At 61.0% G+C, this 111,191-nt stretch carries 115 protein-coding genes, 4 tRNA genes and 2 pseudogenes (1 of these 121 only partly in view); 32 read left to right on the forward strand and 89 right to left on the reverse strand.

What is annotated here, in order from left to right:
- Positions 1-55: 55 nt before the first annotated feature.
- Genes CCOS864_RS21530 through CCOS864_RS21540 form a run of 3 tightly spaced genes read left to right on the forward strand, consistent with a single transcriptional unit; the run spans position 56 to position 1,892 of the window.
- The gene (locus CCOS864_RS21530; RefSeq protein ID WP_115088276.1) at positions 56-415 is read left to right on the forward strand and encodes a hypothetical protein; all 360 of its coding nucleotides are present in this window, start codon (positions 56-58) and stop codon (positions 413-415) included.
- On the forward strand, positions 412-666 hold the full coding sequence (locus CCOS864_RS21535; RefSeq protein ID WP_115088277.1) for a hypothetical protein: 255 nt from the start codon (positions 412-414) through the stop codon (positions 664-666). Before CCOS864_RS21530 ends, CCOS864_RS21535 begins: the two co-directional genes overlap by 4 nt.
- Entirely contained in the window at positions 663-1,892 is a 1,230-nt protein-coding gene (locus tag CCOS864_RS21540; protein ID WP_115088278.1) for an Arm DNA-binding domain-containing protein, read from the forward strand. Before CCOS864_RS21535 ends, CCOS864_RS21540 begins: the two co-directional genes overlap by 4 nt.
- A 49-nt stretch (positions 1,893-1,941) precedes the next feature.
- On the opposite strand, the gene CCOS864_RS21545 is transcribed toward CCOS864_RS21540, so the two are convergent.
- The 8 genes from CCOS864_RS21545 to dapA all read right to left on the reverse strand — a co-directional run bounded on the left by CCOS864_RS21545 (position 1,942) and on the right by dapA (position 7,390).
- Positions 1,942-2,502, reverse strand: a complete 561-nt coding sequence (locus CCOS864_RS21545) for a hypothetical protein (protein WP_115088279.1) — start codon at positions 2,500-2,502, stop codon at positions 1,942-1,944.
- Positions 2,474-2,926 carry a helix-turn-helix domain-containing protein gene (locus CCOS864_RS21550; protein WP_167458916.1) on the reverse strand — a complete coding sequence of 151 codons (453 nt, stop codon included), beginning with the start codon at positions 2,924-2,926 and terminating at the stop codon, positions 2,474-2,476. Before CCOS864_RS21550 ends, CCOS864_RS21545 begins: the two co-directional genes overlap by 29 nt.
- A 20-nt stretch (positions 2,927-2,946) precedes the next feature.
- Complete coding sequence (locus tag CCOS864_RS21555; RefSeq protein WP_115088281.1) at positions 2,947-3,441, reverse strand: hypothetical protein; 495 nt, start codon at positions 3,439-3,441, stop codon at positions 2,947-2,949.
- Between the two features lie 260 nt (positions 3,442-3,701).
- A tRNA-Ser gene (locus CCOS864_RS21560) sits at positions 3,702-3,791 on the reverse strand.
- 93 nt (positions 3,792-3,884) lie between these two features.
- A complete protein-coding gene (purC, locus tag CCOS864_RS21565) occupies positions 3,885-4,595 on the reverse strand; it encodes a phosphoribosylaminoimidazolesuccinocarboxamide synthase (protein WP_038613804.1) in 711 nt (236 codons plus the stop codon).
- Positions 4,596-4,622: 27 nt separating this feature from the next.
- Positions 4,623-5,381 carry an MBL fold metallo-hydrolase gene (locus CCOS864_RS21570; RefSeq protein ID WP_093386320.1) on the reverse strand — a complete coding sequence of 253 codons (759 nt, stop codon included), beginning with the start codon at positions 5,379-5,381 and terminating at the stop codon, positions 4,623-4,625.
- Complete coding sequence (bamC, locus tag CCOS864_RS21575; protein WP_115088282.1) at positions 5,382-6,494, reverse strand: outer membrane protein assembly factor BamC; 1,113 nt, start codon at positions 6,492-6,494, stop codon at positions 5,382-5,384.
- Between the two features lie 17 nt (positions 6,495-6,511).
- Positions 6,512-7,390, reverse strand: coding sequence for a 4-hydroxy-tetrahydrodipicolinate synthase (dapA, locus tag CCOS864_RS21580; protein ID WP_038996627.1), 879 nt, complete (start codon positions 7,388-7,390; stop codon positions 6,512-6,514).
- A 260-nt stretch (positions 7,391-7,650) separates the two neighbouring features.
- On the opposite strand from dapA, the gene CCOS864_RS21585 reads away from it, so the two are divergent.
- Positions 7,651-8,211, forward strand: coding sequence for a glycine cleavage system transcriptional repressor (locus CCOS864_RS21585; RefSeq protein ID WP_115088283.1), 561 nt, complete (start codon positions 7,651-7,653; stop codon positions 8,209-8,211).
- Positions 8,212-8,222: 11 nt separating this feature from the next.
- Entirely contained in the window at positions 8,223-8,696 is a 474-nt protein-coding gene (locus CCOS864_RS21590; protein WP_115088284.1) for a peroxiredoxin, read from the forward strand.
- A gap of 103 nt (positions 8,697-8,799) precedes the next feature.
- Here CCOS864_RS21590 and CCOS864_RS21595 read toward each other — a convergent pair whose 3' ends face one another.
- A complete protein-coding gene (locus tag CCOS864_RS21595; protein ID WP_115088285.1) occupies positions 8,800-9,870 on the reverse strand; it encodes an AI-2E family transporter in 1,071 nt (356 codons plus the stop codon).
- A 24-nt stretch (positions 9,871-9,894) separates the two neighbouring features.
- Positions 9,895-10,134 carry a sulfurtransferase TusA family protein gene (locus CCOS864_RS21600; protein ID WP_115088286.1) on the reverse strand — a complete coding sequence of 80 codons (240 nt, stop codon included), beginning with the start codon at positions 10,132-10,134 and terminating at the stop codon, positions 9,895-9,897.
- Between the two features lie 124 nt (positions 10,135-10,258).
- Between CCOS864_RS21600 and CCOS864_RS21605 the strand changes: the two genes are divergently transcribed.
- The gene (locus CCOS864_RS21605) at positions 10,259-11,692 is read left to right on the forward strand and encodes a M48 family metalloprotease (RefSeq protein ID WP_115088287.1); all 1,434 of its coding nucleotides are present in this window, start codon (positions 10,259-10,261) and stop codon (positions 11,690-11,692) included.
- 104 nt (positions 11,693-11,796) lie between these two features.
- Here CCOS864_RS21605 and nadA read toward each other — a convergent pair whose 3' ends face one another.
- The 4 genes from nadA to CCOS864_RS21625 all read right to left on the reverse strand — a co-directional run bounded on the left by nadA (position 11,797) and on the right by CCOS864_RS21625 (position 16,470).
- Positions 11,797-12,855 (reverse strand): quinolinate synthase NadA, encoded by a 1,059-nt coding sequence (gene nadA / locus CCOS864_RS21610; protein WP_115088288.1) that lies wholly within the window; start codon positions 12,853-12,855, stop codon positions 11,797-11,799.
- Positions 12,856-13,081: 226 nt separating this feature from the next.
- Positions 13,082-14,578, reverse strand: a complete 1,497-nt coding sequence (locus CCOS864_RS21615) for a YdgA family protein (protein ID WP_166675721.1) — start codon at positions 14,576-14,578, stop codon at positions 13,082-13,084.
- 54 nt (positions 14,579-14,632) lie between these two features.
- Positions 14,633-15,502, reverse strand: coding sequence for an isocitrate lyase/PEP mutase family protein (locus tag CCOS864_RS21620; RefSeq protein WP_115088290.1), 870 nt, complete (start codon positions 15,500-15,502; stop codon positions 14,633-14,635).
- A gap of 53 nt (positions 15,503-15,555) precedes the next feature.
- Positions 15,556-16,470 (reverse strand): helix-turn-helix domain-containing protein, encoded by a 915-nt coding sequence (locus CCOS864_RS21625; protein ID WP_115088291.1) that lies wholly within the window; start codon positions 16,468-16,470, stop codon positions 15,556-15,558.
- Positions 16,471-16,644: 174 nt separating this feature from the next.
- On the opposite strand from CCOS864_RS21625, the gene CCOS864_RS21630 reads away from it, so the two are divergent.
- The 3 genes from CCOS864_RS21630 to CCOS864_RS21640 are packed head-to-tail and all read left to right on the forward strand — an operon-like array spanning position 16,645 to position 20,437.
- Positions 16,645-18,003: a glutamine synthetase family protein gene (locus tag CCOS864_RS21630; protein ID WP_115088513.1), complete on the forward strand. Its 1,359-nt coding sequence runs from the start codon at positions 16,645-16,647 to the stop codon at positions 18,001-18,003.
- A 59-nt stretch (positions 18,004-18,062) separates the two neighbouring features.
- Positions 18,063-19,142, forward strand: a complete 1,080-nt coding sequence (locus tag CCOS864_RS21635; protein WP_415842476.1) for a polyamine ABC transporter substrate-binding protein — start codon at positions 18,063-18,065, stop codon at positions 19,140-19,142.
- Entirely contained in the window at positions 19,139-20,437 is a 1,299-nt protein-coding gene (locus tag CCOS864_RS21640) for an NAD(P)/FAD-dependent oxidoreductase (protein WP_115088293.1), read from the forward strand. Before CCOS864_RS21635 ends, CCOS864_RS21640 begins: the two co-directional genes overlap by 4 nt.
- A gap of 1 nt (position 20,438) precedes the next feature.
- Here CCOS864_RS21640 and CCOS864_RS21645 read toward each other — a convergent pair whose 3' ends face one another.
- Both CCOS864_RS21645 and CCOS864_RS21650 read right to left on the reverse strand, forming a co-directional pair.
- Positions 20,439-21,137 (reverse strand): peptidoglycan DD-metalloendopeptidase family protein, encoded by a 699-nt coding sequence (locus tag CCOS864_RS21645; RefSeq protein ID WP_115088294.1) that lies wholly within the window; start codon positions 21,135-21,137, stop codon positions 20,439-20,441.
- Positions 21,138-21,185: 48 nt separating this feature from the next.
- A complete protein-coding gene (locus CCOS864_RS21650) occupies positions 21,186-22,067 on the reverse strand; it encodes a LysR family transcriptional regulator (RefSeq protein WP_115088514.1) in 882 nt (293 codons plus the stop codon).
- A 97-nt stretch (positions 22,068-22,164) separates the two neighbouring features.
- On the opposite strand from CCOS864_RS21650, the gene CCOS864_RS21655 reads away from it, so the two are divergent.
- Complete coding sequence (locus CCOS864_RS21655) at positions 22,165-23,115, forward strand: DMT family transporter (RefSeq protein ID WP_115088295.1); 951 nt, start codon at positions 22,165-22,167, stop codon at positions 23,113-23,115.
- Here CCOS864_RS21655 and CCOS864_RS21660 read toward each other — a convergent pair.
- The gene (locus CCOS864_RS21660; RefSeq protein ID WP_115088296.1) at positions 23,057-23,515 is read right to left on the reverse strand and encodes a carboxypeptidase regulatory-like domain-containing protein; all 459 of its coding nucleotides are present in this window, start codon (positions 23,513-23,515) and stop codon (positions 23,057-23,059) included. The two genes, CCOS864_RS21655 and CCOS864_RS21660, sit on opposite strands and share 59 nt — an antisense overlap.
- 148 nt (positions 23,516-23,663) lie before the next feature.
- On the opposite strand from CCOS864_RS21660, the gene CCOS864_RS21665 reads away from it, so the two are divergent.
- On the forward strand, positions 23,664-24,917 hold the full coding sequence (locus tag CCOS864_RS21665) for an SMI1/KNR4 family protein (protein WP_115088297.1): 1,254 nt from the start codon (positions 23,664-23,666) through the stop codon (positions 24,915-24,917).
- Positions 24,918-24,926: 9 nt separating this feature from the next.
- Here CCOS864_RS21665 and CCOS864_RS21670 read toward each other — a convergent pair whose 3' ends face one another.
- Positions 24,927-25,547, reverse strand: a complete 621-nt coding sequence (locus CCOS864_RS21670; protein ID WP_115088515.1) for a CatB-related O-acetyltransferase — start codon at positions 25,545-25,547, stop codon at positions 24,927-24,929.
- Positions 25,548-25,564: 17 nt separating this feature from the next.
- Positions 25,565-26,458: a glycosyltransferase family 2 protein gene (locus CCOS864_RS21675; protein WP_115088298.1), complete on the reverse strand. Its 894-nt coding sequence runs from the start codon at positions 26,456-26,458 to the stop codon at positions 25,565-25,567.
- A gap of 262 nt (positions 26,459-26,720) precedes the next feature.
- Between CCOS864_RS21675 and CCOS864_RS21680 the strand changes: the two genes are divergently transcribed.
- Positions 26,721-28,934, forward strand: coding sequence for a TonB-dependent receptor (locus CCOS864_RS21680; RefSeq protein ID WP_115088299.1), 2,214 nt, complete (start codon positions 26,721-26,723; stop codon positions 28,932-28,934).
- Positions 28,935-29,068: 134 nt separating this feature from the next.
- On the opposite strand, the gene CCOS864_RS21685 is transcribed toward CCOS864_RS21680, so the two are convergent.
- The 18 genes from CCOS864_RS21685 to CCOS864_RS21770 form a co-directional block, all read right to left on the reverse strand.
- A tRNA-Lys gene (locus tag CCOS864_RS21685) sits at positions 29,069-29,144 on the reverse strand.
- A 61-nt stretch (positions 29,145-29,205) separates the two neighbouring features.
- The gene (gene queC, locus CCOS864_RS21690) at positions 29,206-29,880 is read right to left on the reverse strand and encodes a 7-cyano-7-deazaguanine synthase QueC (RefSeq protein ID WP_115088300.1); all 675 of its coding nucleotides are present in this window, start codon (positions 29,878-29,880) and stop codon (positions 29,206-29,208) included.
- 13 nt (positions 29,881-29,893) lie between these two features.
- Complete coding sequence (gene queE / locus CCOS864_RS21695; RefSeq protein ID WP_115088301.1) at positions 29,894-30,541, reverse strand: 7-carboxy-7-deazaguanine synthase QueE; 648 nt, start codon at positions 30,539-30,541, stop codon at positions 29,894-29,896.
- A 158-nt stretch (positions 30,542-30,699) separates the two neighbouring features.
- Complete coding sequence (gene ybgF / locus CCOS864_RS21700; protein WP_115088302.1) at positions 30,700-31,524, reverse strand: tol-pal system protein YbgF; 825 nt, start codon at positions 31,522-31,524, stop codon at positions 30,700-30,702.
- A 6-nt stretch (positions 31,525-31,530) separates the two neighbouring features.
- A complete protein-coding gene (gene pal, locus CCOS864_RS21705; protein ID WP_010223188.1) occupies positions 31,531-32,028 on the reverse strand; it encodes a peptidoglycan-associated lipoprotein Pal in 498 nt (165 codons plus the stop codon).
- 52 nt (positions 32,029-32,080) lie between these two features.
- Positions 32,081-33,382, reverse strand: coding sequence for a Tol-Pal system beta propeller repeat protein TolB (gene tolB, locus CCOS864_RS21710; RefSeq protein ID WP_115088303.1), 1,302 nt, complete (start codon positions 33,380-33,382; stop codon positions 32,081-32,083).
- The gene (gene tolA, locus CCOS864_RS21715; RefSeq protein WP_115088304.1) at positions 33,379-34,455 is read right to left on the reverse strand and encodes a cell envelope integrity protein TolA; all 1,077 of its coding nucleotides are present in this window, start codon (positions 34,453-34,455) and stop codon (positions 33,379-33,381) included. Before tolA ends, tolB begins: the two co-directional genes overlap by 4 nt.
- Positions 34,455-34,907 (reverse strand): protein TolR, encoded by a 453-nt coding sequence (tolR, locus tag CCOS864_RS21720; RefSeq protein ID WP_115088305.1) that lies wholly within the window; start codon positions 34,905-34,907, stop codon positions 34,455-34,457. Before tolR ends, tolA begins: the two co-directional genes overlap by 1 nt.
- A gap of 14 nt (positions 34,908-34,921) precedes the next feature.
- A complete protein-coding gene (gene tolQ / locus CCOS864_RS21725) occupies positions 34,922-35,617 on the reverse strand; it encodes a protein TolQ (RefSeq protein ID WP_010223192.1) in 696 nt (231 codons plus the stop codon).
- A 2-nt stretch (positions 35,618-35,619) separates the two neighbouring features.
- A complete protein-coding gene (ybgC, locus tag CCOS864_RS21730; RefSeq protein ID WP_115088306.1) occupies positions 35,620-36,075 on the reverse strand; it encodes a tol-pal system-associated acyl-CoA thioesterase in 456 nt (151 codons plus the stop codon).
- Positions 36,076-36,200: 125 nt separating this feature from the next.
- Positions 36,201-37,256 (reverse strand): Holliday junction branch migration DNA helicase RuvB, encoded by a 1,056-nt coding sequence (ruvB, locus tag CCOS864_RS21735; RefSeq protein WP_115088307.1) that lies wholly within the window; start codon positions 37,254-37,256, stop codon positions 36,201-36,203.
- Positions 37,257-37,865: a Holliday junction branch migration protein RuvA gene (ruvA, locus tag CCOS864_RS21740; RefSeq protein ID WP_115088308.1), complete on the reverse strand. Its 609-nt coding sequence runs from the start codon at positions 37,863-37,865 to the stop codon at positions 37,257-37,259. It abuts the gene before it with no gap.
- Positions 37,866-37,973: 108 nt separating this feature from the next.
- Positions 37,974-38,498, reverse strand: a complete 525-nt coding sequence (gene ruvC / locus CCOS864_RS21745) for a crossover junction endodeoxyribonuclease RuvC (RefSeq protein WP_045193540.1) — start codon at positions 38,496-38,498, stop codon at positions 37,974-37,976.
- A 170-nt stretch (positions 38,499-38,668) separates the two neighbouring features.
- Positions 38,669-39,415, reverse strand: a complete 747-nt coding sequence (locus CCOS864_RS21750; RefSeq protein ID WP_115088309.1) for a YebC/PmpR family DNA-binding transcriptional regulator — start codon at positions 39,413-39,415, stop codon at positions 38,669-38,671.
- 121 nt (positions 39,416-39,536) lie between these two features.
- Positions 39,537-41,312, reverse strand: a complete 1,776-nt coding sequence (gene aspS / locus CCOS864_RS21755; protein WP_115088516.1) for an aspartate--tRNA ligase — start codon at positions 41,310-41,312, stop codon at positions 39,537-39,539.
- Between the two features lie 93 nt (positions 41,313-41,405).
- A complete protein-coding gene (locus CCOS864_RS21760) occupies positions 41,406-41,627 on the reverse strand; it encodes an FmdB family zinc ribbon protein (RefSeq protein WP_045193542.1) in 222 nt (73 codons plus the stop codon).
- A gap of 93 nt (positions 41,628-41,720) precedes the next feature.
- On the reverse strand, positions 41,721-42,050 hold the full coding sequence (locus CCOS864_RS21765) for a ribbon-helix-helix domain-containing protein (protein WP_115088310.1): 330 nt from the start codon (positions 42,048-42,050) through the stop codon (positions 41,721-41,723).
- A 243-nt stretch (positions 42,051-42,293) separates the two neighbouring features.
- Complete coding sequence (locus CCOS864_RS21770) at positions 42,294-42,767, reverse strand: Dps family protein (protein WP_115088311.1); 474 nt, start codon at positions 42,765-42,767, stop codon at positions 42,294-42,296.
- A gap of 298 nt (positions 42,768-43,065) precedes the next feature.
- Between CCOS864_RS21770 and CCOS864_RS28620 the strand changes: the two genes are divergently transcribed.
- Positions 43,066-43,653, forward strand: a complete 588-nt coding sequence (locus CCOS864_RS28620) for a cold-shock protein (protein ID WP_115088312.1) — start codon at positions 43,066-43,068, stop codon at positions 43,651-43,653.
- A gap of 62 nt (positions 43,654-43,715) precedes the next feature.
- Here CCOS864_RS28620 and CCOS864_RS21780 read toward each other — a convergent pair whose 3' ends face one another.
- The 3 genes from CCOS864_RS21780 to CCOS864_RS28125 form a co-directional block, all read right to left on the reverse strand.
- Positions 43,716-43,922: a SlyX family protein gene (locus tag CCOS864_RS21780; protein WP_115088313.1), complete on the reverse strand. Its 207-nt coding sequence runs from the start codon at positions 43,920-43,922 to the stop codon at positions 43,716-43,718.
- Positions 43,923-43,925: 3 nt separating this feature from the next.
- Positions 43,926-44,351 carry an HIT family protein gene (locus CCOS864_RS21785; RefSeq protein WP_115088314.1) on the reverse strand — a complete coding sequence of 142 codons (426 nt, stop codon included), beginning with the start codon at positions 44,349-44,351 and terminating at the stop codon, positions 43,926-43,928.
- A 255-nt stretch (positions 44,352-44,606) separates the two neighbouring features.
- Positions 44,607-44,864, reverse strand: a complete 258-nt coding sequence (locus CCOS864_RS28125) for a hypothetical protein (RefSeq protein ID WP_148708569.1) — start codon at positions 44,862-44,864, stop codon at positions 44,607-44,609.
- Between the two features lie 295 nt (positions 44,865-45,159).
- On the opposite strand from CCOS864_RS28125, the gene CCOS864_RS21790 reads away from it, so the two are divergent.
- The 3 genes from CCOS864_RS21790 (at position 45,160) to CCOS864_RS21800 (ending at position 49,298) form a co-directional block, all read left to right on the forward strand.
- Positions 45,160-46,440: an OprD family porin gene (locus CCOS864_RS21790; RefSeq protein WP_115088315.1), complete on the forward strand. Its 1,281-nt coding sequence runs from the start codon at positions 45,160-45,162 to the stop codon at positions 46,438-46,440.
- A 170-nt stretch (positions 46,441-46,610) separates the two neighbouring features.
- Positions 46,611-48,326 (forward strand): proline--tRNA ligase, encoded by a 1,716-nt coding sequence (locus CCOS864_RS21795; protein WP_115088316.1) that lies wholly within the window; start codon positions 46,611-46,613, stop codon positions 48,324-48,326.
- Between the two features lie 18 nt (positions 48,327-48,344).
- Positions 48,345-49,298, forward strand: a complete 954-nt coding sequence (locus CCOS864_RS21800) for a hypothetical protein (RefSeq protein WP_115088317.1) — start codon at positions 48,345-48,347, stop codon at positions 49,296-49,298.
- A gap of 45 nt (positions 49,299-49,343) precedes the next feature.
- Here CCOS864_RS21800 and dinB read toward each other — a convergent pair whose 3' ends face one another.
- Positions 49,344-50,408 (reverse strand): DNA polymerase IV, encoded by a 1,065-nt coding sequence (gene dinB, locus CCOS864_RS21805; RefSeq protein WP_115088318.1) that lies wholly within the window; start codon positions 50,406-50,408, stop codon positions 49,344-49,346.
- 218 nt (positions 50,409-50,626) lie between these two features.
- On the opposite strand from dinB, the gene CCOS864_RS21810 reads away from it, so the two are divergent.
- The 4 genes from CCOS864_RS21810 (at position 50,627) to CCOS864_RS21825 (ending at position 55,073) form a co-directional block, all read left to right on the forward strand.
- A tRNA-Met gene (locus CCOS864_RS21810) sits at positions 50,627-50,703 on the forward strand.
- A 131-nt stretch (positions 50,704-50,834) separates the two neighbouring features.
- Positions 50,835-50,911: transfer RNA gene (locus CCOS864_RS21815), tRNA-Met, on the forward strand.
- 224 nt (positions 50,912-51,135) lie between these two features.
- A complete protein-coding gene (gene mprF, locus CCOS864_RS21820; protein WP_115088319.1) occupies positions 51,136-53,778 on the forward strand; it encodes a bifunctional lysylphosphatidylglycerol flippase/synthetase MprF in 2,643 nt (880 codons plus the stop codon).
- Entirely contained in the window at positions 53,778-55,073 is a 1,296-nt protein-coding gene (locus CCOS864_RS21825; protein ID WP_115088320.1) for a virulence factor family protein, read from the forward strand. The genes mprF and CCOS864_RS21825 overlap by 1 nt, the downstream gene beginning before the upstream one ends.
- Before the next feature lie 119 nt (positions 55,074-55,192).
- Here the strand turns inward: CCOS864_RS21825 and CCOS864_RS21830 are convergent, their stop codons facing one another.
- Positions 55,193-57,091 (reverse strand): potassium transporter Kup, encoded by a 1,899-nt coding sequence (locus tag CCOS864_RS21830; RefSeq protein WP_115088321.1) that lies wholly within the window; start codon positions 57,089-57,091, stop codon positions 55,193-55,195.
- A gap of 268 nt (positions 57,092-57,359) precedes the next feature.
- Between CCOS864_RS21830 and rimO the strand changes: the two genes are divergently transcribed.
- The 5 genes from rimO (at position 57,360) to tsaA (ending at position 61,313) form a co-directional block, all read left to right on the forward strand.
- The gene (gene rimO, locus CCOS864_RS21840; RefSeq protein WP_115088323.1) at positions 57,360-58,697 is read left to right on the forward strand and encodes a 30S ribosomal protein S12 methylthiotransferase RimO; all 1,338 of its coding nucleotides are present in this window, start codon (positions 57,360-57,362) and stop codon (positions 58,695-58,697) included.
- Positions 58,698-58,787: 90 nt separating this feature from the next.
- Entirely contained in the window at positions 58,788-59,258 is a 471-nt protein-coding gene (locus tag CCOS864_RS21845; RefSeq protein WP_115088324.1) for a GNAT family N-acetyltransferase, read from the forward strand.
- Positions 59,259-59,388: 130 nt separating this feature from the next.
- On the forward strand, positions 59,389-60,099 hold the full coding sequence (locus CCOS864_RS21850; RefSeq protein ID WP_115088325.1) for an rRNA pseudouridine synthase: 711 nt from the start codon (positions 59,389-59,391) through the stop codon (positions 60,097-60,099).
- A gap of 49 nt (positions 60,100-60,148) precedes the next feature.
- Positions 60,149-60,610: a YehS family protein gene (locus CCOS864_RS21855; protein ID WP_115088326.1), complete on the forward strand. Its 462-nt coding sequence runs from the start codon at positions 60,149-60,151 to the stop codon at positions 60,608-60,610.
- A gap of 7 nt (positions 60,611-60,617) precedes the next feature.
- Positions 60,618-61,313, forward strand: coding sequence for a tRNA (N6-threonylcarbamoyladenosine(37)-N6)-methyltransferase TrmO (gene tsaA / locus CCOS864_RS21860; protein ID WP_115088327.1), 696 nt, complete (start codon positions 60,618-60,620; stop codon positions 61,311-61,313).
- A gap of 49 nt (positions 61,314-61,362) precedes the next feature.
- On the opposite strand, the gene fpr is transcribed toward tsaA, so the two are convergent.
- On the reverse strand, positions 61,363-62,142 hold the full coding sequence (gene fpr / locus CCOS864_RS21865) for a ferredoxin-NADP reductase (protein ID WP_003222277.1): 780 nt from the start codon (positions 62,140-62,142) through the stop codon (positions 61,363-61,365).
- Positions 62,143-62,261: 119 nt separating this feature from the next.
- Here fpr and CCOS864_RS21870 point away from each other — a divergent pair, with 119 nt between their 5' ends.
- Complete coding sequence (locus tag CCOS864_RS21870; protein WP_010224761.1) at positions 62,262-63,188, forward strand: LysR family transcriptional regulator; 927 nt, start codon at positions 62,262-62,264, stop codon at positions 63,186-63,188.
- Here the strand turns inward: CCOS864_RS21870 and CCOS864_RS21875 are convergent.
- The 3 genes from CCOS864_RS21875 to CCOS864_RS21885 form a co-directional block, all read right to left on the reverse strand.
- Entirely contained in the window at positions 63,185-63,550 is a 366-nt protein-coding gene (locus CCOS864_RS21875) for a diacylglycerol kinase (RefSeq protein ID WP_115088328.1), read from the reverse strand. The two genes, CCOS864_RS21870 and CCOS864_RS21875, sit on opposite strands and share 4 nt — an antisense overlap.
- A 75-nt stretch (positions 63,551-63,625) precedes the next feature.
- A complete protein-coding gene (erdR, locus tag CCOS864_RS21880) occupies positions 63,626-64,276 on the reverse strand; it encodes a response regulator transcription factor ErdR (RefSeq protein WP_115088329.1) in 651 nt (216 codons plus the stop codon).
- 260 nt (positions 64,277-64,536) lie between these two features.
- Positions 64,537-65,247 carry a tRNA-uridine aminocarboxypropyltransferase gene (locus CCOS864_RS21885; RefSeq protein WP_115088330.1) on the reverse strand — a complete coding sequence of 237 codons (711 nt, stop codon included), beginning with the start codon at positions 65,245-65,247 and terminating at the stop codon, positions 64,537-64,539.
- 236 nt (positions 65,248-65,483) lie between these two features.
- Here CCOS864_RS21885 and CCOS864_RS21890 point away from each other — a divergent pair, with 236 nt between their 5' ends.
- Positions 65,484-65,900: a quorum-sensing-regulated virulence factor family protein gene (locus CCOS864_RS21890; protein ID WP_115088331.1), complete on the forward strand. Its 417-nt coding sequence runs from the start codon at positions 65,484-65,486 to the stop codon at positions 65,898-65,900.
- Between the two features lie 5 nt (positions 65,901-65,905).
- On the opposite strand, the gene CCOS864_RS21895 is transcribed toward CCOS864_RS21890, so the two are convergent.
- On the reverse strand, positions 65,906-66,106 hold the full coding sequence (locus CCOS864_RS21895) for a hypothetical protein (protein WP_115088332.1): 201 nt from the start codon (positions 66,104-66,106) through the stop codon (positions 65,906-65,908).
- A 395-nt stretch (positions 66,107-66,501) separates the two neighbouring features.
- On the opposite strand from CCOS864_RS21895, the gene CCOS864_RS21900 reads away from it, so the two are divergent.
- Positions 66,502-67,620, forward strand: a complete 1,119-nt coding sequence (locus CCOS864_RS21900; protein WP_115088333.1) for an LOG family protein — start codon at positions 66,502-66,504, stop codon at positions 67,618-67,620.
- A gap of 4 nt (positions 67,621-67,624) precedes the next feature.
- On the opposite strand, the gene recX is transcribed toward CCOS864_RS21900, so the two are convergent.
- The 26 genes and pseudogenes from recX to CCOS864_RS28545 all read right to left on the reverse strand — a co-directional run.
- Complete coding sequence (gene recX / locus CCOS864_RS21905) at positions 67,625-68,092, reverse strand: recombination regulator RecX (RefSeq protein ID WP_038996683.1); 468 nt, start codon at positions 68,090-68,092, stop codon at positions 67,625-67,627.
- 8 nt (positions 68,093-68,100) lie between these two features.
- Complete coding sequence (gene recA, locus CCOS864_RS21910) at positions 68,101-69,168, reverse strand: recombinase RecA (protein WP_115088334.1); 1,068 nt, start codon at positions 69,166-69,168, stop codon at positions 68,101-68,103.
- A 103-nt stretch (positions 69,169-69,271) separates the two neighbouring features.
- Positions 69,272-69,754, reverse strand: a complete 483-nt coding sequence (locus CCOS864_RS21915) for a CinA family protein (RefSeq protein ID WP_115088335.1) — start codon at positions 69,752-69,754, stop codon at positions 69,272-69,274.
- 14 nt (positions 69,755-69,768) lie between these two features.
- Complete coding sequence (locus CCOS864_RS21920; RefSeq protein ID WP_115088336.1) at positions 69,769-70,341, reverse strand: hypothetical protein; 573 nt, start codon at positions 70,339-70,341, stop codon at positions 69,769-69,771.
- 27 nt (positions 70,342-70,368) lie between these two features.
- Positions 70,369-71,679, reverse strand: a complete 1,311-nt coding sequence (locus tag CCOS864_RS21925) for a colicin-like pore-forming protein (protein ID WP_115088337.1) — start codon at positions 71,677-71,679, stop codon at positions 70,369-70,371.
- 43 nt (positions 71,680-71,722) lie between these two features.
- Complete coding sequence (locus CCOS864_RS21930; RefSeq protein WP_115088338.1) at positions 71,723-72,223, reverse strand: lysis system spanin subunit; 501 nt, start codon at positions 72,221-72,223, stop codon at positions 71,723-71,725.
- A complete protein-coding gene (locus tag CCOS864_RS21935) occupies positions 72,220-72,771 on the reverse strand; it encodes a glycoside hydrolase family 19 protein (protein ID WP_115088339.1) in 552 nt (183 codons plus the stop codon). Before CCOS864_RS21935 ends, CCOS864_RS21930 begins: the two co-directional genes overlap by 4 nt.
- A gap of 29 nt (positions 72,772-72,800) precedes the next feature.
- Positions 72,801-73,832, reverse strand: a complete 1,032-nt coding sequence (locus tag CCOS864_RS21940; protein WP_115088340.1) for a phage late control D family protein — start codon at positions 73,830-73,832, stop codon at positions 72,801-72,803.
- A gap of 68 nt (positions 73,833-73,900) precedes the next feature.
- Positions 73,901-74,107 carry a tail protein X gene (locus CCOS864_RS21945; protein ID WP_115088341.1) on the reverse strand — a complete coding sequence of 69 codons (207 nt, stop codon included), beginning with the start codon at positions 74,105-74,107 and terminating at the stop codon, positions 73,901-73,903.
- The gene (locus CCOS864_RS21950; RefSeq protein WP_115088342.1) at positions 74,082-74,927 is read right to left on the reverse strand and encodes a phage tail protein; all 846 of its coding nucleotides are present in this window, start codon (positions 74,925-74,927) and stop codon (positions 74,082-74,084) included. Before CCOS864_RS21950 ends, CCOS864_RS21945 begins: the two co-directional genes overlap by 26 nt.
- A gap of 9 nt (positions 74,928-74,936) precedes the next feature.
- A complete protein-coding gene (locus CCOS864_RS21955) occupies positions 74,937-76,997 on the reverse strand; it encodes a hypothetical protein (RefSeq protein WP_115088343.1) in 2,061 nt (686 codons plus the stop codon).
- Between the two features lie 140 nt (positions 76,998-77,137).
- Positions 77,138-77,440 carry a phage tail assembly protein gene (locus CCOS864_RS21960; RefSeq protein ID WP_115088344.1) on the reverse strand — a complete coding sequence of 101 codons (303 nt, stop codon included), beginning with the start codon at positions 77,438-77,440 and terminating at the stop codon, positions 77,138-77,140.
- A gap of 9 nt (positions 77,441-77,449) precedes the next feature.
- Complete coding sequence (locus CCOS864_RS21965; RefSeq protein ID WP_115088345.1) at positions 77,450-77,959, reverse strand: phage major tail tube protein; 510 nt, start codon at positions 77,957-77,959, stop codon at positions 77,450-77,452.
- 12 nt (positions 77,960-77,971) lie between these two features.
- Positions 77,972-79,138, reverse strand: a complete 1,167-nt coding sequence (locus CCOS864_RS21970) for a phage tail sheath subtilisin-like domain-containing protein (RefSeq protein ID WP_115088346.1) — start codon at positions 79,136-79,138, stop codon at positions 77,972-77,974.
- Positions 79,139-79,228: 90 nt separating this feature from the next.
- Entirely contained in the window at positions 79,229-79,660 is a 432-nt protein-coding gene (locus CCOS864_RS21975; protein WP_115088347.1) for a phage tail assembly chaperone, read from the reverse strand.
- Positions 79,661-79,662: 2 nt separating this feature from the next.
- Positions 79,663-81,129, reverse strand: coding sequence for a gp53-like domain-containing protein (locus CCOS864_RS28920; protein WP_462938198.1), 1,467 nt, complete (start codon positions 81,127-81,129; stop codon positions 79,663-79,665).
- Positions 81,130-81,186: 57 nt separating this feature from the next.
- Positions 81,187-82,011, reverse strand: a pseudogene (locus CCOS864_RS28925) (phage tail protein); the annotation flags it as partial.
- Entirely contained in the window at positions 82,008-82,613 is a 606-nt protein-coding gene (locus CCOS864_RS21990) for a phage tail protein I (protein WP_115088348.1), read from the reverse strand. The pseudogene CCOS864_RS28925 and the gene CCOS864_RS21990, both read right to left, overlap by 4 nt.
- Before the next feature lies 1 nt (position 82,614).
- Complete coding sequence (locus tag CCOS864_RS21995) at positions 82,615-83,496, reverse strand: baseplate J/gp47 family protein (protein WP_115088349.1); 882 nt, start codon at positions 83,494-83,496, stop codon at positions 82,615-82,617.
- Positions 83,493-83,819: a GPW/gp25 family protein gene (locus CCOS864_RS22000; protein WP_115088350.1), complete on the reverse strand. Its 327-nt coding sequence runs from the start codon at positions 83,817-83,819 to the stop codon at positions 83,493-83,495. The genes CCOS864_RS21995 and CCOS864_RS22000 overlap by 4 nt, the downstream gene beginning before the upstream one ends.
- 46 nt (positions 83,820-83,865) lie before the next feature.
- The gene (locus CCOS864_RS22005) at positions 83,866-84,426 is read right to left on the reverse strand and encodes a phage baseplate assembly protein V (protein ID WP_115088351.1); all 561 of its coding nucleotides are present in this window, start codon (positions 84,424-84,426) and stop codon (positions 83,866-83,868) included.
- The gene (locus tag CCOS864_RS22010; protein ID WP_115088352.1) at positions 84,423-84,941 is read right to left on the reverse strand and encodes a hypothetical protein; all 519 of its coding nucleotides are present in this window, start codon (positions 84,939-84,941) and stop codon (positions 84,423-84,425) included. Before CCOS864_RS22010 ends, CCOS864_RS22005 begins: the two co-directional genes overlap by 4 nt.
- A 120-nt stretch (positions 84,942-85,061) precedes the next feature.
- Positions 85,062-85,610 carry a hypothetical protein gene (locus CCOS864_RS22015; protein ID WP_148708570.1) on the reverse strand — a complete coding sequence of 183 codons (549 nt, stop codon included), beginning with the start codon at positions 85,608-85,610 and terminating at the stop codon, positions 85,062-85,064.
- Between the two features lie 235 nt (positions 85,611-85,845).
- Positions 85,846-86,193: a phage holin family protein gene (locus CCOS864_RS22020; RefSeq protein WP_115088354.1), complete on the reverse strand. Its 348-nt coding sequence runs from the start codon at positions 86,191-86,193 to the stop codon at positions 85,846-85,848.
- A 468-nt stretch (positions 86,194-86,661) separates the two neighbouring features.
- Complete coding sequence (locus CCOS864_RS22030; RefSeq protein ID WP_115088356.1) at positions 86,662-87,405, reverse strand: LexA family transcriptional regulator; 744 nt, start codon at positions 87,403-87,405, stop codon at positions 86,662-86,664.
- 920 nt (positions 87,406-88,325) lie between these two features.
- A pseudogene (locus CCOS864_RS28545) lies at positions 88,326-88,532 on the reverse strand (phage tail protein); the annotation flags it as partial.
- 635 nt (positions 88,533-89,167) lie between these two features.
- Between CCOS864_RS28545 and CCOS864_RS22045 the strand changes: the two are divergent.
- From CCOS864_RS22045 to fdxA, 3 genes are all read left to right on the forward strand, one after another.
- Positions 89,168-89,887, forward strand: coding sequence for a tyrosine-type recombinase/integrase (locus CCOS864_RS22045; protein WP_115088358.1), 720 nt, complete (start codon positions 89,168-89,170; stop codon positions 89,885-89,887).
- A 50-nt stretch (positions 89,888-89,937) separates the two neighbouring features.
- Positions 89,938-92,505, forward strand: a complete 2,568-nt coding sequence (gene mutS, locus CCOS864_RS22050) for a DNA mismatch repair protein MutS (RefSeq protein WP_115088359.1) — start codon at positions 89,938-89,940, stop codon at positions 92,503-92,505.
- A gap of 140 nt (positions 92,506-92,645) precedes the next feature.
- Positions 92,646-92,969: a ferredoxin FdxA gene (gene fdxA / locus CCOS864_RS22055; protein WP_038996711.1), complete on the forward strand. Its 324-nt coding sequence runs from the start codon at positions 92,646-92,648 to the stop codon at positions 92,967-92,969.
- 533 nt (positions 92,970-93,502) lie between these two features.
- On the opposite strand, the gene rpoS is transcribed toward fdxA, so the two are convergent.
- The 8 genes from rpoS to CCOS864_RS22095 all read right to left on the reverse strand — a co-directional run bounded on the left by rpoS (position 93,503) and on the right by CCOS864_RS22095 (position 100,690).
- Positions 93,503-94,513 carry an RNA polymerase sigma factor RpoS gene (gene rpoS, locus CCOS864_RS22060; protein WP_115088360.1) on the reverse strand — a complete coding sequence of 337 codons (1,011 nt, stop codon included), beginning with the start codon at positions 94,511-94,513 and terminating at the stop codon, positions 93,503-93,505.
- Positions 94,514-94,619: 106 nt separating this feature from the next.
- A complete protein-coding gene (locus CCOS864_RS22065) occupies positions 94,620-95,519 on the reverse strand; it encodes a peptidoglycan DD-metalloendopeptidase family protein (protein ID WP_115088361.1) in 900 nt (299 codons plus the stop codon).
- 181 nt (positions 95,520-95,700) lie between these two features.
- A complete protein-coding gene (locus tag CCOS864_RS22070) occupies positions 95,701-96,378 on the reverse strand; it encodes a protein-L-isoaspartate(D-aspartate) O-methyltransferase (protein WP_115088362.1) in 678 nt (225 codons plus the stop codon).
- Positions 96,378-97,127: a 5'/3'-nucleotidase SurE gene (gene surE / locus CCOS864_RS22075; RefSeq protein ID WP_115088363.1), complete on the reverse strand. Its 750-nt coding sequence runs from the start codon at positions 97,125-97,127 to the stop codon at positions 96,378-96,380. The genes CCOS864_RS22070 and surE overlap by 1 nt, the downstream gene beginning before the upstream one ends.
- The gene (truD, locus tag CCOS864_RS22080; protein ID WP_115088364.1) at positions 97,115-98,173 is read right to left on the reverse strand and encodes a tRNA pseudouridine(13) synthase TruD; all 1,059 of its coding nucleotides are present in this window, start codon (positions 98,171-98,173) and stop codon (positions 97,115-97,117) included. The genes surE and truD overlap by 13 nt, the downstream gene beginning before the upstream one ends.
- A complete protein-coding gene (gene ispF, locus CCOS864_RS22085; protein ID WP_115088365.1) occupies positions 98,170-98,643 on the reverse strand; it encodes a 2-C-methyl-D-erythritol 2,4-cyclodiphosphate synthase in 474 nt (157 codons plus the stop codon). The genes truD and ispF overlap by 4 nt, the downstream gene beginning before the upstream one ends.
- A 71-nt stretch (positions 98,644-98,714) precedes the next feature.
- Positions 98,715-99,569: an S-formylglutathione hydrolase gene (gene fghA, locus CCOS864_RS22090; protein WP_115088366.1), complete on the reverse strand. Its 855-nt coding sequence runs from the start codon at positions 99,567-99,569 to the stop codon at positions 98,715-98,717.
- 8 nt (positions 99,570-99,577) lie between these two features.
- The gene (locus tag CCOS864_RS22095) at positions 99,578-100,690 is read right to left on the reverse strand and encodes an S-(hydroxymethyl)glutathione dehydrogenase/class III alcohol dehydrogenase (RefSeq protein WP_115088367.1); all 1,113 of its coding nucleotides are present in this window, start codon (positions 100,688-100,690) and stop codon (positions 99,578-99,580) included.
- Between the two features lie 106 nt (positions 100,691-100,796).
- Between CCOS864_RS22095 and CCOS864_RS22100 the strand changes: the two genes are divergently transcribed.
- Positions 100,797-101,693, forward strand: coding sequence for a LysR substrate-binding domain-containing protein (locus CCOS864_RS22100; protein WP_115088368.1), 897 nt, complete (start codon positions 100,797-100,799; stop codon positions 101,691-101,693).
- A 112-nt stretch (positions 101,694-101,805) separates the two neighbouring features.
- On the opposite strand, the gene ispD is transcribed toward CCOS864_RS22100, so the two are convergent.
- From ispD to dnaE, 8 genes are all read right to left on the reverse strand, one after another.
- A complete protein-coding gene (gene ispD, locus CCOS864_RS22105; RefSeq protein WP_115088369.1) occupies positions 101,806-102,513 on the reverse strand; it encodes a 2-C-methyl-D-erythritol 4-phosphate cytidylyltransferase in 708 nt (235 codons plus the stop codon).
- Positions 102,510-102,788 carry a cell division protein FtsB gene (gene ftsB, locus CCOS864_RS22110; RefSeq protein WP_038996723.1) on the reverse strand — a complete coding sequence of 93 codons (279 nt, stop codon included), beginning with the start codon at positions 102,786-102,788 and terminating at the stop codon, positions 102,510-102,512. Before ftsB ends, ispD begins: the two co-directional genes overlap by 4 nt.
- A 161-nt stretch (positions 102,789-102,949) precedes the next feature.
- Positions 102,950-104,239, reverse strand: a complete 1,290-nt coding sequence (gene eno / locus CCOS864_RS22115) for a phosphopyruvate hydratase (protein ID WP_115088370.1) — start codon at positions 104,237-104,239, stop codon at positions 102,950-102,952.
- 153 nt (positions 104,240-104,392) lie between these two features.
- Positions 104,393-105,238: a 3-deoxy-8-phosphooctulonate synthase gene (gene kdsA, locus CCOS864_RS22120; protein WP_115088371.1), complete on the reverse strand. Its 846-nt coding sequence runs from the start codon at positions 105,236-105,238 to the stop codon at positions 104,393-104,395.
- A gap of 3 nt (positions 105,239-105,241) precedes the next feature.
- Positions 105,242-106,870 (reverse strand): CTP synthase, encoded by a 1,629-nt coding sequence (locus CCOS864_RS22125; protein ID WP_115088372.1) that lies wholly within the window; start codon positions 106,868-106,870, stop codon positions 105,242-105,244.
- Positions 106,871-107,141: 271 nt separating this feature from the next.
- Positions 107,142-108,437, reverse strand: a complete 1,296-nt coding sequence (tilS, locus tag CCOS864_RS22130; protein WP_115088373.1) for a tRNA lysidine(34) synthetase TilS — start codon at positions 108,435-108,437, stop codon at positions 107,142-107,144.
- Positions 108,438-108,551: 114 nt separating this feature from the next.
- The gene (locus CCOS864_RS22135; protein ID WP_115088374.1) at positions 108,552-109,499 is read right to left on the reverse strand and encodes an acetyl-CoA carboxylase carboxyltransferase subunit alpha; all 948 of its coding nucleotides are present in this window, start codon (positions 109,497-109,499) and stop codon (positions 108,552-108,554) included.
- 98 nt (positions 109,500-109,597) lie between these two features.
- Positions 109,598-111,191 carry the final stretch of a DNA polymerase III subunit alpha gene (dnaE, locus tag CCOS864_RS22140; RefSeq protein ID WP_115088375.1) on the reverse strand. Its footprint extends 1,928 nt past the window's final position, so 1,594 of the gene's 3,522 nt are visible here — the last part of the coding sequence; its start codon lies beyond the right edge, outside the window; it ends in the stop codon at positions 109,598-109,600.

Consider the following 111,191-nt stretch of genomic DNA (forward strand, 5'->3'; position numbering starts at 1 on the left):
AATGCTCAAAGGCCCGCCAAGCAGCAGGTTTCATCATCAAGCAGGAGACCAGGGCATGAGCGTCGACATCCTGAAGCTGAAGACTTTAGCCGAGGCGACCAAGCGTGATCAGTACGACTGTTTGGCACTGAACAACTACGGCATGGCGGTACCGCCAGCGGTTGTTCTGGAACTGATCTCAGAGATCGAGCGCCACCGCCAGGTAGAAGCCGAGGGCGGCAAGCCCGACCTCAACACCCCTCTACTCGATCTAACTCACAGCCAGGTCCTAGCAGAAGCCGCAGCAAGTGTAGCCAGATCCGCTAACGGCGCGAGAACACCAAGTGGGAATCCTACATGGCCAACGTGGCCACAAAGAAATTTCAGCAGTGACAACGACTGTACGCCACTCGATAAGGCGGAGAACGTATTATGACTAAGCAACAAGTAAAATCGATCGACACTATCAACGACGAACAACCGGGAAAGTTGCAATTCTTGATCACTCCATCTACTTGGATACGCAAAGAGTTACTGTTCCCAGTGTTCGGACTGAGCACCGAGGCAGTACGAAAATACCGGGATCGTGGTATCTGGCTGGAAGAGAAGCAATGGCGCACCGACCCCGCCAACGTCATTGTTTATAATCGCGTAGAAATCGAGAAGTGGATGGCCGGCCATCCATGAAAGAGAAGCTACCACCCGGTGTCGATACCCTACCGAAGGGTATCGACATCAACGGCAACCTTCTACGGATCGCCTTCAAGTATGAAGGCGAACGCCGCCGAGAGCCGCTACGCAACGTTACCAAGATCAACAAGGCCGCCATCGCGTATGCGGATAACAAGCGCCGGACGATTCTTTCCGAGATCAAGGAGAACCGCTTTAACTACGCAGCGCACTTCCCCGAATCAACCTGGCTGAGGGCCAGACTTGAAATTCCCAATGAACCCAGCAAGCGCACTGTCAACGAAGGCATTAATCGCTGGTTGGAAGTTGTGGAGGTCAAGAAAGCTCATAGCACCTTCATCAATTACAAAAGCAAATCAGAGCACGTAAGGCGAAAATTTGGCGATAGAACTATCGCAAGCATTCCAAAGAGCGAGCTTGAACTGTTCCAGGCGGAACTACTTACAGGGGGCTTAAAGCCAAAAACCGTAAACGATGTTTTCACCATAGTGCGCGGTATATGGGGTGATGCTTTCAGTGATGAGATAATAAAATTCAACCCACTAGAACGCATAGAGAACATTCAATCCGACAGCGATATTGAATTCGCCGACCCATTCACTCGCAGTGAGATCGACCGGATCGCCGTAGCGGACCCTGACCGGCTGGCAGACAGCCGAATGATCGTGTTCAACTGCTGGGCCGGGCTGTCACTGTCTGAGCTGATTGCAGCTGCAGTCGAAGACGTTGACCTAGTGGCTGGTACTCTCACTGTCCGCCGCGCCTTGGTCGCCGGAGAGTTCAAGGTGCCAAAGGAGCGCGCACGGATCCGCACAGTAGAGCTGATCGAGCCCGCGCTGGAGCTGATGACGGCCATCATGGCCGACGCCGCACTGACCGAGCCGAAACACATCAGCGTTGTACAGCGGGATAACATCACCAAGAAACACGAGCGAGTGCGCTTTCTGTTCCGCAGCTCCACCAGTGGCCTGATGTGGAACGGCAAGACCGTCAGCAACTGGTTCACCGCTCACCTGGCGAAGGCAGGCATCCGCCATCGAGGCGCTAACCAGGCCCGCCACACTTTCGCAAGCCAAGCGCTATCGAGCTACGTCCCGATTGAATGGGTCGCCCGACAACTCGGACATAGTGATACAACGATGGTGCGAAAGCACTACGGACGTTGGATCTCCAGCGACACGAAAAGTATGGCGGAAATAGTTTCTAAGATGATGGGGTTTTGAAAGCAAAAGGCAGAGCTCCTCGATGGGCTCTGCCTTTATTACTGAGCGATCAACCTTCAGTTTTTTTCTTAACGCGCTTAACTGGCTTCTTACCTACAAGATCAACTTGCTTAGCCAAATACTCTTGCCGTCTCTCTTCGTCTCTCGTCGCTTCTTCAGCGGCAGCAGCATTGAAATCTGCGGCAGGCAAAGACCACATTCCATGGGGCCCCCTTGCAGTCAGATTAGAAACCATCTCCCGAATAGCCCCATACAAAATAGAGTAACCAGTTGCTCGAATCGCTCTAAACCGCTCCATGCCCTGATACTGACTAGAGGCGTAACGCATGTAGACTACAGCTTTGATGTCAATTCTATATGGAAGAGGCTTATTGTCGGGATCCTCTTCATCCTCTTCCAACATAATATTCAAACCAAAGATAAAGGTTCTCGGATCTTCCGACTTAGCCTTATCGTACTGCAAACTCATACGTCGTTGAAACGTAACACCATCAAAAGGAAAGTCCAATTGATAGAATTCGGAGGAATGCTCTCCCTCAAAGTCGCTATTAGACTCGACTTTAACGTGGATAAATTCAACCTTAGTAATTGACAGCGAAGCAGCCTTCATTGGCCTCTACCTCTCCACGTGCGAAACCGTATTCTTCGTCATTGGCAGAGTACAATGCCTCATTACGAAAACCATAGTCTTCATCATTGAAACCGAAACCTGCAACAATGGTAAGAGGCTCGGGATCCGAGAATCTCATATCTGCCAAGGCACTTCTTACTTGAGACTCGCCGAAATAAATATTCAGCTTCTCTGCAACAGCGTCTGCAAGTGAATGGATAGTATCCAATTTCAGGTTCTGGTCGCCCCGAAGCCATCTCGAAACATTGGCTTCCGAAACGCCCAGTCTCTCAGCAATATCGATATTTTTAAGCCCCTTGTCCTGCATCAAACGCCTGATTTCGAAGACAGGGGCCGCTCGTCGAGCGTATCCAAACAGTTCTGCATCTTCGGCAATTTGTTGGGCAATATCAAAGTTGTTCATCATGAGACCCTAAAAGATAACTATAAATTCGCTTCAATGACTTTTTTAATCAACTCTTCTGCACGTTCCTTGACCGCTGTTTCTGTCTGTTGCTGGTTTTTATGCGCCGCTTCAAAGAAGAAAACGAAGCGCCCCATTTTACCTGTATATGGATACAGGTAAATGCGATCCTTGTTCCCGTGCTTCAGCTCACGCAGGTTTTCAGTTTTTCCCGCATGCTTGAAGCTGTGCGCCACCTTGTATTTGACAACGCTGTTTGCAAAATACTTAGAAAAGTCATCCAGCATCATTCCGCTAAAGATCGCGTCGATCATAGCCATAAAGTGGGCACGCTTGGAGTTTTCGTTGACATCGGCCATCACGGATTTGATGAAAACCGCTTTTTCGGGCAACCCCGAGGCAGGAAGGATCATCACTGGTTCCCATTTCAAGGTTCCATTGATCGATACGATTTTCGCGGTATTAATACCGGCCTTATCGAGGATGTACGTCCGTGACAGTCTATGCAGCTTCATGCCGACTCCTTAACACGCAGGTTAACTCAAACCTCATGTCACGGCAAGCGGACCCGACGAGGTGTTGGCAATATGTCAAAAACGAGCGCAAAAGGCTATGCGCCTTTTCCCCTACCCGAGTCGAATCTGGACGACCTAAAGCGGCCACAGCCGGACTGTAGCTCCTACCTATTGCCCTAGAATTGCCCTAATGCTAAGGCCGGAAACGACGAAGCCCCCGAAAACGTCAATGTTTTCGGGGGCTTCGACTACTTCGCATATGGCGGAGAGATAGGGATTTGAACCCTAGGTACTGTTGCCAGTACAACGGATTTCGAATCCGTCCCGTTCGGCCACTCCGGCATCTCTCCAGTGGCGCGCATGATACCAGCAGTTTACCGAAAGGCAAAGCCTGTTTGCGAAAAAAATTCGCGTGGTATCAGGCGCTTGCGTGAACTTGCCGGTTACAGCGGCACGCCCAGGCGTTTGGCAACTTCTTCGTAGGCTTCGATAACGTCGCCCAGCCCCTGGCGGAAGCGGTCCTTGTCCATCTTCTTGCGGGTCTCTTTGTCCCACAGGCGGCAGCCGTCCGGGCTGAACTCGTCACCAAGGACGATCTCACCGTGGAATACGCCGAACTCGAGCTTGAAGTCGACCAGCAGCAGGCCGGCGTCGTCGAACAGCTTGTTCAGCACTTCGTTGACCTTGAGCGACAGGGCTTTCATCTTCACCAGTTGCTCGGCGGTGCCCCAGCCGAAGGCAACAACGTGGGATTCGTTGATGAACGGATCACCCTTCTCGTCGTTCTTGAGGAACAGTTCGAAGGTCGAAGGCTCGAGCTTGATGCCTTCTTCGACGCCCAGGCGCTTGACCAGGCTGCCGGCAGCGTAGTTACGCACGACGCATTCGACCGGGATCATGTCGAGCTTCTTGACCAGGCACTCGTTGTCGCCCAGCAGTTTGTCGAACTGGGTCGGGATGCCGGCTTCTTCAAGCTTTTGCATGATGAAGGCGTTGAACTTGTTGTTCACCATGCCCTTGCGGTCGAGCTGTTCGATGCGCTTGCCGTCGAACGCCGAGGTGTCGTTGCGAAACAGCAGGATCAAGCGGTCAGCGTCGTCGGTCTTGTAAACCGACTTGGCTTTGCCGCGGTAGAGTTCTTCACGTTTTTCCATGATGGGCTCCGCTTGCTAAATGATGGGCTAGGCGATTTCACGCCAGTCGAGCCCGGAATCCTGATTGGCCACTTGTAGCCAGTCCGGGTCGCAGCCGAGGGTATCGACGAAGCATTGCCGGGCCAGCTGTGGCTGGTTGTTCTTGCTGCTGAGATGGGCCAGCACCAGGTGTTGCAGGTTCTGCCAGTCCAGCTCCGACACCAGGCGCGCGGCCTGATGGTTGTTCAAATGTCCGTAGTCGCCGCCCACCCGCTGCTTGAGAAACATCGGATAAGGCCCGCGTCCGAGCAGGTCGCGACAGTGGTTGGCCTCGATCAGCAGGGCGTCCAGCCCCTGGTAGCTGCTGAGCAGGGCCGCATCATACGAGCCCAGGTCGGTCAGCACACCGAAGCGCCGGCTGCCATCGCCAAATACGTACTGCAGCGGCTCCAGCGCGTCGTGAGTGACGCCGACGGCGGTAACGCTCAAGTCGCCCAACTGCAAGGTGTCGTTGGCGGCCAGGAAGCCTGCGGCTTCGACCGGCTTGCGCATGCCGCGCAAGGTGCCGCGGCTGAGGTAGACCGGTACATTGTAGCGCCGTGACAGCAACCCGACCCCATGCACGTGGTCGGCATGTTCGTGGGTGACCAGCACCGCGCTCAATTGCGCCGCAGAAACGCCGAGCAGCGCCAGGCGCCGCTCGGTTTCACGCAGGGAAAAGCCGCAATCGACCAGTAGCAACGTATTGCCACTGGCGATCAGCGTGCCATTTCCCTGGCTTCCACTTCCAAGTACGGCGAAGCGCACTTAACCCAGGTTGTCCTGAATCACGCTCAGCACGCGGCGGGCGACGTCTGCCGGGGCCACGGTGTTGATGTTCTTCTCGACGGTCACCTGAACGCTTTCGCCCACCTTGCTCAAGCGAACCTGATAACGCTCGGCACGGGCTTCACGCTCTTCCTTGCTCGGCGCGCTGCCGAACAGGCGACTGAAGAAGCCTGGTTGCTCCTTGGTCTCGGCCTTCTCGGCGAGGTTGATGTAGTACAGGCCCAGGCTGCGGTTGATGTCTTCAACGCGCCATTCACCCTGTTCCAGGGCACGGCCAACGCTGGACCAGGCGCGATCGAGGTCGGCGCCCAGGTTCAGCACCGGGTTGCCGCTGCCGTCTTCGCTCAGGCTGACGCGGCTCGGGGCATCGAAATCGCGGGCTGCGAGCAACGACACCGAACCGCCCTTCTCGGCACTGCGGGTCATGCTGGCGAGCATTTCGTCGACCAGGATGGCGTCGACACCGGTGTTGTTCGAACGCGCCGGGAAGTCTTGCTCGGCAGTGCTGCCGGCCGGACGTTCGACGGTGACGATGTAAACCTCACTGGTGTTGCGCTGCACGCCCGGCTCGATGCGGATGCGCGCACGGACTTCGTTGTCGCTGCTGCTCGAGGCACTGCCCAGGCGCTTGGCCATGGACGCCGAGAGCTCGTCGAAACGCTGCCAGGTGGTGTTGAATTCGCCGGTTTGCGGACGCTCTTCGGCGATCCGGAAGCCGTTGTCTTCGAAGAACTGACGCGCCACCGGCCAGACTTCAGCCGGCGAACGCTGGGCCAGGACCCAACGCGAGCTGCCGCTCTTCTGCAGGCTGAAATCGCTGATGTCGGCACCGGCAGTCAGCGGTTGCGGACGCGGCACTTCGAACTCGCCCTTGACGTTGTCGTCGGCGACGTTGCGCGGAATCGGCAGCAGCGGATCGAGCCGCTTGGCACTGCTGACGTCCGGTGGCAGCTGCATCGGCGGCTTCTGGGTGGCCTCCAGATAATCGCTGCCACGGTCACGGAAGTAACCCTCTTCGCCCCAGAGCCAGCCACAACCGCTGGTGCTGGAGATGATCAAGGCAAGGGCGGAAAGACCAGCCAATCGCTTCATGCGGTGTACGTCCTCAATTAAAACTTCAGGCCGCACTGGCGCATCGCCTGGCGTACCGTATCGTGACAGGATTCGCTCAGCCAGGTCAGTGGCAGGCGGATGCCCTTGTGCATCAGGCCCATTTCAACCAAAGCCCACTTCACCGGAATCGGGTTGGCTTCGATGAACAGGTCCTTGTGCAGGGGCATGAGTTGTTCGTTGATCGCGCGAGCCTTCTCGGCATTGCCCGCAAGGGCGGCTTCGCACAGGTCGGCCATTTCCCGCGGGGCGACGTTGGCGGTCACGGAAATGTTGCCCTTGCCGCCCAGCAGGATCAGTTCGACGGCGGTCGGATCGTCGCCGGACAGGACGATGAAGTCCTTGCTCACGCCGTCAAGGATGGCTTTGGCGCGCTTCAGGTCGCCGGTGGCTTCCTTGATGCCGATGATGTTCGGCACGGTCGACAGACGGATCACGGTCTCGGCCTGCATGTCGCAGGAGGTGCGGCCGGGTACGTTATAGAGGATCTGCGGGATGTCGACGGCTTCGGCAATGTGTTTGAAGTGCTGGTACAGGCCTTCCTGGGTCGGCTTGTTATAGTACGGCACCACCAGCAGGCAGGCATCGGCACCGGCTTCCTTGGCGTTGCGGGTCAAGTGCACGGCTTCGCTGGTGGAGTTGGCGCCGGTGCCGGCGATCACCGGGATACGGCCATTGACCTGCTTGACCACCGCCTTGATGACTTCAATGTGCTCATTGACATCCAGGGTCGCCGACTCGCCGGTAGTACCGACGGCAACGATGGCGTGGGTGCCGTTTTCCAGGTGGAAGTCCACGAGTTTGCTGAGGCTGTCCCAATCAAGACGCCCTTGTGCATCCATGGGTGTGACCAATGCCACCATACTGCCCGCAATCATGAAACTGCTCCTGCCGGAAAAAGAGAGCGGTAATGGTACTGGCGCCATCGGCCTTGCACAAGCGAAGCAGGCGGGCGGAGCATTCCCCTCCGCGGCCATTTTCGCTACCCTTCTGTCTTTGATCGGTACATAGTGGCCCGCCGGGCTGCCGACAATGCGCGTAGCCAGCGCCCCAAGGCTCGATCCTGAGCCCCGGGCTCCTGCCTACCGGCCTTTATGCCACGTCTGGTACCGACCGCTCATCGCTTTAGGAATGCTGCATGTCCACCCCCACCGTTCGCGAACAATTCCTTGTCATCAGCGCCCTGGGTGCCAATCCCATGGAGCTGACCAACATCCTGTGCCGGGCCAGCAACGACAATCGCTGCTCGGTCGTCACCTCGCGCCTGACCCGCCACGGCGAGTGCAGTGCCCTGGTGCTGCAGGTCGCCGGCAGCTGGGACGCCCTGGCGCGCTTTGAAACGGCCCTGCCGGGCCTGGCCAAGAAGCACACCTTCACCGTCAACGTGGTGCGCAGCGCCGAACTGGAAGTGCGCCCGCTGTCGCTGCCGTACGTGGCCTATGTCAGCGCCGCCTATCGCCCGGACATCATCAACGAGCTGTGCCAGTTCTTCATCGACCACCACGTGGAGCTGGAGAACCTGACCTGCGATACCTACCAGGCCCCGCAGACCGGCGGCACCATGCTCAACGCCACCTTTACCGTGACCCTGCCGGCCGGTACCCAGATCAGCTGGCTGCGCGACCAGTTCCTGGACTTCTCCGATGCCCTGAACCTGGATGCGCTGATCGAACCGTGGCGCCCACAGAACCCGATGTAAGGAAGCTTTACATGGCCGTTGAACTCGACCAACCCGTCGCCGAATTCCAGGCCCAGGCCACCAGTGGCCAGAGCGTCAGCCTGGCTGAGCTCAAGGGCAAGCAGGTGGTGCTGTACTTCTATCCCAAGGACAGCACCCCGGGCTGCACCACCGAAGGCCAGGGTTTCCGTGACCAGCATGCGGCCTTCGACGCAGCCAACACCCTGGTGTTTGGCGTTTCGCGCGATGGCATCAAGTCCCACGAGAACTTCAAGGCCAAGCAGGCCTTCCCTTTCGAGCTGATCAGCGACAAGGACGAGGCCCTGTGCCAGCTGTTCGACGTGATCAAGCTGAAGAAGCTCTATGGCAAGGAGTATATGGGCGTGGACCGCAGCACCTTCCTGATCGACAAGGATGGCGTGCTGCGCAAGGCCTGGCGTGGGGTCAAGGTGCCAGGGCATGTGGATGCCGTACTGGCTGAGGCGCAGGCGCGGAACAAGGCCTGATAGCGCTTTACCTGTGGGAGCTGGCTTGCCAGCGATTGCATCACCGCGCTAGCCGCAAGGGCCAATGCGCCTGTATCGCTGGCAAGCCAGCTCCCACAAAAGCTCAAAGCAGCGGCGCCACCATCGGCTCGCGCCGCGGCCAGGCATCCAGCACGGCCTTGAACAAGGTCGCCAGCGGGATGGCAAAGAAGATCCCCCAGAACCCCCACAACCCGCCAAACAGCAGCACCGCGCAGATGATCGCCACCGGGTGCAGGCTCACCGCCTCGGAGAACAGCAACGGCACCAGCACGTTGCCATCCAGGGCCTGGATGATCGCGTACACCGCCATCAGGTAGATGAACTGATCGCCCCAGCCCCATTGGAACAATGCAATCAGGGTCACCGGCACGGTCACCACCACCGCGCCGACATAGGGCACCACCACCGACAGGCCGACCAGCAAGGCCAGCAACGCCGCATAGTTGAGCCCCAGGCTGATGAAGGCGATGTAGGTGGCCACGCCACAGATCAGGATCTCGATGCCCTTGCCGCGGATGTAGTTGGCGATCTGCCGGTTCATCTCTTCGGCCACCCGGGTCATCAGCGCCCGCTCCTTGGGCAGGTAACCACTGACCCAGTGGGCGATCTGCTCGCGGTCCTTGAGAAAGAAGAACACCAGGATCGGCACCAGCACCAGGTAGATCATGATGTTGACCAGCAGCGGCAGGCTCGACAACGAGAAGGTCAGCGCCCACTGGCCGAACTTGCCGATCTCGCCGCGCATCACCTCGATGGCCTGCAGCACCTGTTCGTCAGAGACCAGGTGCGGGTAGCGCTCGGGCAACAGCAGCAACAGCGACTGCCACTTGCCGAGCATGCCCGGCAGTTCGTTGAACAGGGTGATCAGCTGATGCCAGAGCAGCGGCACCAACACCAGCAGGAACACCGCCAGGGCGCCCATGAACAGCATGAACACCAGCGCCACGGCATAAGGCGTGGGCACCCGCAGGCGCTCCAGGGCGTTGACCAGGCCCTGCATCAAAAATGCCAGGACCATCCCCGCCAGCACCGGCGCAAGCATGCCGCCCAGGGTCAGGACGGCGGTGAACGCCAGAAACAGCAAGACCGCCAACACCACCGCTTCTTCATCGGAGAAGTAGCGCTGCATCCAGTCGCGAAGCACCTTGAACATTGACGATCCTTTAACAGAGAAAACTCAGGCCTTCTTCAACCAGTAGCGGTACACACCGGCCTCGACCTCTTCGAGCAGCAGCGTATGACCGGCCAATTTGGCAAAAGTGCGAAAGTCGCGCTGGGAACCGGCGTCGGTGGCAATCACCTTGAGCACTGCGCCACTGGCCAGGCGATTGAGCTCCATCTTCGCCTTGAGCAGCGGCAGCGGGCAGTTCAGCCCGCTGGCGTCGAGTTCGGCGTCATGGGTCGGGATAGCGCTCATGGGGTTCTCCAGGCAGAAATACGGGCACAGGTAGCATTTTGAACAAGCCCGGTAGGATACCGCCACTGGTCGCCAACGTGTGAGCGGGCTACAGTAAGGTTCTTTGTCGACCAGAGCTTCGTGCATGAATTTTCTGCGCCCTACCCTGCTGACGCTGGCCTGTTTGATGGCGCTCCCCAGCCATGCCGACGACCTGCCGTCACTCGGCGACGCCAGTTCTGCCATTGTCTCCCCACAACAGGAACACCAGTTGGGCCGCGCCTGGCTCAGCCTGCTGCGGGGCAATGTCAATCAACTGAACGATCCCCAGCTCAAGGATTACGTCGAAACCAGCGTCTACCGTCTGGCCGAAACCAGCCAGCTGCAGGACCGGCGCCTGGAGTTCATTCTCATCGACAGCCGTGAACTCAACGCCTTCGCCGCCCCTGGCGGGATCGTCGGGGTCAACGGCGGGCTGTTCCTCAATGCCCAGACCGAGGGCGAGTACGCCTCGGTACTGGCCCACGAACTGGCGCACTTGTCGCAACGCCACTTCGCCCGCGGCGTCGAGGCCCAGCAACGCATGCAGTTGCCGATGATGGGCGCGCTGCTGATCGGTATCGTCGCCGCGGCGGCGGGTGCCGGCGATGCCGGTATTGCCGCGATTGCCGGCACCCAGGCGGCAGCCATCCAGGAACAGCGGCGCTTCTCCCGGCAGAACGAACAGGAAGCCGACCGCATCGGTATCCTCAACCTTGAGAAGGCCGGTTACGATCCGCGCAACATGCCGACCATGTTCGAGCGCCTGATGCGCCAGTACCGCTATGACGCCAAGCCGCCGGAATTCCTCCTGACTCACCCGGTCACCGAATCGCGGATCGCCGACACCCGAAACCGCGCCGAACAGGCGCCCAAGGGCGGCACCGAAGACAGCAAGCGCTATCAGCTGATTCGTGCCCGGGTAGCGCTGATCTATGAAGGCACCCCCGGCCTTGCGGCCAAGCGCTTCCAGGCGCAGCTCGATGAAAACCCGCAGCAGGACGCCGCCCGTTACGGCCTGGCGCTGGCGCAGATCAAGGGCGGACGCCTGAACGAGGCGCGCGAGAACCTCAAGCCGCTGCTGGCCAAGGCACCCAACGACATCACCTACAACCTGGCGCAGATCGACCTCGACATCACCAACAACCGCTTGCCCGATGCCCAGCAACGGGTCGAGCGGATGCGTGGCCTGTACCCGGGCAACTACCCGCTGCAACAGGCGCGCATCGACCTGCTGCTCAAGCAGAACCGCCCCGCCGAGGCGGAGAAGGCGCTGGATGCCTTGCTCAAGAATCGTCCGCAAGACCCGGATGTCTGGTATGACGTGGCGGAAGTGCGCGGGTTGTCGGGCAACACCATCGGCCTGCACCAGGCCCGCGCCGAGTACTTCGCCCTGGTGGGCGACTTTGACCAGGCCCTGCAGCAGCTCGACTACGCCAAGCAGCGGGCCGGCAACAATTTTGTCCTGGCGTCGAAGATCGATGCGCGTCAGCGCGAGCTGATGGAGCAGCAGCGGATGGTCAAGGACATGATGCGCTAAGACCGCATGAGGCTGCTTCGCAGCCTATCGCCGGCAAGGCCGGCTCCCACAGTAGATTTGCATGCACCGAACCTGTGGGAGCTGGCTTGCCAGCGATGGGGCCGTCAGGCGTTACCGGACAGCTTCATCCGCGCCGCCTGGGTAAAGTCGAGCATGCGCTTGAGCGGCTTGATCGCCTGAGGGATCAGCGCCGGCTCGACGAAGATCTCGTTGCTGCCTTCACGCAGGCACTGCAAGGTACGCTCCAGGGTATTCATCGCCATCCACGGGCAATGCGCGCAACTGCGGCAAGCCGCGCCGTTACCGGCGGTGGGCGCTTCGATGAAGATCTTGTCGGGGCACAGCTGCTGCATCTTGTAGAAGATGCCGCGGTCGGTGGCGACGATGAAGGTCTTGTTCGGCAGGGTTTGCGCCGCGGCAATCAGCTGGCTGGTGGAACCGACCGCATCGGCCAGGTCAATCACCGCCTCAGGCGATTCCGGGTGCACCAGAATCGCCGCATCCGGGTACAGCGCCTTCATGTCGGCCAACTGGCGCGACTTGAACTCTTCGTGAACGATGCAGGCACCGTCCCACAGCAGCATGTCGGCACCGGTCTGTTTCTGGATATAGCGGCCCAGGTGCTGGTCCGGGCCCCAGATGATGGTCTCGCCGTTATCCATCAGGCTTTCGACGATTTCCAGCGCGCAGCTGGAGGTCACTACCCAGTCAGCTCGGGCCTTGACCGCCGCCGAGGTGTTGGCATACACCACCACGGTGCGTTCGGGGTGCTTGTCGCAGAACGCCGAGAACTCTTCAACCGGGCAGCCGAGATCGAGCGAGCAAGTCGCCTCGAGGGTCGGCATCAGCACGCGCTTTTCCGGAGTGAGGATCTTGGCCGTCTCGCCCATGAAGCGCACACCGGCCACCACCACGGTCGTGGCTGCGTGGTTCTTGCCAAAGCGGGCCATTTCCAGCGAGTCGGACACACAGCCTCCGGTTTCCTCGGCCAGGGCCTGGATCACCGGGTCGCAATAGTAATGGGCAACCAGCACCGCATTTTGCGCCTTGAGCTCGGCGGCGATGGCGGCACGGTAGTCGGCCTCTTGCTCGGGCGTCAGCGGCTTGGGCTGCTTGGCATCGAGGTGAGCCTGGACGAGAAGGCGTTCGGAAATCTGGGTCATGATCGCTGGACCTGCAGGCGCTTGAGCGCGTAAGTCGAGTGTATCACCGAGCCCTGGCAAATCGGCTACAGGCTCCGCAGGCAGGGCGAAACAGCCTTGCACACAGAACCACGGACCAGCTGCGGCCTCGGGTTTTTATAGGATGCCGAAGGCTACAGATAATCGGATGAATTCAAAAGGTTTTTTTAGTGAAACAAGCCCGGGGCGGGCGCCCCGGGCCTGAACATCAACCGCCTGTCGCCTGCATGGCGCTGGCATTGGCCATGATCACGCTGGCGAACTGCTCGACGGTCATCTTCTGGCCGTTGAAGTCGACCATGCCATCGGCATAGTGCAGCGTGGTAACGATGTCGTTGCCCTCGACCTTGGCCATCTGGCTTTGCACCGCCATCATGCTGACCATTTCCCCGGCCTGGGCCGCTTGCTGAGAGACGATGGCAGCATCGGTCTGGCCTTCGAACTGCGCCTGCAGGGTCGCCAGGTCACCGATCATCGGCTTGGACAGCGACAGCTTGCTCTGCAGCTGGGTGATCAACTGCTTGTACAGCTCCTGCGGTGGCAACTCCAGAGAACTCGGGTTGGCCAGGTCAACGCTGAAGTTGAAACGGCTTTCGCCATTGGCAGTCTTGAACGACAGGTTCTCCAGGGCGATCTGCGGCTTGGCCGCCAGCAGACGCTGCACATCGCTGCGCACCTGGGCCGTTTCGGCCTCGGTCATCGCCAGGTCCGGCATGCCTTCACCTTCGGCAGCGGCCTTTTGGAACTCCGGCAGGCGGCTCTGGTACCAGCCGATCAGCGCCTGCATGGCCGGGATGTCGAGACGCTTGAGGCTCCAGACCATCTCGCCGGCACCGATAGCCTTGCCGTCGAAGTTGATGTCGGCAACCTTGTATTCCATGCGCACCGAGAGCTTGTCACCGTCGTTCTTGTACTCGTTGTTCTGCGCCAGGCCCTTGAGCGCCAGGACCTTCTGCTCGTCGCCGAAGGTCGCGACCGTGTCAGCCACGGCCATGTCCATCTTGCCGACATAGAAGCCGAACGGCGTCTTGGTCATGTCGCCGGTCAGGCTCAGGCCCTTGATCTCGACTTTCAGCACTTTGCTGTCGGGGTCGACCAGGTTCAGGCTCAGGCCGGCCGACTGGCCGGTGAGTTGCACATGTTCGGCGCCTTCGTTGCCGTGGCCACTGACTTCAAACCCGGAGAACTTCAGCGACGAGCCGTCCTTGCTCCACTCGATCGGCGCCACCTGGAAAGCACTGTCCATCGAGCGATCGTAGCCGTAGGCAACCTGGCCTTGCAGCGGCGAAACGTCCTTGGTCAGGGCGAACCAGTCAGCGGTGGCAGCGTCTTTTTCCAGGGCGTAGTGGCTGGCAGCCATGACCGGCATCAGTTTCAGTGCCTTGACCCGCGACAGCGGAAACGGCCCGTGTTCGATCTGGTCGACAAAATTCAGCTCGAAACTTTTGCTTTCTTCACCAACCTGCAGGTTCTGCACCTTGAGGCGGTATTTGGCGGTACTGCTGAACAGACGGCTGTCCAGCGATACCAGTTGCAGCTCCATAGTGGTTTCCATGCCCAGCAGCGCCTGCTTGGTCTGGGCATTGGATTCGGCGATGGTGGTTTCGAGCACGCCGGGCAATTGCTTGCCGGTGTACCAGGCACCCGCGGTGCATGCCGCTGCCACTACCACTGCGAGGCCGAGTACGCCTGTAGATTTCTTCATGAATTGTTTCGCTTCCATTTGTAGAGAGTTGTTGCTTTGGCTAAGCCTTGCGGCCTATTCGTTGACGTCCATGTACTCGCGGGCCCAGACGATGTAGTCGTCCGGCTGCGTGTAGGTATGGGTGAGTTCGGTGGCGCTCAGGTCCGAGGTGCTGCAGGTGATGCCGCGCTGCTCGCGCAGGCAGTCGTAGGTGGCCTTGATCGCGGCAAAGTAGGCGCCATGACCATCGACGGCAATGCGCACACCCAGCTCGGCCAGGCGCGCATCATCATGCAATTGCGGGTTGCCGTAGGTCACCAGCATCAGCGGCACGCTCAGGTGTGCGGCGATCTGTTCCAGGTGCTCGAAGTCGCGGATGCCGACAATGCACAAGGCGTCAGCGCCAGCGTTCTGGTAGGCCACGGTGCGGGCGATGACTTCTTCGGTAGGAATCAGCGCCGCGTTGGTGCGGGCAATGATCGACAGCTCAGGGTCAACCCGCGCCTCCAGCGCTGCACGGATCTTGCCGACGCCTTCGGCGATGCTGATCAGGTCGGTGGACTTGCGCCCGAACTGGGCCGGGAGCAGGGTGTCCTCGATGGTCAGCGCGGCAATCCCGGCACGCTCAAGTTCGGTCACCGTACGCATCACGTTGAGCGCGTTGCCATAGCCGTGGTCGGCGTCGGCGATCACCGGCAACTGGGCCACCCGGCCGATCCGCGTCGCCTGCTCGGCGAATTCGCTGAGGCTGATCAAGGCAAAGTCAGGGGCGGCCAGCACCTGCAGGGAGGCTACCGAGCCCCCGAGGATACCCACCTCGAAGCCCAGATCGGCGGCGATACGCGCCGACATCGGGTCGAACACGGAGGCGGTGTGGTAGCAGGCAGGGGAGGCAAGCAGTTGACGGAACGCGCGACGCAGGTCTTGGTGGGAGGCTCTTGGCATGGTCTTTCCAGGCTATCGACTTCATTTAGTAGGTCGAACATTACCACTGGTGGCTATCTGACTGACAGCGCCGCGCGTTTGAGGGTCTCGCTGGGCAGTTCCTTGAACAGCTTGCGGTAGCTGTCGGAAAACCGCCCCAGGTGCCAGAACGACCAGTGCATGGCCACCTCGGCGACGGTGGTGTCGCTGGGCCCGCAACTGAGCAGTTCTCGCCGTGCACTGTTGAGCCGGCGCAGGCGCAACCACTGCGCCGGGGCCATGCCGGTGAAAGTCTTGAAGGCATGCTGCAACTGGCGCAAGGACACCCCGGCGACCTGCGAAAGCTCCATCAGGTTAAGCGTTTCTTCCGGACAGTCCGCCGCCCATTCACCGACTTTACGCATGATCGCCCGTTCCTCGGTACGCCGCCATAACGCCCCGCGATCGAGGCAGATGCACGCATTATCGAGGATGAACAGGCAGTCTTCGAGCAGCTGTTCGGCCAGTGCATCCTGGCTTGGCGGGTCGATGGTCTGCGAGATGCGCGTGAGCGTCCCGCTCAGCCAGCGGCTGAACAGCTCGTTCTGCATCGAGTTCAGCGGCGCCATGAACAGCCCGTCGAGGCGGGCGATGTCCAGGCCGTGGCGCTGGACGAATTCCGGGCCGAACACCACGGCCACTTCCTGGTAGTTCTCCGGAGTGATCCAGATGTTGCGGCTTTCGCCATTGAGCACGTAGAGGCTGTGGTCGCTGCGGTCGAAACAGAACGCCAGGGAGCCGGCCGGCGCACTGAAGTTCTGCTCGACCCGGGTGTTCATGCACTCCTCGTAGATCTCCACGCCGTGCAGGTCGAGGCAGCGCAGCTGACCGGCGAAATGCCCGGGAGACATCTGTTGGTAGTGCTGGGTCCAGCCCGGGGTGGCACGGACCTGTTCGGTGACATCGGCGGTGTTGAAAGCTTGGACCCGCAAAGGCGTTGACGCTGTCATGAGCTGCTCTTTATGCACTCTTTTGGTGCATTTTAGTCTTGCTGAAAGTGGATAGATCGAATGCGCAAGCGTCACCCAAGATAGACCTCAACGCGCTACAGGGGAAGCCGCTTGGGTGGCAAGCCGGTCGCAACTGCCGGTCCTGGCGTGGATAAAACCAACAACGAGGTCTTTATGAATGCCCCTTTCGATCAGCTGTCTGCGTGGCTGAAAGAACACAAGATTACCGAAGTCGAGTGCGTGGTCAGTGATCTGACCGGTATCGCCCGCGGCAAGATCGCACCGACCAACAAGTTCCTGCATGAACGAGGCATGCGCCTGCCGGAAAGTGTGCTTCTGCAAACGGTAACCGGGGACTTTGTCGACGACGACATCTACTACGACCTGCTCGATCCTGCCGATATCGACATGGTCTGCCGCCCGGATTCAGCGGCGGTGTATGTGGTGCCATGGGCCATCGAGCCGACCGCCGTGGTCATTCACGACACCTTCGACAAACAGGGCAACCCGATCGAACTGTCGCCACGCAACGTGCTCAAGAAAGTCCTCAAGCTCTACACCGACAAGGGCTGGCAGCCGATCGTCGCCCCGGAGATGGAGTTCTACCTGACCCAGCGCTGCGAAGACCCGGACTTGCCGCTGCAAGCGCCACTGGGCCGCTCGGGCCGCGCCGAAAGCGGCCGGCAGTCGTTCTCGATCGATGCCGCCAACGAATTCGACCCGCTGTTCGAAGACGTCTACGATTGGTGCGAAGCCCAGGGCCTGGACCTCGACACGCTGATTCACGAAGACGGCCCGGCGCAGATGGAAATCAACTTCCGTCACGGCGACGCCCTTGACCTTGCCGATCAGATCACGGTGTTCAAGCGCACCATGCGCGAGGCCGCGCTCAAGCACAACGTCACCGCCACCTTCATGGCCAAACCGGTGGGTGACGAGCCGGGCAGCGCCATGCACCTGCACCAGAGCGTGATCGACATCGCCACCGGCAAGCCGATCTTCGTCGACGACAACGGGCAGATGAGCGAGCTGTTTTTGCATCACATCGGCGGCCTGCAGAAGTACATCCCCAAAGTGCTGCCGATGTTCGCCCCCAACGTCAACTCGTTCCGGCGCTTCCTGCCCGACACGTCGGCGCCGGTCAACGTCGAATGGGGTGAAGAGAACCGCACCGTGGGCTTGCGCGTGCCGACTTCCAGCCCCGAGGCCATGCGCGTGGAAAACCGCCTGCCGGGCGCCGATGCCAACCCCTACCTGGCGATTGCCGCCAGCCTGCTGTGCGGCTACCTGGGCATGGTCGAGAAGATCAACCCCAGCGCCCCGGTGCAGGGCCGCGCCTACGAACGGCGCAACCTGCGCCTGCCGATCACCATCGAAGACGCACTGGCGCACATGGAGGACTGCCCGACCATCGAGCAGTACCTGGGCAGCAAGTTCGTGCGCGGCTATGTGGCGGTCAAGCGCGCCGAGCACGAGAACTTCAAACGGGTGATCAGTTCCTGGGAGCGCGAGTTCCTGCTGCTCAGCGTTTGAGCCCGACCTTGTAACAAGTATCGAAAACAACAATTCGAAAAGGTGTCGATATGCGTCCCATGAAAACAGTCGTTACTGCAACCCTGGCGCTGCTGGTCAGCGCCGCGGCCCAGGCCCAGCCCAGTGTCAGCGTGTACAACTGGACCGACTACATCGGTGAAACGACCCTGGCGGATTTCCAGGGCAGCACCGGTATCAAGGTCATCTACGACGTGTTCGACTCCAACGAAACCCTGGAAGGCAAGTTGCTGGCCGGCCGCACCGGCTACGACGTGGTCGTGCCTTCCAACCACTTCCTGGCCCGTCAGGTCGAAGCCGGGGCCTTTCTGAAACTGGACCGCGAGCAGCTACCGAATTGGAAGAACCTCGACCCGGTGCTGCTCAAGGCTCTGCAGGAGAACGACGCCGACAACCAGCACTCAGTGCCCTACCTGTGGGGTACCAACGGCATCGGCTACAACGTCGACAAGGTCAAGCAGGTGCTGGGCGTTGATCACATCGACTCCTGGGCGGTGATGTTCGAGCCCGAGAACCTGAAAAAACTCAGCCAGTGCGGCGTGTCATTCATGGATTCGGCCGACGAGCTGTTCCCGGCAATCCTCAACTACATGGGCATGGACCCACGCAGCAACAAGCCTGAAGACTACAAGAAGGCCGAGGCCAAACTGCTGACCCTGCGCCCCTACATCACCTACTTCCACTCGTCCAAGTACGTCTCGGACCTGGCCAACGGCGATATCTGCGTAGCCTTCGGCTATTCGGGCGACGTGTTCCAGGCCGCCAACCGCGCCAAGGAAGCCAAGAACGGCGTCAACATCGCCTACGCCATTCCCAAGGAAGGCAGCAACCTGTGGTTCGACCTGCTGGCCATCCCCTCCGACGCCAGCAACCCTAAGGAGGCCTATGCCTTCATCAACTACCTGCTCGACCCGAAGGTGATCGCCAAGGTCAGCGGCGTGGTCGGCTATGCCAACGCCAACCCGCCGGCCAAGCAGTACATGGATGCCGAACTGGTCAACAACCCCGAGGTGTACCCGCCGCAAGAGGTGCTGGACAAGCTGTATGTCTCCAACACCCCGACGCCGGCGATCATGCGCCTGATGACCCGCTCCTGGAGCAAAGTGAAGTCGAACAAATGAACCAGTACACCTCTGAACACGCCCGCTCCTACTACAGCGCCACGGCCCACAAGCTGGCGGCCTACCCTGCCCTGGGCGCCGAGTTGCAGGCTGATGTCTGCGTGATCGGCGGCGGCTTTACCGGGGTCAACTGCGCCATCGAACTGGCTCAGCGCGGGCTCTCGGTGATCCTCCTGGAAGCCCGGCGCATCGGCTGGGGCGCCAGCGGTCGCAACGGCGGCCAGTTGATTCGCGGTATCGGCCACGAGGTCGAGGGCTTTGCCCGCTACGTCGGCCAGGACGGGGTGAAGTACCTGCAACGCGCCGGCATCGAATCGGTCGAAGTAGTGGCCGAGCGCATCCGCGCGCACGGCATCGATTGCGACCTGCGCTGGGGTTTTTGCGAACTGGCCAACACCCCGGCGCAGTTTGCCGCCTTCCGTGCCGAGCAGCAGAGTCTGGCCGAGCTGGACTATCGCCATGAAACACAATTGGTCGGGCCCGGGCAGATGCATCAGGTGGTCGCCTCCGACGTCTATGCCGGCGGCCTGATCGACCGCGGTTCGGGCCATCTGCATCCGCTCAACCTGGTGCTTGGCGAGGCGCGCGTGGCCGAGTCCCTCGGCGTACGTATCTTCGAACAGAGCGCGGTGCTGGAGATCAGCCATGGCGCCACCGTGCAGCTACGCACCCGCCACGGCACGGTTCGCGCCGGCAGCCTGGTGCTGGCCTGCAACGCCCACCTGGATGAACTCGAGCCGCGCTTGAGCGGCAAGGTACTGCCCGCCGGCAGCTACATCATCGCCACCGAGCCGTTGTCACAGACGCAGGCCGAGCAATTGATTCCGCAGAACCTGTCGCTGTGCGACCAGAAGGTCGGTCTGGACTATTATCGGCTGTCTGCCGACCGGCGCCTGCTGTTCGGGGGCGCCTGCCACTACTCCGGGCGCGATCCTGCAGACATCGCCGCCTACATGAAGCCGAAGATGCTCAAGGTATTCCCGCAACTGGCGGACACCCGCATCGACTTTCAGTGGGGCGGCAAGATCGGCATCACCGCCAATCGCTTCCCCCAGGTCGGCCGCCTGCAGCAGCACCCGAACGTGTTCTATGCCCAGGGCTACAGCGGCCATGGCCTGAACGTCACCCATTGGACCGCGCGGCTATTGGCCGAGGCCATTCATGCCGGGCACAGCCAGGGCCTGGATGTGTTCAGCGCCGTGCCGCACCTGACCTTCCCGGGTGGCAAGGCCCTGCGCTCGCCACTGCTGGCCCTGGGGATGTTCTGGTACCGCCTGCGTGAGGTGCTGGGCTAACTCAGCCGGCCGCCGGCAACACGCTCAGCGGGTCGATCGGCTTGCCGCTCTGGCGGATCTCGAAGTACAGCTGCACCCGGTCGGTGTCCAGGTCGCCGGCTTCGGCGATCTTCTGGCCCTTGCTGACGGTCTGGCCTTCCTTGACCAGCAACTTGCTGTTGTGACCGTAGACGCTGGCATGGGAGGTGCCGTGCTGGAGGATGATCAGGTTGCCGTAACCACGGATGTTCGTCGCGAACGCCACCTTGCCGCCGAGGCTGGCGTACACCGGCTGGCCCGGAGTGGCGGCGATGCGAATGCCCTTGTTGAGCTTGTCGGCGGACGAGTAGCGGCGGATCACAGTGCCCTGCAGCGGCCACGCCCACCCGCGCAGGGTGACCTTGGTGGCCGGCGCCACGGGCCTGGCCTTGCTGGCACTGCTGGTGCTACGGGTGGTGGTGGTGCGCGTGGTGGTTTTCGAACCACCGAAACGAATGGTCTGGCCGACATTCACCGCATAGGGCGCGCTGATGCCGTTGTAACGCGCAAGCTCCTTGAAGCTCCAGCCATGGCGCGAGGCGATCGAATACAGGGTATCGCCGCGCTTGACCTTGTAGGTGCCGGCCACGACTTTGTTGGCAGAGGTACCGGGGCTTGGGGAATGCGAACTGCATGCGGACATCGCCAGCATTACGGCGATCAGAACAAACCTGAAAAACACACCACTTCCTTTTCCCGGAGACGCCATTGACGAGGGCGCTACTATAAATCAGTCGGCGACATTACGCGGCAAAGTCCGTGCAAGTTCGATAAAGGCGCGGGTCGCTGGCGAGATGATTCGCTCATCGACCACCGCCAGCCCCACCGTACGCATGACCGGCGGATCGAGCGGGCGCTGCACATAGTCCAGGGTCGTGCGCAACGGCAAGGACGATTGGGCAACGATGCTCAACCCGTCACCGCGGGCGACCACCTCCAGGGTGCTGAGCAGTTGCGAGGTGCGGTAGCGAATCCGTGGCTGCAGCCTGGCGGCGAGAAACAGCCGCGAGACGATCTCGGCGGAACCGGCTTCGGTCAACACGAAAGGGTCGAGGCAGAGCTGCTTGAGGGTCACGGCGGGGTGCTGCGCCAGTGCATGGTCGGTGGGCATGAGCACGACCATCTGGTCCTCCAGCAACGGGCAGGTATCGAACTGCTCCTCGGGCAGCACCACAAAGCCGACATCGATGCGCCGCTCCTGCAGCCATTGCAGCACCTGGCGATCCGGGCCTTCGTCGACATGCACCTCGATGCCGGGATAAGCCTGGCGATAGGCGGCAAGGATGGCCGGCAGCAAACGCACCGAGGCCGTCGGCCCGAACGAGCCGATGCGCAGCGTCCCCCGCTTCATCCCGAGGGCATCCAGAGCCTCCTGGCGCATGGTTTCGGCCAGGCCGAGCATCGCTTGCGCCCGTTGCAGCAGGCGGCTGCCGATATCCGTCAGTTCGATATCCCCCTGCTGACGCTCGAACAAGGCCACGCCAAGCTCCTGCTCCAGGGCACGAATGGCGTGGGAAACACCCGATTGCGAGATTTTCAGTTGCGAAGCCGCCAGGGTGAAGCCTTTACGCGCCGCCACCACGGCGAAGATTTCCAGCTGGGTCAAGGTCATCGGCAGCGACATCCCATGAGCGATTGCTCATTTCCATATGAGTTTGCATTCGTAGAAGTATGGCGCATCGACTTTACCTCGTCAGCCAGGTCCGCCCATGCCGTCTCACTATTGCACCTACCTGAAACTCGCGCTGGTTTCGATGATCTGGGGCGGCACCTTTGTCGCCGGCCGCGCCCTGGCCAGCGGTATCGATCCACTTTTGCTCGGCAGCCTGCGCTTTATCCTGGCCAGCGTGGTGCTGATAATCATCCTGCTGGTTTCGAAAAAAGGTTTCGTGCGGGTTAACGGGTCCCAGCTCGTGCAGATCCTGGGCTTGGGCTTTTTCGGGATCTATGCCTACACCCTGTTCTTCTTCCACGGCTTGCAGTACACGGATGCCTCAAGGGCCTCACTGATCGTTGCGAGCAATCCTGCGGTCATGGCGATCGTGACCTACCTGTGTTTCAGGCAGCGCCTTGGCCGGGCCCAACTGCTCGGCGTCGCCCTCTGTCTGCTGGGCGCCGGCTGCGTGGTGCTGGCCAGGGCGCCTGGGGCGATCGGCCAGGGCAACTGGATCGGTGATGCGTCGATCTTCGGCTGCGTGCTGAGCTGGGTGATCTTCAGTGTGTTCTGCACCCGCGTGGTAACGCAGATCGGCGCGCTGCACACCGTGACCTATGCGGTGTTCGCCGGGGCGGCGATGCTCAGCTTGCACGCGGTGGTCAACACCAGCATGAGCATCGCCTCAATACGCTTGCTGTCGGCGCGCGACCTGATCAGCCTGGCGTATCTCGGGGCTGTGGGTTCGGCGCTGGCGTACGTGATGTACTACGACGCCATCGCCCGTATCGGAGCGACCCGCGCCGGCAGCTTCATCGCCCTGAATCCGCTGACCGCCGTAATGGCCGGCGCCTTGCTGCTGGGCGAGCAACTGACCGGCGCCATGCTGGCCGGCGGGACGTTGGTGATCACCGGCATACTGCTGGTCAACCGGGTGCCTGCGGCGCTCAGTTGTCCTGCTTCCAGTGCAGGTTCACCTTGCCTGTCTCGCCCGGAACGAGAGTGACCGCACCCAGCTGTTGTTCGCCATTGCGCGAGGCAACCAGGTTGTATTTGCCCGGCGGCAGCTTGACGTAGACCATCGGGCCGACCTGGTTGAGTTGCAGCACGGTTTGACCTTGCGGCCCCTGGATCGTCAGGTCGACATCCGGCACGTACTTGTTTTCCGGGCCGGTGGAGAACGTCAGGTGCAAGTTGTAGCCCTGGACTTGCTGAATGGCCCGCGACTCATCGATGCCGATACCGCCGGTGACATAACTTACGCCATTCTGCTCCTGGGATTGCAGCTGCACCCCGGACATATCGACAGGCTCCTGGTACTGCGAAGCCTGCAAGCGCTGCGCCGGCCAGGCCAGCAGTACAACGGCCAATGCAGTGGAAAACGCCAATATGCTGAAGGATTTCATTGCCATGACTCCTGCGCGACAGCGTACAGACCATTTTACGCCGCTCCTCCCTGGCGTTTAGATCGATTCGGCGTGAGGGTCGCGAGCAATACAATGACGATTTCGTACCGTGCTAGAGTCTGCGGCCCAATCTGAAGGTGGACCACGAATGGAACTCTCCCCCGCCGAACATCAGCTGCTGCAAGCCCATCACCTGGCTCTGTTTGAAGGCTGCGTGATCTTCGACACTCAACCGCCCATCGACGCACAAGCTCTGGCCCGGGTCGAAGCCCACCTGGCCGGCCCGGTGCCTGCCGGTCTGTTGCAGCTATGGCAGACCTGCTTTGGCGGTCGCGTCGGCTACGACCTGGAGGTGGTCTACGATGGCCATCGCCACCCATTCTCCTTCAGTGAACTGTTCTATCCGGACAGCGACGGCTACCGCGACCTCTGGGGCTGGATCGAACACGAACTGGACCAGGCCGAAGAAGCCGCCCGGGAACAGGGTCGCCCATGGAGCGGTAAACTGGACTACCTGCCTTTCGCAGGTTTCGAGTACCTGGAGCGCCTTTACGTCTGCGTCACCCCGGGCCCGGACCATGGCACGGTGATTGCCTGGAGCCGTGGGTTGCCGCCGGCCTGGGCCGGCAGCCTGCACCAGGACAGCCTCGCGCGCATCGCTGATGACGTCGGTGGACTGTTTCGCCTGCTGGCCTATGAAGAAGACCCGTTCGACCCGCAGGCCGAGTACAGCAGCGCCAGCGAACTGCTTGAAGCGCTGGATGAACTGGAGGGGGCCGGTGAGGTGGGTGTGGCGCTCAAGGCAAGGCTTGAGGTGTTGCTGCGTCAGCGCCTGCTCGACTGGCGCCCGGCCCTGACTGACGGCAACCTCGCCCATCAGCCGCGCCTTCGCCAGCTGGCGATGCTCGATGCCGCCGAACAGGGCGACATCCCGCGCTTGCAGACGCTGCGCGACGCGGGCTGCGATCTGACCGAAACACTGCGCGGTCGCGGTGCAAGCCTGGAATCTTGCCTGCAGCACGGGCACCTGGAGGCTGCCAGCTGGTTACTCGACCAGGGGGTCCCCGTGCAAGCAGACACCCTCCTGGTGGGCGCAGCCCAGATCACCCCGGCATTGGCTGCCCGCTTGCTGGGCATGGGCGCCTTGAGCGAACCTGGCGCCGTGCTGAGCGCCGTTGCCCAGGACCACATGGCAAGCGCCGAGGTCATGGCCCGCCCGCTGCTCGAAGCTTCGCCGGCCAGTGCCAGCGCCTTGCGCGAAGCGCTACTGGAGCGCGCCGAGCAGCAGCGACGCGACGCCAAACGGATCAAGGCCGGCAAGCTGTTCAGCAATCGCAGCGCCGTTGACTACCTGGCCGAAGCCGAGCGTATCGACACGCTGCGCCAGCGCCTGTTCACCTGAGGACGACTGTCAGCCGTTGCGGGCTTTGATGTAGGCAAGAAAGCTGTCAAGGTCCGAACTGCTGAGCATCCTCGATACCGCCTTGACTTCGTCCATGGGCCAGTCCCACCAGGCAGATTCCAGCAGGATGTTGCGCACATCTTCGTCAAACCGCCACCTGATCTGCTTGCAAGGGTTGCCACCTACCACCGCAAAAGGAGGCACATCGCGGGAGACCATCGCTCCGGCGGCGACAATTGCGCCGTGGCCGATGGTCACGCCCGAGAGGATCACCGCGTTGGTGCAGATCCAGCAATCACTGCCGATCACCACATCGCCTTTGCTGGGCGCATAGTCCTTGATGTCCTTGACGGCATCGACCATGGCCGGAAACGGGTAGGTGGTCAGCCAGTCGGTACGGTGCTCACCGCCCAGCAGAATCTGTACCCCCGCCGCGATCGAGGTGTAGGAGCCAATTTTCAGTACGGTGTCGTCGCCAAATTCGACGACTTCCGGAATGCCATAGGTGCCTACCCCGACACTGTATCGGGGATAGCGCAGCCTGATTTTTTCTGCAGCGCGCTCGAGCTTGTCCATCGAGCGCAATCGCTTGCGCTCCCGACGCTGTTTCAAGAGGTCGAATAACTTCACAAAGGGGTCCTTGCTGATCAACGGTGCAGTACGAGGCGCTTCAAGCGTTTGAGCGTTGTACGGTTGTAATTGCGCAACGGAATCGTGCGCAACAGGCTCCAGGCGAACTTCTTGTCGGCAACCACCGCATACTTCAATGCCTTGTTGACCAGCACCGTCCTGCCCTTCTGGTAACCGGGATGCGCCTGATAAGGCGCCATTGCCAGCATATCGGCATCGAGCAACACCTTGAACCTTCGAGACAGGTTATTGGGGTGTCGACGATAACGGGTGACACAGACGGGCAACTCGTGAATCTCGTAACCCTTGCTGGCAATTCTGAGCGTTATCTGGAAATCCTGGACTTTGATGTTCGGGTCGTAAAACTGCGCCGCCTGCAAAGCCTCCATGCGGTACAACGCGCCGGGGGCACCAATGACCACCGCTTCGCTGACGATCTGATCGAAGCTGAATTTCTTCACCTTGGTACGGTGCTGGGTCTTGATCTCGGCACCGTCGCTGTCCATATAAGCGATCAAGGCACCTACGCAGCCCACTTTCGGGTGTTCATCCAGATACCTGGCCCTGACGCTGAGCGAATGGGGAAGCATGATGTCGTCCAGATCCGGGGTGGAAACATACACACCCCTGGCATGCTTGAGGCCGTTGTTCAGCGTAGCGCTGACGCCCTGATTCTGCTGGGTCAGGAGCTTGAAATCGTAAGTATCCTGCAGCGCCCGGAGCATCGCCAGACTGTTGTCCGTCGAGCCATCGTCAACAATGATGACTTCGAAGTTGGAGTAGTCCTGGGCAAAGATGCTTTGCAGCGCAGCCTCAAGGTACTTCTCGGCGTTGTAGCAAGGAGCAACGATGGAAACCAGCGGCTGCGATGCCAGTGGCTGGGAGAGCGGCTGCAAATGCTCGGGGGTCATTGCGGGTAATGCCTCACGTCGGCCTCTCTGTGGAGGCTGTTGCTGATCGTCTGAATCAAAAAATGGCCACCATCATGCTGGAACTCGTCGCCATTGTCATGATGCGGCGACGCCTCGGTACCAGCCGATGCGCCCGCAGCCAGAAATATTCAGAAACACCTAAATACTGAAAAGAATACAGGCCGAGAGATTATCATGAAAGCGCAACTGCTAATAATTCTCATAAACACTTGCATTTATTTATCCCTGGGTGGCACCTTACATGACTTGCGAAATTGCCCGTAGCCGTTCTTCACACTCCTTCATGGCTTCAGCACTGGGCCTGGCCGTCGCTTCGGCATCGAGCTGCTCGCTCGCAGAGCAGACTTCCAGCCCGCCTCTTGAGCTGGGTAACATCAACATTGATGCCCAGGCCAGCGGCGACTACAAGACCGAACGCTCGGCCTCGAGCAAATACGCCACACCGCTGCTCGACACCCCGCAGACCATTACCGTGGTGCCCTCCCAGGTGATCAAGGAGCAGCAGGCGCTGAGCCTGCGCCAGGTACTGTCCAACGTCTCCGGCATCACCTTCAACGCCGGTGAAGGCGGTGGCGGTTCGGGCGACAGCATCAACATCCGCGGCTTCTCGGCCAACAGCAACATCCAGATCGACGGCCTGCGCGACAGCGCCCAGACCAACCGTACCGATACGTTCAATGTCGAGCAGGTCGAAGTCATCAAAGGCCCCAACTCGGTGTTCGGCGGCGCCGGCACCACCGGCGGCAGCATCAACATCATCAGCAAGCAGCCCCAGGACCAGGCCTTCACCCGCCTGGGCGGCAGCGTCGGCACCGACAACTACTACCGCATGACCCTGGACAGCAACCAGCCACTGGAAGGCGTGGGGCAAGACAGCGCGTTTCGCATCAACCTCATGGGCCACCAGAACGACGTGGCCGGCCGCGAACAGATCGACCGCGAGCGCTGGGGTATCGCCCCTTCCCTGCGCCTGGGCCTGAGCGAATCCACGCGCCTGACCCTGAGCGCCTTCCACCAGGTCGATGACAATCTGCCCGACTACGGTGTGCCGGCCCTGGATGGCAAACGCCTGGCGGGGGTAAACCGCGAGGACTACTTCGGCTGGAAGAACCTCGACAAGGAAGAGATCGAGCAAAGCTCATTCACCGCCAACTTCGAGCACGACTTCAACGATAACCTGCGCCTGCAAAACCTCACGCGCTACAGCCACATCGCCCGCGATACCACGGTGTCCGCTTCCCACGTCAACACCACCGGCGTCCCCCCGGGCCGTTACCGCCCCGCAGGCCCGCAAGGCTATGGCCGCGACGCAACCACCGAAATGTGGATCAACCAGACCAACCTGATCAGCAACTTCAACCTGCTGGGCATGCGTCACGACCTGGTCAGCGGCATGGAAGTGTCACGCGAAACCATGGACCTGAAAACCTACGGCTACGGGCTCAGCAACGCCCTGTATCCAGCCAACGGTTACGACCTGAGCAACCCGCCAGGACACTGGTCGGGGCCCGCCAACAAGGCCACCAGCGGCTACACCGACACCGAACTGACCAACCAGGCGCTGTATGTGTTCGACACCATCGCCCTGCATGAGCAATGGGACCTGAACCTTGGCCTGCGCTATGACAAGTTCAAGGGCGAAGCCCAAGGCTACGACGCTGCACATGTGCGCACCTCCGACTTCGAGTCCACCGACGAGAAGCTCAGCGGGCGTGCCGGGCTGGTCTACAAACCCACCGAGAACGGCCGTATCTACCTGGCCTGGGGCAACTCCTTCAACCCCTCCGCCGAGAGCCTGGCCTCTACCGGCGGCGGCCTGAGTGCTACCACCGAAAACCTGGCCCCGGAGAAAAACGAGACCTGGGAACTGGGGACCAAGTGGGAGTTGCTCGACAAGCGCCTGGAACTGGACGCGGCTGTGTTTCGCGTAGAGAAGACCAACGCCCGCGAAACCATGGCCGACGGCTCGACCCAGTTGGCCGGCAAGCAACGCGTGCAGGGTGTGGAAGTCGGCGTGACCGGGCACATCACCGAGCAGTGGGACGTGTTCGCCAACTACACCTTCCTCGACAGTGAAACCCTCAAGGCCGCCAACACCGCAGCCGGTATCGCCCGTGAAGGCCAGGCGCTGGGCAACACCCCACCACGCTCGCTCAACCTGTGGACCACCTACGAGCTGCCGGCTGGCTGGACCCTCGGCTATGGCGCGCGCTATGTCAGCGAACGCAACGTGACCTCCAGCACCAGCGCCAAGCTCGACGCCTACTGGCTGCACAACGCCATGGTGGCGTACCGGGTCAACGAAGACCTCGACCTGCAGTTGAACGTCAACAACCTGTTCAACAAGGACTATGTCGAGCGTGTACGCCAGCAGAACGGCACCGATGCGCGTTCTTCGGCCATCGAGTATGGCGATGCGCGTTCGGCGATTCTCTCGGCGACCTATGCGTTCTGATTTGTAGGAGCGAGGGTGCAACCTGCCTCGCGATTGCGTATGTCCTTCATATCGCAATCGCGGGGCAAGCCCGCTCCCACAGAAACGAAAAAGCCCGCGACCTTTGCAGGACGCGGGCTTTTTCTTACAGCGTATGGTGGGTCGTGTAGGATTCGAACCTACGACCAATTGGTTAAAAGCCAACTGCTCTACCAACTGAGCTAACGACCCGTTGGATGGCGCGTATAATACTGATTTCTAACAGGAAATCAACACCCCATCGCAAAATAATTTAAAAATATCTGGTCGGGTCCTCTACACCGGCAGCTTTGAAGCCGTCGGCGCGCAGGCGGCAGCTGTCGCATTTACCACAGGCGCGGCCTTCATCGTCGGCCTGATAGCAAGAAACGGTAAGGCTGTAGTCAACCCCGCGGGCCATGCCGGCCTGGACGATCTGCGCCTTGCTCAGGTTCTGCAGCGGCGCCTGGATACGGAAGCCCTGCCCTTCGACACCGGCCTTGGTCGCCAGGTTAGCCATGCGCTCGAAAGCCTCGACGAACTCCGGACGGCAATCCGGGTAACCGGAATAGTCCACGGCATTGACGCCGATGAAGATATCGCGGGCCTCCAGCACTTCTGCCCAGCCCAGGGCCAGGGACAGGAACACGGTGTTGCGCGCCGGCACGTAGGTGACCGGGATGCCTTCACTCGGTGCTTCGGGCACATCGATGCTGCTGTCGGTCAGGGCCGAGCCACCGATGCCGTCCAGGCTCAAGCCGATGACCTTGTGCTCGACCACGCCCAGGTCGCGGGCTACCCGCGCTGCGGCGTTCAGCTCAGCGCGATGGCGCTGGCCGTAGTCGAAGCTCATGGTGTAGCAACTGTAGCCTTCAGCCTTGGCCATGGCGACCACGGTGGCCGAGTCCAGACCACCGGAAAGCAGAATTACCGCACGTTTCTCAGTCATAGCATCGCTCCTGTCAGCGTCCCGGCTCGTCGTTCCATAGCAGCTTGTGCAGCTGCATCTGGAAGCGAACCGGCAAATTATCGGCCACGATCCAGTCGGCCAGGTCAGTTGCGCTCACCTGATGGTGGCTTGGCGAGAACAGCACTTCGCCGGCACGTTTTTCCAGGCCGTACTGAATGAGCTTGGACACCGCCCAGTCATAGTCTTCACGAGAGCAGATGACGAACTTGACCTGATCGTTGCGGGTCAGCAGTTCGATGTTCTCGTAACGGTTGCGGTGCACTTCTTCCGAGCCTGGGGTCTTGAGGTCGACGACGCGGCTGACCCGGGTATCGACCCTGGAAATATCCAGGGCACCACTGGTCTCCAGCGAAACGTCGTAACCGGCGTCACACAGTTGCTTGAGCAAAGGGATAGCGTTGGGCTGGGCCAGCGGTTCGCCACCGGTTACGCAGACATAACGCGGCTTGAAGCCAGCGACCTGTTCGAGGATCGAATCAAGGGTGCGGATACTGCCGCCGCTGAACGCGTACTCGCTGTCGCAGTACTGGCAACGCAGCGGGCAGCCGGTGAGGCGAACGAATACCGTGGGCAGCCCAGCGGTACGCGTTTCACCCTGCAAAGAGTAAAAAACTTCGGTGATACGTAATGTGTCTTGCATAGTCGCCACGGGCGTAACAGCTAAACAGGCTGTCCGCCTCCGTCAGGCACCACTGAGAACTCGACATCGCGTAGTTCGCAGCAGCGTGTTTCATAAAAGGGCAGTGATTCTAACGAAAAAACCCGCGACTAGCGCGGGTTTCTTTTAAAGCGACCGACTCAGAGCTTCTGCAAGTCGCGCTGAGCCAGTTGTGCAGCCGAGGTCCCCGGGTACTGGGTGACCACCTGCTGGAGAATGCCCTTGACCCGGTCGGTGTGACCCAGGCGGCGCTCAACATCGGCCAGCTTGTACAGCGAATCCGGCACCTTGTTGTGCTTGGGATACAGCTGGCTGACCTTGGCGAAGGCTTGCCCTGCGGCTTGCAGGTCGCCCTTGGCCAGGTTCACTTCACCGAGCCAGTACTGCGCGTTGCCGGCGTACTGGCTGTTCGGGTACTTGCGCAGGAAGGCGTTGAACGCCTGGCTGGCCTTGTCGAAATCCTTGGCTTTGATCAGGTCGAAAGCAGCATCGTAGTAGAGCTTTTCTTTCGCCGGATCGCCAGGTTCGCTACTGGCTGCTGGCTGGCCGGTGGCAGCACCAGCGGCAGCGCCTGCAGCGGCACCGGCGGCTTCGCCACCGGTGGAGGAATTATCAGGAGTGGCGGCAGGTGCAACACCGCTTCCAATACGCCGATCCAGGTCCTGGTAACGCTCCAGGCTCTCCTGTTTCATGCGTGACACATCATTTTGCAGCTCTTCAATGATGCCTTGTTGACGCGCGATCTGCTCCTGCATTTGCTGCAGTTGCATGAACAGCTGGCCCTGTGCCGAGGCAGGGGCCGTAACCCCTCCCCCGGCATAGGCGCCGTTCGTACCATAACCCGCAGGCGGATAGCTGCTTGCGCCGCTATAGCCTGCGTTGTCATCAACAACAGGAACCTCAGCCCAGGCCATGAGAGGCAGGGTGAGAGCCAGGACGGTTACAGCACGACGGCACGTTCGCATATCGAATTACTTACGCAGTTCGACGCGACGGTTCTGAGCCCAGGACTGCTCGTCGTTACCGGTAGCAACTGGACGCTCTTCGCCGTAGGAAACCAGTTCCAGCTGGGCAGGAGAAACGCCTTGCAGTACCAGGTAGCGTTGAACGGCTTTCGCACGACGCTCGCCCAGAGCCATGTTGTATTCGCGAGTACCACGCTCGTCGGTGTTACCTTCCAGCACGACGCGAGCGCCGTTGCCTTTCAGGTCCTTGGCATGAACGTCCAGAGCGCGCATGGCTTCTGGCTTCAGGTCCGAGCTGTCGTATTCGAAGTAGAAGGTGGTGATTGCGCGCAGAGCAGCTTCTTCGCTCAGGCTGCCGTCAACAGCGCCAGTGTTGGCACCGTAGCCAGCGTTAGGATCGACTTGGCCTTGACCTGCGTCGTCACCGCCTTTCGAGGAGCAACCTACAGCTACGGCCATGGCCAGAGCCAGCGCAGCAAACTTACCAAACTTCAGCATTTCCATCGTGAAACTCCTAATGAACCCCAGTGTGTTAAGTAAAACGTAAAGCGCCGCGTCAGTTCAGGTAAGGGGACCAGGACGGTTCTCTGACTTCGCCTTGAGCGGTAGGAAGCGGGAGCCTCACGCGTCCGTTGAGAGAGACGAGCATCAAGACTCCCCGGCCCTGCTGGCGGGTGGCGTAGATTAGCATGGTGCCGTTGGGCGCAACAGTGGGTGACTCATCAAGACTTGTTTCCGAGAGAATCTTTACACTGCCGCGTTGCAAATCTTGTGCAGCCACTTTGAAGTTGGTGAAACCTTGTTGGCGATGAATCATCACCAGGGTCTTTTCATCCGCCGACAGTTTAGGGTTGGCGTTGTAGTTACCCACGAAAGTTACCCGCTCTGCACCACCACCGGAAACATTGGTTTTGTAGATCTGTGGTTTACCACCGCGGTCGGAGGTGAAGTAGATGGTCGAGCCATCTTTACCCCAGAACGGTTCGGTGTTGATACCAGGACCTGCAGTCACGCGCGACAGTTGGCGCGAACCCATGTTCATCACATAGATGTCCGGGTTGCCGTCCTTGGACAGCACGAACGCCAGGCGCGAACCATCCGGAGACCAGGCTGGCGCACCATTGAGGCCTTCGAAGTTGGTGATCTGCTCACGGCGACCGGTGTCGATGTGCTGAACGAAGATGCGCGGACGCTTCTGCTCGAACGACACATAGGCAATGCGCTTGCCATCCGGGGCAAAGCGCGGCGACAGGATCGGCTCACGCGATTGCAGCAGGGTTACTGCCCGCGCACCGTCGTAGTCGGAACGCTGCAGGGTGTAACGGGTGTTGTTGGTCGAGAAGCGCTCGGCAGTCACGTACAGCATGCGGGTAGAGAACGCACCCTTGATGCCGGTGAGCTTTTCGAACGACTGGTCGGCGATGTAGTGCGACATGTCGCGAAGTTGGTCGACACTGCCCGAGACGCTGCCGGTCAGCACTTGCTGCTCGGTGGCGACGTTGAACAGCGCGTACTGCACCTGCAGGCGACCGCCCGCAGGGACGATGCTGCCGACCATGATGTACTGGGCGCCCAGGGCTTTCCAGTCACGGAAGATCACTTCGCTGGCCTGGCTCGGCTGGCTGATCATGTTCTGCCGCGGGATCGGCGAGTAATAACCGGAGTTGCGCAGGTCATTACCAATGATGTCAGCCATGTCTTCAGGCAGCACGCTACCGCCCTGCAGACCGAACGGCACGACGGCGATCGGCGTCGCGCGATCGCTGCCGCTGGTGACCAGGATGTTCTTTTCATCTGCTACGGCCAACCCTGCTGCACAGCAGAGAACAACCAGCAGTCCTCGAAGAAGGTTAATCACAAGGCTAGATCCTCAGGTGTGAATGTCATCTTGAATGAACGATAGGGATTGAATTCGCTCGGTTTCAAGCCCTGCATCTCGGTTAAACGACCAATGTTCTTGACCGCTGCCACAGCCGAGCTGTCAAACGGACCGTCACCACTGGAGCGGGCTACGCTCACCGAGGTAATGGTGCCATCGGGCAACATGCCGATCTGCAGGACCACCGTCATGTTCTTGCGCGCAGAAGGCGGACGTGCCCAGCCCTCGGCCGCACGTGCACGAATCAGGTCGTCGAAATCGCCGGCTACCTGATCACCCTGCTCGTCAGCCAGGGCTTGCTGCCGTTCGGTGGTGTCGGACAGAAGCTCGGCCAGGGCCTGGGCTTTCTTGTCTTCCGCCGCCTTGCGGGCTGCATCCTGTGCCTTCTTCTTGGCTGCATCAGCTGCAGCTTTCTTCTTGGCGTCTTCGGCGGCTTTTTTCTTCGCCTCTTCAGCCGTTGCTTTTTTCTTCGCGTCCTCGGCCGCCTTCTTCTTGGCGTCCTCGGCTGCTTTTTTCTTGGCTTCTTCAGCCGCCTGCTTCTTGGCCTCTTCGTCAGCCTTTTTCTTGGCTTCCTCTTCGGCCTTCTTCTTGGCGATGTCAGCCTGTTGCTTCTCGGTGGCCTTCTTCGCCTCTTCGGCTTTCTTGGCTTCGGCGGTTTTCTTCGCTTCCTCGGCCTTCTCGGCCTGCTCGGCTTTCTTCGCTTCGGCTTCGGCTCGCGCCTCTTCGGCCTTTTGAGCAGCTTCTTCTTTCTTTTGTTCCGCAGCCTTCACTGCCTGCTGCTCGACCTTCTTCTGTTCCATCTGCTCTTCTTCGGTTTGACGCGAAGCAGTCTTCTTGGCTTCACCGGCAATCTTCTGATTGGTCTGGGTGGTCGCCTGACTCTTGGATTTCAGCTGGTACAGGGTTGCCTGGACAATAGGCTTGGCCGGCGGCAGTTCCGGGGTCATGGCAAAACTGACGAACAGCATGCCGAACACCAGAACGTGCAGCGCAATGGCCCAGACACTGGGCCAGAAATAGCTTTCCGAGGCGGATGGCTCTCGCTGTTGCATCAGGGCGCCTCGGTAATCAGGCCAACGTTACCGACACCTGCCTTCTGCAACCCGCCCATGGCACCCATGACCGCGCCATAGTCGACGGACTTGTCACCACGGATGAAGACCTGGGTCTGCTTGCCCTGGTCACGGCCGGCGCTGATGATCTTGGTCACGGCGTCGGTCATTTGCGGCAAGGTCATGGCCTTGTCCATCTGCTTGTCGGTGTCGACCTCGCTGCCAAGGTTCCAGAAGTAGGTCTTGTCAGCCTTGATCGAAATGGTCAGGACCTGGGTGTTGTTGTCCTGCGGCAAGGCTTCACTGGAAACCTTGGGCAAGTCGACCTTCACGCCCTGGTTGAGCATGGGTGCGGTCACCATGAAAATCACCAGCAGTACCAGCATCACGTCGATGTATGGCACCACGTTCATTTCGGCGACCGGCTTGCGTTTGTGGCGAACTCGGGCCATGGGCTTTTACCTGATCACTCTTCGCTGGTGTGCACTTTACGGTGCAGGATGGCCTGGAACTCGTCGGCGAACGTGTAGTAACGGCCGATCAAGACTTCACTGCGGGCAGCGAAACGGTTGTAGGCAATAACCGCAGGGATCGCGGCGAACAGGCCGATCGCGGTGGCGATCAGGGCTTCGGCGATACCCGGGGCCACGGTGGCCAGGGTCGCTTGCTGCGCCGAGGCCAGGCCGCGGAAGGAGTTCATGATGCCCCAGACGGTACCGAACAGGCCGATGTACGGGCTGGTGGAACCAACGGTGGCGAGGAACGGCAGGCTCTGCTCGAGCTTCTCTTCTTCACGGGAGATGGCGACGCGCATGGCCCGGCCAACGCCCTCCATGACCGCATCAGGGTCGACGCCCGGCTGCTGGCGCAGACGCGAGAATTCCTTGAAGCCGGCGCGGAACACCTGTTCTACGCCCGAATCCGGGTCCGGGTTGCTGCCAGCCTGACGGTACAGCTTGGACAGGTCGATGCCCGACCAGAAGCGCTCTTCAAAGCTGTCCAGCGCACGACGACCGGCGCGCAGCATGGTGCTGCGCTGAAAAATCATGATCCATGACGTTACCGATGCGGCAACCAGAATCAGCATGACCAGCTGTACCACGATGCTGGCATTGCTGACCAGGCTCCACATGGAGGTATGGTCGACGACGTTAGCTTCCACGCTTAATCTCCTGCATTTGAATGAGTACCCGGATCGCCCGCCTCGGCAAAGGCCGCGCGCAGCGCTGGGGGAATGGCCCGGGGTTTGAAAGTATCGGCGCGCACACAGGCCACCAGGAACTGCCCTTCGCAGAGCAGCGTTGCATCTTTTTCGCGCCATACCTGCTGCACGAAGCTCAAGCTGGCGCGGTTCAATTCAAGCACTTGCGCGGTGACCCGCAATTCGTCGTCCAGCCGCGCTGGCGCGTGATAGCGCGCCTCGCTGGAATGGACCACGAACAGCAGGTTTTCCTGCGCCATTGCCGACTGGGCAAAGCCCAGGGCACGCAACCGCTCGGTGCGGGCACGTTCCATGAATTTCAGGTAATTGACGTAATACACCACGCCGCCGGCATCGGTATCTTCGTAATAGACACGACAACGATGTGCGAACGGCTCTAGCTCAATTTGCGCGCGCATACTCTAGTGCTAACTCCTCAGCTTGCCAATCCGCCCCGGCAACTGTTTTTCATCGATTATGTCGTATTGCCAGCGTGACTGAGCCATGCCCGCGGATAGGACCACAGAAACGCTGGATAAATCTGTCACTCATCGGCCTGGGCGGAAAAACCCTCACCGGTGATCGATTCCCCCATCCGATTGGGAATATTCAGACCGAAATGCAGGTACGCGTGCCGGGTCACCACCCTGCCCCGTGGCGTGCGCATGATGTAGCCCTGCTGGATCAGGTAGGGCTCGAGCACGTCCTCGATGGTGTGACGCTCTTCGCTGATGGCCGCAGCCAGGCTGTCGACCCCCACCGGACCACCGTCGAACTTCTCGATCATGGTCAGCAGCAGGCGCCGGTCCTGGTGATCGAACCCGCGCTCGTCGACATCCAGCAGGTTCAGCGCCATGTCGGCAACCGGTTTGGTGATATGGCCCTTGCCGCGCACTTCGGCGTAGTCGCGCACCCGCCGCAGCAGGCGGTTGGCGATCCGTGGCGTACCGCGGGCCCGGCGGGCGATCTCGAAGGCGCCTTCGTCCTCGATGGGCAAGCCAAGAATGCCACCGGAACGGCTGACGATGGTCGCCAGGTCCTCGGTGTTGTAGAACTCCAGGCGCTGGACGATGCCGAAGCGGTCACGCAGCGGGTTGGTCAGCATGCCGGCACGGGTGGTGGCACCGACCAGGGTGAACGGAGGCAAATCGAGCTTGATCGAGCGCGCCGCCGGCCCTTCGCCGATCATGATGTCGAGCTGGAAGTCTTCCATGGCCGGGTACAGCACTTCTTCGACGATGGGCGACAGGCGATGGATTTCGTCGATGAACAGCACGTCATGGGGTTCGAGGTTGGTCAGCAAGGCAGCCAGGTCACCCGGGCGTTCGAGGATCGGCCCCGAAGTGCTCTTGATCGACACGCCCATCTCCTGGGCAATGATATTGGCCAGGGTGGTCTTGCCCAGCCCCGGCGGGCCGAAGATCAGCGTGTGGTCGAGGGATTCGTTGCGCCCGCGGGCGGCCTGGATGAACAAGGCCATCTGTTCGCGCACCACCGGCTGGCCGATGTATTCGGCCAGGCGCAATGGACGGATCGCCCGGTCCTGGACCTCTTCTCGGTCGCGCCCGGTGGCGGCTATCAGTCGATCGGCTTCAATCACTTAGATCATTCCCTTAAGGCTGCGACGGATCAGCTCTTCACTGCTCAGGCCCTTGGCATCCACGGCGGCCACCGCCTTGCTGGCTTCCTGGGGCTTATAGCCCAGGGAAATCAGCGCGCTGACGGCATCGGCCTCGGCGCTGGAGACGCTGGCAATCGGCAGTGGACCATTGGGCACAAGGGCAAACATGGCCGGTGAGGTTTCCCAGGCCTTGAAGCGATCCTTGAGTTCAACCAGCAGGCGCTCGGCGGTCTTTTTACCGACCCCGGGCACCTTGACCAGGGCCGAGGCATCCTGGGCCTGGACACAGCGTACCAGTTCGTCGACATCCAGGCCCGACATCAATGCCAGGGCCAGCTTGGGCCCCACGCCGTTGAGGCGGATCAGCTCGCGAAACAGCTCGCGTTCGCGCTTTTCATGAAAGCCATACAGCAGATGAGCGTCCTCGCGCACCACCAGGTGGGTGTGCAAGGTCACCACTTCGCCAACCTTGGGCAAGCGGTACAGGGTGGTCATCGGCACTTCGAGCTCGTAGCCCAGGCCGTTGACGTCGACAATCAGGTGCGGCGGCTGTTTTTCAGCCAGGGTGCCGCGCAAACGTCCAATCACGTTCCGATCCTTCCTCATGGGCACCGGCAAGCGACCGGTCAACCCTAACAGCAAATGCAATGGCCGAAGGCATTGCCCGGGCAAAATTTGTTTCAGCGGATGATGCTATCAGAGCCGCAAGCGCCCGCTGCGACTACGCGCCGTGCCCAGGCCATGGGGCACCAGGCTTGAGCGGGTGTGGGCATGGCACAAGGCGATGGCCAGGGCGTCGGAAGCGTCAATCTGCGGCTTCTGGGTCAGCTTGAGCAGGTGCATGACCATCATCTGCACCTGCTCCTTATTGGCCCCACCGGTGCCGGCAACTGCCTGCTTGACCTGGGTGGCGCTGTACTCGGCAATCTCCAGGCCTTCTTCGATGGCAGCGACAATAGCCGCGCCGCGCGCCTGACCGAGCTTGAGCGCCGAATCGGCGTTGCGCGCCATGAACACCCGCTCGATGCCCATGGTAACCGGGCCGTGCTGGCGAATGATCTCGCGCACCCCGCGAAACACGATCTGCAGACGCTCCGGCAGCTCGCCCGCGCCAGTACGGATGCATCCGGAAGCCACATACTCGCAGCCACGACCGCTATGGCGCACCACGCCATAACCGGTGATGCGCGAGCCGGGGTCGATGCCAAGAATCAGAGTCATACGTCTTTGCGCCATAGTAAAAACAGAAGCCGGACCGGCTCGCAGGTGCAATGCAACTGCAGGCAGATCCGGCCTCGGGCCGGCAGGAGCGGGCTTGCCCCGCGATTGCGCACTACCGCCCAATCGCATCGAGAGGCAAGCTCGCTCCCACCTGAATGAACAACTTGGGACTAGCCGAGCTGTTCCATGACTTCGTCAGGAATCTCGGCGTTGGAGTAGACGTTCTGCACGTCGTCCAGGTCTTCAAGCATGTCGATCAGCTTGAGCACCTTCTGCGCGCCGTCCAGGTCAAGTTCGGCACTGGTGGTCGGCTGCATGACGATTTCCGCGTCCGCTGCCTTGAAACCGGCCTCTTCCAGGGCATTGCGCACGGCATAGAAGCTGTTGAACGAGGTGAAGACCTCGAACGAGCCATCTTCGTTGCTGACCACGTCGTCGGCATCGGCCTCCATCGCCGCTTCCATCAGCGCGTCTTCGTCGACACCGGCGGCAAAGCTGATCTGGCCCTTGCGCTCGAACAGATAGGCCACCGAGCCGTCAGTCCCCAGGTTGCCACCGCACTTGCTGAACGCATGGCGCACAGCCGCTGCGGTCCGGTTGCGGTTGTCGGTCATGGCTTCGACCATCACCGCCACGCCACCCGGGCCGTAACCTTCGTAGCTGAGCTCTTCGACGTTGTCGGCTTCGGCCGTGCCAGCACCGCGGGCAACCGCCCGGTCGATGATGTCGCGGCTCATGTTCGCCCCCAGCGCCTTGTCCAGGGCCAGGCGCAAGCGCGGGTTGGAGGCTGGATCGCCGCCGCCCTGCTTGGCGGCAACGGTCAGCTCACGAATCCACTTGGTGAAGATCTTGCCTCGCTTGGCATCCTGGCGCTCTTTGCGGTGCTTGATGTTTGCCCACTTGGAATGACCAGCCATAACGCACTCCGAATCCTTTGTAACAATGCCACGCCCCGGCCGCGCTCATGCCCGACCGAGACCTTGAAATTCATGCGCCTTAACGCAAAGGCGCATCCATATGGATGCGCCCGGGGTCTGCTTACTCAGCCTTGGGCTGTTCGCGCAGACGGATATGCAACTCACGCAGGGCCTTGGCATCGACCAGGCCAGGGGCCTGGGTCATGACGCACGCAGCGCTCTGGGTTTTCGGGAAGGCAATGACTTCGCGAATCGACTGGGCGCCAGTCATCAGCATCACCAGACGGTCCAGACCGAAGGCCAGGCCGCCATGCGGCGGTGCGCCGAACTTCAGGGCGTCGAGCAGGAAGCCGAATTTCTCTTCCTGTTCAGCCGCTTCGATACCCAGCAGACGGAAGACCGCCTGTTGCATTTCTTTGCGGTGGATACGGATCGAACCGCCACCCAGCTCGGTACCGTTGAGGACCATGTCGTAAGCACGCGACAGCGCGGTGGCCGGGTTGGCCTCCAGCTCTTCGGGGCTGCATTTTGGCGCGGTGAACGGGTGGTGCAGCGCAGTGAAGCTGCCGTCGTCGTTCTCTTCGAACATCGGGAAGTCGACAACCCACATCGGTGCCCACTCGCAGGTGTGCAGGTTGAAATCGTTACCGACCTTGATCCGCAGGGCGCCCAGCGCCTCGCTGACGATCTTGGCCTTGTCGGCGCCGAAGAACACGATGTCGCCGTCGACCGCGCCAACGCGATCGAGGATCACGTTGAGGTTGGCCTCAGGGATGTTCTTGACAATCGGCGACTGCAGGCCTTCAACGCCCTTGGCGCGCTCGTTGACCTTGATGTAGGCCAGGCCCTTGGCACCGTAGATGCCGACGAACTTGGTGTAGTCGTCGATGCGGCTGCGCGGCATGCTCGCGCCACCTGGCACGCGCAGGGCGGCAACACGGCTCTTCGGATCGTTGGCCGGGCCGCTGAACACCTTGAATTCGACTTCCTTGAGCTGATCGGCAACGTCAACCAGTTCCAGCGGGTTACGCAGGTCCGGCTTGTCGGAACCGTAGCGGCGCATGGCCTCTTCGAAGGTCATGTGCGGGAATTCGCCGAACTCCAGGTCCAGGACTTCCTTGAACAGCTTGCGGATCATGCTTTCGGTCAGGCCCATGATCTCGGACTCATCAAGGAAGCTGGTCTCGATGTCGATCTGGGTGAATTCCGGCTGACGGTCGGCGCGCAGGTCTTCGTCGCGGAAGCACTTGGCGATCTGATAGTAGCGGTCGAAACCGGCAACCATCAGCAACTGCTTGAACAGCTGCGGCGATTGCGGCAGGGCGAAGAAGCTGCCTGCGTGGGTACGGCTCGGCACCAGGTAGTCACGCGCGCCTTCAGGGGTGGCACGGGTGAGGATCGGCGTTTCGACGTCGAGGAAGCCGTTTTCATCAAGGAAGCGGCGGATGCTGGTGGTGATGCGCGAGCGCAGGCGCAGCTTCTCGGCCATTTCCGGGCGACGCAGGTCGATGAAGCGATAGCGCAGGCGGGTTTCTTCACCAACATCGGAGTATTCGTTGAGCGGGAACGGCGGGGTTTCCGCTTCGTTCAGGACGGTCAGCTCGTAACCCAGCACTTCGATGGCGCCGGACGCCATGTTGGCGTTGACCGCGCCAGCCGGACGCGGACGCACCTTGCCGGTGATCTGTACCACGTACTCGCTGCGCACGCGATCAGCGGCGGCGAAGCTTTCTGCGCGATCCGGGTCGAAGACGACCTGGGCCATGCCTTCGCGATCACGGATATCGAGGAAAATCACCCCGCCGTGGTCGCGGCGACGATGGACCCATCCGCAAAGGGTAATTTCCTGACCTTCCAGGCTCTCGTTCAGTTGGCCGCAATAATGGCTGCGCATCATGATGGTGGTTTCGCTTCTCGTCATTCGTATGTTCAGTGGAGGCCTTGATGCCCCAAAGGGCTAATAGTGCAAGACCCTGCCGGTGCAATCAACTCAGTCGGCCTTGTCGCCGCCTGCCAGGTTCTTTTTCGCACCGGTCTTGAAGTCGGTTTCGTACCAGCCCGTACCGCCCAGACGGAACCCCGGGGCCGAGATCAGCTTTTTCAATGCGGGCTGCTCACACGCCGGGCAATCGGTCAGCGGCGCGGCGCTGAGCTTCTGGAGGACTTCCAACTGATGATTGCAGGAAGCACATTGATAGTCGTACATGGGCATAGGCGTGTCTCGTTAACCACAGCGCGGGCTGGTTCAGGCAGTAAAGCGCGGGATTATATATGGTTAAGGAGTGCTGTGCAGCCCGGCAACCGACTAGCGTGCCACCTTTGCCCCCAGCAGATAGACCACGCAGACCACGCGGATCAGCCCGCTGAAATTTTTCACCCCGCCATGGCGCAGGTGCACTTCGCGGTCAACGTACGACAGCACCGCGTTGACCGAGCATTTGTTCGCCTCGGCAATGCGCTCGAGGATGGTCCAGTAAATCTCCTCAAGGCGCAGACAGGTGGCAAAACCGTTCAGCCGTACCGAACGCGATAACGGCTGGGCCAGGCCCATGTTGAAATTTGCCTCGAAAGGATCGATGCCATCCTTGTGCGGCACGCTGGCTGCGCGCCCCGTGCGATTCATCCATGCCGACATAGTCGTACCACGCCACTGTTTAACAGGGAAACAAACCCGGACGTTTGGCACGCACGGGAACTTGCCCTTAATAAAGCGCCGTGACTCGCGCCGGCACCAGCAGACGCAGTTATTCTGAATGTAGGAATACTCGGCGCTGGACCCGGTACTTGAAAACACCGGAAAGTGCTTCCGTACCAACTAAAATGCCCGAACCTCATATAGAAGCTCGGGCATTCAAACAACGCGCGTTAAATCAGCCGGTCACTTGCCTTCAAGTAGCGAACGCAGCATCCAGGCAGTTTTTTCATGCACCTGCATGCGCTGGGTAAGCAGGTCGGCGGTCGGCTCGTCGCTGACCTTGTCGAGCAGCGGGAAAATGCTGCGCGCCGTGCGGGTGACCGCCTCCTGGCCTTCGACCAGCTGCTTGATCATCTCATCGGCGGCGGGCACGCCCTCCTCTTCTTTAATAGAGGAAAGCCGCGCATAGATGGAATACGCTCCCGGCGCCGGGAAGCCCAGGGCGCGAATACGCTCGGCAATCGAATCGACCGCCAGGGCCAGTTCGTTGTACTGCTCCTCGAACATCAGGTGCAAGGTACGGAACGCCGGGCCGGTGACGTTCCAGTGAAAGTTGTGGGTCTTCAGATAAAGAACATAAGTATCCGATAACAGACGCGACAAACCATCCACGATGGACTTGCGATCTTCTTCACTGATACCGATATCGATAGCCATGCAGTTCCCCTTTCCTTGGCGCTTGCTGATCAAGCGGCTACAAACCACTGTACCAAGAGTTTTCACCGGCTGCAGCCTCGTGCCTGCGACACAGGGCTGCAGCCCACGCGACACACGGTTGGCCGCTGATTTGAGAACCCCGGGGCTTTGCTGTTAAATAGGCAGCGTGCCGCCCGCGCCGATTGTCATTACGCGGGCGCATAGGCTGACCCATTTCACGTTTTTGCGCTTTTTTACCCGTGCGCGCCGTGAAGTCAGCTCTTCCTGTGATCCGCCTTATCAATGTGAGCCAACCAACATGTTCAAGATCGTCCACCTGTTGACGGGCGTTGCAGCCTTGCTGCTGTCCTTCATACCCAGCCTCAGAACCGAAGCCATTCCCTTCCTGCAGCAACCAGAGGCGATTTTCCTCGCGCTCTTCGGCCTGCTCAACCTGGTCATCGCTCCCGTGCTCCCGCAGCACTATCGGGGCGCCCGCCAGCAACTGCAACGCGCCGCCAGTGTTTTGCTGGTCGTTGCCGTGATCCTGCAGACCGTGACCCTGCTGGCCCGTCCCGAGCTCGGTAACCTGCCGGCCCTGGCCTGCGCCCTGCTGGCCACCGTCCTGCACCTGATTGCCGGCTTTGCCAAAAGCGCTGCAAACCGTAGCCAGAACACCCAGTACGACATGTCCAATCGTGATACCGGTACGGTGAAGTGGTTCAACACCTCCAAGGGTTTCGGCTTTATCTCCCGCGATTCGGGCGATGACATCTTCGTCCACTTTCGCGCCATTCGTGGCGAAGGCCACCGGGTTCTGGTCGAAGGCCAGCGCGTCGAGTTCTCGGTAATGAACCGCGACAAGGGCCTGCAGGCCGAGGATGTGATCGCCGCCCCACGGCGCTGATCGGCTGAAACAAAAAACCGCGACGGCATCACTGCCCATCGCGGTTTTTTTACGCCCCGAAATCAGTAATGCGGCGGCGGTGCCTCTTCTTCGCTGGCTTCGTACTGACCGACCATCTCTTCGTAGCGCTTTAGCAGCGCGGCCATCTGCAGCTGCAGACGCTCAACAACGCGCTGCTGCTCGACCAGCACATCGTTCAAGGCCAGCAAGGTATCGTCCTGAAAGGCCAACCGGCTTTCCAACTCGGTCACTCGCGATTCAAGGGTCATGATTCAAGCCTCCATGAACTGAAAGTCGTCAACCAATATCTCGGCAAGACGCAAACGGACATCCGCCAACTGTTGCGGCGAATATTCAATCGCAGGTTTATTGCCCCATACTGGCGCCGGCCAGGCCGGATCAGTGCGACGACGAACAATGACGTGCATATGTAGCTGGCTAACTACATTGCCCAGGGTCGCCACATTCATTTTATCCGCAGCAAAGCTGTCCTTGAGCAGTTGAGCCAAGGCTGTAGTTTCTTTCCAGAGCTGCTGCTGATCACTGTCATCAAGTTGAAACAATTCGCTGATATCCGCACGGCGCGGGACCAGGATAAACCAGGGATAGTTGGCATCCTTGCTCAACAACAGACGACAAAGAGGAAAGTCACCCAGGCACAAGGTGTCTTGTTGAAGGCGTTGATCCAGAACAAACACAGCAAAATCTCCTACAACCGCACAGAACCTCGCCCACGCAACCACCGTGAGCCACAGCCAGCAGGATACTCCTCCTCAGCCTCAAGGGCATTGGTTGCTGCCCTATAAAATGAAGAGATGCACCACTTTGCCCCCGCGCCTCGCCGCGAAAGGTCCTTGGGCGAGCAGGTGTTACGCCGCCCGAACGGTGAAACGCTACTTTTCGCACCAAAATGAAGCCGTCCGTCCGCTCTGTGCCCACCGAACATCCACAAACTACTCAGCTTTAGCCTTCAACGGTAACGCTTTGACTTTACGGGCAACTTTTATACTTATTCCAGCGGGATCGCTGACGGCTAACCAAAGGTTCTTTGACCCCCGGTTTATCGGCACCAAACCGCCCTTGAGCGCAGAAAAGTGAAAATTTCGTGAACCCTGTTCGATTTTGTGCACGCTTGTTGCATTGTCATCCGCCACAGTCGGCACGCCACCTGCATTGATGCGGTGAGCGGCGACAAATAACAACAGCCGCATGGGGTAACCAGGGAGTTTCGGGGGCAGGGGCTAGATTATTTTTACCTATCCTTAATCCACTTGAAACAGCGCTGGAGTTGTACGGCCCGCGAAAACCCGGGGCGTGATTTGCGACAAGGACATAACTGTTAGCGACATGACCGTAAAGTTACCGAAAGGTTCTCAACGCCCATATCGCCAACGATGGTCAGCGTGATATACATTTTCGCCGACACAAAAAGAAAGAGCCGCGCTGTATAAAAAAACCAAACAGCGACGGCAGTACTCTTCCTAAAAACCAAAGGAGCAAATCACGATGCGCGTGATGAAGTGGAGCATAATCGCCCTGGCTGTTGCAGCCGGCACCTCGCAATTGGCAGTGGCCTCTTCTCAGGATGAGTCCAAGGGTTTTGTTGAAGACAGCAAGCTGAACGTCAAACTTCGCAACCTCTATTTCAGCCGCGACTTCCGTAACCGTGAAAACAATCCGCTGGGCAAGACCAAAAGCTATGCCCGCGAATGGGGTCAGGGTTTCATCGGCACCTTCGAGTCCGGTTTTACCCAAGGCACCGTAGGCGTAGGCGTCGACGCCATCGGCCTGCTGGGCCTCAAGCTGGACGGCGGTAAAGGCACCTCCGGCACCGGCTTGTTCCCAACCGGCTCCGACGGTCGTTCGCAAGACGACTATTCCAAGGGCGGTGGCGCGGTCAAGTTCCGCATTTCCGACACAGTCCTGAAAGTGGGTGACCAATTCACCGCATTGCCAGTCTTCGCCACTGACGACAGCCGCCTGCTGCCTGAGATGGCCCAAGGCACCCTGATCACCAGCAACGAAATCAAGGGCCTGACCCTGCACGCTGGCCACTTCACCAGCCTCACCGGGCAAGAACAGACCAACCGCGACAGCCTGCACCTGACCCAGGCCGACGTGGTCGGCGGCACTTATGCCTTTACCGACTCCCTGAGCACCAGCCTCTACTACTCCAAGGTCGAAGACTACTGGCGCAAATATTACGCCAACGTCAACTGGGCGCTGCCGATCAGCGACGATCAGGGCCTGGTGTTCGACTTCAACATCTATGACACCAAGAGCGACGGCACGACCAACTATGCCGCCTACGATGGCGACAAACTTGATAACCGTGCGTACAGCCTGTCGGGCGCCTACAACATTGGCGCGCACACCTTCACCCTGGCCTACCAGAAAGTCAGCGGTGACGGCGACTACGGCTACGGCGTTGACGGTGGCGGCACCATCTTCCTGGCCAACTCCATCGCCCGTTCCGACTTCAACGCTGAAGACGAGAAGTCCTGGCAAGCTCGCTACGACCTGAACATGGCCACCTTCGGCGTACCAGGCCTGAGCTTCATGACCCGTTATGTCAAAGGTACCGGCGCCAATGTTGCCTCCACCGACAACGGCAAGGAATGGGAACGCGACATCGAGGCCAAGTACGTCCTGCAGGAAGGCCCGGCCAAAGACCTGAGCTTCCGCATTCGTCAAGCGACTTATCGCTCCAGCGATGGCGTTTACTACGGTTCGGACTCCATCGACGAACTGCGTCTGATCGTCGAGTACCCGCTGAGCATCCTGTAAGCCTCGGGCTTTCAGTATTCCCAGTACGAAAGAGCCCGGCACTGCCGGGCTTTTTCTTGTCTGAATTCGGGCTGACAACGCCTTCGTGCTCCGGCATCCTGTACGCCACCGAATCGCCCCCGTACAATGCGGGGTCATTTAAAGTCTTAAGCAACCGACAACGGCCTACCATGCGCACCAGTCAATATTTGCTCGCTACCCAGAAAGAAACCCCTTCCGACGCGGTCGTCATCAGCCACCAGCTGATGCTGCGTGCCGGCATGATCCGCAAGCTCGCATCCGGCCTGTATACCTGGCTGCCGATGGGCCTGCGGGTAATGCGCAAGGTCGAAGCCGTGGTCCGCGAGGAAATGAACGCCGCTGGCGCCCTTGAAGTGCTGATGCCGGCCATCCAGCCTGCCGAGCTGTGGCAGGAGTCCGGCCGCTGGGAACAGTACGGCCCCGAGCTGCTGCGCCTCAAGGACCGTCACGGTCGCGAGTTCTGCGTGGGCCCGACCCACGAAGAGGTCATCACCGACCTGGCCCGTAACGAGCTCAACAGCTATAAACAGCTGCCGCTGAACATGTACCAGATCCAGACCAAGTTCCGTGACGAGATCCGTCCGCGCTTCGGCCTGATGCGTGGTCGCGAGTTCATCATGAAGGACGCCTACTCCTTCCATGCCGATCCGGCTTCCCTGCAGGAAACCTACGATCGCATGCACCTGGCCTACAGCAACATCTTTACCCGCCTGGGCCTGGACTTCCGCCCGGTGCAGGCCGACACCGGCTCGATCGGTGGCAGCTACTCCCACGAATTCCACGTGCTGGCCGAGTCCGGTGAAGACGATGTGATCTTCAGCGACAGCTCTGACTACGCCGCCAACATCGAGAAGGCCGAGGCCATCCCGCGGGAAACCGCGCGCCTGGCGCCGACCGAAGAGCTGCGCCTGGTCGACACCCCGGACGCCAAGACCATCACCCAACTGGTCGAGAACTATGGCCTGGCGATCGAAAAGACCGTCAAGACCCTGATCGTCCACGCCGCCGAAGAGGGCAAGCTGATTGCCCTGATCGTCCGTGGCGACCACGAACTGAACGAAATCAAGGCCGCCAACCTGCCAGAGGTTGCCAGCCCGCTGGTCATGGCCACCGATGAAGAACTGCGCAACGCCATTGGCGCCGGCGCCGGCTCCCTTGGCCCGCTGAACCTGCCGCTGCCGTGCATCATCGACCGTTCGGTCGCCCTGATGAGCGATTTCGGCATCGGCGCCAACATCGACGACAAGCACTACTTCGGCGTCAACTGGGAGCGCGACCTGCCGGTTCCGCAAGTGGCCGACCTGCGTAACGTCGTTGCAGGCGACCCGAGCCCGGATGGCCAGGGCACCCTGGTGATCAAGCGCGGCATTGAAGTCGGGCACATCTTCCAGCTCGGCACCAAGTACAGCGAAGCCCTCAAGTGCCAGGTCCTGGGCGAGAACGGCAAGCCGGTGACCCTGAGCATGGGTTGCTACGGTATTGGCGTATCGCGCGTAGTTGCCGCGGCCATCGAGCAGAACTACGACGACAACGGCATTATCTGGAGCGATACCCTGGCACCGTTCCAGATCGCCCTGGTACCGCTGCGCTACGAAACCGAGCAGGTTCGCGAAGCCACCGACAAGCTGTATGCCGAACTGACCGCCGCCGGTTTCGAAGTGCTGCTGGATGACCGCGACAAGAAAACCAGCCCGGGGATCAAGTTCGCCGACATGGAACTGATCGGCATTCCACACCGCATCGTGGTCAGCGATCGCGGCCTGGCCGACGGCAACCTGGAATACAAGCACCGCACCGAGCGTGACGCACAGCCGCTGCCAGTGGCCGAGGTGCTGTCGTTCCTGCAAGCCCGCATTCGTCGCTAAGCCAACGCAAGAGTAATCATGTTCAAGCGAAGTACCATCAACCTGGGGGGCGCCGCACTGTGCGGCGCCCTGTTCCTCAGCGGTTGCGCCAACCAGATGTCACAGCGCAGCGAACATGAGGAACGCATCGAGCGCAAGCTGCTCGAACACAGCCTGCAGATCGATGCCGGGGACCCCAAGGTACTCGAGCTGCCGCAACGGCGTGTGCGCATCCACGAACAGAAGAACTTCGAAGTCACCGAGTTTGAAGTCACCCGTCGTTATGATCGCTACACGCCTTACCAGCCCTGGCGCGAAGTCTATGAGATTCCGCTGGGCGCGGTGGCGGTGGTGGCCGGTGTCGGCGCCAACGTGGTCAACGTCTTTGCCCTGGGCAACTTGCCCGACAGCGTTACCCACGACTGGTTGAGCTATGGCTTCGACGGCCTCAACCCGTTCATGAACGCCCAGTCCAACGGCCGTGCCCAGCAGAACCTGGCGGGCATCACCGAAGTGCAAAAGGACAAGCGCCAGGAATACACCAGTGTGCCCTGGAGCGAGCGGCCGGTATCGGTCAAGGCCGGCAAGATGGACCATGAGCTGACCACCGACCGAAATGGCGTGCTGCACCTGAACCTGCTCGACAGCCCGTTCAGCGAGCAGAACCTGACCCACATCGGCACCCTGCATCTGCAGGTAGTCGATGAAGACAACAACGTGCGTGGCGATGCCAGCCTGCTGATCAGCGCCAGCCTGCGCGGCAAACTGGTGGAAGCCCACGAACTGATTTTTGACGACCTGGAAGACGATGAAGTCAGCCAGTGGGTGCATCGGGTCAAGCGCCTGTCGGAGCTGGGCCTGGAAGAAGAAGCCAGTGAACTGGAGCAGAGCCTGATCGAGCTGACCCGCAACGATCCGGAGCTGCAACAGGAGTTCCTCAAGTCACTGACCAAGGACGCTGGCCGCCTGGTTGCCGACCCCGGCGCGCACTGACCTTCGCTACACCCGGATAGCGCCAGCCTGCTGGCGCTGCCCTCCTCACTCCTGAGTGAACAGCTCCAGCTGCTCATGGGCACCGCGCAAATCCTGCAAGCGCACGCCGATCCCCAACAGTCTCACCGGCTTGCCACCACGGGCAAAGGCCTGGCTGAGCAATTGCTGATAGCCACCAAGGTCACGCCCCGCCCCCGACTGCTCAAGGGTGGTCTGGCTGAAATCATGGAACTTCACTTTGACGAACGGCTTGCCCGGGCGATAACTGTCATCGATACGTGCCATGCGCCCGGCCAGGGTTTCCATCAGCTCTGGGAGTTTTTCCAGGCAACTGGCTAGGTCCGGTAGATCGGTGTCGTAGGTATTTTCCACGCTGACCGACTGACGACGGCTGTCATTCTGTACCGGACGGTCATCGATGCCCCGCGCCAGCCCCCACAGCCGCTCGCCAAAGCTACCGAACTCACGGGCCAGGGCCAGGCGGCTCCAGTCGCGCAGTTCCAGGCAATTGATAATGCCCAGGCGCCCCATCTTGTCGGCGGTGACCTTGCCTACCCCGTGCAGCTTGCTGACCGGCAAAGCGGCAACGAAGTCTTCGACTTCATTCGGGGTAACCACAAACAGGCCATTGGGCTTGCGCCAGTCACTGGCGATCTTGGCCAGGAACTTGTTCGGCGCGACACCGGCCGACACGGTGATATGCAGCTGTTGGGCAACCCGCCGGCGAATATCCGCAGCAATCCGCGTGGCGCTGCCGGCGAACCAGGAACTGTCCGACACATCCAGGTAAGCCTCATCCAGCGACAGTGGCTCGATCAGATCGGTGTACTCGCGAAAGATCCCGTGAATTTCCCGCGAGGCTTCTTTATAGGCATCCATGCGCGGTTTGACGATCAACAGGTCCGGGCACAGCTTGAGGGCATGACGCGAGGACATCGCCGAGCGCACCCCGAACGCCCGCGCCTCATAGTTGCAGGTAGCGATCACCCCACGCCGCTCCGCCGAGCCGCCCACCGCCAGTGGCCGTCCGACCAGGCGCGGATCGTCGCGCATTTCGATGGCGGCGTAGAAACAATCGCAGTCGATATGGATGATCTTGCGTTGAGACATAGGGAGCGTAAGAACAGGTTTAAAGTGATGTAAGCAGTATCTCACCCGATAGCGCCCCACGCATCACAACTAATTCATTCACCCCCGGATCCCCTGCGAGGCCCGCCCTTGCTGCCCTGCAGCCCTTTTCAGGTGCGCTAAGCGATTGAAGGAGAAAGGATTTCTGTAAACAGGCTATTGACAGCTCCGGGCAAAACTGTAGAATCTCATTCCACAGGCGCGGGATGGAGCAGCCTGGTAGCTCGTCGGGCTCATAACCCGAAGGTCGTCGGTTCAAATCCGGCTCCCGCAACCAGATTCAGGAAAGGCCACTCTCACGAGTGGCCTTTTTCTTTGCCCGGAATAAAGTGCCAGGTAATTTTTTATTGTAAATCAACAATTAAGCGTTGACAGCCAAGCTCAACGCTGTAGAATCCGCCCCACAGACGCGGGATGGAGCAGTCTGGTAGCTCGTCGGGCTCATAACCCGAAGGTCGTCGGTTCAAATCCGGCTCCCGCAACCAAACAACAGAAAAGGCCACTTTGAAAAAAGTGGCCTTTTTTGCATCTGCTCGTTCGACCATTCGCCCTCCTCGCCTGCCCCCTTCCCACCCGGGGCAATATGAAACTTCTTTAACTATCCTCAAGGCACTCAGCGGCCCGATCATATCGGACATTACGCTTCCAAAGGGATTGGTACTTTGACCGGATACAACCTTCCTGCCGCGCGCAAGCCACGAGGTGGTTGATGCGCGCCCAGACGCCCGAAACACAAGCTCCTGTTACTGCCGCACTGCCCAATGCCGAGCATCGCCTGCGCTGGCTCGAACGGCTGAGCAAATACCGCCAGCCGATCGGCCTGGGCGTGACCTTGCTGCTGTTTGCCGTGGCGTTGATCGCCTGCCGCCATCTGCTCAGCGAGCTGGACATCTATGCCCTGCATGACTCACTGCTCAGCGTGCCCCCGACTTCGCTGATGGGTGCGGTCATGGCCACGGTCGTCGGCTTCGTCATCCTGCTTGGTTACGAGTGGTCAGCCAGCCGTTACGCCGGCGTCCAGTTACCGCCGCGTACTCTGGTGATGGGCGGCTTCAGCGCCTTTGCCATCGGCAACGCTATCGGCCTGTCGCTACTGTCTGGTGGTTCCGTGCGCTATCGCCTATACGCCCGTCACGGCATAGGCGCCGCCGAAGTCGCCCGGATGACCCTGTTCGCCAGCCTTTCCCTCGGTTGTGCCCTGCCGCCTCTCGCGGCCCTGGCGACCTTGAGCAATCTGCCGGCTGCCGCTGCAGCCTTGCACCTCTCGCCTGCGCTGCTGGCTACGATTGCCCTGGCCGTGCTTGGCTTGAGTGCGGCGCTGGTCTACGGACTTTATCGCCGACGGCTGCCCGAACAACCACTGGCGGACAATCTGCTGGTGCAGGCAGGCCGACGCACCCTGCGCTTGCCGGGCACGCGCCTGACCCTGCTACAACTGTTCATTACCGCCCTGGACGTTGCCGCTGCCGCCACCGTGCTTTACCTGCTGCTGCCGCAAGCACCGCCGTTTGGTGCCTTCCTGCTGGTCTACCTGCTGGCGCTGGCAGCCGGGGTACTCAGCCATGTGCCCGGCGGTGTCGGGGTGTTCGAAGCGATCCTGCTGGCGGCCTTTGCCGACAAGCTCGGCGCTGCGCCACTGGCCGCCGCACTGCTACTCTATCGCTTGATCTATGTGGTGTTGCCGCTGCTGCTGGCCTGCATTCTGCTGCTCGCCAGCGAAGCCCGGCGCCTGTTGTTTGCCCAACAGGCGATCAGGGCTGCTTCCGGGCTGGCGGCACCGGTGCTGGCGGTACTGGTATTTTTGTCCGGCGTGGTGCTGCTGTTTTCTGGCGCCACCCCGGAAATCGACGGACGCCTGGAACACCTGGGCTTTCTCGTACCGCACCGACTGATCGACGCCTCGCACTTCGGCGCCAGCCTGATTGGCGTGCTGTGCCTGCTGCTGGCCCAGGGCCTGCGGCGGCGCCTGTCGGCCGCCTGGATCCTGACCACCATCCTGCTACTGGTCGGCGCCCTGCTCTCGCTGCTCAAAGGCTTTGACTGGGAAGAGGCCAGCATCCTGACCTTGACCGCGTGCCTGCTGGCCGTCTTCCGGCGCTCTTTCTACCGACCCAGCCGCTTGCTCGAGCTACCGTTCTCGCCGGTCTACCTGGCGGCCAGCGCCTGCGTCCTGGGTGCGTCGGTGTGGCTGCTGCTGTTCGCGTACCAGGACGTGCCCTACAGCCATCAGCTGTGGTGGCAGTTCACCCTCGACGCCGATGCCCCGCGCGGTTTGCGCTCGGCCCTGGGCAGCGCGGTATTGCTGGTGATCGTCGCCCTGACCTGGTTGCTGCGCACCGCACGTCCGGTGATCCACTTACCGTCGGCCGAAGAACTGCAACGGGCCAGCACTATCCTGCAGGCCTCCGACCAACCCGACGGCGGCCTGGCACTGACCGGCGACAAGGCGCTGCTGTTCCACCCCAACGACGATGCCTTCCTTATGTACGCCCGGCGCGGGCGCAGCCTGGTGGCGCTATACGACCCCATCGGGCCGGCCCACGAGCGTGCAGAAATGATCTGGCAGTTCCGCGACCTGTGCGACGTACATCACGCCCGCCCGGTGTTCTACCAGGTCCGGGCCGAGAACCTGCCCTTCTATATGGACATCGGCCTGACCGCGATCAAACTGGGCGAAGAAGCCCGGGTCGATCTCAAGCGCTTTGACCTCGAAGCCAAGGGCAAGGAAATGAAAGACCTGCGCTACACCTGGAACCGCGGTGGCCGCGACGGGCTCAGCCTTGAGGTGCACGAGCCAGGCCAGGCGCCGATGGATGAGCTCAAACTCATTTCCGATGCCTGGCTCAGCGGCAAGAACGTGCGCGAGAAAGGCTTCTCCCTCGGTCGCTTCAGCCCAGAGTACCTGCAGCACTTCCGGATTGCCCTGATCCGCTTCGAGGGCCGCCCGGTGGCCTTTGCCAACCTGCTGGAGACCCGCAGCCTGGAACTGGCCAGCCTCGACCTGATGCGCGCCCACCCCGAAGCGCCGAAGTTGACCATGGAATTCATGATGATCGGCCTGATCCAACACTATAAGCAGCACGGCTATGGGCGCTTCAGCCTCGGCATGGTGCCGCTTTCCGGCCTGCAACCACGTCGCGGCGCGCCACTGACCCAGCGCCTGGGCTCGATGGTGTTCCAGCGCGGCGAGCAGCTTTACAACTTCCAGGGCCTGCGTCGCTTCAAGGACAAGTTCCAGCCGGACTGGGAACCCCGCTACATGGCCGTGCCGGCCGGACTCGATCCACTGGTGGCACTGGCTGACACTGCCGCCCTGATCGCAGGCGGCCTGACTGGATTGGTGAAACGCTGATGATTCGACGCTACTGGCTGTATGTACTGATCCCCTTGCTGCTGGCCCTGCTGGCCACAGCCCTTGGCTTCTGGCTATGGACCCGCCCGGCACCCGAGGCGACCCTGGAGCACCTGAGCCTGACTGATGGCAGCAGCCTGATCCGGGTCAACCCAGGTACCCGTGCCAAGGCGCGAGTCGCCATCGCCGTGCCCCAGGACCAGGCCCTGAGCGAGAAACAACTGCTTGACCTGAGCCAGAGCGGCGAAGCGCAGCTGGTCCAGCTGATCCTCCCACCCGCCGATTGCAGCAAGCAGCAACAGGCCATGCAGCAGGCCCTGCAACAACTCAAGGGCGCTCCGACGCTGGTTGCCGGTATCGGCCCAGGCGCGGCCCAGGCCTGGAGCTGGCTGGCCAGCCAAAGCGATGACAAGGCCCAGGCAATCTCGGTGGACTTCAATCTGGAGCAACCCGGCTGCGCCACGCCACTGCCCAAGTCTGCCGCCCACGGCCGCTGGAGCGTGGCCTGGAACGACAACCCGGATGACGCCAGCGCGGCCTTCGTGCGTGATCAGCCGAATGCCGAGACCAGCATCAGCGACTACGACATCCACCTGCCGCAGGTGCTCAAGGCCCAGTTGACCCAGGCGCTGGTCGGCGACGATGGCAACGCCATGAGCATCCCGGTGGTCGAGGTGCCGGCCGGGCAAACCACCGATACCGTGACCCTGTTCCTCTCCGGCGATGGCGGCTGGCGTGACCTGGACCGCGACGTGGCCGGTGAGATGGCCAAGCTCGGCTACCCGGTGGTCGGCATCGACACCCTGCGTTACTACTGGCAGCACAAGAGCCCGGAACAGAGCGCTATCGACCTTTCGGAACTGATGCAGCACTACCGGCAGAAATGGGGGACCAAACGCTTCGTGCTGACCGGCTACTCGTTCGGCGCCGACGTGTTGCCGGCGATCTACAACCGCTTGCCGGCCGAAGACCAGAAGCGCATCGATGCAGTGATCCTGCTGGCCTTTGCCCGCAGTGGCAGCTTCGAGATCGAGGTCGAGGGCTGGCTGGGCAATGCCGGTAAAGAAGCGCCGACCGGCCCGGAAATGGCCAGGCTGCCAGCCGCCAAGGTGGTCTGTGTGTATGGCGAGGAAGAGGCGGACGAGAGCGGCTGTACCGACCACACTGCCGTCGGCGAGCGCCTGAAGCTGCCCGGCGGGCATCACTTCGACGAGAACTACCCGGCGCTGGCCAAGCGCTTGATTGGCGACATCGAGAACCGCCAGGGCAAGACCCGCGTCGCCGAGCAGGATTGAAGCGCGCCCCGGCGCGCAGCTGCAAGCTGTCAGCCTCAAGCTGCAAGCTGCAAGCTGCAAGCTAGAGCCAATCGCGCACGGCTCTTGCTTGCAGCTTGAGGCTTGTAGCTTGCAGCTACCTATATCTCTACCTGTGTACCCAGCTCGATCACCCGGTTCAACGGCAAATTGAAGAACCTCAGATTGCCGTTGGCATTCTTCAGCAAAAAGGCAAACAACAGCCCCCGCCAACGCGCCATGCCCACCAGCCGCGACGCAATCACCGTCTCGCGGCTGAGGAAGTAGGTGGTACGCATCGGGCTGAAATCCAACCCCTCAAGATGGCAGAGCTTCAACGCCGCTGGCACATCCGGCTCGTCCATGAAGCCAAAGTGCAACAGCACCCGGTAGAAACCCTCGCCATATGCCTCGACTTCAAAGCGTTCCTGCGCCGGTACCCGCGGCGTATCCTCACTGACCACGGTCAGCAGCACCACCTGCGAATGCAGCACCTGGTTGTGCAGCATGTTGTGCAGCAAGGCATGTGGCACCGCATCCGGGCGCGCAGTGAGGAACACCGCAGTTCCCTCGACCCGATGCGGCGGCTGCACGCGAATGCTGCCGATGAACAGCGGCAACGGCAGGCTGCCTTCGTCCAGGCGCTCGACCAGGATCTGCTTGCCGCGCTTCCAGGTGGTCATCAGGACGAACAGGACAATCCCCGCCAGCACCGGAAAGGCCCCGCCCTGCACCACTTTCGGCACGTTGGCGGCGAAGAACAGGCCATCGACAAAGAGAAAGCCCAACAGGATCGGTACCGCCAGCAGCGGCGGCCACTTCCACAGCAGCAACATCACCGTGGACACCAGCAAGGTGGTCATCAACATGGTCCCGGTCACCGCCACGCCGTAGGCCGAGGCCAGCGCCCCGGAGGATTCGAACCCAAGCACCAGAAGAATCACCCCGATCATCAGCGACCAGTTCACTGCCCCGATGTAGATTTGCCCCTGCTCGTCACTGGAGGTGTGCTGGATCTGCATGCGCGGCACATAGCCAAGCTGGATCGCCTGGCGGGTCAGGGAGAAGGCCCCGGAAATCACCGCCTGGGAGGCGATCACCGTGGCCAGGGTGGACAAACCGACCAACGGTATCAGCGCCCAGTTCGGCGCCAGCAAGTAGAACGGGTTGCGCGCCGCCTCCGGGTTCTGCAGCAGCAAGGCACCCTGGCCGAAGTAGTTGAGCACCAGCGCCGGCAGCACCAGGGCGAACCAGGCGCGGGCAATGGGTTTACGGCCGAAGTGGCCCATGTCGGCGTACAGTGCTTCGGCGCCAGTCAGTGCCAGCACCACGGCGCCGAGAATCGCCACGCCCATGCCTGGGTGGACGATAAAGAAGCGCACCGCCCAGACCGGGTTGAAAGCCTTGAGCACCTCAGGGCTCTGGATGATGCCATGCACACCCAAGGCGCCGAGCACCACGAACCAGGTGACCATCACCGGCCCGAAGAGGATGCCGATGCGCGCCGTACCGTGCTTCTGGATCAGGAACAACGCCACCAGCACGATCAACGCCACCGGAATGACCCAGTGATCGATGCCGTCGAAGGCCAGTTCCAGGCCCTCCACCGCCGACAGTACCGAAATCGCCGGAGTGATCATGCTGTCGCCGTAGAACAGCGCCGCGCCGATCAGCCCACAGCCGACCATCAGCACCTTGAGTTTCGGGTAGGGCGCCGAGGCCCGCCGGGCCAGGGCGGTAAGGGCCATGATGCCACCTTCACCCTGGTTGTCGGCGCGCAGGATGAACAGCACGTACTTGACCGACACCACCCAGATCAGCGACCAGAGGATCAACGCCAGGATGCCCAGCACGCCGTCATGGTTGACCGGCACGCCATAACCGCCGGAAAAAACTTCCTTGAGGGTATACAGGGGGCTGGTGCCGATATCGCCGTACACCACCCCTACGGCTGCCACCAACAGGCTCAGCGGCTTTGCCGACGAATGCCCGCTATCGGTCTGACTGCTTGCCTGAACCATCCACCACTCCCGCAACCAAGACCCTTGAGGCCGGTAAGATTCGCGCCAGACGCTATGATTTCTGCTATCGCGCCGCCGGCACTGTCAGGGCCCGATGCAAACGCAGGCATATCGCCGCGAAGCATAGCTGAGCGTTCGTCGTATTTCTGCTGGTCAAGTGACTTTGCGCTCGCTAGAATTGCGCACTTTTTGATCAGAGGCGCCCAAAGCGCCCATCAGGTTTGCCCGCCTGTCCGGCCAGGCAAGCCCTTCAACACCGAGGTTAGTCATGTCCACCACCCCTACGCCCACCACGCCCAAGGTCGGCTTCGTTTCCCTGGGTTGCCCCAAGGCCCTGGTCGATTCCGAGCGCATCCTGACCCAGCTGCGCATGGAAGGCTATGAAGTCGTGCCCACCTACCAGGACGCCGACGTGGTGGTGGTCAACACCTGCGGCTTCATCGACAGCGCCAAGGCCGAATCCCTGGAAGTGATTGGCGAAGCCATCAAGGAAAACGGCAAGGTCATCGTCACCGGCTGCATGGGCGTCGAGGAAGGCAGCATCCGCGACGTGCACCCGAGCGTATTGTCGGTGACCGGTCCGCAGCAGTACGAGCAGGTGGTCAATGCCGTGCATGAAGTCGTGCCGCCGCGCCAGGACCACAACCCGCTGATCGACCTGGTGCCACCACAGGGCGTCAAGCTGACCCCGCGCCACTACGCTTACCTGAAGATTTCCGAAGGCTGCAACCACAGCTGCAGCTTCTGCATCATCCCCTCGATGCGCGGCAAGCTGGTCAGCCGCCCGGTCGGCGAAGTGCTGAGCGAGGCCGAGCGCCTGGTCAAGGCCGGGGTCAAGGAAATCCTGGTGATCTCCCAGGACACCAGCGCCTACGGCGTCGACGTCAAGTACAAGACCGACTTCTGGAACGGCCGTCCGGTCAAGACGCGCATGCTCGAGCTGTGCGAAGCGCTGAGCAGCCTGGGCGCCTGGGTGCGCCTGCACTATGTGTACCCGTACCCGAACGTCGACGACGTGATCCCGCTGATGGCTGCCGGCAAGATCCTGCCGTACCTGGACATCCCGTTCCAGCACGCAAGCCCCAAAGTGCTCAAGTCGATGAAGCGTCCGGCCTTCGAAGACCGCACTCTGGCGCGCATCAAGAACTGGCGCGAGCAGTGCCCTGAGCTGGTCATCCGTTCGACTTTCATCGTCGGCTTCCCGGGTGAAACCGAAGAAGACTTCCAGTATCTGCTCGACTGGCTGACCGAAGCCCAACTTGATCGCGTCGGCTGCTTCCAGTACTCGCCAGTTGAAGGCGCCCCGGCCAACGACCTGGGCCTGGATGAAGTCCCGGACGACATCAAGCAGGAGCGCTGGGACCGCTTCATGGCCCACCAGCAGGCCATCAGCACCGCGCGACTGCAACTGCGCATCGGCAAGGAAATCGACGTGCTGATCGATGAAGTTGAAGAAGAAGGCTCGGTTGGCCGCAGCTTCTTCGATGCCCCGGAAATCGACGGCAACGTGTTCATCGACGGCAACCACGGCTTCAAGCCGGGCGACACGGTACGCTGCCGAGTGACCGACGCCGACGAGTACGACATGTGGGCCGAACCGATCTGATTCGGCGCCGATAAAAAAAGCCCTGCCAGCAATGGCGGGGCTTTTTTTTGCAACTATGGTTTCTTCAGTTGCCCCGAGGAGACCACCGCAATGCGCAGGCATATGACCGTGCAGACCCCTGGCCTGCGTGACTACCCGGAGCTGGCGCGGGTGTGGGAAGCGTCCGTGCGTGCCACCCATGACTTTCTCCCCGACAGTTACATCTGCCTGCTGCGCGAGCTGCTGCTCAGCCAGTACCTGGACGCGGTGATGCTGATCTGCTGTAAAGATACCAGGCAGCGTGTCCATGGCTTTGCCGGGGTCGCCGGCGGGCGCGTGGAGATGCTCTTCATCGACCCCGAGATGCGCGGCCAGGGCCTGGGCTCGCGACTGCTGCGGGTGGCCATCGATGAACTGCACGCCGAGCAACTGGACGTCAACGAGCAGAACGCCCAGGCCCTGGGCTTCTACCTGCGCCAGGGCTTCGAGGTGGTGGGCCGCTCAGAAACGGACGGCATGGGCCAGCCCTATCCCCTACTTCACATGAGGCTGATTCGTACGCAGTCTGCCCGCACCGGCTGAAGGTCTGTGTAATCCCTCTCTGAAAAATGACGAAACTGCAGATTAATGGCCGGATCAACGAATGTTCCCGGCCCTAACCCCGCCGGGGCAGTTACAATGGGCACCTTTCCCTGTGTCTACGGCTGTCGTCATGTCTGAACCCATTCGCCTTTCCAAACGCCTTATCGAACTGGTCGGTTGCTCCCGGCGGGAGGCCGAGCTGTACATCGAGGGCGGCTGGGTCACGGTGAACGGCACCGTGATCGACGAGCCGCAGTTCAAGGTCACCGAGCACAAGGTCGAATTGCGCCAGGGCGCCAAGGCCGAAGCCCTGGAGCCGGTCACCCTGCTGCTCAACCAGCCCGCCGAGCTCGACCTCGACAGCGCCTGTGCCAGTATCAGCGCCGATAGCCTCTCGCAAGAGCACAGCTACAGCCGTCGCCCGCTCAAGGGTCACTTCGCCCGCCTGAGCTGCGCCGCCCCCTTGCAGCAAGGTGCCAGCGGCCTGCAGGTGTTCACCCAGGACTGGCGCGTGACCCGCAAGCTTGATGCCGACCTGGCCAAGCTCGAACAGGAATACATCGTCGAAGTCAGCGGCGAAATGATTGCCCACGGCCTGGAGCGCCTGAACCGTGGCTTCAACTGGAAAGGCAACGAACTGCCGAAGATCAAGGCCAGCTGGCAGAACGAAACGCGCCTGCGCATGGTCCTGAAAAACCCGCCAGCCGGGCTCATCAACCTGCTCTGCAGCAGTGTTGGGGTCACGCCGGTGAGCATGCGCCGGATTCGCCTGGGCGGGGTCGCCATGAGCAAGCTGCCACTGGGCCAGTGGCGCTACCTGGCAACCAGCGAAAGATTCTAAGCAACACGGCGCCGTCACCCAGACGGCGCCCCTGAACAGGATTGTCCCCATGATTCACAACGATGTACTGCGCAGCCTGCGCTACCTGCTGGACGTCAACGACGCCAAGCTCACCGATATCATCAAGCTGACCGGCTTCGAGGTGTCCCTCGCCGACATCGCCTCCTACCTCAAGAAGGAAGACGAAGAAGGCTTCGTGCGCTGCCCGGACGAAGTCATCGCTTACTTTCTCGACGGCCTGGTGATCTTCAAGCGCGGCAAGGACGACAGCCGCCCGCCACTGCCCATCGAACTGCCGGTGACTAACAACATCGTCATGAAGAAGCTGCGCGTGGCTTTCGAGCTGAAGGAAGACGACCTGCATGCGATCCTCAAGGCCGCCGACTTCCCTGTATCGAAACCGGAGCTCAGCGCCCTGTTCCGCAAAGTCGGCCATAACAACTACCGCCCATGCGGCGACCAGTTGCTGCGCAACTTCCTCAAGGGCCTGACCCTGCGGGTTCGTGGCTGATTCCCCGATGAACTACAGCGTTGCACCAATCGGCCACGTTCGCTCCTGCTTCAAGGAAAAGTTCGCCATTCCGCGCCAGCCACAACTGGCACCGGCTGCCCGTGGGGTATTGGAGTTGCTGCCGCCCTACGACAACGGCGAGGCCGTGGCCGGGCTGGAGCAGGTCAGCCATGTCTGGCTGCTGTTCCTGTTCCACCAGGCCCTGGAAGACAAGCCACGGCTGAAGGTGCGCCCGCCACGGCTGGGCGGCAACAAGTCCATGGGCGTGTTCGCCACCCGGGCTACCCACCGGCCCAACGGTATTGGTCAGTCGGTGGTCAGGCTGGAGAAGGTCGAGGCCGGTCGCTTGTGGTTGTCTGGTATCGACCTGCTCGATGGCACGCCGGTGCTCGATATCAAACCCTACGTGCCCTACGCCGATGCCGTGGCCGGAGCGGTCAACCGCATGGCTGATGCGCCGCCTGCGCCGATTGCGGTGAGCTGGAGCGATACTGCCCTGTGCCAGGCACGCGAGCACGCCCTGCGCCTCGCCGAGCCACTGGTGGAGCTGATTGAGCAATGCCTGGCCCAGGACCCGCGCCCGGCCTACCAGGTACCGCCACCCGAGCGCGTGTACGGGGTCAAGTTCTGGGATGTACAGGTGCGCTGGCACTACCCGCAGCCGGATCAGATCCGGCTGCTGGAAGTGGTGATGGACCAGTAGGGCACAAAAAAAGCAGGCCGAAGCCTGCTTTTTTTGTTTTCAGCGCCGCTTACTTCTCGACGAATGCACGCTCGATCAGGTAATCACCCGGCTCGCGCATACGCGCCGAGATCTTCAGGCCGAAGCTGTCGAGCACTTCGCTGGTCTCGTCGAGCATGCTCGGGCTACCGCAGATCATCGCACGATCGTCCTGCGGGTTGATCGGTGGCAGGCCGATGTCGCTGAACAGCTTGCCACTGCGCATCAGGTCGGTCAGGCGGCCCTGGTTTTCGAACGGCTCGCGGGTTACGGTCGGGTAGTAGATCAGCTTGTCACGCAGCGCCTCGCCGAAGAATTCGTTCTGCGGCAGGTGCTCGGTGATGAATTCGCGGTAGGCGACCTCGTTGACATAGCGTACGCCGTGGACCAGGATCACTTTCTCGAAACGCTCGTAGGTTTCCGGGTCCTGGATGACGCTCATGAACGGCGCCAGGCCAGTACCGGTGCTGAGCAGGTACAAGTGCTTGCCCGGGTTCAGGTCGTCGAGTACCAAGGTACCGGTAGGCTTCTTGCTGATGATGATCTCATCGCCTTCCTTCAGGTGCTGCAGCTGGGAGGTCAGCGGGCCGTCCGGCACCTTGATGCTGAAGAACTCCAGATGCTCTTCCCAGTTCGGGCTGGCAATCGAGTAGGCGCGCATGAGCGGGCGGCCATTTGGCTGTTGCAGGCCGATCATCACGAACTGACCGTTCTCGAAGCGCAGGCCCGGGTCGCGGGTGCACTTGAAGCTGAACAGGGTGTCGTTCCAGTGGTGAACACTGAGGACACGTTCGTGGTTCATGTTGCTCATGTACGGGCTCCTGAAGAAAAACGCGGCGCTAAGCGAGAGCGCGATTGCGCAATAGTTTAGTGCCAGCGACAATATCTGTTAAATGAATTATCAAGATATGTCTTATCGGTTATATAGATATGCGATTTACCCTTCGTCAGCTCCAGGTGTTCGTTGCCGTGGCCCAGTACCAAAGCGTCTCGCGGGCCGCTGGGATACTGGCGTTATCGCAGTCGGCCGCCAGTACATCGATCACTGAACTTGAGCGCCAGTCCAGCTGCCAGCTGTTCGACCGCGCCGGTAAACGCCTGAGCCTCAACGCCTTGGGCCATCAACTGCTGCCCCAGGCGGTGGCCCTGCTCGACCAGGCCAAGGAAATCGAGGACCTGCTCAACGGCAAGTCGGGTTTCGGCTCGCTGGCGGTGGGCGCGACCCTGACCATCGGCAATTACCTGGCCACCCTGTTGATCGGCAGCTTCATGCAGATTCACCCGGAAAGCCAGGTCAAGCTGCATGTACAGAACACTGCGCATATCGTGCAACAGGTTGCCCATTACGAAATTGATCTGGGTCTAATCGAAGGCGACTGCAACCATCCGGATCTGGAAGTCCAGCCCTGGGTCGAGGATGAACTGGTGGTGTTCTGCGCGCCTCAGCACCCGCTGGCCAAACGCGGTCAGGCAAGCATGGAAGAGTTGACCCACGAGGCCTGGATCCTGCGCGAACAAGGCTCCGGCACGCGCCTGACCTTTGATCAGGCCATGCGTCACCACCGCTCGAACCTCAACATCCGCCTGGAGCTGGAACACACCGAGGCGATCAAACGGGCGGTCGAGTCGGGCCTGGGCATTGGCTGCATCTCGCGCCTGGCCCTGCGCGACGCATTTCGTCGCGGCAGCCTGGTGCCGGTGGAAACCCCCGAACTGGACCTGGCCCGGCAGTTCTTCTTCATCTGGCACAAGCAGAAGTACCAGACTTCCGCCATGCGCGAGTTTCTTGAACTGTGCAGAAGCTTTACCGCAGGCGTCAGCCGCAGCGACGAGATCGTCCTGCCGACCATTGCTTAAAGCAGGATCACCGCCCAGACCAGGCCGACCATGCTCAGGGCGACGAACTGGGCAGCACTGCCCATGTCCTTGGCATTCTTCGACAACGGGTGGCGATCGAGGGAAATACGATCGATCGCTGCCTCCACCGCCGAATTCAGCAGTTCGACAATCAGGCCCAGCAAGCACACCGCGATCAGGATCGCCCGCTCGGCGCGGCTGACATCCAGCCAGAACGCCACCGGGATCAGCAAGACGTTGAGCAGCACCAGCTGCCGGAACGCAGCCTCGCCAGTGAAAGCGGCGCGCAGGCCGTCAAACGAATAGCCCGCGGCATTGAAAATACGTTTAAGGCCGGTCTGGCCCTTGAAAGGCGACGACATAGAAGATCACTTATTCCACTGAAAGCGCTGCAGCCTAGTGTAGATCGGGTTAAAAAAGCGTGAAGGCCAATGGCCTTAACTGGCTGAAACCGATTCCAGTTGTTGCAGCAGCAAGGCGGCCTGGGTACGGGTACGAACGCCGAGCTTGCGGAAGATCGCCGTGACATGGGCCTTGATAGTCGCTTCCGACACGTTAAGCTCGTAAGCGATCTGCTTGTTCAGCAAGCCCTCACAGACCATGGTCAGCACCCGGAACTGTTGCGGCGTCAGGCTCGCAAGGCCTTCACTGGCGGCCTTGGCCTCGGCGGACACGTCGACTTTCTCGAAGGCCTGCGGCGGCCACCAGACCTCACCATCAAGGACCTTCTGCACGGCGTCCTGAATCACTTCCAGCGGGCTCGATTTGGGGATGAAACCACTGGCGCCGAACTCACGCGACTTGACCACGACTGCGGCTTCTTCCTGCGCCGAGACCATCACCACCGGAATCTGCGGATACTGCCCGCGCAACAGGACCAGCCCGGAGAACCCGTAGGCTCCAGGCATGTTCAGGTCCAGCAGCACCAGGTCCCAGTCGGACTTTTCAGTCAGGCGGGTTTCCAGTTCGGCGATGCTTGCCACTTCAACCAGACGTACATCCGGGCCCAGGCCCAGGGTGACGGCCTGGCGCAACGCACTGCGAAACAGCGGGTGGTCGTCGGCAATCAGGATTTCGTATGTGGCCATCGATCTAATGATCCTGTTCTGTGCAGGCGCAGGAAGGAAGAATAGGCGCCTGGCGGGCAACTCGAGGCTACGGCAACGCCGTAAGCCCAAAAGGCACATCGAGGCCAGGAAAAACAGCGTTTCAAGCCTTCGTCGTGCCCGAATCGGCGCCAAGGATGCCGAGCCTGGATCGGGTGGTCAAGTTCAATACCCGCCCCTGCTCGCCCCCCTGGCCACCAATCCGAGCATTATGCCGCAAAGTGCCGCGCCTGCCCCTTGTACTATAGGAAGGTATGCAAACGCTGGTGCACGGTGTCCTGTTCATCCAGCGGCAATTGATGCTTGGCACTCAGGTAATGGGTGGTGAACACGTCCAGGTAGGCGTCCAGCGCCTCGGCAGCGCGTTGATCACCCGCCAGTTCCAGGCACATGGCCGCCACTTCGGCGGTGCAAAAGTGATCGTCACGCTTGGAGCGGCGCAGGCGATAGCGCGAAATCTGCTCCGGTTGCAGGCTCAGTACCGGAAAACGGTTCAGGTACGGGCTCTTGCGAAACATCTTGCGGGCTTCGGTCCAGGTGGCGTCCAGCAGGATGAACAGCGGACGCTTGCCCGGTACACGCGCCACCTCGTTGACCACCCGCCCAGGCTCGACGAACTCACCGGGGAAGACAATGTAAGGCTGCCAGTGCGGCTGCTCGAGCAAGGCCAGCAAGGACTCGTCGACGGCCGTACGCTGCCAGCCGAATGCCGAGGTGTCGGCAATCAGGTCGGCGATCAGCCAGCCGGTATTGGTCGGTTTGAGTGGCTCGGTGTCATGCATCAGCAGGCACATGCCTGAATCGGCCGGCACTTGCGGGCGCCAGGCACACAGGCAATAGCTGAAAATCACCCGGCATTGAGGACAGCGCGGCGCCCGGGAGCCGCGGGCAACGAAGGGTTTGACACTGCGCGCCAGGCGCTCGGCGCGCAGGCGCGATACGGCATGGCTCATGACTGGGCACAACGTGGGCAAGAAAGGGATGGCACTGCTCGGACTCGGCAAGACAGGAAACCCGCACAGTTTATCAGAGCCTGCCTACTGGTTGACGGGATTTGCCGTGCAGCTCTAGCGCCGACTCCCTATAATCCTCAACCTGTCGCTACCCGCTGGCATTGCCGTTGCGCCCGTGACGGAACACCGTGCGCCGTTGTTGGTCCAATTGCCAGTTACCGAACCAGGAGAGATTCATGCTGCGTTTCATCGCCCCGTCCCTGAGCCTGTTGCTCGCCCTGCCACTGGCGGCAAATGCTGCGTCCAAGCAGGAATACGAGCTGAGCCAGATGCTGCAAAAAGTTGCCAAGCAGAGCAGCGTTGGCACGCCGCGGGCGATCAACGAAGACATCCTCGACCAGGGCTACACCGTCGAAGGCAAACAGCTGATCAATCACCTGAGTGTGCTCCCCAGCCATGCGCAAAAAATGCAGGCCGACCCGAACAGGGTGCGCAGCCAGTTGGGTGACAGCGTGTGCAAGAACTCCGGCTTTCGCCAGTTGCTCGCCAAAGGCGCGGTGCTGACCTACCGCTTCACCGAGTACAAAACCAACCGCCCGGTTAGCGAACAGGCATTCAATGCCGCCAGCTGTGGCCTGAAAATCCAGAAGTAACTGTTTTAGGCCACTCGCTCCCTGTCGCGCCGCTGTTTTTCATCGGCGCGCAGTTCGGCCACCAGCGCCTGGATATACCGCGAGTGCCGCTCCCCTCCCCCCAGCCGTCGCAGGCACTCCTGTTCAAGGCTCAGGTTATTGGCCTGCGCCGCGCGCTCAAGCATCCGGTACAGCTGCTCGTCGAGCTCTAGGTTAAGCCGTTGCATGCTGCAGCCTCCCTGCACCGCGACTGTCGCTCTGGACTTTCAGTTAACCAGACCCACGCAATGATTGGATCCTGGCTGACGAGCGGTCCCTGCTCATGCCCGGTTCAGAGCGGATCATCCTGCATAAACACGCGCCAGGGTCTAGATTGATAGCAACCACCCTGTATTTTTCGGGCAAGCAAAGGGGGTTGCCCATTGCTGCTATGCGTTGCACTTGAAGACATGAAGAACAATAAGTTGTATGGACCCATTACCACTGCACTGAGACCTTGCAGGTCTACTGCAATGCTCGGGGGCCACACTCGAGCCACGGCAGCCAGCGACACATGCAGTGTCGCGGCCGGGCAGCCCATTGCCACCCGGTCAGAGGTTTTGCTGCAGAAGGAGACGTTTGAATGCCTTACCAACCGAACGAACTGCTATCGAGTCACTTCAGGAACAACGGAATCGACCTGAGCAAGATTGAAGAACAACTGAACCTGGTCGCGCCCAACAGCCCCAACCTGCCGCTGTACCGCGACATGATGCTGACCGTCCTGCGCATGGCCCATGACGACCGCAACCGCTGGAACGCCAAGATCACCCTGCAAGCCCTGCGCGAGCTTGATCACGCCTTTCGCACCCTTGAACAGTACAAGGGGCGCCGCAAGGTCACGGTGTTTGGCTCGGCTCGAACACCCATTGAACACCCGATGTATGCCCTGGCCCGAGAACTTGGCGCAACCCTGGCACGCTCCGACCTGATGGTGATTACCGGCGCCGGTGGCGGCATCATGGCCGCCGCCCATGAAGGCGCAGGGGTGGAACACAGCCTGGGCTTCAACATCACCCTACCCTTCGAGCAACATGCCAACGCCACGGTGGACGGCACCGACAAGTTGCTGCCGTTTCATTTCTTCTTCATTCGCAAGCTGTTCTTCGTCAAGGAGGCCGACGCCCTGGTCCTGTGCCCAGGCGGGTTCGGTACCCTGGATGAAGCCCTGGAAGTACTGACCCTGATCCAGACCGGCAAAAGTCCGCTGGTGCCGGTAGTACTGCTGGATTCGCCAGGCGGCACCTTCTGGCAGGAAGCCCTGAATTTCATCACCCGCCAACTGGAAGAGAACCGCTACATCCTGCCCAGCGACATGAAACTGCTGCGCCTGGTGTACACCGCCGACGAAGCGGTGGAAGAAATCAACCAGTTCTACAGTAACTACCACTCCAGCCGCTGGCTGAAGAACCAGTTTGTGATCCGCATGCAGCATCCGCTCAGTGAAGCGGCATTGTTTGATTTGCAGGAAGGGTTTGCCGATTTGCGCCTGAGCGGCAACTTTCATCAGCACGCCTACGGAGGCGAGCAGCATGACGAAGCCCGCTTCAGTCATTTGACACGCCTGGCCTTTGCCTTTAACGGGCGCGATCAGGGACGCCTGCGCGAACTGGTGGACTTCATCAACCTGTCGGAAAACTGGGCCAAGCCGGAGCCCATGCACACCACCCAACGGGCACGTGAAGCGCTGAAAGTCACCTGAGCCGTCAGTCGTCCAGCCCTCGGCCGCTCAACAGGCGGCCGACCGACTCCATGGAGAAGCCACGGTAAACCAGAAAACGGGTTTGCTGTGCGCGGCTGCGCGGATCGACAGGTAACTGGCCGGCAAACTTGCGCTGCCAGACATCCAGTAACCGGGCCGACCAGTCCACCCCGCATTCACGCAGGGCCTGGTCGATATCACCACGGTGCAGCCCGCGCTGGCCCAGCTCTTCACGAATACGCGCAGGGCCATAGCCCGAGCGTGAACGGTAGCTGATGAAGCTTTCCAGGTAACGGGCTTCACTGAGCAGGCCCTCTTCCGTCAGACGGTCGAGCTCCTGATCAATCAATTCGGGGGGAGCGCCGCGCTGACGCAACTTGCGCGTCAGCTCGACTCGACCGTGCTCGCGACGTGCGAGCAGGTCCATGGCTGTCCGCCTTACGGCGACGGGGGTATCGAGTACGGCGGACATGGGGGCGATCAGTAGGCGTCAGCTTCGGCCACATCGTCTTCAGGCTCAGCAGTAACCGCAGCAGCTTTGCCAGCCGCTTCAACGGCACCGGCATTCAGCAGCTTGTCGCGGATCTGCTTCTCGAGAGTCGCGGCGATTTCCGGGTTCTCCTGGAGGAACTTGGCCGAGTTGGCCTTGCCCTGACCGATCTTGCTGCCCTGGTAGCTGTACCAGGCACCGGCTTTTTCCAGGAAGCCGTGCAGCACGCCGAGGTCGATGATTTCGCCGTTGCGGTAGATGCCCTTGCCGTAGAGGATCTGGAACTCAGCCTGACGGAATGGCGGCGCCACCTTGTTCTTGACGATTTTGACCCGGGTTTCGCTGCCGACCACTTCGTCGCCTTCCTTCACCGCGCCGGTACGGCGGATGTCGAGACGGACCGAAGCATAGAACTTCAGCGCGTTACCACCGGTGGTGGTTTCCGGGCTGCCGAACATCACGCCGATTTTCATGCGGATCTGGTTGATGAAGATCACCAGGCAGTTGGCATTCTTGATGTTACCGGTGATTTTACGCAGCGCCTGGGACATCAGACGAGCCTGCAGGCCCACGTGCATGTCGCCCATTTCGCCTTCGATCTCGGCCTTGGGTACCAGGGCTGCCACGGAGTCGACGATGATCACGTCAACAGCGTTGGAGCGCACCAGCATGTCGGTGATTTCCAGGGCCTGTTCGCCGGTGTCCGGCTGCGAGACCAGCAGGTCGTCGACGTTGACGCCCAGCTTGCCGGCGTATTCCGGGTCCAGGGCGTGCTCGGCGTCGACGAAGGCACAGGTAGCGCCAGCTTTCTGTGCCTGGGCAATCACCGACAGGGTCAGGGTGGTTTTACCGGACGACTCAGGGCCGTAGATTTCGACGATACGACCTTTTGGCAGACCGCCAATGCCCAGGGCAATGTCCAGGCCCAGGGAGCCGGTGGAAATGGCCGGAATCGCCTGGCGCTCGTGATCGCCCATGCGCATGACCGCGCCTTTACCGAATTGACGCTCGATTTGCCCCAGGGCCGCAGCCAAGGCGCGCTTCTTGTTGTCGTCCATTGAAGTCCTCACGTAATCGATAGGGCCTGACGGCCAGAACACCTGTATAAGTAGCCAGTATTATTCCACAGGGTTTTCTTCCCGCCTACCCCCGATGTGCGATTTACTCTGCACCAAGCTGTAACAAGCCCTCTAGCGCGGCGATTACCGTTTGTCGGCGAACCGCGTCACGGTCGCCGTCGAAGTGCCTGCGCTCGCTGCTGACATCGCTGCCATCGGCCCAGGCCAGCCATACCGTACCCACCGGTTTCGTCGGCGAGCCGCCATCAGGCCCGGCCACGCCGCTGACCGCCACGGCAAAACGCGCGCCACTGGCGGCCTGGGCGCCACGGACCATGGCCTCGACCACTTCCTGGCTGACCGCCCCTACTTGAGCGAACAGCGCCTCGGGCACCGCCAGCTGGCGGGTCTTCTGGCTGTTGGAATAAGTCACGTAACCGGCCTCGAACCAGGCCGAGCTGCCCGGAATGCGGGTAATGGCCTCGGCAATGCCACCACCGGTGCAGGATTCGGCCGTAGTCACCTGGGCATTGAAGCGGCGCAGATGTTCCCCCAGGCGGGCGGACAGTGCAGTGATCGGGTCCATGACAAGCTCCTTGTTCAGTGCAGATGCTTGCGCCGCGCCAGTACCTCACGAGGGAAGCGAAACAGCAGGTTGTAACTGAAGAATGCCATCACATAGAACGCCAACAGTGACAGCATCGCGACAAATGGAAAGAACGCCACGCTCAACCCGAAAAAGCGAAATTTCCTCGAGTGAGTGGCAAAGTCGGTGAACGTAAAATAGTTCTGGTAGATCAGAAAAGCATCCAGCAGCACACAACCCAAGGCGATCACGGCATATTTGCCGATAGAGACCTGGGGAGGCGCAGTCGGCTGCAGCCGCGATCGCCTCATGATACCTACCGTGATCCACAAGGAGAAAACCGGAGCCGCCACGGCAATGTAGTTGCCGATTGCCTTGGCCGTCAGCGGGAAGAGCGACGACCAGACACCCACCTGGCCAAACAAACAGCCATCGAGAAATCGGTCAAGCTCGAAGTAGAAGCCCTCATGTGCCTCGGCAGGTACCCGCCAGGCCAACAGCAAGATCGGTAGCAGGCTGACGGCAATCAGCAGGTACGGGATATGCAGGTAGGCACCCTGCTGTTCGCTCCCTTTCAGCACATTCATCCTTCAATCCGCCCTTTCATTTGCTCGTCAGGGTGCTACTGCATTGAGCACCATCTGATTGAATGACTCCATAGCCTGCGCATCGATATAAGACGAAACGGCAGCCAGAATCACCCCCGTGGCAATGATACCCGCACCAGCGGCCAAGCCGGGTGCCAGCACCAGCGCCAGGCCCGCCCCCAGCACTGCACCGGCGGCAGCCCCCACCAGCGTACCCACGGCAATGCTTTCAAGCTCGAGAAAAAACGGTTTCCATTCACCGCTGCTGAAACCGCTGGCCGCCTTCTGCGCCAGGGTCGTTGCCTGGACCACTTTACCGGTGACGCCAAAGGCCTTGCCCAAGCGTTGCAGGTTGTCGGCATAGGTTGCCGCATCCAGGGCGTTGAGGGCCTGGGCGATGGCGGCGGTGTCCTTCTGGTTCATCTTGAAGCCCGGGTTGCGCGTGAGTTTTTCAAACGCCTGCATGGCTTGATCGTAGCTTTTGACCGTCTTGCCAGCGATGCCTTGCTTCAGTTCCTCTGCAGCCTTGCCCATCTGTGTGCCGAAGCGGCTGGAGACTTCCTTGCCGACATCACTGGCAAAGGCCAACGCACTTTTGTACGCCTCCTGCTCCGCGGCCTCGCGCGCTTGCGCCTGCAGCTTGTCGAGCTTTTCCTGAAGCATGGCATTGGCACTGAGGTCGACATGCAGGCTCAAGCCAGCGGTCAGCACGTCCAGTACCTGGTCGATGGCAGGCGGGATCTGCTCGTCGTCGAGGGTTTTCAACTCAGCGACCATCTTGTCGATGTTGCGCTCGAGCAGCTCGCTGCCGGGCGAGGTGGACAGGCGCAGGCGGTTGAACTTGATCAGTTCATCGCGCTTGGCCATCATCCCTTTCACCGCACTGACGGAGCGTTCAAGCTTTTGTGCCGGGCTCAGGGCAGCATCACTGCCTGCCGCGGCTTCGGCGGCTTTTTGCTCGGCGTCGAGGGTAGCCGGCAGGTTGCGCTCCTTGACCACGAAACTGCCGCGAATCTCGTCGCGCACTTCCAGGATCTGGTAGGGAAGAATGCCCCAGACCCCGACGCCAACATCGTAGTAGGCGTCGATACTGGGCCAGCCGTCCCCGGACAACACCGATTCGACGATGGTGGAGTTGAACACCACCGCGCCATTGAACGCCGGGCCGGCGGTTTTGCTGACGCCGTCGATCGATACCGACACGGAACCGACCACGGAGCTGATATCACCAGCGCCCCAGAAGCCGCCGAGTATCCCGCCACTACCGGCACCACCACTGCCGTTGCCGGTGTTGCCCGGCGGAATGCCACGATCGACAACAATATTCTTTTCACCCATTACAAAGTCCTTTTCGTTGAAACGTCATTAAATAAATGTGCGCTCAGCGCACCAGCCCGCGCACGTACGCCTGGCAAGCGCGCAAGGCGATCAGTCCGCGGTCACCGTCTTCGGTGATGGCGATAATTCGTCGAGCATGCGCCGGGTCAAGTCGGGCGCGTACGGGGTCATGATCCACGCTGCCGGTGCCGGCGGTGGCAGGCAGGCCGGCGCAACCGGCGGCGTCGCGCTCGACCAGGACCGACAGCCGCAGGTCAGCAGTAGCCAGGCGATCACGCAGGCGTGCCTGAGTCTGTTGGGCATCGAGTAGCTCCTGATAATGGTGTTGCTCACTGACCTCCAACCGTTGCGCCAGCCCCTGGCGTTGCAGGCGTTCGGCGACCAGTTGCGCGGCAGCGGATTCGGCCTGTGCTTGCCATTCCCGCCCATGCAGTTCGGCTTGCTCCGCCAATTGCCGGCCCATGCGCCAGCCCTGGACCTGCCAGGTCAGCGCACAGGCCAGCAGCGTCAGCAGCAGCAATGCTCCAAGCTGCAGGCGGTTCAACACAGCACCTCACGGGCCCGCGCCCAGAGTCTCAGGCGATCCTCCAGGCCGTTGAGCCCGCCATTGATATGCCGGGTGATACGATTGAATTCGCCGCGGTCTGCCAGTTGATTGAGGCCGCGCGAGTGCCAGAACCAGGCCGCCGACTCAGCCGCCCATTGCGGCTGTTCGAGCAGTTGCGGTTGCTTGAGCAGGCGCTCGTCACTGAACAGGGCCATGCTGCAGGCCCGATAGTTGTTGCGCCCGGTGACCTGGATCAGGCCGCGGCCGCAATACAGCTGGCCGTCGCCATCAGCTTCGGGGGTATTGCCCAGGCGCAGGGCCAGGGTGCCGGTGTCGTAGCGCGCCAGGTAGCGATCGTTGCCCAGCTCTTTCACATAGCGCAACTGGCTGGACTCATGCCCGATCTGGGCGAGGAAAGCCGCTTTGCGCCGCGGGGTGTCGATTTCCCAACGGGCCATGGCGACTTTCAACGCAGGAACGAAAACGCCCGCTTGCTGGCGGGCGTCGGGGAAAATCAATTTCAGCGTTTTTTCAGTTAGCTCCATAGATTCCTCACGCGTATTGCTAAGTCCATTCAACGGGAATCACCGCCCTTGCGCGGTCTGGCGCCCTTGGCCCGGGCCTTGCCCTGCTTGCCACCATTGCATTCGACCGTGGTCGTCCAGCCGGAAGCCGTGAACACCTGCTCCACCGACTCCACCAGGTACTCACCATCGAGTCCGATCTTGAAGCCCTTCAATTCCACGCTCCGCTCGGTAAACACATCTGTACGCCCGGGCATATCCAGACGGACACTGGCGGTACTGCGGTTGAGCGCCGCCAGCCTGGCTTTGGCCACCTGCTCGGCGGAGGCTTTGTCAGGGTAAAGGTGGCGGTCAGTGAGAACCGGCGCCATCCCCTGCGGCGTCTCGTCGTTCGCCAGGTCGACCACCACGAGCTGACCACTACGCTTGTCCTGATGGCGGGTCTGCACCGCCTTGTAAGTCCCCTTGTCGGCCAGGCGAAACTGCCAACGGGTGACGTCCGCACGACGCAGGCCAACCACGCCAAGCGCCTTGCCACTAGCGCTCTGCCCCCCCTGACGCGGCAGCACCAGCAGGACGCCGTCGCCAATCTTGGCGGTGCAGTCGTACTGCTTGGCCAGGCGGGTGATGAAGTTGAAGTCCGACTCGTTGAGCTGATCGACCCGTAGCACCCTGGTCAACACCGGGCACGCCGGCTGCCAGCCGTTGCGTGCAGCAATGTCGCGCACGATCTGCTGCAACGGGATGCCCTCCCAGCTGCCGCTGCGCGTGGTCTTGCCGGTACCGCGCATGTCGCTGGCCTTGCCACGGATGACGATGCTGTCAGGCGGGCCGGATAACTCGACTTCATCCACCGTGTAGCGCCCCAGACGGGTCAACGTCTGACCGGCGTACCCCAGATGAACCTCGATGAGTGCCCCGCGTGCAGGCAAGGTAACCGCGCCATCGCGATCATCGATACGCAACTCGAAATCGTCCGACTCCATGCCAGGCTTGTCCGAGGTGCGCAGCAGCAATAAGCGATCATTGATTAGCGCAGTAATGTCGTTGCCATCGGCGACGATACGAAACACAGGTTGCATGGCTCATGCTCCAGAAAAGCAGACCCCGCACGAAGCGGGGTCTGCTGGTTGTACGCAAGTCCGGAGCGTCAGTCCCATAGCTGCACCGTGGCATTGGCAGCGTTGATCAGCTCTGGCAATTGAACCAGCACCCCGGCACGAAATGGCTGGGGTTCGTCGGCCAGCCCCTGATTGGCATTGAGCACCGTCTCGACGCTGCCATTGAGATGCCCGTAGTAGTGATGGCAAAGGGTGTCGAGCACGTCCCCTTCAGAGGTTCTGCAGGTCGTCGCCATAACTCACAAACTCCAATGTGAAACCCTGTTTTCGCGGGATGCCACCCGCCAGTAAGTTGCTCTGGTCTTCATCGATGCCGAGCAGGCACCAGTTGCCCAGCACCTCGCCGTAACCGGTGATCAGGCTCAGGGGACGTAACAGCCGTCCGATGCTGCGCAACGTCTGTAACTGGCCAAGGCCACCCTTGAAGGTCGGGAATATCGCCCCCCTGATATTGATTTTTTCCTCGCCAAGGCCCACCGCCTGCTGGGCAGCACTGCGCGTCAGGCGCTCCTGGCCGACCCAGCGAAAGCTGGTCTGGCGACGCAGCTCTTCGAAGGCCGCCGTATCGAGGTTGAAGTAGTAACCCGGCGACTCGCCATCCAGCGGTTGCAGGATCAACAAGTGCGGGAACGGTTTGACTGCCTCCGCAGCCGGTGTCACCTGAGGCGCAAAACTGCCGGTGGGCAGGATATTGCCCAGCGACGGGCTGATCTTGCCGGCAATTCGGTTGATCGTCGCCGCGGCCTTTGCAGCCTGCTCGCCGAATGCCTGAACCCGCTCCTGCACCTGCACCACCACGGCCAATCCCTGGTCGTATTTGGCCGAGACACGGTTGACGGTCGCTTGTGCGCTATGAATGGCGCGCATCGTACGTTGCAACTTTGCCCCGATGATCGGCCCGACAAATGGGATGGCCTCAAGCTCGGCGACTGCGCCGCTGATGTCGCTGACAGCACCGTTCATGGGCGCCAGCATTTCATCGGCGCTCCGCCGCCCCGCCTGCCCTGCCGCCACCACGGAGCTCAGCGCCGACTGTAACTGCTGCATGTAGGTCATGGACTCTCCTTAAACATACACATGTGGAACGTCGGACAACTGCCGAGAGGTCGCCATGCGCATCAGCTCCTCGAACTCACGGCGGACCAGGGCCTGCAGGTTCTGGGCGAGCAGCGCAGGGTCGGTAACACTGCCCTGGACCGTGATGGGCATGCTGGGGGTAAAGGTGAATTGCTGGGTGACCGATTGCGGCTGGGCAATGCCCTCCCCCGTTGGCTTGATGGGCGCTTGCAGAGCGTCGCTTGCAGGCATGGCACTCGCCAGAGAACGCGCGACATCGCCAGGCTGTGCCGCCACCGGTTTGCTGCTCTGATCCTGCTTGTCTGCAGGCTCTGCCTCTTGATCGGAAGACACCATGCGCTTGCCCAGCCAGCCACCAATTGCCTCGCCGGCCATGCCACCGAGCACGGCGCCAATCGATGTACCGATTACCGGGACGAACGAGCCGACGACTCCACCGATGACGGACCCGACCAGGCCGCCAGCGGCGGCGCCGTAACCCTCGGCTTTTTCTTCCGGAGTGTCGGCAGTCATGAACGTGGCGACAGTATTGATACCCGCCGTCAGCAACGCCGGGCCGCGAACGCCCTTGATCGCCGCACCAATCTTGCCAGCTGTCCCCACCGGGCTGGCGGGAGGCGCTGGCGGTGGTGTGGACGGACCTGGCGCAGGTGCTCTGGGCGACGGTGCCCGCCGAGTCGTTGAACGAGGCTGGCGTTGCGGTGCCCTGCGTTGTGACGTCCGGCCTTGCGGCGCCTTTCGTCCGTTTCGGGACGGCTTGCGTCGCTGACCCGGCTTTCTCACGCAACAACCCATGTCACTGGCATTGACGACGAACACATTGAGCGGGTCATTGAGCACATTCACGTTCGACAGATCACTGCCCTGCCCCGGATCATCCGCTGCGCCCACCGACGTCGGCTTGCCTTTGAGCCATTCAAGGCCTTTGCTCAACACACCCTTGGCAGCTTCACCGCCTTTGAGTGCGAGGAACGTCGTACCGAGCACGGTGGCACCCGCTATCAACCACTTGATCGCATCCGGAGCGCCAGTGAATGCCTTGGCCATGCCAGTCACGGTCTCGGCCAATCCATCCGTCAACGGCCGCATGGAATCACCCAGGCTGCGCAGCGATTCGTCAACTGCGTTGGACGCTTCGGTCAAACGCTGATCGGAAGTCCCCCGGCGTGCGACCAGATCCCTGTCGAGCACGCCCGTGGCCTTCGAGGGTTCCTTACTGTCCAGGGCCTGGTCCAATCCTTGGTTCTGCGACGCAGACAGGCTGTCGGCAACTCCTTCGCCGGTACCCTTGCGCTGAAACACAATGTGCTCCAGCGCCTTTTCCAGTTCATCCGGTCCACGCACCCGAGGGTTCTTCTGAACCTCGCCGACCAGACGTGCCGCCTCCTTGGCTGACACATCCTGGCCAACCGAGAACTTGGCCGTCGCGGGGGCAAAGTCCAGGGCTTTATCCAGGCCCATCCCCGTGTCGAACAACTGCTTGATCAGCTCGGCTGCCTGGTTACGCTCCATCCCGGTTGCCTCGGTGATCGCCGCCACCTTGGCGATGATCGCCTGCTCCTGCGCCGAAGGGTCCGCTCCGTCGGCTCCCCCGGCGCTGATCGCAATGTCGCGGGTGATCTTTTGAAACTGTGCGCTGATCTGGGTGGGTAGCAGCAACGCCCGAGAGATCTTCAATGCCTCGCCGAGTACCGGAAGGTCCTCGATGACTTTCAGGTTGTCTCTCTCGGGTGCTACCTCCGTTGCCGGCGGCGCGGCCTTGTCCACAGCCACCGATACTTGCTGCTGACGAAACTGGCCCAGCGCGACGACTTGCTGCTCAAGCAGGTTCAGCGTTGCTTGCAGGTAGGGCCGCAGCTCACCCAACCAGGCGAAGCTGCCTTGCGACGCAGGCGTCCCGCCGTTGCGGAAGCTTAAGAGCCCAGCGTAAATGCTCTCCAGAACCCTGGTGTTTTTCTTGATTCGGTCTTCGACCGACTTGAACGCAATGCCTACCGTGAATGCGGCGGTGGCACCAAGCTCCAGTTTCAATGGCGGATTGCTCGTCATCTGATTCCCCTATAGCCACGCCACAGGCTTAATCCGAGAGCCACCAGACCATATCGCTGAACGACATGGTCATGATTTCAGCGGCAGTAAAGTTCAGCTCCCTGGCCAGGCGCTTTGCCGCCGCCCTCTGCACCCTGGGGTCAAACCTCGTCGTCTTGCACCAGGCGAAAATAACCGGCCTGCAAGCGGCTGTAGTCTTTCAGGGCAAGCCCTTCAAGGTCCTTGACCCCCACCTCGGCCAGCGAGGCAAAAAGGTTCAGCTCACGTTGCTCATCGTCACTGTTCGCCACCGATTGCGCGGCACGAATGTCACGTACGGTCGGTGCCCGCAGGGACAGGCTGTCGACGTGAACACCATTGGCCTCGGACGGCCTGGTCAACGTCACGACAACCCGCTCGGCGCTCACGGCCAGCCAGCTCGGCGTCTTGTTTGCTTGAGTCATGTGATCTCCTTACAGGCCCAGGGCCGAACGTTGGGCGGCGAGTTGGTCGACGCCATTGATGACGCGCTTCATGCCCAGCGGATCGATTTCGTAGACCAGGCGGCCATCGACTTCGAGCTTGTAGTAGGTCACGGCCACGTTGTGCTTGATCTCGGCCTTGTCGCCCGGCTTCCAGTCGCCCATGTCGACTTCTTTCAGCGACCCGCGCAGGGTGACGATGACCGGGGTGATCTTGCCTTTGAGGCCTTTGAAGGCACCGCGGAAGGTGCCGTTGAAGGCCGAGCCGTCGGACAGGCCGAAAAACTTCAGCGACTCGCGGCGCACGCCGGTGGTGACGAAGCCGGCTTCCTGCTTCTCCATGCCCTGGTCGATTTCAATCGCCATGTCCATGCCGCCGGCACGGTGCTCCTCCATCTTCAGGGTGAGCTTTGGCAGGGTCAGGCTGGGGACGTCACCTTGAAAGCTGACGCCATCGACGAACAGGTTCAGGTTCGCCAGGGTTTCGGGAATCATTGCCATGGTTATTGCTCCTTAAACGGCTTGGTCGAGGACTTCGGTCAACCACTGGTTGGTGACCTCGACACGGAAGTTCGGGTTCTCGGCTGGCGGCACGTCGGTGAAACGGATGTTCCAGTAGACCTTGCCTTGCTCCAGCTGGCTGGCGGTGTTCAGCTCGGGGTCGGCGAACACTTCGAAATTGATGATTGCGCCCTGGGCTTTCAGATCACGCATGAACGCCTGCAGACCTTCGGTCACATCCTTGACGTAGGTTGCGGTGATCGAGCGGTCGACTGCCCACTTGTGGCCGTAGAGGATCGCGTCCATGACGATGTCCATGGTCCGCACGCGGGTGACGAAGGCCCACTTCGGATCGCTGCTCAGGGTACGGTTGCCCCACAGGCGGAAACCGTCATCGCGGATCACGGTGGTGATGTTGGCGTTGTTGAGCAGGTTGGCCCGGCAGGTGGCATCGCCATCCAGGTATTCGATCGCGCGGCTGGTGCCGGTGATGCCGACGAACTCCTTGTTCGATGGCGAGGCCCAGAAGCCGTACTCGCTGTCGGTCCAGGCGAACAGACCGGCAACCCAGGCCGACGCAGGGGCATCGAGGGTCGCGCTCTTGCCGGTGTCCCAGTACTGCACGCCCGGGTCGACCAGGTAGGCACGCTTGGCGCCGAAGTTCTCGGCGTAGGCGATGGCCGCCTCGTCGGTGGTGTTCGGGCCATCGATAATGGCCAGGCCGCGCAGCTTGTCGGCCAGGGCCACCAGGGCAGTACCGACCGCCAGGGTGGCGCTGTGTTTTGGCGTCACCAGCAAGCGAGGCTGGGCGTTGAAACGGCTTTTGCCGTCCAGCAGCGCCTGCAGGCCGGTGCGTTTGCCGTCGGCCAGCACGCCGCCGATGATGGCCGAGGTCTGCGCCGCCTCTTCTTCAAGCTTGGCCACGCCGCAAGCGACGATCACCGCCTTGGCGCGGCTGTAGATGGCCTGGCAGGCGCGGGTGATTGCCGCATCGGCGCCGAACGCGGCGATGGCTTCACGCTCGCTGGTAATCAGCACCAGGTCGTTGGCCTTGGCGGTTGCGCCCGGGCCTTCGGTGAAGGTGTCGACCAAGCCGATGATCGAGGAAGAAGGCAGCGCGATGGTACGTGCGCCGGTGTCGACGTTGGTAACGGTAACGCCGTGGAAGAATCCACTCATGGGTAAGTCTCCAGAAATGCAAAGGCCCCGCAGTGCGGGGCCTTCAGAGGGTTTGTTGCGGATAAGAAAAAGCCCCGGCGGTGCGGGGCTTTATTGGATTTGGGTGGCGATCCAGGACGGCGCTACAGGTTTATGCTCGTTCTCCGGGAAAACCTCGGCTTGCGGCCAGTCACGCAGCTGCTGCATATAGCCCAACAACTCGGTAAATTGCGTCACGGTTAAAGTAGACTTGCGCTGCAGATCCTCTTCGTCTCGGTGCCGGTTGCGTAACCACTCGACCCTGGACAACTCCGAATTTCGCCAAGCACGTTGCTCAACGGCTGCCAGCCCTTCAAGCGCCCGATACTCAACTACGCCATTAACGTAGTAACACTGTTGGCCTCGTTGAAGAGTAAGACTTTGCTCAAATGACTTACTGCTCACAGGAATAGCGCCCTCTGGCACCTCTCGATTCACCACCGTGTCCAAACGGCCAATCAAGCGTCCATCTTCAGCTACAACGAACCAGTATCTATCAGACATCTTTAGTTCCCCCACGCCCAGTAATATCCATATCCTGCTCCGCCTAGCGAACCGCCAACGGACCACAGGAACGCATTCCGGTTAACCACTTGCACCACGTGCCCATAGCTACCGGCATGCCCACCGGTGGTGGCCGCCTCGATAGTAATGTTCATGCCGAACGCGTTGTTGGGGAACGGAATGGTGAAATTGCGATAGTCCGTGCTCCCTTGAGACTCGTAGACGTAACCCCATTGAAAAATGAAGCCGCCAAGCCAATAGGGAAGTGCGATATAGCCATTCTGCGTCAGGCTGTAGGCCACGCCGAAGCGCAGTTTCTTTGGCGTCACAATCAGGGTGTCGTCCGTCCCTGCATTGACTTCGGCTTGAGTGCCGATGCGCGCAAGGCCGGCCAGCGCTTCTGTCGCTTGTTTCACTGTCCGGGCGACGAAACGAGCCACGCCGGCCACACTTATCCACTTGAGCGAGGTGGTACCTGCATCGATTTCCGGCTCGGTGGCCTGCATGCCAAAATCTACAACCTCATGGCTGACCCCAGCATCGCCTACCGGCGCTCCGGCAGGCCACCTGCGCACCCCTGCATAACCGCCTGCCGCTACGAGGGCAACAGAACTCTTGCTTGGATCATGCCTGACCCAGGAGGCGCCATCGTAGTAAGCATTCTGTGCAATCGTCGACTCAAAAAGAGACGTCAGAAATGCAAATTGACCGCCATGAACATCAAGGCTTCCCCCTGCCAGTGGGTTGCGGTTTGGGATTGCGTCGGTAATGCCGTAACCGGCCAGGGTTGAGGAGCGGTTGGCTTTGGTAGCCAGTTGATTGAGCATGGTGGTGGCAAAGTTAGGGTCATTGCCCAACGCTGCGGCTAGCTCGTTGAGGGTATCGAGCGCAGTCGGCGCCGAGTCAACCAAAGCCGCGACCAATAGCCGGCAAAAATCCAACGTTGCGATCTGATTACCCGTTGCCCCAGCTGCTGCTGTCGGCGCCCTGGGTGTCCCCGTAAAAATGGGTGAATCTACCGGCGCTCGAGTGCTGTCCGTTGGGTGACGGTGATCTTCGCGCGACTTTTTCGTCGAAACACCAGCAATCGCAGCGCCATCCATCAACGGTGCCGCACTGCCACGCTCCGCTGACAACTCCTGCTGGACAAAACCGGTGCTTGCCAATCGACCGTCATTTGATCCGGTGGGCACGGTCGGCAAATTCCTCATCCTGTACACCGTGCCTGTGCCTTGAGCAAACCACTCGGTAGGATGAACGCGGACCAGTTCGAGCTCAGTACACGGGTGCATTGTCAACGACGGGAGCGAATTGCTGCCGCCAACCCAAATCTTCTCCCCTTCAGCTGGAAACAGTTCAACCGGCACAGAGCCCATATTCTGCAAGTTCAGCTTTGCGCCTTGATGCAACTCGGACGCATGTGGCAAGGTCAAAACCTGATCCGTCGCGTTGCCATAGAAATAGAACATCTTGCCCGCATCGCCAGCAGTGATTTGACCACTGGTATTTCGAGCGGTTACGCCATTGTATCCAGGCGTGAGATTTTGAAACTGTAACGCTGTAGAGCCCAACACGATGGGTGCGTCTGTGACGAGTACCCATTGCGTGTCCGCCAGCTTGATCCCTTGCTCGACCATCACAGTAAGGCCAGGTGTCACGTCCCCATCGCCGTTCGCGTCGTGCGCACGTACCCACGCGCCGGTACCGGCAACGTAGATTCCGTTCTCCCTGGCTTGCACCTGGTCCTTGACCAGCACCCGGTCCCCGGCGCGGATTGCAATACCATCCAATACAGGCAGACCACCCAGGTCAATTGGCCCTGTAGTTGCCGCGCGTACGCTGTTCTTGCTATCCAGCTTGCCGATTTCCTCGGACAACCGCAGCTCTACAAACTCACGGGTGGCCAGCACTACGGCGGGGTCAATCTTCAAGGTCACGTTGGCTGCGCTGGTAACGATGAAGTTCATGCGCACGACTTGCGTCTTGCCGGAGCCCTGGGTGAGCAGCGGTTTGAAGCTCGGTGCACAGTTGGCTACGGCCACCAGATCACCGTCGGCATCGTAAAGCCCTATTTCCCGGATCCACCAGCCGCCAACGTCGGGAGGGATAACCTGTTCGGCGATCACGATGCTTGCATTGGCGGGGTCGACCTTGACCTGATTGAGCGGCGCACGGCGGCGCTCGTTGATCAGTCGGGTCTGGGTTCGGGACGGGGTAGGATCGGTGCCGTTGGCATCACCTACACCCATTTGCGCAAAGGTCCAAGGCACGCCCAGGGCATCGGCGTTGGCCTGCTTGGCCTCACCTATTGCCGTGAGAATGGCAAAGAACTGGCTGTTTTGATCAGTCATAAATAAACGTCCAGAGTTTCGATGTGGTGTGTGCGACCCACAGGGCCGAAGCCGCCCTTGACTTCAATGTCGCGGGACGCAGGAGGAAAAACGTCAATCTCATCACCTTCGGACACGCTCATCGCCAAGCGAAGATGCCCGGTAGTGGCGAGCGTGATCGCAAGCCCCGTCAGGTGGCGACTGACCGGCTTGGCGTCATCGATCAGCCGGGTCAGCTCCTGATACATTTCCTCGGAGATTCCGTTCTCCAGTACCCCGACCTGAAGCGCAAAAGTGCCCGGCACGCCTTGCGGTACCGTCTGCCACCACTCCTTCACTTCGATCAGGTAACCCAGCGGCTCCACCACCCGGCGCAACGCGCCGATAGTCCCTTTGTGCGCATGCACATAGAACGCCGAGCGGATCACCGAGCGCTTGATTGCCTCCGGCCAGGTTTCATCCCAGCGGTCTACCGACCAGGCCCAGGCCAGTTGGTGCAGCAAGTGCGCCGGGCAGGTGTCGGGGTTGTACAGCGCACGCAGGGGTATTTCGGTAGTTTCAAAACCAGCGGCCTCGATGGCCTGTTCGAGATCGGTACCGTTGAGCGGGAGCAGACTGTCCATGTCAGCTTCCTCGCGTCACAGTGATCCCTTCGCACCAGGCCGCTTGCGCCCGGGTCGGGCGGAGGTCGGCCCAGTTGTTCAGGTCGACCCGGCTGACGCCGTTGATGTGTAATTGGGCATCCACGCCCGAACGGGCCACTTCGACACCCAGGCGCCGGCGCGGATTGATCCAGGCTTGCAGCCGGCGTTTGCACTCGGCAAGCGTCGCTTCGATCTCCGGGCCGTTGCCGCTCATGTGCACCACCGCATCGATGCGGTAGCGCAGAATCTGCGCGCCTTGCACCGTCAGGCGGTCACCAACCGGACGCACGTCATCGTCATTGAGCTTGAGCCGTACGGTGTCCAGTAGCTCGGCTGCGGCGCTGCCATCGCCCTCGAGCGCCAGCACCGTCACCACCACCTGGGCCGGCAACGGGCTTTCGGCCGTGGCATCGGCCACCTGCCCGGAAGCGTTGCGGGCATGCAGGATGTAGCTGTTGCGCGGCCCCGCCGTGGTCAACCCTTCATAGACCAGTTGCACCCGCTCGCGCAGGGCGTCGTCTTCTTCGAGCACCTGTGGCGTTGGCGGTACCGTGCCGGGGTCTTGTGCCTGCACCACCAGCCGCTGCAGTTGCACATTGGCCGCCAGTTGATCCAGGTCGGAACCCTGCGCATAAGCCAGCAACAGCGCCTTGGCGGCATCGTTGACCCGCGCGCGGTTGAGCAGCTTGCGATAGGCGCCGACTTCCAGCAGCTTGGTCACCGGATCGCTTTCGACTGCGGCGTCCCAGTTGTCGCCCATATGCGACCGGAAGGTCGCCAGGTCAGCCTGGAAGAGCGCCTCGAAATCGAGGTCTTCCAGCACCTGCGGCGCGGGCAGCGCCGAAAGATCCACACTACTCATGCCGTCACCTCCAAAGTCTGGTTGGCTCCCAGGTACTGTCCGCTCAGTTGCAAAGTGATCCGCCCACCAACCACCCCCGTTACCCTGACCCGCTCCAGCTTCAGACGCGGCTCCCAACGGCCCAGTGCGCGTGCCACCTCTGCCTGCACCGCGCTTTTCCAGCCTTCGTTGACCGGCAGATCGACGAAGCGGCGCAGCTTGCTGCCGTATTCCGGGCGCATGCGCCGGCCGCCGAGCGGTGTGGTGAGGATGTCTTCGATGGACTGACGCAAATGTGCAATGCCGGATAACGGCTGGCCGCTCCGGCGATCCATGCCGATCATTGATGTTCTCCAGGCGTAAAAAAGCCCGCAGTGGGCGGGCTGGTTTTCAGTGTTTGTGATTGGCGGTGTTGCCGCCCGTGTCGATGATCTTGCCGCCACCGAGGATGTCGCCGGTTACCCGCAGCGGACCGTTGATCTGCACCTCACCGGTCAGGGTGATGCTGGCGGCTTTCGCCTCGATGGCCTGGTCGGTCACCACTGCCGAACTGCCGCCGACCTTGATGCTGACGGTACCGCTGGGCAACTCGATGCTGTAACTGCGGGCCTGCCAGTCGTAAACCAGCGAGCCACCATCGTCGAAACGCCAGACCTCGACATGCTCGCGGTTGTCCGCTGGTGCGCCGGCGTTACCGTACAGGCCCGGCACGAAGGTGCCTTGGGCCGGCTCGCCACTTGGGCTGATCAACACCCCTTGCTCGTTAAGGCTGGGTGCGCGCCAGTGGCGGGCCTTGCCGGCGGCCTGGTTGTGCCAGCGCAACCAGGCGCTGGTCCAGCCGGCGCCGTCGGACACCCGCACCCGGGCGGCGGCAAGGTCAACGGCGACCACCCGGCAAGGAATCACCAGGCCGGCGAGCATGCGGTCGTGCATGGCACTGGCATAGCTCATTGCATGTCCTCCGGCGATTGGTAATCCGCTTCAAAGCCCGGACCGGTGTCGGGGCTGAAGGCAAAAGCGAGTGGGCCCGGTTGATCAGGCCATGGCCACTGCACGGTTCCCAGGTGCAGGATCTGCTGCCATTGCACCAACCAGCCAACGGCAGGGGTTGCCCCCGGAACCGGTTGAACAGGCTCGGCCAGCACACTCATCGCCGCTTCAACAAACTCCAGCTCCCAGAATTGTTTGCGCAACAGTACGATCAGTTGGGTAGCCAAAGTGACAGCTTCCAATGCCGCGTGTTGGCGACCGGAGTCAATCACGATGCGCGCTTCAACGGTCGCGATGACGCACGAACGACCGTCGCCTGGATCATTTGCCGGTTTAAGGCTGGAAATGGAATGAAACAACGCTGGCAGCGCTGTGTGCTGGTCCGCCGCCCCATAGGCGTCGACGGTTTCAAACTGAGGCAAGGCGGCCTTGATAGTCGCGCTGATCGCCTCATGCAAGCGGTTCAGTTCGCTCATGATCAGTCCTGTGTCGTGGAGCTCGCAAAGGCTATTCGCGGCTAAAAACAGGCAAAAATAAACCCGCCATAAGGCGGGTTCATCGAAGCTGTTGTAAAGGCACCCATGAGCACCCGTTAGTTATCGGCTAGCCCGTAACAAAAGTGTCTGGCGAAACCAGAGCACACCGGCGAAGCTGCAGCAGATAAGCGTCATCATCATAAAGTAGGAAAAATAACGAATCAGGTCGTGGTTCTTGACTGAAGTGATCCGACGATCAAAGCGCTCATCGAAGACAACGCGCCCGTCACTATTCAGAACTTCGCGAATCTTCAGTTCGTCCACCCCACCACTCGCAAAAACATCAACCATCACCCCTGGCGCCAGGCCCGCGGCTTGGTAGAGTTCTTTCGAGACATAGACTATCTGTTTGGACGAGGGGCGCGGGTTCGCTTCAGTCAGTCGAACCTGAAAGTACACGGTCGAACTGTCTTGGCGCATCTCGGTGGGGGCACTGACAATCTGCCCTTTGAACAGAGTCGGTGCGTCATCCCCGGGTTCGTCAAATGATTGAACAAAAAGCAGGAAGGTAAGCCCCATCAACAAAAAAACACCTGCCATCCCTAGCAGAACCCTGATTTGCTCGTAGACTGTTTTTCCACGAAACAACGACAGCCAAGAGTCAGACATGCACCATTCGCTTTTGCTGCAAAAAAGGATGCCCAACATCCATGGGTATCCGTCCCCCTAACATAGAACCTCTGGCTGCTCGTTTATCAACCACGCCAATGAAAATATCCATTTTTCCTGACACGATTATCTCCCTCGCCCAGCCCCCCGCAATGAAGGTATGCCAACACGGCCTGGAATGAGTGGCCGTATTGACTGGTCAGCCGTAGCGCCAGACCTTGTCCGGGTGTTGAACTCAGTGTTCACTCTCCCCCTTTGCACCACTTGCAGGTTCAACCCCCAAGCGCTTCGCCGCCCATCGTTCATAAAGGCCGATGGCGACATCGGCGCCGGCCATGGCGGTAAGGCAGCCGAAGGCGCTGGCGCTCCAGATCGACATGCCGCTGGCGTACAGCAGCATCACCGTGGACACGCCGCAGACCATACAGGCCCCCGAGCGCAATACCAGGCGCCGAAAAAGCGCCCAGCCCCGAGCGCCGGCCTTGTCCGCGCGCCACATCTCTCCGGAAAGGCCGCCCAGCAAGGCCAGGACGATCACCAGCCAGATCGGCATTTCCAGCAACGTCTGTTGCTCGTTTGTCACTGTCCTGTCTCCTTGGTAGTTCCGCTCGGCAGCTTGCCAGCGGCGTTTGTTGTAGAACCGATCACTCGGCATTCCAAAAAGCCCGGCCTCCCCAGGCTTTTCAGTAATGCGTTGTCGAACCGCCCGCCACGACTGGTGCCCTGGGCAACTCCGCTTCAAATTGTTCCTCCGGCCGCGGCCACCTGCCCGCCGGATAACTGCTTCTGGTGCTTTACGCTGCGCACCCGGGCCAGTTGCCAACCCTCTGAACAGTTCAGGCCTGTTCATCGCTGCCTTTGTCACTGCCGGTGTCGACCGGCGTGAGGCAAAGGTTATGCATTGATGCATATGCAGTCAATGCATTTGTGGAAATATTTATGCATAAGAAAATGCACCTACGCATGTAAGCCTTGATCTGCTTGGGCTGGATTGCTTTTCTGAAGGCGAAAAAAAACCCGCCGAAGCGGGTTTTCAAAAGAAACAGCCTACTCAGCGGGCGTACATGCCCCACCAGAACACATGCCCAAGGATGCTGATCTGCTCTTCCTGCATCTGCTGGAAGCTGTAGTCTTCATCCGGGTGCTCGTCGCGGTTGAAGCTGCGCAGGCGAATGCCGGTAGGCAGGCGATAGAGCTGCTTCACCCGCAACTGGCCGTTGTGGTTGATGGCATACAGATCGCCGTCGACGATATCGCCGATGCCGCTCTTGCCGGCATTGACGCCGACCGTGGCGCCATCACGCAATACCGGCAACATGCTGTTGCCGCGCACCGTCACGCACTTGGCCTGATCGAACTGCACACCATTGTGACGCAGGCTGCGCTTGCCGAAACGCAGGCTGGCCTTCTCGCTTTCTTCGATGACGAATCTTCCTGATCCTGCTGCCAACTCGACCTCGCGAAGAAACGGAATGGACACTTCGTCGTCCTCGACGGGGGTGTCGTCATCCCACAGGCTGATGTCGTGCAACTCGGCGTGGCTACGCGCCGGCGCGGCTTCACGGCTTTCGCCGAGCTCGACGCGACCGCGCAGCTGGTCGGTGCTTACACCGAAATACTCGGCGATCTTCGACACGTGCTTGTCGGACGGATCGACGATTTTCTCGCTGAGGATGCGCGACAGGGTGGATTGCGGCACGCCGGTACGCCGGTGCAGCTCCGTGGGGGAGAGACCGTGGCGATCGAGCAATGCTCTTAAGACGGATGCTACGTTGCGTTTTTGCATAAAATGCATAATGCCGGGGCCTTCAATAGAATGCAAACCCTGTTATGCACGGATATGCACGGACAAATGGTCGCGCCCGCCCGTTTGCCTTCGGCAGCCCAGGCAAAACCCCTGCACCATTGCCCGCTTGCCTTTGGTCTACAACGACACTGCGAGCCAAGTTTTTGCAATGAGCGATCTTTCCGCACACCCCCCGATGGTGCAGCAGTATGGGTAAAGATCGGCTCTAGCCCTTCAATTACGCGGCGTATGCATTGCAAGTGTCCAATATGCATTCGCCATTTTCGACGGTTTTCGGAAACGAGCTCGGTGCAGCGAGCGAGCAGGCCCACCAGGCGATCGCAGGTGCTACTCCGTGACTGCTTGGAACAGCGACTCAGCAAGTAGTCGCAGGTGCTCAACTTCTTCGGCGGGCATGCCAGCATCTTGTGCCGCGTGATACTGCCGGTGTGCCTCGATGGCCTGCTACATCAGTGGCTCACCTGCTTCGACAATTCCTGCCACTGTCCTTCCCACTGCTGCTCCGGCTGTTTGATCACTGCAGTACAGGCCCCATTACTGAAGCACCGTTCAAGTTCGACTCAGAGGGGCGGGAGTGAGGGGTATCTTTTGTTAGATGCCCCGCGCCAATTGCTCACTGCTTCGGTGGTGGGCCAACCCGATTATCAGTACTTGATCAGCGCAAGTAGCGAGATGTTGCGCGGTCGGGTCACACCAGAGTAACCGCGATCCTGACCAAGACCAGGCAGTTCAAAGTTGTTAATCGCATCGGCCCCGCCAATAGTGACGGTCGCATAGTCAGTGACCTCGTACGGGTCTACCCCCATCGCGACCTGCGATGCAGCCCCCGTTTTCAGTGATGTGCATGCACTCCAAACGCCATTGGCTTTGTTGTACTCCGTAGTGTCGTAGGTCTGCAGTGTGCCTTTCTGCCGGGAACCGAATACGCGGCCAGCGTCCACACCTCTACCGTCATCGAAGCCACGGATGAACTCACCGCGCAAGTCAGGCAGCGTGAAGGTAGAGGCGCCATCGCCTTTCCCGTAAGTCGTGCCGATCGCGGCAAAGAGCGCCGCGTAGGTACAACGCGATACCGCTGCCCCATCGGCCTTTAGCCAGCCGGCAGGAACAGTATTGGCAGCCGAATATTTCACATCACCCGGGGCAGCCCCTGAAGCGATGGAGATCTGACCCAGCGTTACCGCGTGCTGGCTACGTGTTGCGTTGGCTACCTGCTGTGCGCCGCCGTCACAACTGATCAATACCCAGCACAATGCGCCGCCGTTGAGTAAAGGCCCGATATGCGAGACCAACGTGACGTTGCCGCCAGCAACGATCTCGTCACCCTGCAACAACAGACCACCCAAGCCATAAATCGGAGCTGCCGCGAGCCCGTCAGGAGCATAGGTAGCATCGGCCGGGTTGGTCATCGTGGCGCGAAAATACTGAACCACTCCGTTGGTGGTGGGCAGCGCTGCAAAAGGAAGGGAGTTTGAAGCGGTGTAGATAATTGTCATCTGACTTTCCTTGTAAGTTGACACGAAAAATTTCAAAAGTGGCCGCTCCGTTCGGCATCTTGGCCAGAGAGTTTGCCACCTCAAAATACTGTACATACGTACAGTATTTTGAGCAAGCAAAAACCGTCTTCAAATCTTCATCACTCATCTCCCCCGGCTTTGATCAGCAACTGCTGCCAAATCGCCCGCTCTTTCATCAGCGCGCTCGAACACGTCGGCAAACACCATGGCGACGCGGGCACCTGCCACCGTGCATGTATATGAAGCACGGCGCCTTCTATCTGGTGCGCAAAAGAAAGTGGGAGCGCCTGGATAGCGACTATCAGGGCGCACTGCTGGCCAATGCCAGGCTGGTGGGCGGGAGCGGCAAGAGCGGAATGCCGAAGCTGGAACAGCAGGTTGTCGACTCGAACCCGTGCACCGGGATCAGGCGACACACCGAGAAGAAATGCGATCGGTACATCACCGACGCTGAGTTCTCGGCGATTTACGCCAGCTCATCCGACTGTATGCGGTGCATATTCGAGATGTGCTACCTGACCGGGCAGCGAATCAGCGACGTTCTGGCAATACGGCTGGCTGACATTTCCGCCACTGGCATCACCTTTGAACCCCAGAAGAACGGGGCAAAGCTGATCGTCGGCATGAACCCCGACCTGGAAGACCTGCTCGCACGCGTCAAGCCGCTGCCGCGCCGCGTGCGCGGCCTGACCCTGTTCTGCGCCAGGTCCGGCGGCAAGCCGGTGTCCTACGAGACAATGAAGCAGGCATTCAAGGCGGCATGCGAGAAGGCAAAAGTCCCCGGAGCCATCATTCACGACCTTCGGGCCAAATCGCTAACCGACACAGACAAGCAGGGCAACGATGCCCAGAAGCTGGGTGGCCACACCGACGCCAAGATGACGCAACGCCATCTCCGCCTGCGCGAAATTGACATAGCCCAGCCTCCAGCACTGCCAAAGAAAAGCCTGTAGTATTAGACAATTCGCAACTGTCTAATAGACACACCGCTCCAAGGCCTTGAATGTCTGATCTTTCCGCACACACCCCGATGATGCAGCAGTACTGGAAGCTGAAAAACCAGCACCCGGACCAGCTGATGTTCTACCGCATGGGCGACTTCTACGAGATCTTCTACGAAGACGCGAAGAAGGCCGCTAAACTCCTGGACATCACCCTGACCGCCCGCGGCCAGTCGGCGGGCCAGTCGATTCCCATGTGCGGTATCCCCTTCCATGCGGCCGAGGGCTACCTGGCCAAGCTGGTGAAGCTGGGCGAATCGGTGGTGATCTGCGAGCAGATCGGCGACCCGGCCACCAGCAAGGGCCCGGTCGAGCGCCAGGTGGTACGCATCATCACCCCCGGTACGGTCAGTGACGAAGCGCTGCTCGACGAGCGTCGCGACAACCTGATCGCCGCCGTGCTGGGTGACGAGCGCCTGTTCGGCCTGGCCGTGCTGGACATCACCAGCGGCAACTTCAGCGTGCTCGAAATCAAGGGCTGGGAAAACCTGCTGGCCGAGCTCGAACGCATCAACCCGGTCGAGTTGCTGATTCCCGACGACTGGCCCCAGGGCCTGCCGGCAGAAAAACGCCGTGGCACCCGTCGCCGTGCACCGTGGGATTTTGACCGCGATTCGGCACGTAAAAGCCTTTGCCAGCAGTTCGCCACCCAGGACCTCAAGGGGTTTGGCTGCGAGAAGCTGACCCTGGCCATCGGCGCCGCGGGTTGCCTGCTCGGCTACGCCAAGGAAACCCAGCGTACCGCCCTGCCGCACCTGCGCAGCCTCAAGCATGAACGCCTGGACGACACCGTGGTGCTCGACGGCGCCAGCCGCCGCAACCTCGAGCTGGACGTGAACCTGGCCGGCGGCCGCGACAACACCCTGCAATCGGTCATTGACCGTTGCCAGACCGCCATGGGCAGCCGCCTGCTGACCCGCTGGCTGAACCGCCCGCTGCGCGACCTGAAGGTGCTGCAGGCGCGTCAGGGCTCGATTCGCTGCCTGCTCGATGGCTATCGTTTCGAGAAACTGCAACCGCAGCTCAAGGAAATCGGCGACCTCGAGCGGATCCTCGCCCGTATCGGCTTGCGCAACGCCCGGCCACGGGACCTGGCACGCCTGCGTGATGCCCTCGGCGCCCTGCCTGAACTGCAAAACGCCATGGCCGAGCTGGAGGCGCCGCATCTGGCGCGCCTGGCGGCCATCGCCGGAACCTACCCGGAACTGGCCGACCTGCTGGCAAAAGCCATCATCGACAATCCGCCCGCGGTAATCCGTGACGGTGGCGTACTCAAGACCGGCTACGACAGCGAGCTGGACGAGCTGCTGGCCATGAGCGAGAACGCCGGGCAGTTCCTGATCGACCTGGAAGCCCGCGAGAAAGCCCGCACCGGCCTTGCCAACCTCAAGGTCGGCTACAACCGCGTGCACGGCTACTTCATCGAGCTGCCGAGCAAGCAGGCCGAGCAGGCGCCCGCTGACTACATCCGTCGCCAGACCCTCAAGGGCGCCGAGCGTTTCATCACGCCAGAGCTGAAAACCTTCGAAGACAAGGCGCTGTCGGCCAAGAGCCGCGCACTTGCCCGCGAGAAGATGCTCTACGACGCCTTGCTCGAGAACCTGATCGGTCACCTGGCGCCACTGCAGGACACCGCTGCGGCCCTGGCCGAGCTGGATGTACTGAGCAACCTCGCCGAGCGCGCGCTGAACCTGGACCTGAACTGCCCACGCTTCGTCGACGAACCGTGCATGCGCATCACTCAGGGCCGTCACCCGGTGGTCGAGCAGGTGCTGACCACGCCGTTCGTGGCCAACGACCTGGCGCTGGATGACAACACTCGGATGCTGGTGATCACCGGCCCGAACATGGGCGGTAAATCCACCTACATGCGCCAGACTGCACTGATCGTGCTGATGGCGCATATCGGCAGCTTCGTCCCGGCCGCTGCCTGCGAGCTGTCACTGGTCGACCGCATCTTCACCCGTATCGGCTCCAGCGATGACCTGGCGGGCGGCCGTTCGACCTTCATGGTCGAGATGAGCGAAACCGCCAACATCCTGCACAACGCCACCGAGCGCAGCCTGGTGCTGATGGACGAAGTCGGCCGCGGTACCAGTACCTTCGACGGCCTGTCGCTGGCCTGGGCCGCCGCCGAGCGCCTGGCCCAGTTGCGTGCCTACACCCTGTTTGCCACTCACTACTTCGAGCTGACGGTACTGCCGGAGAGCGAGCCGCTGGTGGCCAACGTGCACCTGAACGCCACCGAGCACAACGAGCGTATCGTGTTCCTGCACCACGTGCTGCCCGGCCCTGCCAGCCAGAGCTACGGCCTGGCCGTGGCGCAACTGGCTGGCGTGCCGTCGCCGGTGATCCAGCGTGCCCGTGAACACCTCGGCCGGCTGGAAACTGCCAGCCTGCCCCACGAAACACCTGCCTTGCAGCAAGGTGCGCCAGCTGTACCGCACCAGAGTGACCTGTTTGCCAGCCTGCCGCATCCGGCCATCGAGAAGCTCGGAAAGCTGGACCTGGACAACATGACGCCGCGTCAAGCTATCGAAATGCTCTATACACTGAAGACTCTGTTATAACGCGCGCCCGCACAAGCTGATAGAATCCCGCGCGGTTTGGCGGCGCTGCAGGTTACTAGCCTGGCCTGCAGCCGAACAACCAAACCGAGCGGCCCTGTCTGGAAGGGCACCGCTGCCGTCGCCTGAGGAGAGAATTAGAAATGACCTTCGTCGTCACCGACAACTGCATCAAGTGCAAGTACACCGACTGCGTAGAAGTCTGTCCGGTGGACTGCTTCTACGAAGGCCCGAACTTCCTGGTCATTCACCCGGACGAGTGCATCGACTGTGCACTGTGCGAGCCTGAATGCCCCGCCGTCGCCATTTTCTCGGAAGACGAAGTGCCTGCCGGCATGGAAAACTTCATCGAGCTCAATGCCGAGCTGGCGGAAATCTGGCCGAACATCACTGAAAAGAAAGACTCGCTGCCAGATGCCGCCGAATGGGATGGCAAGACCGGCAAGATCGCCGATCTGGAGCGCTAAGCGCGCGGATCAACAAAAAAGGCCCTTCAAGGGCCTTTTTTCATGTTTATTGCGGGCAAAAAAAAGGGGCGGTTTGACCCGCCCACATTTTTTCCGTAGTCCCTCTGTTCCCTTTCATCATCCTGATGAATCGCATCCTGCGATGTCCTTGGCTTTCATCCTTGAGAGCCTGTGTCAGTCCGTAGACACAGGACAAATATTAGCGCTTCCAAGATTTACCACAACAGCACAAAGCTCTCAAAAAGCTGCGGTAACCATATTGTCATAAACAAAATATTCGTTATATATCAGTAGTTTAAACAAACGCGCACACTGAAAACGACAACGATTTACTACAGCGTACAGCTATGACTTACATCACGGGTAAGCGATGGCTTACATGAACTAGAACAGTACCAACATCGCCGTCGGATTGCGCCCAAACCCGGATGTTTCAACAACGCCATCGGGAAGCCGTTCACGGGTAATCTGTGTTCTGCAGATGCAAAAACGCCCCGACTTGTCGGGGCGCTCTTCACAACGATATCGCAGTATTATTGAAACAGCGACTCGCTGGACAGGCCGTTCTTCTCGAGGATCTCGCGCAAGCGCTTGAGGCCCTCTACCTGGATCTGCCGCACCCGTTCCCGGGTCAGGCCGATTTCCAGGCCAACATCTTCAAGCGTACTGCTTTCATGACCGCGCAGGCCGAAACGGCGGATCACCACCTCGCGCTGCTTGTCGGTCAGCTCGCTGAGCCACTGGTCGATGCTCTGGGACAGATCGTCATCCTGAAGCAGCTCGCACGGATCAGTAGGACGGTCATCGGTCAGGGTATCGAGCAGGGTTTTATCCGAATCAGGCCCCAGGGACACGTCCACCGACGATACCCGCTCGTTGAGCCCAAGCATGCGCTTGACCTCGCCGACCGGTTTTTCCAGCAGGCTGGCGATCTCTTCCGGGGACGGTTCGTGATCGAGCTTCTGGGTCAGTTCACGGGCGGCGCGCAGGTAGACGTTGAGTTCCTTGACCACGTGAATGGGCAGACGGATGGTCCGGGTCTGGTTCATGATCGCCCGTTCGATGGTCTGCCGGATCCACCAGGTGGCGTAGGTAGAGAAACGGAAGCCGCGTTCCGGGTCGAACTTCTCAACCGCACGAATCAGGCCGAGGTTGCCCTCCTCGATCAGGTCGAGCAGCGAAAGCCCGCGGTTGACGTAACGCCGGGCGATTTTAACCACCAGACGCAGGTTGCTTTCGATCATGCGTTTGCGCCCGGCCGGATCGCCACGTTGCGACAGGCGCGCAAAGTGCACTTCTTCTTCCGGTGAGAGCAATGGCGAGAAGCCGATTTCATTGAGGTAAAGCTGGGTCGCATCAAGTGCCCGAGTGTAGTCGATGTACTTGTGCTGTTTGAGCGTAGAGCCTTGTTTGGCCCTGGTCCGAACCGTAGATACAGCAGGTTCGCCTAACATCTCATCATCCGTTTCCAAAACAATGCCGGTCTCCATCAGGAGAACATCATCGTCGATGTCAGACTCCGGCACTTCTTTACTGAGAGCCATTGTTATAGTCCTTTGCTGAGTTCGAACTCAGACTCAAGCGACGCCTATATCCTTGGCAGCGCTGGAGCCTGTCCCCTCTACGCGAGGAACAGGCCGGGCCTAGCAATCAACGACGTGGCAGGAATTGCAGCGGATCGACAGGTTTGCCCTGGCGGCGAATTTCAAAATGAAGCTTCACCCGGTCAGTACCCGTGGACCCCATTTCGGCAATTGTCTGCCCTACCTTGACCTGCTGTCCCTCCCGAACCAAAAGCCTGCGGTTGTGGCCGTAGGCACTGACGTAGGTATCGTTGTGCTTGATGATTACCAACTCGCCGTAGCCCCGCAAGCCACTCCCGGCGTAGACAACCGAACCATCAGATGCAGCAAAAACAGGCTGTCCCAAATCACCGGCGATATCAATGCCTTTATTCAAACTACCGTTTGAAGCGAATTTTCCAATCAACACGCCGTTGGCCGGCCAGGCCCAGCCGGCCGTGGAGCGTCCTGCAGGGGGGACTTGCACGGGTGCGGTGGTAGCCACCACCGGGGCAACTGGCGGGGTGTTTGGCGTGGTTGCAGGCGCTGTAGTGGCCGGAGGCGTTATCGGCTTGCCGGTGCTGTCCAGCGGACGCTTGATGATGGTGGTCTTGCTCGAGGACGATGGCGAGCTGGTCACCACTGTGGTGCCGGCAACCGGCGCCGGGCCACTGGAGCGGCCGTCGAAACGGATCGCCTGGCCCGGGCGAATGGTATACGGCGGTGCGATACCGTTACGCGCGGCCAGGGCCTTGTAGTCCCAGCCATAGCGAAAGGCAATGGAAAACAGCGTATCACCGGGACGCACCACGTACTGACCGGTGGTGACCACGGGGCGTTTAGGGGCGGCGTTGTTGCGATCGACCACGCGAACGCTGTTGGAGGACGTGCTGGAGCACCCCGTCACCAGCGTGCCCACGGCCAGTGCAATCAGCAGAAGCTTGAAGCTTGATGGATCCTTGCGCTGCCGAATGATTGTGTGACCCACCCGCCGCTCCCTCTAAATGGTGACCGATGTTAGAAATGCAATATTGTTGCAATTATACCCGAGCGCGCCGCCCTGCGGACGTCAGGCCTTGTGCCAAACGTGATCTGCAACAGACTATGGTAGCCCGCCAGATAGACAGGGCAATGCCGCCGAAATTCGCCCGAGCGAAAAAAAAGCCCGGTCAGGCCAGTGGCCCGGTCAGCAATGGCACAAAACGCACGGCGCCCAGTACCCGTCGCGAGAAACCGTGCTCTTCACGCACGATCAGCATCAATTGCTGGGTCTCGCCGGCCGGCCCCACCGGTATGACCATGCGCCCGCCCGGGGCAAGCTGGTCGAGCAAGGCCTGGGGCACCTCTGGCGCCACGGCGGTGACGATGATGCCGTTGTACGGCGCCAGTGCCGGCCAGCCCTCGCAGCCATCGCCCCAGCGGAATACCACGTTGCGCAGATTCAGCTCGATCAGGCGCTCCTTGGCGCGATCCTGCAAAACCTTGATGCGCTCCACCGAAAATACCCGCTCGACCAGTTGCGCGAGAATCGCGGTCTGGTAACCGGACCCGGTGCCGATCTCCAGCACCTTGTCCAACGGGCCGGCTTCGAGCAGCAGTTCGCTCATGTGCGCAACCATGAACGGCTGGGAGATGGTCTGGTTGTTGCCAATCGGCAACGCCGTGTCTTCGTAGGCACGGTGGGCCAAGGCTTCATCGACGAACAGGTGACGGGGCGTACGGCGCAGTACGTCGATCACCTTGGGGTTGGACACCCCTTCTTCGATCAGGCGCTTGATCAGCCGCTCGCGGGTTCGCTCAGAGGTAAAACCGATACCATGGCGCATCAGATCATCCTGTTCGCGCATCAGAGTAATCCCTCCAGCCAGCCATCGAGGCGCTCGAAGGCATCGTTGAAGGTCCGGTCGAGCTGCAGCGGGGTGATCGAGACATAGCCCTGCATCACCGCATGGAAATCCGTACCCGGGCCACCGTCTTCGGCATCACCCGCCACGGCGATCCAGTAGCCTTCCTTGCCCCGCGGGTTGACCACCTTGGTCGGTGCCGCTGCGCGTGCGCGATGGCCCAGGCGGGTCAACTGGATGCCGCGGATGTGCTCCAGCGGCAGGTTGGGGATGTTGACGTTGAGTACCGTGCGCGGCGGCAGCTCGAGGCTGGTATGGGCCTCGACCAGTTTACGCGCGAAATAGGCGGCCGTCGGCAGGTTGTCGGGCAGGCGCGAGAGCAACGAGAAAGCGAACGAGGTACCGCCGAGAAAGCGCCCCTCGAGAGCGGCGGCCACGGTGCCGGAATACAGCACGTCATCGCCCAGGTTGGCCCCCAGGTTGATACCCGACACCACCATGTCCGGGGTGGTCTCCAGCAGGCCGTTGAGGCCCAGGTGGACGCAATCGGTCGGCGTGCCGTTGAGGCTGATAAAACCATTGGCCAGGGTTTGCGGGCACAACGGCCGATCAAGCGTCAGCGAACTGCTGGCGCCGCTTTTGTCCTGGTCCGGGGCGATCACCACACATTCGGCATAATCCGCCAGCGCAGCATGCAGCGCGGCGAGACCGGGTGCGGTAACCCCGTCGTCGTTCGAAATCAGAATACGCATGGGCTGTCCGTCTGCCCTGCCGGCACCAGATCAACAAGCTCGCGCACCACCACGGTGGCGAAGCATCCGGCCGGAAGGACGAATTCCAGTTGCAGGATATCAGGCTCGGGATAATGCCACGTCAGCCCGCTAATGGGCAGTCGCAGAATGCGTCGTTCGTGACTCATGCCCGCCCGGGCCAGCCACTGGCACAAAGCCGCATGCTGCTCACCGATACGTTGTTCGAGCTCGCCGGCCGCACCCGTGGCGCCCGACTGCCCTTCGCCCCACAGCGGACCGGTAGGGTGCAGGTCAAGAATCGCCAGGCGCGGATCGGAACATTCGGCCTCGCCCGCCGGAAAAAAGCTGCGGCTGTCGGTAAACGCCAGCAGATCACCGACCTGGGCCTGCTGCCAGCTGCCATCGGCGACACGCTGGGCCAGCACCTGGTTGAACAGATAGCTGCGGGCGCTGGAAAGCAGCCTCGAACGGACGTTACGTTGTTCTGGCAGCGCCTGGCGGCTGGCCCAGTCGCGGGCATCGTGCACATTGCCACCGCCATGACCGAAGCGCTGGGTGCCGAAATAGTTCGGTACGCCCTGGCTGCGGATCTGCTCAAGTCGTGCATCCAGGGCCGCACGCTCAGCCTTAAGGCCCGTCAGGCGCAAGGTAAAACCGTTGGCCGAATGCGCGCCACGCTGCAGTTTGCGCGAGTGGCGGGCCTGTTTGAGGATACTCAGGGTTTCGTTTTCGGCCGCGCTCAGGTCCGGGTCGGCCTTGCCCGGCAGGTGCAGGCTGAACCACTGGCGGGTCAGGGCCTGGCGATCCTTGAGGCCGGCGTAGCTGATGCTGCGTACCGGCACACCGGCGGCGCGGGCCAGGCGACGGGCCGCCTCTTCGGTATTCAGGTCACGTTTTTCGACCCACAGCCACAAGTGTTCACCGGCCCCGCTCAGGGGAATGTCGAGCACTTCATCGACCTGGAAGTCTTCAGCGGTCGCCTTGAGGATTGCGCTGCCCAGCGCTTCGCCCGCGGCACGCGGGCCCAGCAGTTCGAGTTCGGTCATGCCGGCAGCAACAGGGCAACGGCGTGAACGGCAATGCCTTCCTCACGCCCGGTGAAGCCGAGTTTTTCGGTGGTGGTGGCCTTGACGTTGACCTGGTCCAGCTCGACCTGCAGGTCTTGGGCGATCAACTGGCGCATGGTGTCGATATGCGGGGCCATCTTCGGCGCCTGGGCGACGATGGTGGCGTCGACATTGCCGACCTTCCAGCCCTTGGCCTGGACGATCTGCACCACGTGGCGCAGCAGCACGCGGCTGTCGGCGCCCTTGAACTGCGGATCGGTGTCGGGGAAGTGCTTGCCGATATCGCCCAGCGCCGCAGCGCCAAGCAGGGCATCGCTCAGGGCGTGCAGCAGGACGTCGCCATCGGAATGGGCCAGCAGCCCGAACTTGTGCGCAATGCGCACCCCACCCAAGGTGATGAAATCGCCTTCCGCGAAGCGGTGCACATCGTAGCCGTGGCCAATACGCATAAAAAAACGCCCTGATTGAGTCAGGGCGTGATTCTACCTGCTTTGCCGGCGCTTGGGCTTGATTTGTAGGATCAGTTACCCGCACCTGTCAGCGCTGCGGCATGATGACGCAAGTGGTCATCGATGAAGCTGGCGATGAAGTAGTAGCTGTGGTCATACCCCGGCTGCAGCCGCAAGGTCAGCGGATGGCCCGCCGCCCTTGCAACCTGCTCCAGCATCTGCGGTTTGAGCTGATTGTCGAGGAAGTCATCGCGATCGCCCTGGTCAACCAGCAGCGGCAAGCGCTCGCTGGCTTGGGCAAGCAACACGCTGGCATCCCATTCGCGCCAGCGTGTACGGTCCTCACCCAGGTAACGGCTGAAGGCCTTCTGCCCCCAGGGGCAATCCATCGGGTTGCTGATCGGCGCGAACGCCGACACCGAACGGTAATGTCCGGGGTTGCGCAAGGCGCAGACCAGCGCGCCATGGCCGCCCATGGAATGACCACTGATACCGCGCTGGTCGGAAGCCGGGAAATGCGCCTCGACCAACGCCGGCAACTCCTCCACTACATAGTCGTGCATGCGGTAGTGCTGGGCCCAGGGTTGCTCGGTAGCGTTGAGGTAGAAACCGGCACCCAGGCCAAAATCCCAGGCGCCGTCCGGATCAGCCGGCACCTGCGGGCCACGCGGGCTGGTGTCGGGGGCGACGATGATCAATCCCAGCTCGGCAGCCAGCTTGTGTGCACCGGCCTTCTGCATGAAATTTTCGTCGGTGCAGGTCAGGCCGCTCAGCCAGTACAGCACCGGCAGCTTGCCGCCCTGCTCGGCCTGCGGTGGCAGGTACACGGCAAACACCATGTCGCAACCGAGCACCTGGGAGCGATGGCGGTAGCGTTTATGCCAGCCGCCGAAGCTCTTCTGGCAAGAGATGTTTTCCAGGCTCATGGCAGACCTCAGAAGTGGATGACGCTGCGAATGCTCTTGCCTTCGTGCATCAGGTCAAATGCCTTGTTGATGTCTTCCAGGCCCATGGTGTGGGTGATGAAGGTATCCAGCGGGATCTCGCCTTTTTCCGACATTTCCACATAGCTTGGCAGCTCGCTGCGGCCACGCACGCCACCGAAGGCCGAACCGCGCCAGACCCGGCCGGTAACCAGCTGGAACGGACGGGTGGCGATTTCCTGGCCGGCACCGGCAACGCCGATGATCACCGACTCGCCCCAGCCCTTGTGGCAGCATTCCAGCGCCGCACGCATCAGTTGCACGTTGCCCACGCACTCGAAGGAGAAGTCCACACCGCCATCGGTGAGGTCGACGATCACGTCCTGGATCGGGCGGTCATAGTCTTTCGGGTTGACGCAGTCGGTGGCGCCCAGCTGCTTGGCGATTTCAAACTTGCCCGGATTGATGTCAACGGCAATGATCCGCGAAGCCTTGGCCTTGACCGCACCGATGATCGCCGACAGGCCGATGCCGCCCAGGCCGAAGATGGCCACGGTGTCGCCCGGCTTGACCTTGGCGGTATTGAGCACCGCACCGATACCGGTGGTCACGCCGCAACCGAGCAGGCAGACCTTCTCCAGCGGCGCTTCTTTCTGGATCTTGGCCACGGAGATTTCCGGCAGCACCGTGTACTCGGAAAAGGTCGAGGTACCCATGTAGTGGAACAGCTGCTGACCCTTGTAGGAGAAACGCGTGGTGCCGTCGGGCATCAGGCCCTTGCCCTGGGTTGCGCGGATGGCCTGGCACAGGTTGGTCTTGCCGGAGCGGCAGAACTTGCACTGGCCGCACTCGGGGGTGTACAGCGGGATCACGTGATCGCCGACGGCAACCGAGGTCACGCCCTCACCGATGGCTTCGACAATGGCACCGCCTTCATGGCCAAGGATCGACGGGAAGATGCCTTCCGGGTCGGCACCGGACAAGGTGTAGGCGTCGGTATGGCAGACACCGCTGGCGACCACGCGCAGTAGCACCTCGCCGGCCTTGGGCATGGCCACGTCGACTTCGACGATCTCCAGCGGTTTCTTGGCCTCGAAGGCAACGGCGGCACGGGACTTGATCATCAATCTTCTCCAGCAAAGGGTCAGTTCAGGCTTGCAGTGTAATTCATCGTTATTTGATGAATAATCCAGGCAAAGACAAAACATTATTGCTGTACAGGGACAATCAATGAGCAATCGCTGGGAAGGCATCGACGAGTTCGTTGCGGTCGCCGAGTCCGGGCAGTTCACTGCTGCCGCCGAGCGCCTGGGGGTGTCATCGTCCCACGTCAGCCGGCAGATCGCCCGCCTTGAAGAGCGCCTGCAAACCCGCCTGCTGTATCGCAGCACCCGGCGGGTGACCTTGAGCGAAGCCGGGCAGACCTTCCTGCAACACTGCCAACGCCTGCAGGATGGCCGCGAAGAAGCCTTGCGCGCCATGGGCGACCTGACCAGCGAACCCAAGGGCCTGCTGCGCATGACCTGCGCCGTGGCCTATGGCGAACGCTTTATCGTGCCGCTGGTGACGCGTTTCATGGCGCTGTATCCGCAATTGCGGGTGGACATCGAACTGAGCAACCGTCCCCTGGACCTGGTGCATGAAGGGATGGACCTGGCGATTCGCCTGGGCCGTTTGCAGGATTCGCGGCTGGTGGCGACGCGCCTGGCGCCACGGCGCATGTACCTGTGCGCGTCACCTGCCTATCTGGAACGCTACGGCCGGCCCCACAGCCTGTCGGAGCTGGCGCGGCACAATTGCCTGATCGGCAGCGCCGACAGCTGGGCACTGCAACTGGACGGGCGGGAAATTGGCCAACGGGTTCAAGGCAACTGGCGCTGCAACAGTGGCCAGGCGGTGCTGGATGCGGCGTTGCAGGGAATGGGCTTATGTCAGTTGCCAGACTATTACGTACTCGAACACCTCAAAAGCGGCGCGCTGGTGTCGCTGCTTGAGGGGCATCAGCCGCCGAATACAGCGGTGTGGGCGCTGTATCCGCAGCAGCGGCATCTGTCGCCGAAGGTGCGCAAGCTGGTGGATTATCTGCGCGAGGGATTGGCGTTACTGCCTGAGTATCGAGGTGCCTGATAGATCATCGCCGGCAAGCCGGCTCCCACAATAGACCTGTGTACCCTGGACCTGTGGGAGCTGGCTTGCCAGCGATCGAGCGCACAGCGGTCATCACAGGCAATGCCGGTGCTCAACCGCGCTTGGCCCAGCGCTGGCGCAGCCACTCCAGGTCTTCGGGGCGGGTGACCTTGATGTTGTCGCTGCGCCCTTCGATCAAGCGCGGCGCCTGCCCGGCCCATTCGATAGCCGAAGACTCGTCGGTAATCGCCACATCGGCCACCAGGCTGTCGGCCAGGGCCCTATGCAAGGCACCGAGGCGAAACATCTGTGGCGTATAGGCCTGCCAGACGGTGCTGCGGTCGATAGTGGTGCTGACCCGGCCATTGGCATCCGCGCGCTTGAGCGTGTCGCGCGCCGGCACCGCCAGCAGCCCACCCACCGGATCATCGGCAAGCTCCGCCAGCAGGCGGTCGAGGTCACTGCGTGCCAGGTTCGGCCGGGCGGCGTCGTGCACCAGCACCCAGTCGGAATCCGCCGCGCCCTGGGCGTGCAGCAACAACAAGGCGTTGAGCACCGAATCGGCACGCTCCTGGCCGCCTTCGGCGCGCTGGATGCGTGGGTCGCTGGCGCAACGCAAACCGGGCCAGAAAGGATCGTCAGCGGCAACGCTGACTACCACCCCTTTGACACAGGGATGGTCAAGAAAACAGTCGAGGCTATGCTCGAGAATGGTCTGCCCGCCCAATTGCAGGTACTGCTTGGGACGGTCGGCAGCCATGCGGGCACCGACGCCCGCGGCGGGAATCACGGCCCAGAAGGCCGGCAAGGTCTGGTTCATTGGGCAAGCTGGTAGAGGGTTTCACCCTCCTTGACCATACCCAGTTCGTGGCGAGCCCGTTCTTCGACGGTTTCCATACCTTTCTTCAGCTCCAGCACTTCGGCATCAAGCACGCGGTTACGCTCCAGCAAACGCTCGTTTTCAGCGTGCTGGTCAGCGATCTGTTGCTTGAGTTCGGTGACCTGGGCCAGGCTGCCATTGCCCACCCACAGACGATACTGCAGGCCACCGAGCAGCAGGAGCAAGACGAGGAACAACCAATAAGGACTGCGCATCAGGGTATCCAGTGGAAAAGACCGCCACATCTGCAGGTCGCTGATGGCACGAAGCCTGGCCGAAGCCAGGCTTTGTGTTCAGACACCTGCAGCAAGGGCCTCTGAACGATCAGTATGACCGTTCGGCGCCGCTTTGCTGCTGTCTTTTTACCATCTCTTGCTTAGCCGCGAAACTCGGCACGGCCACGGTACACAGCCTTGCTGCCCAGTTGCTCTTCGATACGCAGCAGCTGGTTGTACTTGGAGACGCGGTCGGAACGGCACAGCGAACCGGTCTTGATCTGGCCGGCAGCGGTACCCACGGCCAGGTCGGCAATGGTCGAGTCTTCGGTTTCGCCCGAACGGTGCGAGATCACTGCGGTGTAACCAGCAGCCTTGGCCATCTGGATGGCTTCCAGGGTTTCGGTCAGCGAGCCGATCTGGTTGAACTTGATCAGGATCGAGTTGGCGATGCTCTTGTCGATGCCTTCTTTCAGGATCTTGGTGTTGGTCACGAACAGGTCGTCGCCGACCAGTTGCACCTTGTCACCGATCTTGTCGGTCAGAATCTTCCAGCCAGCCCAGTCGGACTCGTCCAGGCCGTCTTCGATCGAGATGATCGGGAAACGCTCGGTCAGGCCTTTGAGGTAGTCGGCAAAACCGGCGGCGTCGAAGGACTTGCCTTCACCGGACAGGTTGTACTTGCCGTCTTCGTAGAATTCGCTGGCCGCGCAGTCCAGGGCCAGGGTCACGTCGGTGCCCAGCTTGTAACCGGCGTTGGCGACGGCTTCGGCGATGGCCGACAGTGCGTCTTCGTTGGACGCCAGGTTAGGCGCGAAACCACCTTCGTCACCGACAGCGGTGTTCAGGCCACGGGCCTTCAGCACAGCCTTGAGGTGATGGAAAATCTCGGTGCCCATGCGCAGCGCGTCGGAGAAGGTCTTGGCGCCAACCGGCTGAACCATGAACTCCTGGATGTCGACGTTGTTGTCGGCGTGCTCGCCGCCGTTGATGATGTTCATCATCGGAACCGGCATCGAGTACTGGCCCGGGGTGCCGTTGAGGTTGGCAATGTGCGCGTACAGCGGCAGGTCCTGATCCTGGGCAGCGGCCTTGGCGGCAGCCAGGGACACGGCGAGGATGGCGTTGGCGCCCAGCTTGGCTTTGTTCTCGGTACCGTCCAGCTCGATCATGGCGCGGTCGAGGGCTTTCTGGTCAACCGGGTCCTTGCCCAGCAGCAGGTCGCGGATCGGGCCGTTGATGTTGGCAACTGCCTTCAGTACGCCCTTGCCCATGTAACGGCTCTTGTCGCCATCACGCAGCTCCAGCGCTTCGCGCGAGCCAGTGGAAGCACCGGACGGCGCGCAGGCGCTGCCGATGATGCCGTTGTCGAGCAGTACGTCCGCTTCTACGGTGGGGTTACCACGCGAATCGAGAACTTCACGACCTTTGATGTCGACGATTTTTGCCATTGTTGTAAGCACTCCAGAATTGACGAAAACAACGCAGCTGAGAAAAATCTTGCCGCTCGCCGGGCAATTTGAAACAGGCAGGCCCGGCGAAAGCAGACCCCTGACCCGAGGGTCAGAGGTTGAACGGGGGGTACTTTACCGGAGAATCGAGGATTACGCGGTTTCTACCGTCGGAAAACTCTTCACCAGGTCATCAAGTTGCTTGAGCTGGGCCAGGAAAGGCTCCAGTTTGTCCAGGCGCAGGGCGCATGGACCGTCACACTTGGCGTTGTCCGGATCCGGATGCGCCTCGAGGAACAGGCCGGCCAGGCCCTGGCTCAGGCCCGCCTTGGCCAGGTCGGTGACCTGGGCGCGGCGACCACCGGCGGAATCGGCGCGGCCACCCGGCATCTGCAGGGAGTGGGTCACGTCGAAGAACACCGGGTACTCGAACTGCTTCATGACGCCGAAGCCGAGCATGTCCACCACCAGGTTGTTGTAGCCGAAGCTCGAACCACGCTCGCAGAGGATCAACTGATCGTTACCGGCTTCTTCGCACTTGGTCAGGATGTGTTTCATTTCCTGGGGTGCAAGGAACTGGGCTTTCTTGATGTTGATCACCGCGCCGGTCTTGGCCATGGCCACGACCAGGTCGGTCTGGCGCGAGAGAAAGGCCGGCAACTGGATGATGTCGCAGACCTTGGCCACCGCGGCAGCCTGCTCCGGCTCGTGCACGTCGGTGATGACCGGCACGTTGAAGGTCTTCTTGATCTCCTCGAAGATCTTCATCCCCTCTTCCAGGCCCGGGCCACGGTAGGAGTTGATCGACGAACGGTTGGCCTTGTCGAAGCTGGCCTTGAACACGTAAGGGATACCGAGCTTCTCGGTAACCCGCACGTACTCTTCGCAGACCTTCATGGCCAGGTCACGGGATTCCAGCACGTTCATGCCGCCGAACAGGACGAACGGCTTGTCGTTGGCGATCTCGATGTTACCGACGCGAATGATCTTCTGGGTCATGTATCAGGCCTTGTTCTTTTGAGCCAGTGCCGCCTTGACGAAACCGCTGAACAGCGGATGGCCGTCACGCGGGGTCGAGGTGAACTCCGGGTGGAACTGGCAAGCGACGAACCATGGATGATCCTGGGACTCGACCACTTCGACCAGCGCACCGTCGCCGGAACGACCGGAGACTTTCAGGCCGGCTTCAACCAGCTGCGGCAGCAGTTTGTTGTTCACTTCGTAACGGTGACGATGACGCTCGACGATCACGTCCTTGGCGTAGCAATCGTGGACCTTGGAGCCGCTTGCCAATTGGCACTCCTGGGCGCCCAGACGCATGGTGCCGCCGAGGTCCGAAGCTTCGGTACGGGTTTCGACCGCGCCGGTGGCATCTTCCCACTCGGTGATCAGGCCGACGACCGGGTGACCGCTGTTGCGATCGAACTCGGTGGAGTTGGCATCTTTCCAGCCCATGACGTTACGGGCGAACTCGATGACCGCCACTTGCATGCCCAGGCAGATACCCAGGTACGGGACTTTGTTCTCGCGAGCGTACTGCACGGCCGTGATCTTGCCTTCGACGCCACGCAGGCCGAAACCGCCTGGAACCAGAATGGCATCGGCGCCTTCGAGCAGGCTGGTGCCCTGGTTCTCGATGTCTTCGGAGTCGATGTAGCGCAGGTTGACCTTGGTACGGTTCTGGATGCCAGCATGGCTCATCGCTTCGATCAGCGACTTGTAGGCGTCCAGCAGCTCCATGTACTTGCCGACCATGGCGATGGTGACTTCGTGCTCGGGGTTGAGCTTGGCGTCGACGACCTTTTCCCACTCGGACAGGTCGGCACCGTTGCATTGCAGGCCGAAACGCTCGACGACGAAGTCATCCAGGCCCTGGGCGTGCAGCACGGCCGGGATCTTGTAGATGGTGTCGACGTCTTCCAGGGAGATCACCGCACGCTCTTCGACGTTGGTGAACAGGGCGATCTTGCGGCGCGAAGACACATCCACCGGATGGTCGGAGCGGCAGATCAGCACGTCCGGCTGCAGGCCGATGGAGCGCAGCTCCTTGACCGAGTGCTGGGTCGGCTTGGTCTTGGTCTCGCCAGCGGTGGCGATGTACGGGACCAGGGTCAGGTGCATCAGCATGGCGCGCTTGGAGCCCACTTCGACGCGCAACTGACGGATAGCCTCGAGGAACGGTTGCGACTCGATGTCACCCACGGTACCGCCGATTTCCACCAGGGCCACGTCGGCATCGCCGGCACCCTTGATGATGCGGCGCTTGATCTCGTCGGTGATGTGCGGAATGACCTGGATGGTCGCGCCCAGGTAATCACCACGGCGCTCCTTGCGCAGCACGTGCTCGTAGATACGGCCGGTGGTGAAGTTGTTGTTCTGGGTCATGGTCGTGCGGATGAACCGCTCGTAGTGGCCCAGGTCCAGGTCGGTCTCGGCACCGTCGTGGGTGACGAACACTTCACCGTGCTGGAACGGGCTCATGGTGCCCGGGTCGACGTTGATGTACGGGTCCAGCTTGAGCATGGTGACCTTGAGCCCCCGCGCCTCCAGGATGGCCGCCAATGAAGCCGAGGCAATGCCTTTCCCCAATGAAGAAACAACACCGCCCGTGACGAATATGTAGCGCGTCATGAAAAACCCTAGAAGTCTGCGTTAAAGCGGTCAGTGCCGCCGGGGAAAGCGAAGGAAGGCCGAAGCCCCCGATCACCTGCGTCAATCACAGTGCATCTTAAAAAACTGCCGCGTCTGGTCACACCGGGGGTTGGATACCCGGTTAGGAGCTCGCTAAACATTTTTAGAATCGCCCAGCAAAAAACTGCTTGGTAATCGGCAACTGCTGTGATTTCGGGGAAGCCACAGAAGCTGTATCAAGAAGGGAGCGTAGTCTACCCGAATGTGCCTTTCATCTCAAACCTTGCTCGCTCGTCGGCGCATGCCAATGCAATTGCCAGTCACCCTGGCTCAACCCCGGCAGGTTGGCCACCGCCAGCAATTGCTCGCCACAATACAGCAACGGCAGGCGCGAACGGACGAATGACGGCAGCTGCGACTCGTTGAGCAGGCGCTTCAGATCACGCTGGCCGCGGCCGTTGATTGCCAGGGTTTCGCCGCCTTGGCGGTAGGCAATGTGCAATGGCCCCTGCGGCAACGTGCCGCTGAGGCTGACGCTGCCGTTATGGCTCAACGACAGCGGTTTGCCCGGATTCGGCCACGCCGCCTGGCCGCCTGCAGGGTTCAGCCAATCCCCCTCCAGCCACCAGATACGTGCATTGGCGCGATGCAGCTCACCGTCGGTCAGGCACCACAGTGGCCGTCCGTCGGATGCTGCATCGCGCAGGGCGTCCCAACCGGCCCAGTGGCGACTATCGGGCAATCGTGTGCGCGGGGCCAGCCAGTACTGCAGGGCGTTGCGCTGACGGGCCGGGGATAGCTGGCGCAGCACCCCGAGGTCCAGCGAGTCCAGGCCTAGCCAGTCGAACGGTGCCGGGGTCGCAGCCTGGGCCAGATCCTCCAGCGCCAGCTCATCGAGCAGGCCCTGGGCTTCGCTCAGGTGCTGGGCGCTGCGTGCCAGGTTTTGCGCCGCTTGCGGCCAGCGCTGCAAGAGCGCCGGGAACACCTGGTGACGCAGGTAGTTGCGGGAGAACTGCGTGTCGTGGTTGGACGGGTCTTCGATCCAGGTCAGGTGCTGTTCCTGGGCGTAGCACTGCAGCTCGTTGCGCGAAACGCCCAGCAACGGCCGCACCAACATGCCCTGCCCTAGCGGCCGCCGCTCGGGCATCGCGCTCAGGCCACGCAGCCCGGCACCGCGCAACAGGCGAAACAGCAGGGTTTCAGCCTGGTCTTCGCGGTGCTGGCCGGTCAGGAGGATTTCGCCGGGACACAAGGCAGTGCTGAAAGCGGCATAGCGCGCATCACGGGCGCCCTGTTCGATGCTGGCGCGGGGGGCGACCTGCACACGGATGACCTGCAGTTCGACGCCCAGATCGTCGCACAGGCGCTGGCAATGATCCGGCCAGGCATCAGCCGCAGCTTGCAAGCCGTGGTGGATGTGAATGGCGCGCAGTGGAGGCAAGGTTTGCTGGCGGGACAGGGTTGCCAGCAGGTGCAGGAGGACGGTGGAGTCCAGGCCGCCGGAGAGGGCGATGCACCAGGAGGGGGCGGTGAGCCAGGGGGACAGCCTTGAGTAGAGATCGAGCATCGGGTAGACCTCTTTTACGAGTGCTGCGCACTCGTTCGCTGGCAAAGCCAGCTCCCACAGGTCAGGCAGTGAATCCAATTCCTGTGGGAGCGGGCTTGACCCGCGATTGTCAGATCAGAGCCCGTAGCTCATCAGACGGTCATAACGGCGCTTGAGCAGCGCGTCGTTGTCGAACTTCTTGAGCATGTCCAGTTGCTCGATCAGCTCGCCGCGAACGCTGTCGGACATCTTCGCCGGATCACGGTGCGCGCCGCCCAGAGGCTCGGCGATGACCTTGTCGACGATACCCAGGCCTTTCAGGCGCTCGGCGGTGATGCCCATGGCTTCGGCAGCGTCCGAGGCCTTTTCGGCGGTCTTCCACAGGATCGAGGCGCAACCTTCCGGCGAGATCACCGAGTAGGTCGAGTACTGCAGCATGTTCAGCTGGTCGCAGACACCGATGGCCAGTGCACCGCCGGAACCACCTTCACCAATTACGGTGGCGATGATCGGGGTTTTCAGGCGGGCCATGACCCGCAGGTTCCAGGCAATGGCTTCGCTCTGGTTGCGCTCTTCGGCGTCGATGCCTGGGTAGGCACCCGGGGTGTCGATGAAGGTCAGGATCGGCATTTTGAAACGCTCGGCCATTTCCATCAGGCGGCACGCCTTGCGGTAGCCTTCAGGGCGCGGCATGCCGAAGTTGCGGCGAACCTTCTCGCGCACTTCGCGGCCTTTCTGGTGGCCGATGACCATCACCGGCTTGTCGTCCAGGCGGGCGATACCACCCACGATCGCGGCGTCATCGGAGAAGTGACGGTCACCGTGCAGCTCATCGAACTCGGTGAAGATGTGCTCGATGTAGTCCAGGGTGTACGGACGGCGCGGGTGACGGGCCAGGCGGGCGATCTGCCAACTGGTCAGGTTGCCGAAAATGCTTTCGGTCAGGGTGCTGCTCTTGTCTTGCAGACGGGCGATCTCATCGCCGATGTTCAGCGAGTTGTCATTGCCAACCAGGCGCAGCTCTTCGATCTTGGCTTGCAGGTCAGCAATCGGCTGTTCGAAATCCAGAAAATTCGGGTTCATAGGCATCCGTCTTGGGTCTACGGCCAGGCGGCCGGCCGGTTGATCCGTTTGGCGCCCTACCTTAAGGGATCGGGCGCATTCAGGTCGAGATTAAAAATTCATCGATATTGCAAAAAGACGTTCTCACGTCCGAACTGGTCACGCAGGGCCTGAATCAGGCCATCGGCAGGGTCGATACGCCAGCTTTCGCCGAACTGCAGCATGGCCTTGGCATCGCTACCGGTGTATTCCATGGTGATCGGGCAGGCGCCGCGATGACGCTTGAACAGCTCACCCAGCCAGTTCAGGCGGTCGCCCTTGAGGGCATCGGTGTGCACCTTCAGGCGCAGGCTTTCGGCCAGGTTGGTGCGGGCATCTTCCATGCTCATCACCCGCTTGACCCGCAGGCGCAGGCCGCCGGAGAAATCATCGTTGCTGACCTCGCCTTCAACCACCACCATAGCATCGGTCTGCAGCAGCGCCTGGTTGGCCATGAAGGCGTCGGCAAACAGCGAAGCCTCGATCCGCCCGGAGCGGTCGTCGAGGGTGACAAAACCCATCTTGTCGCCCTTCTTGTTCTTCATGACGCGCAGGGCAATGATCATCCCGGCGACAGTCTGGGTGTCGCGTGCAGGTTTCAGGTCGATGATGCGCTGGCGGGCAAAGCGGCGGATCTCGCCTTCGTACTCGTCGATCGGGTGACCGGTCAGGTACAGGCCCAGGGTGTCTTTTTCACCACGCAGGCGCTCCTTGAGGGTCAGCTCGCGGGCCTTGCGGTGGTTGGCGTAGACGTCGGCATCCTCTTCGACGAACAGCCCGCCAAACAGGTCGGCGTGACCACTGTCGGCAGTACGTGCGGTCTGCTCGGCCGCCTTGATCGCCTCTTCCATCGCGGACAGCAGCACTGCGCGGTTGCGGTCGATGTTGGCCTGGTAGGCCTTGAGTTCATCGTGGAAGTACGGCCCCAGGCGGTCCAGCGCGCCACTGCGGATCAGCGCGTCGAGGGTGCGCTTGTTGATGCGCTTGAGGTCGACCCGCTCGCAGAAGTCGAACAGGTCCTTGAACGGCCCCGTCGCGCGGGCTTCGACGATGGCCTCGACCGGCCCCTCGCCCACGCCCTTGATCGCGCCCAGACCATAGACGATGCGGCCGTCGTCATTGACGGTGAACTTGAAGTCGGAGGTGTTCACATCCGGCGCATCGAGGCGCAGCTTCATGCTGCGCACTTCCTCGATCAAGGTCACGACCTTGTCGGTGTTGTGCATATCCGCCGACAGCACCGCGGCCATGAACGGCGCCGGGTGGTGGGTCTTGAGCCAGGCGGTCTGGTAGGAGACCAGGCCATAGGCGGCGGAGTGGGATTTGTTGAAGCCGTAACCGGCGAATTTCTCTACCAGGTCAAAAATGTTACCGGCGAGGTCCGGATCGATGTTGTTGCTGGCACAACCTTCGATGAAACCGCCGCGCTGCTTGGCCATTTCCTCGGGTTTTTTCTTACCCATGGCCCGGCGCAGCATGTCCGCACCGCCGAGGGTGTAACCGGCCATCACCTGGGCGATCTGCATCACCTGTTCCTGGTACAGGATGATGCCGTAGGTCGGGGCCAGAACGGGCTTGAGGCCTTCGTACTGGTAGTCCGAATGCGGGTAAGCCAGTTCGGCACGACCGTGTTTACGGTTGATGAAGTCGTCAACCATGCCCGATTGCAGCGGG

Source organism: Pseudomonas wadenswilerensis (assembly GCF_900497695.1).
GTDB lineage: Bacteria > Pseudomonadota > Gammaproteobacteria > Pseudomonadales > Pseudomonadaceae > Aquipseudomonas > Aquipseudomonas wadenswilerensis.

Excerpts from the sequence above, each read along its gene's own strand:
- CCOS864_RS21530 (WP_115088276.1), top strand. The coding sequence starts at position 56 with ATGAGCGTCGACATCCTGAAGCTGAAGACTTTAGCCGAGGCGACCAAG.
- CCOS864_RS21535 (WP_115088277.1), top strand. The coding sequence starts at position 412 with ATGACTAAGCAACAAGTAAAATCGATCGACACTATCAACGACGAACAA.
- CCOS864_RS21540 (WP_115088278.1), top strand. The coding sequence starts at position 663 with ATGAAAGAGAAGCTACCACCCGGTGTCGATACCCTACCGAAGGGTATC.
- CCOS864_RS21545 (WP_115088279.1), bottom strand. The coding sequence starts at position 2,502 with ATGAAGGCTGCTTCGCTGTCAATTACTAAGGTTGAATTTATCCACGTT.
- CCOS864_RS21550 (WP_167458916.1), bottom strand. The coding sequence starts at position 2,926 with ATGAACAACTTTGATATTGCCCAACAAATTGCCGAAGATGCAGAACTG.
- CCOS864_RS21555 (WP_115088281.1), bottom strand. The coding sequence starts at position 3,441 with ATGAAGCTGCATAGACTGTCACGGACGTACATCCTCGATAAGGCCGGT.
- purC (WP_038613804.1), bottom strand. The coding sequence starts at position 4,595 with ATGGAAAAACGTGAAGAACTCTACCGCGGCAAAGCCAAGTCGGTTTAC.
- bamC (WP_115088282.1), bottom strand. The coding sequence starts at position 6,494 with ATGAAGCGATTGGCTGGTCTTTCCGCCCTTGCCTTGATCATCTCCAGC.
- dapA (WP_038996627.1), bottom strand. The coding sequence starts at position 7,390 with ATGATTGCGGGCAGTATGGTGGCATTGGTCACACCCATGGATGCACAA.
- CCOS864_RS21585 (WP_115088283.1), top strand. The coding sequence starts at position 7,651 with ATGTCCACCCCCACCGTTCGCGAACAATTCCTTGTCATCAGCGCCCTG.
- CCOS864_RS21590 (WP_115088284.1), top strand. The coding sequence starts at position 8,223 with ATGGCCGTTGAACTCGACCAACCCGTCGCCGAATTCCAGGCCCAGGCC.
- CCOS864_RS21595 (WP_115088285.1), bottom strand. The coding sequence starts at position 9,870 with ATGTTCAAGGTGCTTCGCGACTGGATGCAGCGCTACTTCTCCGATGAA.
- CCOS864_RS21600 (WP_115088286.1), bottom strand. The coding sequence starts at position 10,134 with ATGAGCGCTATCCCGACCCATGACGCCGAACTCGACGCCAGCGGGCTG.
- CCOS864_RS21605 (WP_115088287.1), top strand. The coding sequence starts at position 10,259 with ATGAATTTTCTGCGCCCTACCCTGCTGACGCTGGCCTGTTTGATGGCG.
- nadA (WP_115088288.1), bottom strand. The coding sequence starts at position 12,855 with ATGACCCAGATTTCCGAACGCCTTCTCGTCCAGGCTCACCTCGATGCC.
- CCOS864_RS21615 (WP_166675721.1), bottom strand. The coding sequence starts at position 14,578 with ATGAAGAAATCTACAGGCGTACTCGGCCTCGCAGTGGTAGTGGCAGCG.
- CCOS864_RS21620 (WP_115088290.1), bottom strand. The coding sequence starts at position 15,502 with ATGCCAAGAGCCTCCCACCAAGACCTGCGTCGCGCGTTCCGTCAACTG.
- CCOS864_RS21625 (WP_115088291.1), bottom strand. The coding sequence starts at position 16,470 with ATGACAGCGTCAACGCCTTTGCGGGTCCAAGCTTTCAACACCGCCGAT.
- CCOS864_RS21630 (WP_115088513.1), top strand. The coding sequence starts at position 16,645 with ATGAATGCCCCTTTCGATCAGCTGTCTGCGTGGCTGAAAGAACACAAG.
- CCOS864_RS21635 (WP_415842476.1), top strand. The coding sequence starts at position 18,063 with ATGAAAACAGTCGTTACTGCAACCCTGGCGCTGCTGGTCAGCGCCGCG.
- CCOS864_RS21640 (WP_115088293.1), top strand. The coding sequence starts at position 19,139 with ATGAACCAGTACACCTCTGAACACGCCCGCTCCTACTACAGCGCCACG.
- CCOS864_RS21650 (WP_115088514.1), bottom strand. The coding sequence starts at position 22,067 with ATGACCTTGACCCAGCTGGAAATCTTCGCCGTGGTGGCGGCGCGTAAA.
- CCOS864_RS21655 (WP_115088295.1), top strand. The coding sequence starts at position 22,165 with ATGCCGTCTCACTATTGCACCTACCTGAAACTCGCGCTGGTTTCGATG.
- CCOS864_RS21660 (WP_115088296.1), bottom strand. The coding sequence starts at position 23,515 with ATGAAATCCTTCAGCATATTGGCGTTTTCCACTGCATTGGCCGTTGTA.
- CCOS864_RS21665 (WP_115088297.1), top strand. The coding sequence starts at position 23,664 with ATGGAACTCTCCCCCGCCGAACATCAGCTGCTGCAAGCCCATCACCTG.
- CCOS864_RS21675 (WP_115088298.1), bottom strand. The coding sequence starts at position 26,458 with ATGACCCCCGAGCATTTGCAGCCGCTCTCCCAGCCACTGGCATCGCAG.
- CCOS864_RS21680 (WP_115088299.1), top strand. The coding sequence starts at position 26,721 with ATGACTTGCGAAATTGCCCGTAGCCGTTCTTCACACTCCTTCATGGCT.
- queC (WP_115088300.1), bottom strand. The coding sequence starts at position 29,880 with ATGACTGAGAAACGTGCGGTAATTCTGCTTTCCGGTGGTCTGGACTCG.
- queE (WP_115088301.1), bottom strand. The coding sequence starts at position 30,541 with ATGCAAGACACATTACGTATCACCGAAGTTTTTTACTCTTTGCAGGGT.
- ybgF (WP_115088302.1), bottom strand. The coding sequence starts at position 31,524 with ATGCGAACGTGCCGTCGTGCTGTAACCGTCCTGGCTCTCACCCTGCCT.
- pal (WP_010223188.1), bottom strand. The coding sequence starts at position 32,028 with ATGGAAATGCTGAAGTTTGGTAAGTTTGCTGCGCTGGCTCTGGCCATG.
- tolA (WP_115088304.1), bottom strand. The coding sequence starts at position 34,455 with ATGCAACAGCGAGAGCCATCCGCCTCGGAAAGCTATTTCTGGCCCAGT.
- tolR (WP_115088305.1), bottom strand. The coding sequence starts at position 34,907 with ATGGCCCGAGTTCGCCACAAACGCAAGCCGGTCGCCGAAATGAACGTG.
- ybgC (WP_115088306.1), bottom strand. The coding sequence starts at position 36,075 with ATGCGCGCGCAAATTGAGCTAGAGCCGTTCGCACATCGTTGTCGTGTC.
- ruvC (WP_045193540.1), bottom strand. The coding sequence starts at position 38,498 with ATGACTCTGATTCTTGGCATCGACCCCGGCTCGCGCATCACCGGTTAT.
- CCOS864_RS21750 (WP_115088309.1), bottom strand. The coding sequence starts at position 39,415 with ATGGCTGGTCATTCCAAGTGGGCAAACATCAAGCACCGCAAAGAGCGC.
- aspS (WP_115088516.1), bottom strand. The coding sequence starts at position 41,312 with ATGATGCGCAGCCATTATTGCGGCCAACTGAACGAGAGCCTGGAAGGT.
- CCOS864_RS21760 (WP_045193542.1), bottom strand. The coding sequence starts at position 41,627 with ATGCCCATGTACGACTATCAATGTGCTTCCTGCAATCATCAGTTGGAA.
- CCOS864_RS21765 (WP_115088310.1), bottom strand. The coding sequence starts at position 42,050 with ATGTCGGCATGGATGAATCGCACGGGGCGCGCAGCCAGCGTGCCGCAC.
- CCOS864_RS21770 (WP_115088311.1), bottom strand. The coding sequence starts at position 42,767 with ATGGCTATCGATATCGGTATCAGTGAAGAAGATCGCAAGTCCATCGTG.
- CCOS864_RS28620 (WP_115088312.1), top strand. The coding sequence starts at position 43,066 with ATGTTCAAGATCGTCCACCTGTTGACGGGCGTTGCAGCCTTGCTGCTG.
- CCOS864_RS21780 (WP_115088313.1), bottom strand. The coding sequence starts at position 43,922 with ATGACCCTTGAATCGCGAGTGACCGAGTTGGAAAGCCGGTTGGCCTTT.
- CCOS864_RS28125 (WP_148708569.1), bottom strand. The coding sequence starts at position 44,864 with ATGCGGCTGTTGTTATTTGTCGCCGCTCACCGCATCAATGCAGGTGGC.
- CCOS864_RS21790 (WP_115088315.1), top strand. The coding sequence starts at position 45,160 with ATGCGCGTGATGAAGTGGAGCATAATCGCCCTGGCTGTTGCAGCCGGC.
- CCOS864_RS21795 (WP_115088316.1), top strand. The coding sequence starts at position 46,611 with ATGCGCACCAGTCAATATTTGCTCGCTACCCAGAAAGAAACCCCTTCC.
- CCOS864_RS21800 (WP_115088317.1), top strand. The coding sequence starts at position 48,345 with ATGTTCAAGCGAAGTACCATCAACCTGGGGGGCGCCGCACTGTGCGGC.
- dinB (WP_115088318.1), bottom strand. The coding sequence starts at position 50,408 with ATGTCTCAACGCAAGATCATCCATATCGACTGCGATTGTTTCTACGCC.
- mprF (WP_115088319.1), top strand. The coding sequence starts at position 51,136 with ATGCGCGCCCAGACGCCCGAAACACAAGCTCCTGTTACTGCCGCACTG.
- CCOS864_RS21825 (WP_115088320.1), top strand. The coding sequence starts at position 53,778 with ATGATTCGACGCTACTGGCTGTATGTACTGATCCCCTTGCTGCTGGCC.
- CCOS864_RS21830 (WP_115088321.1), bottom strand. The coding sequence starts at position 57,091 with ATGGTTCAGGCAAGCAGTCAGACCGATAGCGGGCATTCGTCGGCAAAG.
- rimO (WP_115088323.1), top strand. The coding sequence starts at position 57,360 with ATGTCCACCACCCCTACGCCCACCACGCCCAAGGTCGGCTTCGTTTCC.
- CCOS864_RS21845 (WP_115088324.1), top strand. The coding sequence starts at position 58,788 with ATGCGCAGGCATATGACCGTGCAGACCCCTGGCCTGCGTGACTACCCG.
- CCOS864_RS21850 (WP_115088325.1), top strand. The coding sequence starts at position 59,389 with ATGTCTGAACCCATTCGCCTTTCCAAACGCCTTATCGAACTGGTCGGT.
- CCOS864_RS21855 (WP_115088326.1), top strand. The coding sequence starts at position 60,149 with ATGATTCACAACGATGTACTGCGCAGCCTGCGCTACCTGCTGGACGTC.
- tsaA (WP_115088327.1), top strand. The coding sequence starts at position 60,618 with ATGAACTACAGCGTTGCACCAATCGGCCACGTTCGCTCCTGCTTCAAG.
- fpr (WP_003222277.1), bottom strand. The coding sequence starts at position 62,142 with ATGAGCAACATGAACCACGAACGTGTCCTCAGTGTTCACCACTGGAAC.
- CCOS864_RS21870 (WP_010224761.1), top strand. The coding sequence starts at position 62,262 with ATGCGATTTACCCTTCGTCAGCTCCAGGTGTTCGTTGCCGTGGCCCAG.
- CCOS864_RS21875 (WP_115088328.1), bottom strand. The coding sequence starts at position 63,550 with ATGTCGTCGCCTTTCAAGGGCCAGACCGGCCTTAAACGTATTTTCAAT.
- erdR (WP_115088329.1), bottom strand. The coding sequence starts at position 64,276 with ATGGCCACATACGAAATCCTGATTGCCGACGACCACCCGCTGTTTCGC.
- CCOS864_RS21885 (WP_115088330.1), bottom strand. The coding sequence starts at position 65,247 with ATGAGCCATGCCGTATCGCGCCTGCGCGCCGAGCGCCTGGCGCGCAGT.
- CCOS864_RS21890 (WP_115088331.1), top strand. The coding sequence starts at position 65,484 with ATGCTGCGTTTCATCGCCCCGTCCCTGAGCCTGTTGCTCGCCCTGCCA.
- CCOS864_RS21895 (WP_115088332.1), bottom strand. The coding sequence starts at position 66,106 with ATGCAACGGCTTAACCTAGAGCTCGACGAGCAGCTGTACCGGATGCTT.
- CCOS864_RS21900 (WP_115088333.1), top strand. The coding sequence starts at position 66,502 with ATGCCTTACCAACCGAACGAACTGCTATCGAGTCACTTCAGGAACAAC.
- recX (WP_038996683.1), bottom strand. The coding sequence starts at position 68,092 with ATGTCCGCCGTACTCGATACCCCCGTCGCCGTAAGGCGGACAGCCATG.
- recA (WP_115088334.1), bottom strand. The coding sequence starts at position 69,168 with ATGGACGACAACAAGAAGCGCGCCTTGGCTGCGGCCCTGGGGCAAATC.
- CCOS864_RS21915 (WP_115088335.1), bottom strand. The coding sequence starts at position 69,754 with ATGGACCCGATCACTGCACTGTCCGCCCGCCTGGGGGAACATCTGCGC.
- CCOS864_RS21920 (WP_115088336.1), bottom strand. The coding sequence starts at position 70,341 with ATGAATGTGCTGAAAGGGAGCGAACAGCAGGGTGCCTACCTGCATATC.
- CCOS864_RS21925 (WP_115088337.1), bottom strand. The coding sequence starts at position 71,679 with ATGGGTGAAAAGAATATTGTTGTCGATCGTGGCATTCCGCCGGGCAAC.
- CCOS864_RS21935 (WP_115088339.1), bottom strand. The coding sequence starts at position 72,771 with ATGGAGCTAACTGAAAAAACGCTGAAATTGATTTTCCCCGACGCCCGC.
- CCOS864_RS21940 (WP_115088340.1), bottom strand. The coding sequence starts at position 73,832 with ATGCAACCTGTGTTTCGTATCGTCGCCGATGGCAACGACATTACTGCG.
- CCOS864_RS21945 (WP_115088341.1), bottom strand. The coding sequence starts at position 74,107 with ATGGCGACGACCTGCAGAACCTCTGAAGGGGACGTGCTCGACACCCTT.
- CCOS864_RS21950 (WP_115088342.1), bottom strand. The coding sequence starts at position 74,927 with ATGACCTACATGCAGCAGTTACAGTCGGCGCTGAGCTCCGTGGTGGCG.
- CCOS864_RS21955 (WP_115088343.1), bottom strand. The coding sequence starts at position 76,997 with ATGACGAGCAATCCGCCATTGAAACTGGAGCTTGGTGCCACCGCCGCA.
- CCOS864_RS21960 (WP_115088344.1), bottom strand. The coding sequence starts at position 77,440 with ATGACTCAAGCAAACAAGACGCCGAGCTGGCTGGCCGTGAGCGCCGAG.
- CCOS864_RS21965 (WP_115088345.1), bottom strand. The coding sequence starts at position 77,959 with ATGGCAATGATTCCCGAAACCCTGGCGAACCTGAACCTGTTCGTCGAT.
- CCOS864_RS21970 (WP_115088346.1), bottom strand. The coding sequence starts at position 79,138 with ATGAGTGGATTCTTCCACGGCGTTACCGTTACCAACGTCGACACCGGC.
- CCOS864_RS21975 (WP_115088347.1), bottom strand. The coding sequence starts at position 79,660 with ATGTCTGATAGATACTGGTTCGTTGTAGCTGAAGATGGACGCTTGATT.
- CCOS864_RS28920 (WP_462938198.1), bottom strand. The coding sequence starts at position 81,129 with ATGTTCTATTTCTATGGCAACGCGACGGATCAGGTTTTGACCTTGCCA.
- CCOS864_RS21990 (WP_115088348.1), bottom strand. The coding sequence starts at position 82,613 with ATGGACAGTCTGCTCCCGCTCAACGGTACCGATCTCGAACAGGCCATC.
- CCOS864_RS21995 (WP_115088349.1), bottom strand. The coding sequence starts at position 83,496 with ATGAGTAGTGTGGATCTTTCGGCGCTGCCCGCGCCGCAGGTGCTGGAA.
- CCOS864_RS22000 (WP_115088350.1), bottom strand. The coding sequence starts at position 83,819 with ATGATCGGCATGGATCGCCGGAGCGGCCAGCCGTTATCCGGCATTGCA.
- CCOS864_RS22005 (WP_115088351.1), bottom strand. The coding sequence starts at position 84,426 with ATGAGCTATGCCAGTGCCATGCACGACCGCATGCTCGCCGGCCTGGTG.
- CCOS864_RS22010 (WP_115088352.1), bottom strand. The coding sequence starts at position 84,941 with ATGAGCGAACTGAACCGCTTGCATGAGGCGATCAGCGCGACTATCAAG.
- CCOS864_RS22015 (WP_148708570.1), bottom strand. The coding sequence starts at position 85,610 with ATGTCTGACTCTTGGCTGTCGTTGTTTCGTGGAAAAACAGTCTACGAG.
- CCOS864_RS22030 (WP_115088356.1), bottom strand. The coding sequence starts at position 87,405 with ATGCATTTTATGCAAAAACGCAACGTAGCATCCGTCTTAAGAGCATTG.
- CCOS864_RS22045 (WP_115088358.1), top strand. The coding sequence starts at position 89,168 with ATGTATATGAAGCACGGCGCCTTCTATCTGGTGCGCAAAAGAAAGTGG.
- mutS (WP_115088359.1), top strand. The coding sequence starts at position 89,938 with ATGTCTGATCTTTCCGCACACACCCCGATGATGCAGCAGTACTGGAAG.
- fdxA (WP_038996711.1), top strand. The coding sequence starts at position 92,646 with ATGACCTTCGTCGTCACCGACAACTGCATCAAGTGCAAGTACACCGAC.
- rpoS (WP_115088360.1), bottom strand. The coding sequence starts at position 94,513 with ATGGCTCTCAGTAAAGAAGTGCCGGAGTCTGACATCGACGATGATGTT.
- CCOS864_RS22070 (WP_115088362.1), bottom strand. The coding sequence starts at position 96,378 with ATGCGCGAACAGGATGATCTGATGCGCCATGGTATCGGTTTTACCTCT.
- surE (WP_115088363.1), bottom strand. The coding sequence starts at position 97,127 with ATGCGTATTCTGATTTCGAACGACGACGGGGTTACCGCACCCGGTCTC.
- truD (WP_115088364.1), bottom strand. The coding sequence starts at position 98,173 with ATGACCGAACTCGAACTGCTGGGCCCGCGTGCCGCGGGCGAAGCGCTG.
- ispF (WP_115088365.1), bottom strand. The coding sequence starts at position 98,643 with ATGCGTATTGGCCACGGCTACGATGTGCACCGCTTCGCGGAAGGCGAT.
- fghA (WP_115088366.1), bottom strand. The coding sequence starts at position 99,569 with ATGAGCCTGGAAAACATCTCTTGCCAGAAGAGCTTCGGCGGCTGGCAT.
- CCOS864_RS22095 (WP_115088367.1), bottom strand. The coding sequence starts at position 100,690 with ATGATCAAGTCCCGTGCCGCCGTTGCCTTCGAGGCCAAGAAACCGCTG.
- CCOS864_RS22100 (WP_115088368.1), top strand. The coding sequence starts at position 100,797 with ATGAGCAATCGCTGGGAAGGCATCGACGAGTTCGTTGCGGTCGCCGAG.
- ispD (WP_115088369.1), bottom strand. The coding sequence starts at position 102,513 with ATGAACCAGACCTTGCCGGCCTTCTGGGCCGTGATTCCCGCCGCGGGC.
- ftsB (WP_038996723.1), bottom strand. The coding sequence starts at position 102,788 with ATGCGCAGTCCTTATTGGTTGTTCCTCGTCTTGCTCCTGCTGCTCGGT.
- eno (WP_115088370.1), bottom strand. The coding sequence starts at position 104,239 with ATGGCAAAAATCGTCGACATCAAAGGTCGTGAAGTTCTCGATTCGCGT.
- kdsA (WP_115088371.1), bottom strand. The coding sequence starts at position 105,238 with ATGACCCAGAAGATCATTCGCGTCGGTAACATCGAGATCGCCAACGAC.
- CCOS864_RS22125 (WP_115088372.1), bottom strand. The coding sequence starts at position 106,870 with ATGACGCGCTACATATTCGTCACGGGCGGTGTTGTTTCTTCATTGGGG.
- tilS (WP_115088373.1), bottom strand. The coding sequence starts at position 108,437 with ATGCTCGATCTCTACTCAAGGCTGTCCCCCTGGCTCACCGCCCCCTCC.
- CCOS864_RS22135 (WP_115088374.1), bottom strand. The coding sequence starts at position 109,499 with ATGAACCCGAATTTTCTGGATTTCGAACAGCCGATTGCTGACCTGCAA.